The sequence below is a fragment of the Halomonas sp. Mc5H-6 genome (assembly GCF_024124705.1).
GTDB classification, from domain to species: domain Bacteria; phylum Pseudomonadota; class Gammaproteobacteria; order Pseudomonadales; family Halomonadaceae; genus Vreelandella; species Vreelandella subterranea.
In genome coordinates this window covers 287,611-402,953 of the sequence record NZ_JAMXSI010000001.1, presented here as the reverse complement: position 1 = coordinate 402,953, position 115,343 = coordinate 287,611, and the positions used below count along the sequence as shown (strand labels likewise).

General features: G+C 57.3%; 103 protein-coding genes (2 of these 103 only partly in view). 35 read left to right on the top strand and 68 right to left on the bottom strand.

Features of this window, described 5'->3' with window-relative positions; genetic code table 11:
* The 5 genes from NH395_RS01865 to NH395_RS01845 all read right to left on the bottom strand — a co-directional run.
* On the bottom strand, positions 1 to 484 hold the 5' portion of the coding sequence (locus tag NH395_RS01865) for a Na+/H+ antiporter subunit D (protein ID WP_253022002.1). Its footprint begins 1,034 nt before the window's first position; only the first 484 of its 1,518 coding nucleotides appear in the window; it begins with the start codon at positions 482 to 484; its stop codon lies off the left edge, out of view.
* On the bottom strand, positions 481 to 828 hold the full coding sequence (locus NH395_RS01860) for a Na+/H+ antiporter subunit C (RefSeq protein WP_253022000.1): 348 nt from the start codon (positions 826 to 828) through the stop codon (positions 481 to 483). The genes NH395_RS01865 and NH395_RS01860 overlap by 4 nt, the downstream gene beginning before the upstream one ends.
* Positions 816 to 1,274, bottom strand: coding sequence for a Na+/H+ antiporter subunit B (locus NH395_RS01855; protein ID WP_253021998.1), 459 nt, complete (start codon positions 1,272 to 1,274; stop codon positions 816 to 818). The genes NH395_RS01860 and NH395_RS01855 overlap by 13 nt, the downstream gene beginning before the upstream one ends.
* Positions 1,267 to 3,594 (bottom strand): putative monovalent cation/H+ antiporter subunit A, encoded by a 2,328-nt coding sequence (locus NH395_RS01850; RefSeq protein ID WP_253021996.1) that lies wholly within the window; start codon positions 3,592 to 3,594, stop codon positions 1,267 to 1,269. The genes NH395_RS01855 and NH395_RS01850 overlap by 8 nt, the downstream gene beginning before the upstream one ends.
* 106 nt (positions 3,595 to 3,700) lie before the next feature.
* Positions 3,701 to 4,219 (bottom strand): peptidylprolyl isomerase, encoded by a 519-nt coding sequence (locus tag NH395_RS01845; protein ID WP_253021994.1) that lies wholly within the window; start codon positions 4,217 to 4,219, stop codon positions 3,701 to 3,703.
* 99 nt (positions 4,220 to 4,318) lie between these two features.
* Between NH395_RS01845 and NH395_RS01840 the strand changes: the two genes are divergently transcribed.
* Positions 4,319 to 5,686: an AmpG family muropeptide MFS transporter gene (locus tag NH395_RS01840; protein WP_253021992.1), complete on the top strand. Its 1,368-nt coding sequence runs from the start codon at positions 4,319 to 4,321 to the stop codon at positions 5,684 to 5,686.
* Positions 5,687 to 5,689: 3 nt separating this feature from the next.
* Here NH395_RS01840 and NH395_RS01835 read toward each other — a convergent pair whose 3' ends face one another.
* Positions 5,690 to 7,519: an SEC-C metal-binding domain-containing protein gene (locus NH395_RS01835; RefSeq protein ID WP_253021990.1), complete on the bottom strand. Its 1,830-nt coding sequence runs from the start codon at positions 7,517 to 7,519 to the stop codon at positions 5,690 to 5,692.
* A gap of 151 nt (positions 7,520 to 7,670) precedes the next feature.
* On the opposite strand from NH395_RS01835, the gene NH395_RS01830 reads away from it, so the two are divergent.
* Positions 7,671 to 8,264 carry a GNAT family N-acetyltransferase gene (locus tag NH395_RS01830; RefSeq protein WP_092830767.1) on the top strand — a complete coding sequence of 198 codons (594 nt, stop codon included), beginning with the start codon at positions 7,671 to 7,673 and terminating at the stop codon, positions 8,262 to 8,264.
* Here the strand turns inward: NH395_RS01830 and NH395_RS01825 are convergent.
* Complete coding sequence (locus tag NH395_RS01825) at positions 8,261 to 9,508, bottom strand: AarF/ABC1/UbiB kinase family protein (protein WP_253021988.1); 1,248 nt, start codon at positions 9,506 to 9,508, stop codon at positions 8,261 to 8,263. The two genes, NH395_RS01830 and NH395_RS01825, sit on opposite strands and share 4 nt — an antisense overlap.
* A 173-nt stretch (positions 9,509 to 9,681) precedes the next feature.
* Here NH395_RS01825 and NH395_RS01820 point away from each other — a divergent pair, with 173 nt between their 5' ends.
* Positions 9,682 to 11,604 carry a DNA topoisomerase III gene (locus NH395_RS01820; RefSeq protein WP_253021986.1) on the top strand — a complete coding sequence of 641 codons (1,923 nt, stop codon included), beginning with the start codon at positions 9,682 to 9,684 and terminating at the stop codon, positions 11,602 to 11,604.
* 53 nt (positions 11,605 to 11,657) lie between these two features.
* On the opposite strand, the gene NH395_RS01815 is transcribed toward NH395_RS01820, so the two are convergent.
* Together NH395_RS01815 and NH395_RS01810 are read right to left on the bottom strand one after the other, a co-directional pair.
* Complete coding sequence (locus NH395_RS01815; protein ID WP_253021984.1) at positions 11,658 to 12,173, bottom strand: MgtC/SapB family protein; 516 nt, start codon at positions 12,171 to 12,173, stop codon at positions 11,658 to 11,660.
* Positions 12,174 to 12,220: 47 nt separating this feature from the next.
* Positions 12,221 to 13,126, bottom strand: a complete 906-nt coding sequence (locus NH395_RS01810; RefSeq protein ID WP_253021982.1) for a LysR substrate-binding domain-containing protein — start codon at positions 13,124 to 13,126, stop codon at positions 12,221 to 12,223.
* A 120-nt stretch (positions 13,127 to 13,246) separates the two neighbouring features.
* On the opposite strand from NH395_RS01810, the gene NH395_RS01805 reads away from it, so the two are divergent.
* Complete coding sequence (locus NH395_RS01805; RefSeq protein ID WP_253021980.1) at positions 13,247 to 13,948, top strand: NAD(P)H-dependent oxidoreductase; 702 nt, start codon at positions 13,247 to 13,249, stop codon at positions 13,946 to 13,948.
* A gap of 85 nt (positions 13,949 to 14,033) precedes the next feature.
* Here NH395_RS01805 and NH395_RS01800 read toward each other — a convergent pair whose 3' ends face one another.
* The 7 genes from NH395_RS01800 to NH395_RS01770 form a co-directional block, all read right to left on the bottom strand.
* Positions 14,034 to 14,669, bottom strand: a complete 636-nt coding sequence (locus tag NH395_RS01800) for a LysE family translocator (RefSeq protein WP_253021978.1) — start codon at positions 14,667 to 14,669, stop codon at positions 14,034 to 14,036.
* An 18-nt stretch (positions 14,670 to 14,687) separates the two neighbouring features.
* Complete coding sequence (locus NH395_RS01795) at positions 14,688 to 15,275, bottom strand: class I SAM-dependent methyltransferase (RefSeq protein ID WP_253021976.1); 588 nt, start codon at positions 15,273 to 15,275, stop codon at positions 14,688 to 14,690.
* 47 nt (positions 15,276 to 15,322) lie between these two features.
* Positions 15,323 to 15,562: a hypothetical protein gene (locus NH395_RS01790; RefSeq protein ID WP_253021974.1), complete on the bottom strand. Its 240-nt coding sequence runs from the start codon at positions 15,560 to 15,562 to the stop codon at positions 15,323 to 15,325.
* A gap of 13 nt (positions 15,563 to 15,575) precedes the next feature.
* The gene (locus NH395_RS01785) at positions 15,576 to 16,904 is read right to left on the bottom strand and encodes a S8 family serine peptidase (protein WP_253021972.1); all 1,329 of its coding nucleotides are present in this window, start codon (positions 16,902 to 16,904) and stop codon (positions 15,576 to 15,578) included.
* A 134-nt stretch (positions 16,905 to 17,038) separates the two neighbouring features.
* Entirely contained in the window at positions 17,039 to 18,400 is a 1,362-nt protein-coding gene (locus tag NH395_RS01780) for a CHAD domain-containing protein (RefSeq protein WP_253021970.1), read from the bottom strand.
* 52 nt (positions 18,401 to 18,452) lie between these two features.
* A complete protein-coding gene (locus NH395_RS01775) occupies positions 18,453 to 18,860 on the bottom strand; it encodes a DUF2784 domain-containing protein (RefSeq protein ID WP_366064930.1) in 408 nt (135 codons plus the stop codon).
* Between the two features lie 19 nt (positions 18,861 to 18,879).
* Positions 18,880 to 19,491, bottom strand: coding sequence for a LysE family transporter (locus NH395_RS01770; protein WP_253021968.1), 612 nt, complete (start codon positions 19,489 to 19,491; stop codon positions 18,880 to 18,882).
* Between the two features lie 338 nt (positions 19,492 to 19,829).
* Here NH395_RS01770 and NH395_RS01765 point away from each other — a divergent pair, with 338 nt between their 5' ends.
* A complete protein-coding gene (locus NH395_RS01765) occupies positions 19,830 to 21,143 on the top strand; it encodes a DUF2254 domain-containing protein (protein ID WP_253021967.1) in 1,314 nt (437 codons plus the stop codon).
* A 142-nt stretch (positions 21,144 to 21,285) separates the two neighbouring features.
* Here the strand turns inward: NH395_RS01765 and NH395_RS01760 are convergent, their stop codons facing one another.
* Both NH395_RS01760 and NH395_RS01755 read right to left on the bottom strand, forming a co-directional pair.
* The gene (locus NH395_RS01760; protein ID WP_253021965.1) at positions 21,286 to 22,398 is read right to left on the bottom strand and encodes a mechanosensitive ion channel domain-containing protein; all 1,113 of its coding nucleotides are present in this window, start codon (positions 22,396 to 22,398) and stop codon (positions 21,286 to 21,288) included.
* Positions 22,399 to 22,683: 285 nt separating this feature from the next.
* Positions 22,684 to 23,478, bottom strand: coding sequence for a 2OG-Fe dioxygenase family protein (locus NH395_RS01755; RefSeq protein WP_253021963.1), 795 nt, complete (start codon positions 23,476 to 23,478; stop codon positions 22,684 to 22,686).
* A 351-nt stretch (positions 23,479 to 23,829) separates the two neighbouring features.
* Between NH395_RS01755 and NH395_RS01750 the strand changes: the two genes are divergently transcribed.
* A complete protein-coding gene (locus NH395_RS01750; RefSeq protein WP_253021961.1) occupies positions 23,830 to 25,611 on the top strand; it encodes a GGDEF domain-containing phosphodiesterase in 1,782 nt (593 codons plus the stop codon).
* A 123-nt stretch (positions 25,612 to 25,734) separates the two neighbouring features.
* Here the strand turns inward: NH395_RS01750 and NH395_RS01745 are convergent, their stop codons facing one another.
* Genes NH395_RS01745 through NH395_RS01735 form a run of 3 tightly spaced genes read right to left on the bottom strand, consistent with a single transcriptional unit; the run spans position 25,735 to position 28,618 of the window.
* The gene (locus tag NH395_RS01745; RefSeq protein ID WP_253021959.1) at positions 25,735 to 26,709 is read right to left on the bottom strand and encodes a calcium/sodium antiporter; all 975 of its coding nucleotides are present in this window, start codon (positions 26,707 to 26,709) and stop codon (positions 25,735 to 25,737) included.
* 49 nt (positions 26,710 to 26,758) lie between these two features.
* Positions 26,759 to 27,562, bottom strand: a complete 804-nt coding sequence (locus tag NH395_RS01740) for a M48 family metallopeptidase (protein ID WP_253021957.1) — start codon at positions 27,560 to 27,562, stop codon at positions 26,759 to 26,761.
* 18 nt (positions 27,563 to 27,580) lie between these two features.
* Positions 27,581 to 28,618 carry a hypothetical protein gene (locus NH395_RS01735; RefSeq protein ID WP_253021955.1) on the bottom strand — a complete coding sequence of 346 codons (1,038 nt, stop codon included), beginning with the start codon at positions 28,616 to 28,618 and terminating at the stop codon, positions 27,581 to 27,583.
* 207 nt (positions 28,619 to 28,825) lie between these two features.
* Here NH395_RS01735 and NH395_RS01730 point away from each other — a divergent pair, with 207 nt between their 5' ends.
* The gene (locus NH395_RS01730; RefSeq protein WP_085918741.1) at positions 28,826 to 29,050 is read left to right on the top strand and encodes an amphi-Trp domain-containing protein; all 225 of its coding nucleotides are present in this window, start codon (positions 28,826 to 28,828) and stop codon (positions 29,048 to 29,050) included.
* 84 nt (positions 29,051 to 29,134) lie between these two features.
* Here NH395_RS01730 and NH395_RS01725 read toward each other — a convergent pair whose 3' ends face one another.
* Positions 29,135 to 29,815: a TVP38/TMEM64 family protein gene (locus tag NH395_RS01725; RefSeq protein ID WP_253021953.1), complete on the bottom strand. Its 681-nt coding sequence runs from the start codon at positions 29,813 to 29,815 to the stop codon at positions 29,135 to 29,137.
* Positions 29,816 to 29,932: 117 nt separating this feature from the next.
* On the opposite strand from NH395_RS01725, the gene NH395_RS01720 reads away from it, so the two are divergent.
* The 3 genes from NH395_RS01720 to NH395_RS01710 all read left to right on the top strand — a co-directional run bounded on the left by NH395_RS01720 (position 29,933) and on the right by NH395_RS01710 (position 34,564).
* On the top strand, positions 29,933 to 32,164 hold the full coding sequence (locus NH395_RS01720) for a glycosyltransferase (protein WP_253021951.1): 2,232 nt from the start codon (positions 29,933 to 29,935) through the stop codon (positions 32,162 to 32,164).
* 207 nt (positions 32,165 to 32,371) lie between these two features.
* A complete protein-coding gene (locus NH395_RS01715) occupies positions 32,372 to 32,983 on the top strand; it encodes an exopolysaccharide biosynthesis protein (protein ID WP_253021949.1) in 612 nt (203 codons plus the stop codon).
* A 168-nt stretch (positions 32,984 to 33,151) separates the two neighbouring features.
* The gene (locus NH395_RS01710; RefSeq protein ID WP_253021947.1) at positions 33,152 to 34,564 is read left to right on the top strand and encodes a DegQ family serine endoprotease; all 1,413 of its coding nucleotides are present in this window, start codon (positions 33,152 to 33,154) and stop codon (positions 34,562 to 34,564) included.
* A 200-nt stretch (positions 34,565 to 34,764) separates the two neighbouring features.
* On the opposite strand, the gene NH395_RS01705 is transcribed toward NH395_RS01710, so the two are convergent.
* Entirely contained in the window at positions 34,765 to 35,568 is an 804-nt protein-coding gene (locus NH395_RS01705; RefSeq protein ID WP_253021946.1) for an amidohydrolase family protein, read from the bottom strand.
* Between the two features lie 147 nt (positions 35,569 to 35,715).
* On the opposite strand from NH395_RS01705, the gene NH395_RS01695 reads away from it, so the two are divergent.
* The 5 genes from NH395_RS01695 (at position 35,716) to NH395_RS01675 (ending at position 40,339) form a co-directional block, all read left to right on the top strand.
* On the top strand, positions 35,716 to 36,474 hold the full coding sequence (locus NH395_RS01695) for a GntR family transcriptional regulator (protein WP_290443653.1): 759 nt from the start codon (positions 35,716 to 35,718) through the stop codon (positions 36,472 to 36,474).
* 22 nt (positions 36,475 to 36,496) lie between these two features.
* Complete coding sequence (locus NH395_RS01690; RefSeq protein ID WP_253021944.1) at positions 36,497 to 37,459, top strand: tripartite tricarboxylate transporter substrate binding protein; 963 nt, start codon at positions 36,497 to 36,499, stop codon at positions 37,457 to 37,459.
* Between the two features lie 28 nt (positions 37,460 to 37,487).
* Positions 37,488 to 37,937 carry a tripartite tricarboxylate transporter TctB family protein gene (locus NH395_RS01685; RefSeq protein ID WP_253021942.1) on the top strand — a complete coding sequence of 150 codons (450 nt, stop codon included), beginning with the start codon at positions 37,488 to 37,490 and terminating at the stop codon, positions 37,935 to 37,937.
* Between the two features lie 15 nt (positions 37,938 to 37,952).
* A complete protein-coding gene (locus tag NH395_RS01680) occupies positions 37,953 to 39,443 on the top strand; it encodes a tripartite tricarboxylate transporter permease (RefSeq protein WP_253021941.1) in 1,491 nt (496 codons plus the stop codon).
* 413 nt (positions 39,444 to 39,856) lie between these two features.
* The gene (locus tag NH395_RS01675; protein WP_366064920.1) at positions 39,857 to 40,339 is read left to right on the top strand and encodes an invasion associated locus B family protein; all 483 of its coding nucleotides are present in this window, start codon (positions 39,857 to 39,859) and stop codon (positions 40,337 to 40,339) included.
* Positions 40,340 to 40,595: 256 nt separating this feature from the next.
* On the opposite strand, the gene NH395_RS01670 is transcribed toward NH395_RS01675, so the two are convergent.
* From NH395_RS01670 to NH395_RS01650, 5 genes are all read right to left on the bottom strand, one after another.
* The gene (locus NH395_RS01670; protein WP_253021937.1) at positions 40,596 to 41,348 is read right to left on the bottom strand and encodes a Crp/Fnr family transcriptional regulator; all 753 of its coding nucleotides are present in this window, start codon (positions 41,346 to 41,348) and stop codon (positions 40,596 to 40,598) included.
* A 449-nt stretch (positions 41,349 to 41,797) separates the two neighbouring features.
* Positions 41,798 to 43,918: a hypothetical protein gene (locus tag NH395_RS01665; RefSeq protein ID WP_253021935.1), complete on the bottom strand. Its 2,121-nt coding sequence runs from the start codon at positions 43,916 to 43,918 to the stop codon at positions 41,798 to 41,800.
* 335 nt (positions 43,919 to 44,253) lie between these two features.
* Positions 44,254 to 44,955, bottom strand: coding sequence for a hypothetical protein (locus tag NH395_RS01660; RefSeq protein ID WP_253021933.1), 702 nt, complete (start codon positions 44,953 to 44,955; stop codon positions 44,254 to 44,256).
* 53 nt (positions 44,956 to 45,008) lie between these two features.
* Complete coding sequence (locus NH395_RS01655; protein WP_253021931.1) at positions 45,009 to 46,064, bottom strand: hypothetical protein; 1,056 nt, start codon at positions 46,062 to 46,064, stop codon at positions 45,009 to 45,011.
* Between the two features lie 104 nt (positions 46,065 to 46,168).
* Positions 46,169 to 46,687, bottom strand: a complete 519-nt coding sequence (locus NH395_RS01650) for a gamma-glutamylcyclotransferase family protein (RefSeq protein ID WP_253021929.1) — start codon at positions 46,685 to 46,687, stop codon at positions 46,169 to 46,171.
* Positions 46,688 to 47,186: 499 nt separating this feature from the next.
* On the opposite strand from NH395_RS01650, the gene NH395_RS01645 reads away from it, so the two are divergent.
* Positions 47,187 to 48,041 carry a mechanosensitive ion channel family protein gene (locus NH395_RS01645; RefSeq protein ID WP_253021927.1) on the top strand — a complete coding sequence of 285 codons (855 nt, stop codon included), beginning with the start codon at positions 47,187 to 47,189 and terminating at the stop codon, positions 48,039 to 48,041.
* A gap of 101 nt (positions 48,042 to 48,142) precedes the next feature.
* On the opposite strand, the gene NH395_RS01640 is transcribed toward NH395_RS01645, so the two are convergent.
* Entirely contained in the window at positions 48,143 to 49,834 is a 1,692-nt protein-coding gene (locus NH395_RS01640; RefSeq protein ID WP_290443652.1) for a methyl-accepting chemotaxis protein, read from the bottom strand.
* A 626-nt stretch (positions 49,835 to 50,460) separates the two neighbouring features.
* On the opposite strand from NH395_RS01640, the gene NH395_RS01630 reads away from it, so the two are divergent.
* The gene (locus NH395_RS01630; protein WP_253021925.1) at positions 50,461 to 51,771 is read left to right on the top strand and encodes a hypothetical protein; all 1,311 of its coding nucleotides are present in this window, start codon (positions 50,461 to 50,463) and stop codon (positions 51,769 to 51,771) included.
* A 243-nt stretch (positions 51,772 to 52,014) separates the two neighbouring features.
* Positions 52,015 to 52,950 (top strand): 2-dehydropantoate 2-reductase, encoded by a 936-nt coding sequence (locus tag NH395_RS01625; RefSeq protein WP_253021924.1) that lies wholly within the window; start codon positions 52,015 to 52,017, stop codon positions 52,948 to 52,950.
* A 10-nt stretch (positions 52,951 to 52,960) separates the two neighbouring features.
* Here NH395_RS01625 and NH395_RS01620 read toward each other — a convergent pair whose 3' ends face one another.
* The gene (locus tag NH395_RS01620) at positions 52,961 to 53,551 is read right to left on the bottom strand and encodes a LysE family translocator (RefSeq protein ID WP_092825118.1); all 591 of its coding nucleotides are present in this window, start codon (positions 53,549 to 53,551) and stop codon (positions 52,961 to 52,963) included.
* Positions 53,552 to 53,653: 102 nt separating this feature from the next.
* On the opposite strand from NH395_RS01620, the gene NH395_RS01615 reads away from it, so the two are divergent.
* Positions 53,654 to 54,103 (top strand): Lrp/AsnC family transcriptional regulator, encoded by a 450-nt coding sequence (locus NH395_RS01615; RefSeq protein ID WP_366064914.1) that lies wholly within the window; start codon positions 53,654 to 53,656, stop codon positions 54,101 to 54,103.
* Between the two features lie 33 nt (positions 54,104 to 54,136).
* On the opposite strand, the gene mmsB is transcribed toward NH395_RS01615, so the two are convergent.
* The 8 genes from mmsB to NH395_RS01575 all read right to left on the bottom strand — a co-directional run bounded on the left by mmsB (position 54,137) and on the right by NH395_RS01575 (position 62,564).
* A complete protein-coding gene (mmsB, locus tag NH395_RS01610; RefSeq protein ID WP_253021922.1) occupies positions 54,137 to 55,039 on the bottom strand; it encodes a 3-hydroxyisobutyrate dehydrogenase in 903 nt (300 codons plus the stop codon).
* 73 nt (positions 55,040 to 55,112) lie between these two features.
* The gene (locus tag NH395_RS01605) at positions 55,113 to 56,228 is read right to left on the bottom strand and encodes an enoyl-CoA hydratase/isomerase family protein (protein ID WP_066320119.1); all 1,116 of its coding nucleotides are present in this window, start codon (positions 56,226 to 56,228) and stop codon (positions 55,113 to 55,115) included.
* 62 nt (positions 56,229 to 56,290) lie between these two features.
* Positions 56,291 to 57,445 carry an acyl-CoA dehydrogenase family protein gene (locus NH395_RS01600; RefSeq protein ID WP_253021920.1) on the bottom strand — a complete coding sequence of 385 codons (1,155 nt, stop codon included), beginning with the start codon at positions 57,443 to 57,445 and terminating at the stop codon, positions 56,291 to 56,293.
* A gap of 264 nt (positions 57,446 to 57,709) precedes the next feature.
* A complete protein-coding gene (locus NH395_RS01595) occupies positions 57,710 to 58,708 on the bottom strand; it encodes a branched-chain amino acid ABC transporter permease (protein WP_253021918.1) in 999 nt (332 codons plus the stop codon).
* 3 nt (positions 58,709 to 58,711) lie between these two features.
* Entirely contained in the window at positions 58,712 to 59,599 is an 888-nt protein-coding gene (locus NH395_RS01590) for a branched-chain amino acid ABC transporter permease (protein WP_253021916.1), read from the bottom strand.
* Positions 59,600 to 59,684: 85 nt separating this feature from the next.
* The gene (locus NH395_RS01585; protein ID WP_066320109.1) at positions 59,685 to 60,908 is read right to left on the bottom strand and encodes an ABC transporter substrate-binding protein; all 1,224 of its coding nucleotides are present in this window, start codon (positions 60,906 to 60,908) and stop codon (positions 59,685 to 59,687) included.
* A gap of 109 nt (positions 60,909 to 61,017) precedes the next feature.
* A complete protein-coding gene (locus NH395_RS01580; RefSeq protein WP_253021914.1) occupies positions 61,018 to 61,776 on the bottom strand; it encodes an ABC transporter ATP-binding protein in 759 nt (252 codons plus the stop codon).
* Complete coding sequence (locus NH395_RS01575; RefSeq protein WP_066320105.1) at positions 61,773 to 62,564, bottom strand: ABC transporter ATP-binding protein; 792 nt, start codon at positions 62,562 to 62,564, stop codon at positions 61,773 to 61,775. The genes NH395_RS01580 and NH395_RS01575 overlap by 4 nt, the downstream gene beginning before the upstream one ends.
* Before the next feature lie 429 nt (positions 62,565 to 62,993).
* Between NH395_RS01575 and NH395_RS01570 the strand changes: the two genes are divergently transcribed.
* The 9 genes from NH395_RS01570 to NH395_RS01530 all read left to right on the top strand — a co-directional run bounded on the left by NH395_RS01570 (position 62,994) and on the right by NH395_RS01530 (position 73,404).
* Positions 62,994 to 63,443: a MerR family DNA-binding transcriptional regulator gene (locus tag NH395_RS01570; protein ID WP_066320101.1), complete on the top strand. Its 450-nt coding sequence runs from the start codon at positions 62,994 to 62,996 to the stop codon at positions 63,441 to 63,443.
* A gap of 87 nt (positions 63,444 to 63,530) precedes the next feature.
* The gene (locus tag NH395_RS01565; protein ID WP_253021912.1) at positions 63,531 to 64,700 is read left to right on the top strand and encodes an isovaleryl-CoA dehydrogenase; all 1,170 of its coding nucleotides are present in this window, start codon (positions 63,531 to 63,533) and stop codon (positions 64,698 to 64,700) included.
* Between the two features lie 22 nt (positions 64,701 to 64,722).
* Complete coding sequence (locus NH395_RS01560) at positions 64,723 to 66,330, top strand: carboxyl transferase domain-containing protein (protein ID WP_253021910.1); 1,608 nt, start codon at positions 64,723 to 64,725, stop codon at positions 66,328 to 66,330.
* A 12-nt stretch (positions 66,331 to 66,342) separates the two neighbouring features.
* On the top strand, positions 66,343 to 67,167 hold the full coding sequence (locus tag NH395_RS01555; RefSeq protein WP_253021908.1) for an enoyl-CoA hydratase/isomerase family protein: 825 nt from the start codon (positions 66,343 to 66,345) through the stop codon (positions 67,165 to 67,167).
* On the top strand, positions 67,164 to 69,245 hold the full coding sequence (locus tag NH395_RS01550; protein ID WP_290443650.1) for an acetyl/propionyl/methylcrotonyl-CoA carboxylase subunit alpha: 2,082 nt from the start codon (positions 67,164 to 67,166) through the stop codon (positions 69,243 to 69,245). The genes NH395_RS01555 and NH395_RS01550 overlap by 4 nt, the downstream gene beginning before the upstream one ends.
* A gap of 11 nt (positions 69,246 to 69,256) precedes the next feature.
* The gene (locus NH395_RS01545; protein ID WP_253021906.1) at positions 69,257 to 70,165 is read left to right on the top strand and encodes a hydroxymethylglutaryl-CoA lyase; all 909 of its coding nucleotides are present in this window, start codon (positions 69,257 to 69,259) and stop codon (positions 70,163 to 70,165) included.
* Positions 70,166 to 70,224: 59 nt separating this feature from the next.
* Positions 70,225 to 71,922, top strand: coding sequence for an AMP-binding protein (locus NH395_RS01540; protein ID WP_253021904.1), 1,698 nt, complete (start codon positions 70,225 to 70,227; stop codon positions 71,920 to 71,922).
* Between the two features lie 42 nt (positions 71,923 to 71,964).
* On the top strand, positions 71,965 to 72,798 hold the full coding sequence (locus tag NH395_RS01535) for a class I SAM-dependent methyltransferase (protein WP_253021903.1): 834 nt from the start codon (positions 71,965 to 71,967) through the stop codon (positions 72,796 to 72,798).
* A 42-nt stretch (positions 72,799 to 72,840) separates the two neighbouring features.
* Positions 72,841 to 73,404: a hypothetical protein gene (locus NH395_RS01530; protein ID WP_253022414.1), complete on the top strand. Its 564-nt coding sequence runs from the start codon at positions 72,841 to 72,843 to the stop codon at positions 73,402 to 73,404.
* Here NH395_RS01530 and NH395_RS01525 read toward each other — a convergent pair.
* On the bottom strand, positions 73,401 to 75,305 hold the full coding sequence (locus NH395_RS01525; protein ID WP_253021901.1) for a monovalent cation:proton antiporter-2 (CPA2) family protein: 1,905 nt from the start codon (positions 75,303 to 75,305) through the stop codon (positions 73,401 to 73,403). The genes NH395_RS01530 and NH395_RS01525 overlap by 4 nt on opposite strands.
* Before the next feature lie 111 nt (positions 75,306 to 75,416).
* On the opposite strand from NH395_RS01525, the gene NH395_RS01520 reads away from it, so the two are divergent.
* From NH395_RS01520 to NH395_RS01510, 3 genes are read left to right on the top strand one after another with little or no spacing between them, the layout of a single operon-like run.
* Positions 75,417 to 75,695 carry a Trp family transcriptional regulator gene (locus NH395_RS01520; RefSeq protein WP_066320066.1) on the top strand — a complete coding sequence of 93 codons (279 nt, stop codon included), beginning with the start codon at positions 75,417 to 75,419 and terminating at the stop codon, positions 75,693 to 75,695.
* Complete coding sequence (locus NH395_RS01515; RefSeq protein ID WP_253021899.1) at positions 75,692 to 77,113, top strand: anthranilate synthase component I family protein; 1,422 nt, start codon at positions 75,692 to 75,694, stop codon at positions 77,111 to 77,113. The genes NH395_RS01520 and NH395_RS01515 overlap by 4 nt, the downstream gene beginning before the upstream one ends.
* Positions 77,110 to 77,778 (top strand): aminodeoxychorismate/anthranilate synthase component II, encoded by a 669-nt coding sequence (locus NH395_RS01510; protein ID WP_253021897.1) that lies wholly within the window; start codon positions 77,110 to 77,112, stop codon positions 77,776 to 77,778. Before NH395_RS01515 ends, NH395_RS01510 begins: the two co-directional genes overlap by 4 nt.
* Positions 77,779 to 77,789: 11 nt before the next feature.
* On the opposite strand, the gene rluF is transcribed toward NH395_RS01510, so the two are convergent.
* From rluF to cysM, 7 genes are all read right to left on the bottom strand, one after another.
* A complete protein-coding gene (rluF, locus tag NH395_RS01505; RefSeq protein WP_253021895.1) occupies positions 77,790 to 78,845 on the bottom strand; it encodes a 23S rRNA pseudouridine(2604) synthase RluF in 1,056 nt (351 codons plus the stop codon).
* A 36-nt stretch (positions 78,846 to 78,881) separates the two neighbouring features.
* Positions 78,882 to 79,427 carry a DUF924 family protein gene (locus NH395_RS01500; protein WP_253021893.1) on the bottom strand — a complete coding sequence of 182 codons (546 nt, stop codon included), beginning with the start codon at positions 79,425 to 79,427 and terminating at the stop codon, positions 78,882 to 78,884.
* 71 nt (positions 79,428 to 79,498) lie between these two features.
* Entirely contained in the window at positions 79,499 to 82,147 is a 2,649-nt protein-coding gene (ppc, locus tag NH395_RS01495) for a phosphoenolpyruvate carboxylase (RefSeq protein WP_253021891.1), read from the bottom strand.
* 34 nt (positions 82,148 to 82,181) lie between these two features.
* Positions 82,182 to 83,024, bottom strand: a complete 843-nt coding sequence (mazG, locus tag NH395_RS01490; RefSeq protein ID WP_092825156.1) for a nucleoside triphosphate pyrophosphohydrolase — start codon at positions 83,022 to 83,024, stop codon at positions 82,182 to 82,184.
* Complete coding sequence (gene relA / locus NH395_RS01485; protein WP_253021889.1) at positions 83,024 to 85,300, bottom strand: GTP diphosphokinase; 2,277 nt, start codon at positions 85,298 to 85,300, stop codon at positions 83,024 to 83,026. The genes mazG and relA overlap by 1 nt, the downstream gene beginning before the upstream one ends.
* Positions 85,301 to 85,360: 60 nt before the next feature.
* Positions 85,361 to 86,761, bottom strand: a complete 1,401-nt coding sequence (locus NH395_RS01480; RefSeq protein ID WP_253021887.1) for a TRAM domain-containing protein — start codon at positions 86,759 to 86,761, stop codon at positions 85,361 to 85,363.
* Entirely contained in the window at positions 86,762 to 87,658 is an 897-nt protein-coding gene (gene cysM, locus NH395_RS01475; RefSeq protein ID WP_066320041.1) for a cysteine synthase CysM, read from the bottom strand.
* Between the two features lie 92 nt (positions 87,659 to 87,750).
* On the opposite strand from cysM, the gene NH395_RS01470 reads away from it, so the two are divergent.
* The gene (locus NH395_RS01470; RefSeq protein ID WP_253021885.1) at positions 87,751 to 90,447 is read left to right on the top strand and encodes an ATP-binding protein; all 2,697 of its coding nucleotides are present in this window, start codon (positions 87,751 to 87,753) and stop codon (positions 90,445 to 90,447) included.
* 42 nt (positions 90,448 to 90,489) lie between these two features.
* Here the strand turns inward: NH395_RS01470 and acpS are convergent, their stop codons facing one another.
* From acpS to rpoE, 11 genes are all read right to left on the bottom strand, one after another.
* The gene (gene acpS / locus NH395_RS01465; protein ID WP_066320033.1) at positions 90,490 to 90,867 is read right to left on the bottom strand and encodes a holo-ACP synthase; all 378 of its coding nucleotides are present in this window, start codon (positions 90,865 to 90,867) and stop codon (positions 90,490 to 90,492) included.
* Positions 90,868 to 90,870: 3 nt separating this feature from the next.
* Positions 90,871 to 91,695: a pyridoxine 5'-phosphate synthase gene (pdxJ, locus tag NH395_RS01460; protein ID WP_253021883.1), complete on the bottom strand. Its 825-nt coding sequence runs from the start codon at positions 91,693 to 91,695 to the stop codon at positions 90,871 to 90,873.
* A gap of 32 nt (positions 91,696 to 91,727) precedes the next feature.
* On the bottom strand, positions 91,728 to 92,420 hold the full coding sequence (gene recO / locus NH395_RS01455) for a DNA repair protein RecO (protein ID WP_092825168.1): 693 nt from the start codon (positions 92,418 to 92,420) through the stop codon (positions 91,728 to 91,730).
* Between the two features lie 8 nt (positions 92,421 to 92,428).
* Complete coding sequence (era, locus tag NH395_RS01450) at positions 92,429 to 93,328, bottom strand: GTPase Era (RefSeq protein ID WP_253021881.1); 900 nt, start codon at positions 93,326 to 93,328, stop codon at positions 92,429 to 92,431.
* Positions 93,325 to 94,017: a ribonuclease III gene (gene rnc, locus NH395_RS01445; RefSeq protein WP_066320021.1), complete on the bottom strand. Its 693-nt coding sequence runs from the start codon at positions 94,015 to 94,017 to the stop codon at positions 93,325 to 93,327. The genes era and rnc overlap by 4 nt, the downstream gene beginning before the upstream one ends.
* A 61-nt stretch (positions 94,018 to 94,078) precedes the next feature.
* Positions 94,079 to 94,873 carry a signal peptidase I gene (gene lepB, locus NH395_RS01440; RefSeq protein WP_253021879.1) on the bottom strand — a complete coding sequence of 265 codons (795 nt, stop codon included), beginning with the start codon at positions 94,871 to 94,873 and terminating at the stop codon, positions 94,079 to 94,081.
* Between the two features lie 15 nt (positions 94,874 to 94,888).
* Complete coding sequence (gene lepA, locus NH395_RS01435; protein ID WP_066320015.1) at positions 94,889 to 96,703, bottom strand: translation elongation factor 4; 1,815 nt, start codon at positions 96,701 to 96,703, stop codon at positions 94,889 to 94,891.
* A gap of 186 nt (positions 96,704 to 96,889) precedes the next feature.
* Positions 96,890 to 98,314: a DegQ family serine endoprotease gene (locus NH395_RS01430; protein ID WP_253021877.1), complete on the bottom strand. Its 1,425-nt coding sequence runs from the start codon at positions 98,312 to 98,314 to the stop codon at positions 96,890 to 96,892.
* 63 nt (positions 98,315 to 98,377) lie between these two features.
* Positions 98,378 to 98,833, bottom strand: coding sequence for a SoxR reducing system RseC family protein (locus NH395_RS01425; protein WP_253021875.1), 456 nt, complete (start codon positions 98,831 to 98,833; stop codon positions 98,378 to 98,380).
* 148 nt (positions 98,834 to 98,981) lie between these two features.
* Complete coding sequence (locus tag NH395_RS01420; protein ID WP_253021873.1) at positions 98,982 to 99,734, bottom strand: sigma-E factor negative regulatory protein; 753 nt, start codon at positions 99,732 to 99,734, stop codon at positions 98,982 to 98,984.
* 190 nt (positions 99,735 to 99,924) lie between these two features.
* A complete protein-coding gene (gene rpoE / locus NH395_RS01415; RefSeq protein WP_253021871.1) occupies positions 99,925 to 100,524 on the bottom strand; it encodes an RNA polymerase sigma factor RpoE in 600 nt (199 codons plus the stop codon).
* A 326-nt stretch (positions 100,525 to 100,850) separates the two neighbouring features.
* Here rpoE and NH395_RS01410 point away from each other — a divergent pair, with 326 nt between their 5' ends.
* A complete protein-coding gene (locus NH395_RS01410) occupies positions 100,851 to 101,927 on the top strand; it encodes a 3-deoxy-7-phosphoheptulonate synthase (RefSeq protein ID WP_253021869.1) in 1,077 nt (358 codons plus the stop codon).
* Positions 101,928 to 101,969: 42 nt separating this feature from the next.
* Here NH395_RS01410 and dinG read toward each other — a convergent pair whose 3' ends face one another.
* Together dinG and rhlB are read right to left on the bottom strand one after the other, a co-directional pair.
* On the bottom strand, positions 101,970 to 104,099 hold the full coding sequence (dinG, locus tag NH395_RS01405) for an ATP-dependent DNA helicase DinG (protein WP_253021867.1): 2,130 nt from the start codon (positions 104,097 to 104,099) through the stop codon (positions 101,970 to 101,972).
* A 5-nt stretch (positions 104,100 to 104,104) separates the two neighbouring features.
* Positions 104,105 to 105,379: an ATP-dependent RNA helicase RhlB gene (gene rhlB / locus NH395_RS01400; protein ID WP_066319994.1), complete on the bottom strand. Its 1,275-nt coding sequence runs from the start codon at positions 105,377 to 105,379 to the stop codon at positions 104,105 to 104,107.
* Between the two features lie 145 nt (positions 105,380 to 105,524).
* On the opposite strand from rhlB, the gene NH395_RS01395 reads away from it, so the two are divergent.
* Together NH395_RS01395 and xthA are read left to right on the top strand one after the other, a co-directional pair.
* Positions 105,525 to 105,773, top strand: a complete 249-nt coding sequence (locus NH395_RS01395; RefSeq protein WP_066319991.1) for a hypothetical protein — start codon at positions 105,525 to 105,527, stop codon at positions 105,771 to 105,773.
* Positions 105,773 to 106,606, top strand: a complete 834-nt coding sequence (gene xthA, locus NH395_RS01390) for an exodeoxyribonuclease III (RefSeq protein ID WP_253022412.1) — start codon at positions 105,773 to 105,775, stop codon at positions 106,604 to 106,606. Before NH395_RS01395 ends, xthA begins: the two co-directional genes overlap by 1 nt.
* Before the next feature lie 15 nt (positions 106,607 to 106,621).
* On the opposite strand, the gene NH395_RS01385 is transcribed toward xthA, so the two are convergent.
* From NH395_RS01385 to nrdE, 9 genes are all read right to left on the bottom strand, one after another.
* Complete coding sequence (locus NH395_RS01385; RefSeq protein ID WP_253021865.1) at positions 106,622 to 107,716, bottom strand: hypothetical protein; 1,095 nt, start codon at positions 107,714 to 107,716, stop codon at positions 106,622 to 106,624.
* A gap of 21 nt (positions 107,717 to 107,737) precedes the next feature.
* Positions 107,738 to 108,496, bottom strand: coding sequence for an energy transducer TonB (locus tag NH395_RS01380; protein ID WP_253021863.1), 759 nt, complete (start codon positions 108,494 to 108,496; stop codon positions 107,738 to 107,740).
* Entirely contained in the window at positions 108,493 to 108,900 is a 408-nt protein-coding gene (locus NH395_RS01375; protein WP_253021862.1) for a biopolymer transporter ExbD, read from the bottom strand. Before NH395_RS01375 ends, NH395_RS01380 begins: the two co-directional genes overlap by 4 nt.
* Positions 108,893 to 109,435, bottom strand: a complete 543-nt coding sequence (locus NH395_RS01370) for a MotA/TolQ/ExbB proton channel family protein (RefSeq protein WP_092825198.1) — start codon at positions 109,433 to 109,435, stop codon at positions 108,893 to 108,895. Before NH395_RS01370 ends, NH395_RS01375 begins: the two co-directional genes overlap by 8 nt.
* Position 109,436: 1 nt before the next feature.
* A complete protein-coding gene (locus tag NH395_RS01365) occupies positions 109,437 to 110,798 on the bottom strand; it encodes a MotA/TolQ/ExbB proton channel family protein (protein ID WP_253021860.1) in 1,362 nt (453 codons plus the stop codon).
* Positions 110,795 to 111,580: a DUF3450 domain-containing protein gene (locus NH395_RS01360; RefSeq protein ID WP_253021858.1), complete on the bottom strand. Its 786-nt coding sequence runs from the start codon at positions 111,578 to 111,580 to the stop codon at positions 110,795 to 110,797. Before NH395_RS01360 ends, NH395_RS01365 begins: the two co-directional genes overlap by 4 nt.
* A gap of 241 nt (positions 111,581 to 111,821) precedes the next feature.
* Complete coding sequence (locus NH395_RS01355; RefSeq protein WP_253021856.1) at positions 111,822 to 112,220, bottom strand: NUDIX domain-containing protein; 399 nt, start codon at positions 112,218 to 112,220, stop codon at positions 111,822 to 111,824.
* 53 nt (positions 112,221 to 112,273) lie between these two features.
* Entirely contained in the window at positions 112,274 to 113,245 is a 972-nt protein-coding gene (nrdF, locus tag NH395_RS01350) for a class 1b ribonucleoside-diphosphate reductase subunit beta (RefSeq protein WP_066320997.1), read from the bottom strand.
* Positions 113,246 to 113,275: 30 nt separating this feature from the next.
* Positions 113,276 to 115,343, bottom strand: the 3' portion of a protein-coding gene (gene nrdE, locus NH395_RS01345) for a class 1b ribonucleoside-diphosphate reductase subunit alpha (RefSeq protein ID WP_082926096.1). 38 nt of this gene lie beyond the right edge of the window; 2,068 of the gene's 2,106 nt are visible here — the last part of the coding sequence; the start codon falls outside the window, past its right edge; it ends in the stop codon at positions 113,276 to 113,278.

Sequence of the window (115,343 nt, the reverse complement as noted above, 5' to 3'; positions counted from 1 at the left end):
ACTTGATCGCGCCCTCCATCTGCGCCTTCTCGCTGCCGAGGATCAGCAGCGCGAAGGAAGCCACCAGCATCACTTCGAACCAGACGTAGAGATTGAAGATGTCGCCAGTGAGGAAGGCCCCGGCCACCCCGGCCAACAGCAGATGCATCAGCGGGAAATAGCCAAACTTCTCATGCCCTCGGCCGGCAGTGGCCAGCGAGTAAAGCGCAACGGCAAAGCCGATGATGCCGGTTAGCACCACCATGATGGCCCCCAGCAGGTCGGCCACCAGACTGATGCCGAAGGGTGCCTGCCAGTTGCCCATATGCATCACTAGAATGCCGTCGCGGTTCACCGTGGCGAGCAACCAGCAGGCAGTAACCAACAGGCTACCGGTCCCCGCCACGGCGACGAAGCGTTGCATGCCCCGGGAACGCCAGAACACCAGCGAAACGGCCCCGGCAAACAGCGGGATCAGAATAGGTAGTGCAATCTGGGGCATCACGTGTCGGTATCCTTCATCTTGTCGAGGTCATCGGCGCGAACGATCTCCCAGGCACGCCGCACCAGTACCACCGCAAAGGACAGCACGCCGAAGGCGATGACGATAGCAGTGAGCACCAGGGCCTGAGGCAGCGGATCGGCGACCACCCCCGCGGGAGCGGTCATTCCCTCGGGCACCAATGGCGGTGCACCGCGGGTCAGCCCTGCGGTGACAAAGATCAACAGGTTGGCGGCGTTGGAGAGCAACATCAGGCCGATTACCAGCTTGACGATGGAGCGGCGCAGCATCATGTAGATGGCGGCAGCAAACAAGATGCCGATGGTCACGGCCATCAAGGGTTCCATGTGGTCTCCTCCGGGTCGGGTTCATCCTCGTGGTCGTTCTTGATTAGCGCGGTAATGGCCGTGAGCACCGACCCCAGCACCACCAGATAGACGCCAATGTCAAAGATCAGCGGCGTCGAGGCCTTGAAGTCGATGATCGGGATGGTCCACCATTGAGCCGTAAAGAAAGGGTCGCCGACCCACCAGGCAGGCAACGTCGAGAGCACCCCGAACAGCAGGCCCATGCCGACCAGGTCCCGGGGAGAAACCTTGAGGATGGCGTGCATGGCCCGTCGCCCGAAGGCGAAAAGGTAAAGGGCAAAGGCCCCCGCCGCCACCAGGCCAGCGATGAACCCCCCGCCCGGCTCGTCATGGCCACGCAGCAGCAGAAACACCGAGAACAGCAGCTGCAGCGGCATCAACAGCCGCGCGGCGACAGTGAGGATCAGCGTTCCCGGTTTAATCATCGTATCTCTCCGTCGGGGTCGCAGACTTGACCTCGTACTCATCGGCATGGAAGCGCATCATGGCATAGACCCCTATGGCTGCCAGGGCCAACACGAACATCTCTCCCAGGGTATCCAGTGCCCGGAAATCGACCAGGATGACGTTGACGATGTTATGGCCATGGCCCAACGGCTGACTGTTCTCGACCATATAGTCGGAAATCCTCGGCAGCCGCTCGCCGCCCAGCACCGAGAGCATCAGCAGGGTGACCATGGTGCCCATCAAGCAGGCCACCACCAGGTCACGCAGGCGCTCCGCCGTCGTGGAAAGCGTGGCGAAACGCGGCAGGCGAAATAGCACCAGAACCAGCAGGATCACCGTCAGGGTCTCCACCAGCAATTGGGTAATGGCCAGGTCCGGCGCGCTGAACAGCACGAAGGTCAGCGCGATGGAGAAGCCCATGATACCCACCGCGGCCACCGCGGCCAGGCGCGAACGCATCACGCAAGCTGTCACCGCCCCGGCCACCATCAGCCCCGCCGTCACTACCTCATGGAAATAGGCGTCCACCGAGAAGGGAAAGCTCGGCGAGTGCCGGAAGAACAGCGCATGCCCCACCAGACCCAGCAATACCAGCAGGGTCATCACCAGGTAGTTGCGGATGTAGCCGTTCTGCAGCATCCGCGTCTGCCATTCGGCGACCGTCACCAGACCGCGCATCATGGCCTCATAGCCAGCCTCAGGGCCACGGGCCATAAGCGGTTCCAGCCTTGCCAGAGCGGCGCGCACCCGGTCCCAATGGCGGAATACCAGAATACCCAGCACGAGGCTCACCAGCGACAGCACCAAAGGCAGATTGACGCCGTACCAGAGCGTCAGCTGCGCCGACACCTCACCGGTGCCGATCCCCGAGGCAGTCACCGATACCAGACCATCCAGCAGGCCCGGCGCCAGGCCGAAAACCAGCGACAACCCAGCCAGCAGCGCAGGCCCCAACAGCATATCCGGGGGTGGGTCATGGGGAGAGTTGGGTGTCGTGCGACGCTGCCCGAAAAAGGGCCGCAGCACCACGACGGCCGCCACCGCCAGCGTCAAAAAGGCCGCCGTGAAAGCCAACAGCAGAATCAACCAGCGCCAGGCGTCGGCCCCAAGCACCGCCTTGAACATCAGTTCCTTGCCCAGAAATCCCAGCAACGGCGGCAGCCCGGCCAGGGACACCGCGGCTACCGCGGCGATCACGGCGGTGCGCGGCATCAGGCCGCGCAAGCCGCCCATGGCGGTGACGTCCTTGGTGCCGGTCTCGTGATCGAGGATACCGGCGACCATGAACAGCGCACCTTTATAAAGAGAGTGAGCGAGCAGAAAGACCACGAAGGCGGTCAGGGCACCCTCGGTGCCGATGCCCAGCAGCATGGTCAGGGTGCCCAGCGCCATCACCGTGGAATAGGCCAGCAGCTTCTTGATGTTGGTGTGCTGAATGGCCAGGAAAGCCCCGGTCGCCATGGTCAGGGCACCCACCAGCGACAGGGTGATCACCCAAGGCTCGGTGCCGCCCAGCGCAGGGTGCAGGCGCGCCAGCAGGTAGACGCCCGCCTTGACCATGGTCGCCGAGTGCAGATAGGCGGAGACCGGCGTAGGCGCGGCCATGGCGTTGGGCAACCAGAAATGAAACGGGAATTGAGCCGACTTGGTAAAGGCACCGATCAGCACGCAGATCAGCAGCGGCGCATAGAGAGCGTGCTCGCGCAGTGCGTCTCCCTGGTTGTTGAGCTCAACGAGTGACCAGCTATCGCCGGCCACTCCCAGCATGACGAAACCGGCAAGCAGCGCCAGCCCTCCGCCTACGGTGACAAAGAGCCCCTGCAACGCCGACTTTCTGGCCTCCGGGTCGGTATGGTTGAAACCGATCAGCAGGTAGGAGGTGATGCTGGTGAGCTCCCAGAAGACAAACAGCGTCACCAGGTTGTCGGCCAGCACCAGGCCCAGCATCGACATCATGAAGGCGGTGATAACCACCAGGAAACGGGCAAGATCGCGATGGCCGCGCAGGTACTCACCCGCATAGACCAGTACCAGGGCACCGATCACCGTGATCAGCATCGCGAACAGCCAGGCCAGGCCGTCGATGAAAAAGGTCAGGCTGATATCTAGCCCCGGCACCCAGGCCCACTCCAGCAACAGCGGCTCGCCCGCCAGTATCTCCGGGGCAAGCCCGAGCAACCAGACGGCCATCAGCGCAGGATATGCCGCCATGACGCGTGCCGTGTGCTCACCGAACCAGCGATGCAGCAGCGGGGCTACCGCCGCCAGCAAAAATCCCATCAATAAGGCAAGTTGCATCTGGCGGTATCTCCTGTGTTTTCGCCCCCACGTTCAAGCAGCAAACTGTAGACTAGTCAGCGCTGGCTTGCCAATCAACGGTTTAAAGCACCTTTTAAAGTACCTTCTAAAGTACCTTGCGGTCTTCCACATTGTTGTGATCGGTATCCGGCGGCAACGGATGACCTTTGGCCAGTTCCGCTCTCGTTGCCTCACGGGTGGTGAGGACTCTGACCTGGTAACGCAACGTATGGCCTGCCAGCGGGTGGTTGGTATCGATACTGACGTTGTCCCCGTCCAGGCCGAGCACGGTCACGATCTGCGGCCCGGCTTCTCCTTCGGTTTGAAAACGACTGCCCACCTCAAGCTGAGTATTACCGAAAGAGCCACGGCTGACCGTTTGTACCAACGACTCGTTATAAACGCCGTAGGCGTCTGCCGGGGCCAGCGTTACACTGAGCTCGGCACCGACAGGCTGGCTTTCCAGGGCACGCTCAAGCCCGGGTAGGATATTGTCATGGCCATGCAAATATTCGAGCGGCTTGTCCCGCGCCTCGGAATCATCCAGCAGTTGCTCGCCGCCATCATTCAACACGTCATGCAAACGATAGTGCAAGGTAACCACCTGATGTGTCGAAATCGACATACAAAACTCCTCTCCGGTAAGCTGTTGGCCGTGTGTCCAAGCGTAGGCACAGCTTACCATCAGGCCGCTGTCACCGTCTTACCCCAGGAGTCGCATTTCATGCCCACCCCTATGCCCCAGCGCAGTTGGCGCGCTGCCCTGGCGATTTATCTGCGCGCCCCGGTCATTACCATGCTGTTTTTGGGGTTTTCCGCCGGACTGCCCTTCTTGCTGGTGTTCTCGACGCTTTCCGCCTGGCTGCGTAGCGACGGCGTCGAGGTCGCGGCGATTGGCTTTTTCGCCTGGGTAGGTATGCTCTACTCGATCAAGTTCTTCTGGGCACCGGTGGTCGACCGTCTGGCGCTGCCGGTACTCACCCGCCATTTCGGCCAGCGACGCGGCTGGATGCTGCTCGCCCAGGCCATGATCGCCGGCGGGCTCGTCGGCCTCGCAGGGCTCGACCCCGTAGGCAATCTGGGCTGGGTCGCGGCCTTCGCACTGCTGGTGGCCTTCGGTTCCGCCACCCAGGATATCGCCATCGATGCGTTTCGGATTGAATCCGCCGACGACGATGTGCAAGCCGCCATGGCGTCCACCTATATCATTGGCTATCGCGGCGGGTTGATCGCCGCCGGTGCATTGGCGCTGTATATCGCCTCGGCGGTGTCCTGGCAGGTGGCGTATCTGACCATGGCGGCACTGGTCGGCATCGGCGTGATAACGGTGCTGCTGCGGCCGGAACCCAAGCGCGCCTCGTTGACGGTGCAGTTGATTCACGAACCCAAGGTGCGGGCCTTTATTCGAGCCAGCCGTGGCCAGCCCAAAATACTGCGCAGAATGGGCGCCTGGGTGATTGGCGCCATCGTCTGCCCGTTCACCGACTTTTTCCGCCGCTATGGGATCAAGGCGCTGTGGCTGTTGGTGTTTATCGGCGTGTTTCGCATCAGCGATCTGGCCATGGCCTCGATGGCCAACCCGCTCTACATCGACTTGGGGTTTTCGCTGGAGACCATCGCCAACGTGACCAATGTATTCGGTATCGTGATGAGTATTGCGGGGGGGATTCTCGGCGGGCTGCTGGTGGCGCGCTACGGCATTGGACCGCTGCTGATCTTTGGGGCGGGCATTGTCATGGTCACCAACCTGCTGTTTGCGGCCCTGGCGCTGATCGGCGATCAACTGCCCATGCTGGTACTCACCATCACCGGCGACAACCTCGCCAACGGCCTGGCCAGCGCGGTATTCATCGCCTTTCTCTCCAGCCTGACGTCCCGCGCCTATACCGCCACCCAGTACGCGCTGTTCTCTTCGTTGATGACGCTACCCGGCAAGTTTCTCAGTGGCTTTGGCGGGCTCGTGGTAACTGGTCAGGGCTATGCCAGCTTTTTTGTGCTGGCCACCCTGCTCGGCCTGCCCGCCATTTTGCTGGCCATCTGGATAAATCGCGACAAGCAGCTCGTTCCCGCCCCCGTTGCTGGCACCCATTAACACTTACCGACTCCCGGGACGATGGGCATCGAGCCAGTCCAGCGCCCCCTGGGTTGTCCGCCACTGATCGCGCATTAGCGTGCGGTACTGCCAGGCCTCGGCGCGTGAGCCGGGGTCAACCTGACCATCGGGGTGCGGCATGACCGGGCGCGGGTTTTCAGCGCAAATCATATCCAGCGTATGGCGATTATGGGCGACCACCTCCTTGAGCGAACGTTCTGCGGCCTCGTGATGGCCAAGGCGGTATAGCGCCAGCGTGCGACCCATCAGCAACCCAAGTTCCAACGAGCTATCGCTGCTGGCTTGTTCGGTAAGCGCCAGCGCCTCTTCATTACGGTCGTCGCGCAGCAGCTGGTCCAGCACCAGTTCGCTCAGACCCAGGCTGTCCTCTTGGTCGATCGCCAGGAGTTCTTCAGCCAGTTCGCGTGAATGCTGACGCGCGCCACGCTCCATGCCCACCACCAGGGCCAGACCAATGCGCAACAGGATGGCGTTATTGGCATCGTCCCAGCGCAGGCTACCTTCGCCCTCAGCGCGCGCCTGGGTCAGCCAGCGCGAAAGACGCTTGGCAAGCGGAGCGAGCAGACTGGGCGCCATCCACGGCAAACTGCCAAAACGGCTGGTGAGGGCCAGCGTCAGGTCCTGCACCACTTGCGGCGCATCCAGCCACTCGGGATGGGCGCACAATGCCGACATCCACTCCACCGCGTTGCCCCAGGGTTCGCCTCGGAACCCCAGCGCTACGTCGTCATCCACCATGACCTGAAACTGCTCGTGCCAGGCGGCGAAAAGCGTCGCTTCGCGTGCGCTGACGTGGTACTCCAGATGCCCGGTATCAGGATTTGGAGTGATGTCGATCTTCGGCGCAGTGGGCAGCGCGGCGAGCAGCGCCTGCAATGAAATCAACGGCGTTGCCAGGTCTTCCTCAGCGCTGAGCAATTGATCCGCCAGGGTCGCACCGGGGTTGTCGGCCAGCGCCGCCAGGAAGTCCAACTGATCGTCGTCAAGATCGCCCTGCCGGACCAAGCGGCGATACCAGAAATTGGCGCGCTCCTTGGCTTCACGCTCGTGCCCTTCATGCAACAACAGCATGGCTTCGATATACGCCAGCGTCGGCGAGTCAGGCAATGCCTGCTGGGCTTTGACAAAGGCTGCTCGGGCACTGTCAAGGTCATCGTTGTCCAGGTGCGTCAGGCATAGCCGTTCAAGTGCCACCCCGCGCAGGAACAGCGGCCCGCGTTCCAATACTTCATCCAGCAGGTCGGCACGCTTGCGGGTAAAACCGCGCTCCTGGTAAATATCCAGCAGAATTTCGAACGCGGGCTCTGCCTGCTCAGGCAGCCGCGACCAGTCGCTGCCATCGAACAGCGATTCAAGAATCTGCATGGCACGGCCGCTCTGGCCGCTTTCGGCGGCGATCAACCCGGCCTCGAGCAGTGCCTGGGGCAGCGCGCGCTGGCTCTCCAGCGCGGCTTTCAGGGTCGCGCCCTTCCACTCGCGCAGTGAAAGCATCCACATCATCTGCTCGGGGATTTCAGTGGGGAATTCGACCTGCGCGCAGCACTGCTTGTACTTGTGCCCTGAATCGCACCAACAGGGTTCGTTGCGACCGGGCGTGGCCAGGGGCTCGCAGGCAAAATCCAGCCGTTCCAGTGGCGTTTGCGACCATAAAATAGGGGCAAGCGCCTGGGCCGTCGCCAGATCACCATTAAAATATTCCGCCCCCTCGGCACGCACCCAGGTCATAAAATCGGGATAGTGTTCATCCTGCCTGATTGCCGAGAGTGCCCCGGAGGCAAATCCCAGCAGCTGATCGACCCATACCGCCAGCATTGCCGTCTCCACTTATAAAAGACCCTATTGAAAAGCGACATAGTCTAGCATGACCATTGGGGGCACGCAGAGAGGATTGGCAAGATCGCCAAGGGCTGCGCGGGCAGCCCTTATACCCAGCCAAGCAACGCTTTATCAGGAGAGCAAACCAATGGACACGCTAACACTGACCACCTGCCAGGGGGCCGAAATAACGCCTCATGTCCAGGCACTGGCACGCCTGCGCATCGAGGTATTTCGTGATTACCCCTATCTGTACGATGGCGACTTAAGCTACGAAGCGGATTACCTGGGTCGCTACGCGGATAATCCAGACAGCCTCTTCGTTCTGGCCTTCGACGGCGACTCACTGGTGGGTGCCGCCACCGGACAGCCCCTGGCCGATGAAGTCGACGAGTTCCGCCGCCCGTTCGAGGCTAATGGCATTACCCCCGCGAGCGTGTTTTATTACGGCGAGTCGGTGCTGCTTCACGCTTACCGTGGCCGCGGCATTGGCAAACGCTTCATGGCCGAGCGCGAGGCGCATGCCAAGCTGAAGGGATTTGATATTGCCGCCTTCTGCGCTGTCGAGCGCCCCGCCGACCACCCGCTCAAGCCATCCAACTATCGTCCGCTGCACGGCTTCTGGAATGCCCAGGGGTACCAACGTCACCCGGAACTCACCACCACTTTCGCCTGGAAAGACATCGGCGAAAATGAAGAGAGCCACAAAACGATGGTGTTCTGGATGAAGCGTCTGGATTAAGCCGCTCGGACCCATTCAAGCAGGGGTGCCGTCCGCGAGTGCATATCGAGCCGTGCCCGCAAGCGCACCAGGTTCCAATAATGGCCATTCAGGGCACGGGAAAGCAGCAGCGTATCGGCGGGGGGCTGCAGGCGGTCCATGGCCGCCCATACCTTGGGCGTCAGTTCGCGCAGGCGGCGATGGACACGCACATCGCTGAAGTCCTGTTCACCGGGGCTAAACAGCGGCGCCACACACTCAGCGGATTCGCGGTAAAGCGACAAGGGAGCCCCCTGCCCCTGGCGGCCGCCCATTTGCATCAGCGCTTCATCCATCGCCATCGGGTCATGGGCAAGGGTCGCATCGAGGAGCTGCATCATTGCTTTCAGGCGAGCCTCGGGCACCGGAATCACGGCGCCGAAATCGTAAATCACCAGTCGACCTTGGTCATCGGCCGCAAAGTTACCCGCGTGCGGGTCAGCGTGCAGCTCGCCATAGGTGAACAACTCTTCAGTGATCCAGTCCGCCAGGGCCGACGCGACTTTCTGACGAGTATCATCGTCGGCGCTATCCAGCTCACGTAGCGGCGTGCCGTCGACAAAGCGCATGGCGAGCACGTGCTGGCCGGATAGATCAAACAGCGGCTCAGGAATGACCAGGCGCGCGTCTTGCTGATAACGCTCGCGGTAGCGCGCCATCGCGTCGGCCTCAGCACGATAGTCGAGCTCATCGCGCAGCCCCGCCGCCAGCTCTTCAAACAGCGCATCCAGCCGCGCCTGGGGAACCTTGAACCAGCGGCCAAGGCTCATGATACGCCTGACCTGCTTGAGATCACTTTCCAGTACATCCGCTAACCCAGGGTATTGCACCTTTAGCACCACCGTCTCGCCAGCATGGGTGACCGCCTTGTGCACCTGCCCCATGGAAGCGCTGGCAAAGGGGCGCTCCTCAATTGCCTGGAAATGCTGTTCAATATCGCCGTACTGCATCACCAGCGCCTCGCGGATGCGCGGCCAGGGCATTGGTTCCGCCTGGCGTTGCAGGCGCGCCAGCTCCTCGGCAAGATCCGGCGGCAGCAGGTCATCCCACTGGGACATGATTTGCGCCAGCTTCATGGCCGGGCCCTTCAGCTCGGAGAGACCCTCGAATAGTGCCTCGCCCAGGGACCGCCAGTCTGCCTGGCCACCCAAGCGTGTCTTGAGCAGCGCTCCGCCGGTGCGAGCACCCAACCCCATCAAACGTCGTGTTCTTCCGCGATCTCGCATTTAAGTCGCCTCGTTGACCATATGACATGCAGCTTACGCAATCCGGTTAAATTATACAAAAGCTATACGAATAATCGCCACATGTCATTTTTCAGACAACCTTTCGCTATGCTCACCGGCATACGGTGTCTGTTACCATATTCCTACGTTACACAATTTAAGGCATCTCCCGTATGCGCTTGATTATCGCCGAAAAACCCAGCCTTGCCCGAGCGATTGCCGAGGCGCTCCCCGGAAGTGCCAGGCGCCAGGAAGGCGCGATCAGTTGCGGCGATACCACGGTGACCTGGTGCCTGGGCCACCTGCTGGAACAGGCGGCACCGGAAGCCTACGACCCCGCCGATAAACAGTGGCGGCTGGACCGGCTGCCCATTGTGCCGCAGCAGTGGAAACTGATGCCGCGCTCAAAAGCCCGAGGCCAACTGGCGGTGATTCGCAAGCTGATCAAACAGGCCAACGAGGTTGTTCATGCCGGTGACCCGGACCGTGAAGGTCAGTTGCTGGTACAGGAAGTGATCGACTACATGAAGTACCGCGGCCCGGTACAACGGCTGCTGATCAGCGACCTCAACAGGCCCGCCGTCAGCCGCGCGCTTGCCAGCCTGCGACCCAATGCCGAGTATCAGCCCCTGTTCCAGGCGGCCCAGGCCCGGGCTCGTGCTGACTGGCTGTACGGTATCAACCTGACCCGCGCCTGGACCCTCACCGGCCGCCAGGCGGGCCACGACGGCGTGCTTTCCGTGGGCCGTGTGCAAACCCCGGTACTGGGCTTGATCGTGCGCCGCGATAACGCCATTCGTGATTTTGTGCCCCACCCGTTTTATCACCTATGGGTGGATCTCAAGGTCGCTAAGGGCCAGCTGCGCGCCTGGTGGGTGCCCAAGGAACACCAGCCGCTCGATGATCAGGGGCGCTTGATCGACCGCCAACCCGCCGATGCGTTGGCAGGGCAGCTACCCGGCGCCTCAGGTCAACTGACAAAGCTCGACCAGCAGGAGAAACGCCAGGCACCGCCGCTGCCCTACTCGCTGTCTGCCCTTCAGGTCGATGCCGCCCGCCGTCACGGGCTTTCCGCACAGGTGGTGCTGGATATTTGCCAGCGGCTATACGAGCAGCACAAGCTAATTACCTACCCGCGCTCCGACTGCCGCTACCTGCCCGAAGAGCACCTTCCGCTAGCCCAGCGTAGCCTGAGCGGCGCCTGCCAGAACGACGATGCGCTTCAACAGTGGCTGAAAGGCGCGGACTTCTCGCTACGTTCCAAGGCCTGGAATGACAAGCAGGTAGGCGCCCACCACGCAATCGCCCCCAGCGGCAAACCGGCCGACTTTAGCCAGCTCTCCGCCACCGAAGGCCATGTGTTCCGACTGATCGTACGCAACGTCATGGCCCAGTTTTATCGTCCCCTGCGCACCTTTGAGGTCAAGGCCGAGTTTACGCTGCTTGATGAGGCCTTCCACGCTCGCGGCCAGAGCATCCTCGACCCCGGCTGGAAACCGCTGTTCACCACCCGCGATGAAAGCCCGCCGCTGCCGCCGCTCACCCAAGGAGAAGCCTGCCAGGCGCTGGGGGCAGGCGTTGAGGAGAAGGAAACCCGCCCGCCGGAACCCTTCACCGATGCCAGCCTGATCAAGGCAATGATGAACATCGGCCGCTACGTGGACGACCCTGCCGTGCGCCGCACCCTGCGCGACACCGACGGCCTGGGCACCGAAGCCACCCGCGCCGGTATTATCGAAACGTTGGTCCAGCGCGGCTATCTGGTACGCCAGCAAAAGGCCCTGCGCGCCACCAAGCTCGGCAGCGCCCTGATCGCCGCCCTGCCTGAAGCGGTCAGCACCCCCGAACGCACCGCACTCTGGGAACAGCGACTGCGCGCCATCGCCGAACTGCAGGACGACGCCAACACCTTTCAGCAGGCGTTACTGGATGACTTGCGTGGCCTGCTCAACCATAGCGATGCAGGGAAACTCAGGCAGAGCCTGCAAACGGCACAAGGCGTAGCCAGTGGCCCGGCGAAGCGCTCAGGCAAGCCGAGAAAGCGTTATAGTAAGAAGAAAACCAATAGTAGGAGTAATAAAACAACAGTTCAGTAAAGCTAACGCCTTATCGACTTGGCAGCTAATGGGGCAATGGTCATTTGGTGCCCTCAAACATCAGAATCATCTTCATCATCCCCTAAGTGTGACGCTTTTTTCTTGCTGATGGGGCGCGAAAAGAAAGGCACCACGTAAAGCACCATCCAGGCCAGCAGCGTACATAAAACGGCTGTTTGCTCACGCCCCAGACCAACGGCTATCCCAATGGCCGCCGTCAGCCAAATACCGGCCGCCGTGGTGAGTCCTGACGTGCCTTGTTCGTCTTTGCGGGTAATGATGGTGCCTGCACACAGAAAACCGATGCCTGCAATGACACCCTGAATGACACGACTCATCTCTGCATCAGAAATACCCGTCTGCTCAGGAATAAAAATGAATAAAGCAGCGCCCATGCAGACAAGCATGTGGGTCCGTATACCGGCCGCCTTGCCTCGCTGCTCTCGCTCGAGCCCCAGCAGGCCACCGAGAACAGCTGCCAATAGTAGTCGGATCACCACAACGATGAGTTCGCCTAAATCGTTGAATTCCGAAAACTCGGAGGCGATGATAGCTCTGATTGCTTCCACCTTTTCACTCCTGTTGATCCAGTCTGGTAGCTCTTCATATCCAAACGTCAGGGCGATGGCGCACAAAGCCCACCCGGCACCGACTTCACCCACTCCCGTATAGCCAGAATCGTCGGATCATCCCGGCGGCTTTCCGGGTAAACCAGAAAAAACGGCTTGCCTTCAAATGCCGGGCCGAAAGGTTGCACCAGGCGCCCTTCCTCCAATTCATCCTTAATCAACTGGCGACTCATCAGCGCAACGCCCTGTTCACCCACGGCAGCTGAAATAGCATGGGTTTCGTCAGAAAACACCAGACCGGCACTAACGTCCAGTCCGGGCACCTTTGCCTCTTTTTGCCACGCTGCCCAATCAAGCGGCGAAGAAATGGCCCCCTGACTACTGAAGTGAATCAATGGGTGCAACGGTAAATGCGCCACCTCGTGCAGACCAAGGCGTGGACTGCAGGTCGGGATGAAGGTGTTATCAAATAATTTTTCCGCCGCTAACCCTGGCCAGCGACCATCACCATAACGAATGGCAATATCTGCCGTTACCCCATCCAACGCTACCGGCTCGTGAGAAGCATGAATGCGCAGATCAATGTCGGGATGCGAGTCACGCAGTAGGCAAACCCATGGCAGCAACCAGCGCACCGCGACCGCAGGCGTCGTGGAAAGCGTAATGGTCTGGCGAACGGGCACAGCGCTTAGCCGCTCGACCGCGTGACTGATGCTGTCAAACGCACCTTCCAACACCTGCAGCAGCTCCCGGCCCTGGGAAGTCAGTTCCAACTGGCGTGGTTTACGCACAAACAAGGTAATGCCGAGTGTTTCTTCAAGCCCACGGACCTGGTGACTAATGGCAGTGGCCGTCACTGACAACTCCTGTGCCGCCTGCTTGGCACTTTCATGACGGGCAGCAGCCTCAAAAGCGCGGAGTGCCGAAAGTGAGGGTAAACGTCGATAGCTCATGAATGAATTTTAATCACCTATAACGGCAAGAAAAGATCGTTTGTTCGCCTCTACAAGCAAGGCCTACGCTGACTCTGTTGTTAATCATAGATGAGTTCAGTTCAGATTAGGAGACCAATCATGGCACATATTCTGCAGATAGATGCCAGCGCCCGCCCCGGTATTGCGGGAACTGATAAGCACGGCTCCCATAGCCGCCACCTCACCCAACGGTTTGTCAGTCAATGGCAATCAGGTCGCCCCCATGACACGCTAACTTATCGCGATATTGGTCAAAACCCGCCGTCCTTTATCAGCCACGATTGGATCGCGTCAGCGTTTACGCCTGAAGACCAGCGAGAACCCTGGATGCAGGAAGCGTTGGCAGAAAGCGACCTATTGGTGGATGAATTAATTGCTGCTGATATTGTGGTGATTGGCGCGCCGCTCTATAACTTTGGCATGCCAGCCGCCCTCAAGGCGTGGATCGATCAAGTGATAAGGCTTGGTCGTACAGTGGATCTCGATGCTACCAATCCCATTGCCCCTCCCATCCCAAAGCTCACGGATCGGCCAAGGCATGCCATCATTCTAAGCGCTAGAGGCGGTATAGGCTTTGACCCTGGTGGAGAAATGGCGCATATGAACCACCTCGAGCCAAACCTCGCCACAGCGCTTGGCTTTATTGGCATTACCCGACTCCACTACATCGCCATTGAGGGGCAGGAAGCGGGCGGTGAGCTAATGGCAAACTCTGTGGCCGAGGCGATAGGCAAGGTTGAAGCGCTGGTCGATAAACTACAGATGTCGCTAGAGACCACTCCGATATCCGAACCGGCCTAGATCTCCAAGGGAGCTATTTTCAAGTAAACAGCCAAGATTAATAGGTGCGGTGATCGCAAACCCAGGATATCCGCACCTTTTGAAGCTATTTAGCACTAGCGGCGAGTCGTGCACCTAACGCCACAAACAGCGCTCCCAGACTTCTATCCATCCATAAACCAACGCGTGGTTTGCTTTTCAGAAACGCACCCAGCTTAGCTCCAGCTAGCACCAAAGGGGGTTCTACGACAGCTGCCACCACAATAATCAAGCTGCCATGCAATAAAAGCTGCACTTGGGCAGTCCCAGCGCCCTCGACGATAAACTGCGGCAAAAACGCCAGGAAGAATAAGGCCACTTTGGGGTTTAGCGCTGACACCATCACCCCTTGCCGATAAACAGATGAGAGAGCTTTGCTATCCTTCTTTTCCGCTGCAATAAATTGATCGCCCCGTGAGAGCAGCATTTTAGCGCCCAGCCATATCAAATAAGCAGCACCTGCCCATTTAACAATCGAAAATGCCAATGCGGAGGTGGCCAAAATAGCAGAAAGGCCAACGGCAGCCATCACCACATGCAGCGCCGCGCCTGTCCAAACCCCGAACATGGCGGCAACACCATGTTGTCGTCCGCTACGTAACGTTTGCCCCAAAATGTAAGCAATATCTGGCCCTGGCGACAAATTAAGCAATAAAGCCGCAGATAGGAATGTCATCCAGTGAAATAATGTGTAGTCAAACATGCATGCTTCCCTCTGCGCTTAGTGACTGAGCGTAGCCAGGAACTGCCCATTCCCGACGGGTACTGTGCAGGTAGTGACATCAGCATCTGCCGATACCAACGTCATAAAAGAGTCCATTTCATCGGCGTGGGACGTGGCGTTGTCAACGACAAGAAGCCCGCCCCTGCGTAGTAAATGTTTAAGGGTAGGCCACCAAGCCACATACGCCGAACGTTTGGAATCCAGAAAAATAAGGTCATAGCTTTCGTCATGCAGGGCGCCGATCAGGCCGCCTGCTTCCCCACGCAGCTGGGTGATAAACGCAGAGAGGCCAGAAAGTTCAAAGTTCTTGGCGGCGAGTTCAAGCTTGAAGTCAGATTGCTCAATAGTTGTAACGTGCCCGCCAATCTTTTGCGCCGCCTGAGCCAGCCACAAGGTGGAATACCCGTTGGACGTGCCAATCTCAAGCACACGCTGAGCATTGGTTGCCTGGGTAAGCACCAACAGAAACTCCCCGGTATCACGGGTGATATTCAGCATTCGCTGTGGGCGCTCGGCGATTGCAGCATCGTTTTCCTGCCCAAATTGTTCTAATTCGACTAGCAGCGCTTGTAATGACTCGCTCAAACCCACCCCCCCCCTTTTCACTCCGTATTGGCTAATAGCCAGCTGTCTTACCACGTCTCTTCAGAGCCCGGCGGCCCCACATCGATCTGCATATCAGGGGCAATATCCACCACCCCTTTTACCCTTTTTAGCCGCTCAGCCGCGACCTCATCTGCCGACCCGGTAATACACCCGACCTCTTCGAGAATCTCCTTAACGGTCAACCCCTCCTCACTAAGGCGTGCGGCGATGTCATTGATCGATTGATCGTTAGAAATCGTAATTATCCATAGCGCTATCTTCGGCATCGATCATCCTCTCTTAGGGCGCTTGTACCAATCCGGCACCAATGCGGGATTCACGCGATGGCAGCGTTTGCACCGACGCCACCAACTGTTGCCACAGCTTCATCCCGCGCAATGACGAGTCAGACTGCGCCCAGAGCGCCGCGCAGCCTGCTACATGAGGCGCCGCCATGCTGGTGCCACTGATCGTTTTATGGCGACTCGGCCGTGGCCAGGAAGAAAAGATATCCCGCCCGGGCGCGGCAATCTCGATTTTGCCATGATTGGAAAAACGGGAAGGCATCAGGTTCTCATCGAGTGACGCCACGGACATGACGCTAGGCGAATTGGCGGGCGCACCGGTGCGTGCAGAGGCATTGCCCGCGGCGGCGATGACCAGGCACCCATTACGCAGTGCCGCCTCACCCGCATGAGTGTAGGCGGCCTGTACCGGGCTCTGGCTGCCGAGGGACATCGAGATCACTTCGCAGCGCTGGGCAATCGCCCAGTTCAAGCCTGCAAGTACGCCCGCTCCGGTGCTGCTGCCCGAGTTGGTCAGCACCTTGCCGACATGTACCTGGGCATCGAACGCGATCCCATAACGCCGGATATTGTCACCGGGCTCCTGAGGACCACAGGCGGTGCCGATACAGTGCGTGCCGTGCCCATTGATATCTTGAACCGGCTCCCCGACGAATGAGCGGGTAACGAACTCCCTGCCAGAGAAATCCGGGTGTCCAAGATCCACCCCGGTATCCAGCACGGCGACTTTAATTCCAGCGCCACTCCAACGGCTTTGCGGCACCTTGCACTGGCTCAGCCCCCAAGTCACCTCAAGCTCGTCCACCTCGCGTGACTCATTGCGCTCGTTACTATCAAGATCAACACCGAGGTCGCGCGCGATGGCACTCGTTGCCCGCAAAAAACCCCGCAGGTACTCAGATTTTTTAGAATCAGAGCTTTCAGAAAACGCAAAATACTCGGGCTCAATAATTTCGATCGGGCTGTCCGCTGCGATCTTATCGAAAACACTCATCCCGTGCTGTGCTAGGGCGCCACCGCCAACCAGTGCGACACCCAACGCCGGGAACACCATCGCCTCAGCATCTCCGGCCTCTTCCAGGCTGACGGCCTGATCGGTAAAGTCGCGCGCATCAGCCACCCGAAAGTTCTGAGCCTTGAGTGCCTTGATACCCTCTTCGACTCTTCCCTTGTGGTAACTGATAAGAAAGCGTCCCGTTTCCAGGCAGCTACCGCCACGCTCCAGAGCGGCCAGCAAAAGTTTCTCAGTGCTACAGGAAACAGAGTTAAGTGGCCCGCTCGAGTCAGAAGGCGAGCTGCCGCTTCCTTGAGGTTTTTTAGCCATCCTAGGCCTCCTTTTGCATTCGACTGTAAAACGTTATGATTCAAGTGCTTGATTATGGAAACCCTTGCGTCGTCATGTAGAAACTCACGGCTTTAGCTTAACGCACCTGGTGATCTTCGCCAGATTGGTGTCGCTTAGCGGGCCAATGGCGACAACGCCAACACCTCCTTGCGCAGTTCATGCTTCGACTTCTCTAACGAGGCGCCCCATGACGCGCACTCTTCCTTCTGTTCAGAGTCGTTGTCCGGACTTTCGCTGAAGGCACTCAGCCAGGCCTGCCGAGTACATAGATCCTGAAAGTCACCGAGCAGGCGCTGGCGGCGCTTCAATTCTGCCAGAAAGGGCTTGGAGCGCTTTGGATTCAGATCGGCCAGATAACGGATGCGCTTCACGCCCTTGCGAAGTTCGTGCAAAGCAGTGTCAGAGCTATCTGAAGACAGTGCTGCCAGACCCTCATCGTGACGCGCAATGCGCTTATTGAGCACCGCCTTGATGCGCTTGGGTGTCAGCTTGGCGAGCGCCTTACTCACGTCATCGGAAGCGATAAACCTCTGCCAGTTTTGCATTTCCTCAGCGTAGGCTGGCGCGCTTAACTGCTCGCAAAGGGCTTGGTGCCCTGCCCGCTGGCAATCCTGCAACCATTGCTGCAACCCCTGATAAGTCGCGGAAGAAAGCGGCGGCGGCGTATCGGCAATATCCTCCAGAAACACATCAAGGTCGCGGAGGTCACTGGTGGCCCGGGCACGGTGCTTGAGCCGTTTGAGAATTTTTTTCAGGCCAGGCACTTTGGTAATGGAACGTATGGATTCCCCCACGGCTCGGCTGCGACGCAGGTTAACCCGGTACTGATGCAAAAATTCAGCATCAACGCCCGCCATCACCCCTGGCTCAAGGGCCCTGACCATCCGGCACTGGTGCGTGAGCATGGCTCGGAGTTGTTTAGACGTGCTGCCCTTGCGATCAGGTGGCTTGGGGGCAAGACGCTTGAAAAGTGAATAGCTGGCCTCTTCCGGGGTCAGCCGCCCCACCAGCTCCGCACAGCCCTGTTCCATGGCTGACCAGGGCGTAAAGGGCAAAGTGAAATGCAGCACGCTGCCGGTAGGCAGCGAAGTCGGCGTTGCCTCATCGAGCCAACGGGCAAGATCAACCAGTGCCGGGTTGTGACCAATGACCAGCACTTTTTCAAGCTCATCAGGCAGTGCGTTGAGCCATGCAAGCAGCTCTTCACCATCGAAGGTGTAGAGAGCGTCATCAAGGTGAAGCTGATTGATGAGTGCGCTTTCAGGCAACTGCGCGGCGATGTCGTCGAGGGTTTCCCGCGTACGCGCCGCCGTGCTGACGTAAACCTGCCCCTCCAATGCTTGCCAGCGCTGTAGCACAGGCGCCATTGCCGTCGCCTGACGTTTTCCCCGTTTACGCAACGGCCGTTGGTGGTCGGTCATGTTGCCACTGGGCTGCTTGGCCTTGGCGTGACGCATTACGTAAAGGTGCCGCATGTGTGCCTCCTTATTGCGACATGCTTCACAAAGCCTAGTACACACCCCTATACTAGTGAATCCGTTTATCCGGCTTGACCACCCACCAGCTTGTCAGCACCAAGCCGCCAAATACGCTGTAAACGATGCCAAACACCCAGTCCGGGGCGCTGTAGTAAAGCAGGCTATGCAGCCAATGCTGAATAAAAGACCCGGCATAGGTGGCCGCCCCCGCCTCGGCTCTGAGCAACATCTCCCAGGTCGTCAGCGGGCAGATCATTCCCAGCCAGGCTTGCCCCACGACGTAACCGATGGCGCATAAGTGCACGATACGAAAAACGCGATGACGCACCCACTGCCACGCCAGGAAGTACCCTGCGTAAATAGCCAACAGGCCAAATACCACGAAGGCTACAAATAGTACGTGGAGTATCAGGATAACGTCTGCGAGTAACAGCAGTAGCCACTCTTCAGATATCACGATTCATTCCATGGACGCTTCAGGCCCGCAATGGCAGCGCTGTGCCAATTGCCATGAAAAGACCTCCACAAACGCGATTAAACCCACGCCCGGCACGCTCTAACCAGTGCCGGATACGGCTAGCGGCGCTTGCAAGGATGAATTCCGCCAAAAATTCCGTCATCACGAAGGTCGTGGCCATGATCACAAACTGATGCACCAGGCTATTTTGCGGGTCGAGAAACTGCGGCAAGAAGGCGCTAAAGAACAGCAGCACTTTGGGGTTTGTTATCGAGGCAAGCGCCCCTTGGCGGAAAAGCGACCAACCGCTGGTCACCCTTTCGTCAGCATCAGCTGTCGTGGAAATCGGCGGTGAGCGCCATACCTGAATACCAAGCCAGATGAGATAGGCACCCCCTACCCACTTGAGCACGGAAAGCCAGATGACGGAAGACTTGACCAGCGCCCCAATGCCAAACATGCAGAGGGCTATCACGATGACAAACCCTATCGCACCGCCTGAAATAGTGAACAGCGTCTTGCGACTTCCGTGAAGCACCCCATGCGTCAAGGCGAGCAGCCCATTGGGGCCAGGCGACAGCGACAAGCCCACACAACTGACGAAATAGATCAACCACATATCGAGCTGCATTGATAAACTCCTGAACACCCATCATTAAGTGCCTAAAAGATTCAAGCACTCGCTGCCGACGATAATCGGTAATCCTGGCATACCTGGCCGATGGAATGCACTTTTTACTACGCTTATGCGGCGCTCGCTGTATTCCTCCACATCTCGGTAGGGCGTACACTCTCAAGATATCGGTTCTCGCCTGGGCGCTTGTTGGGTTGCCTAGGTGGGTGCAGGCACGGGAGTACGAAGACAGCATATATGTGGCCGTTAGCTCGACTGGGTTCGACGTCTGACAGCCCCTTAGATTTTCACAAGTCGGCCTCAGAATTCTGAGCCTAACCACAGAGAATGGAACTATGGCTCAATCAAAGCTGTTCACCCTGGACAAGTTACGCTTTGCTTTTGGTCGGATTAACGAGCGTCTTTGGGTCAAGCCACTGCTCCTTTGCGTGCTTTCTATTGGCGGTACATTCATCGCTATGCTCGCTGACACGATGGGGCTGTCGAGTGTGCTACCCGATATCACCCTGGCGTCTGTCGAATCGCTACTGACCATCATGGCATCCAGCATGCTGGTGATTGCGACATTTGCAGTCGGCTCCATGGTCGCCGCTTATGCATCTGCCAGCACCGGGGCTACGCCCCGCTCCATCCCGCTGGTGATTGCGGATGACGTTACCCAGAACGCATTGTCGGCGTTTATAGGCGCCTTCATCTTCAGTATTGTTTCGCTGATAACCCTCCAGAATGACATGTTTGACGCGGCAGGCCGGTTTGCAATCTTCGCACTCACGCTTTTGGTGTTTGCTATTGTCATCGTTACGTTCGTTCGCTGGGTGGACAGAATCGCCCGGCTAGGCAAAGTGGTGAATACCATTGAGAAAGCGGAAAAGGCAGCAGGCGACGCACTGGACCGCCGCCGACATGCACCTTCGCTCGGCGCGTTGACAGCCTCCCCGCATCAAGCGGCTAATAAGGGCGTTCCCATCTGTTCTTCAAAAGTTGGCTATGTCCAGCATATCGACCTGGAGGCATTACAAGCCTGTGCTGAAGCGCACAATTGCCACGTAACGGTAGCGGTACTGCCGGGTACCTTTGCTCATACACGCCTTCCACTGCTTCATATTGATAAAGACGTCGAACAATGCAAGGCGTTCGAGAAAGAGGCTTTTTCCAGTGCCTTCACAATTGGCTCAAGCCGTACCTTTGAAGATGATCCTCGCTTCGGGCTGCTGGCGTTGTCCGAAATCGCCGACAAAGCGCTGTCGCCGGGCATCAATGACCCGGGAACCGCGATAAACGTTATTGACACATTTGTGCGACTATTTACCCTTTGGCAATCCCCCGTAGAGATAGACCGGTTGCAAGCGATTACCTACCACCGTATCTCAGTGCCAGAACTACTGATCGACGATCTGTTCGACGATGCCTTTACGGCAATTGCCCGGGACGGCGCGGAGATGGTTGAGGTGTCGATCCGATTGCAGAAAGCCCTGTTCGCTCTGGCCGGAACAGGTTACAGTGCGATGGTGGCGGCCGCCCGAAAACATTCAAGAATGGCACTGGCCCGTTCAGAAATCGCCATGTCGCTTCAAGACGATATCGATGCTGTGCGCAAAACTGCTGAGTTTTCGGCATGGCCCCCCATAACAGAACCAAACTCACCATAAAGGGTATTCGACTCGATTGATCCCCCCTTTGCCGCGAACCCCGTAGCCCATGATCAACAGCCACCTTGGCCATCATCACCGGCCAGTCCCAGGTAAGCACCTACCATTCATGTCAACCGAGAGACTGTTAAGCTACACCCACTCAAGGCTTGGAGCCTCCGGAAGGTTCGGAACGATTCAGTATGGCGCCGCCCTCAAACTCCGGAGCCGTATTTTCCAATCGCGCCCGAAGGCGGGGTAGTTGCGAGGGGTAATGCTGCTGTATAAACGTCACCAGCCCTTCACGAATAGCGCATCGCAGATCCCAATTCTGGTTGGAGTTAGGTGCACTCATAAGGAAGCGCACCTGTATCGCCTGTTCATTGGCGTCGGTCACCTGAACCGTCGCCACCTTGCCATCCCACTGCTTCATCGTATCCAGCAAGCGCGAGAACTCCTGGCGCAGAGGCTCAATGGGCATGGTGTAATCCACCCAGATAAAGACCGCGCCCTGCAAATCCGCTGTGTTCCGCGACCAGTTCTGGAAAGGGTTCTCGATAAACCACTGCAACGGTACGATAAGCCGACGCTGATCCCACACCCGCAGGACGACATAGGTTGCGGTCACTTCCTCGACCCAACACCACTCGCCCTCCACAATCAGCACATCATCAATGCGGAACGGCTGGGTGAGCGCAATCTGAATGCCCGATAACAGGTTACTGAGTACCGGCCGTGCCGCAAAACCAAGGACAATACCGCCAACACCGGCAGACGCCAGCAGACTGGCGCCTACTTTCTGTACCGGTTCGAAGGTCATCAGCGCGGCACCGAAGCCCACGATGACAACGAGGACATTCAGGCAACGGACCAGGAAGCGTGTCTGTGTCTCTACCTTGCGGGCCCGTTTCCACTGTCCTTCCAACACCGGATTCAGAAACACGATAACGTCGCCAATGACGGAGGTCAGACGAACGGCCGCCCACGTCAGTGACAGAATCAGTAGCAAAGTGGCCATCTGCTTCAACGGACTCAAGAGCAACAGGCCATCCGGAGCGCCATCAAGCATCGCCCTGAGTACCAGCAGGCTGATAACCAAGCCCAGCGCCTTGTCAACCGCGTCCAGAAATAGCCGGGGGACGGTTCGCCGTTTCGAAAAATGGCGGATCACCGCTAGTGTCAGCCGGTAGAGGAAGTAACTGGCGATCACGGCAAGCAACGTCAAGATGCCCGGCAACATCCAGGCCTGTAAACCAGCTTCCAAAGTTTTCAGCATTGCCCTTCCTTATATACGGTGGCCCCAGCCCGAATAACCTAAAATATGCGATTCGGAAAGGCCAGAAAGTCACCCACAGACTTTGATAAATCTCTGCAACTGTACGCACTTATGAAATTAGCGTCTCTCCCAAAGATCCTCTTCGGATGTTGCGCCCTCTGCCACGCTAAAGGCACTCGCGGACACGCTGCACCAGGCGCTGCGTGTTATGCCTGGCGCACAACCAAGACGCCCCCGGCATTCCGGGGGCGTGGGTGTTGCTAGGTTCTGAATTTACCGAGAGTGTCATTCGCTCTCATTGAGGACCGCGTCCGGGAAGTAACGACGCAACATCCGATTCTGGAAGTCGTCCACGAAGCGGCTGTTGATGATGATGATGAACCGCTCGAAGGGTGCCTCGCTGTCGAGCTGTTTGATTCCATCGACACTGTGGAATAGCCGGTCATCGCGCAGATGAAGGATATCACCCGGATCCATGGTGATATCGACCAAGGGTTGCGTGCCGGCCTTGTCTGCGTAGAGGTGGTTCTTAGCGCCCGCCACGTTTTCCCGATTGATGACCAGAATGCTGAGCGCCTTGCAGCCATCGGCATGAATTCCCTGTCCCTGAAGGGGGTCGATGTTGCCTTCTCCACGAACACCGGTGATCTGCATCAGAATGGGTTCGTGCGCACCGATACTCCACAGCCTTGCCCAGGCGCGAACGAAGGCCTTTACATCGGCGCGTAGCATGAACTCCCGAGTCAGCGGATCATAGTATCGCAGGCGATCCGCCATGCTTTCCGCGTCGTTGAAGGCCCCTCCCTGGGCCATGGGGCATTGGCCCATATCCTCGACATCTCCCTGATCATTCAGGGCAAGCCATGACATCCGCTTCCATCGCTGGTTGACATAGGGATCGCGCGGCAGGTCAGCGGTAAACCCCTGCCAGGCGGTCAGATCGATTCGCTCCCGAATATCGGTTTTCGCCCAATCCTGTTGTCTCAGCGCCCCGGTTACTCCCGGATTCCAATAATCGGCGAGTGAATCGGCAGGCATGGAGGTGGGGTCGAAACCGTGCTTGAGGGTATCGAGTTTCATGTTGGTACTCTCCTGTTAACTGGGCAGAATTGCCCGGTGTTGCCGGTGTAAACATCGCGGTCAACAGGAGAAAAATGAAAAGATTTGCAAGGATAAGTCAAAGAAATGTACTAAATAAGCATGATTTTTTTGAAAACAGTATCAGACCGTTGATGAGGTATATATGTAGGTTTTCCTGCCAATAGGTGTAGGATAATCACAACGAAGTGCCTATCTTTACCATTACGATGGCCCTTGACAGTGTTGTTTCTTTAAGTGGATCCCATGACTGCCAGTGATTCCCGACATCACAGAGATCCGGAACGCCTGAAGAAGAATCGCAGGAAGTCTTCCGGTGCGCTCGTGTTGAAGATGTCAAAGACACCTTCAACGGATGGCATCGATTCGCATGATGCCGGCAGGGAAGAAGTCGAGTTAGTTCGCCGCCAGTATCTGGAAAGTGAGCAGCGATTCCGCGCCCTGCTGGAGAGCCTGCCGAAGGTGGCGGTTCAGGGGTATGATCGCGAGCGGCGGGTGATTTACTGGAATGAAGGGAGCACTCGTCTCTATGGCTATACCGCTGAGGAAGCACTGGGACAGTTACTGGAAGATCTGATCATCCCTGCCTTCATGCGTGACGAAATGGTCCAGGCGCATGCTGCCTGGATCAATGAAGGCGTCGACATACCCCCCGGTGAACTCGAGCTCAAGCATAAAACCGGTGAACTGGTATCGGTCTTCTCGCAGCATCTGATGCTCAATGAGCATACCGACTCACCCTTGATGTTCTGCGTGGATGTCGATCTTTCCGACCAAAAGCGCGCCCACCGTGATCTGGAATTCGCCACCCGTTTCGACAGGCTCACCCATCTCCCTAACCGCCAGACCTTCGAGGTCGACCTGGACAGTCTGCTGGATGCCTGTCGACGCCAGGGCAATGGCCTGGCAACCATCTACCTGGACATCGATCACTTCGTCGAGATCAATGATGCCCTTGGCTATGATCAAGGGGATCGCCTGCTCGTTGAGCTGACTCGGCGACTGAGAGAGTGCCAGCGAGTCGCTGATCTGGTATCCCGTGTCTCTAGCGATGAATTCGTGCTGGCCTTTCCCGGCGTCCACTTGGACCCCGATGTCAGACGGGTCGTACGTCATATCCAGAATGTCTTTCGGGAACCTTTCGTCCTGGATGGTCGGGAGCATCATGTCACGGCCTGCCTGGGCGTGACGCTCTTTCCCGAGAATGGTGAATCGTCACGCGAATTGATCCGTAATGCCGATGTTGCCAAGAATCGTGCCAAACTTGAGGGTCGCGGCACTGTACGTTTCTTCCAACAGAAACTCCATGATGAGCTGGTTCGCCAGCACGACCTCTCGGCCCGACTGGAGGAAGCCCTGGATAACGGTGAGTTCTCCCTCCACTACCAGCCCCAGGTCTCGGCGGCTAGTGGGCGAATAGAGAATCTCGAGGCTTTGATACGCTGGGAGCCTGCCGAGGGCCCGACGATCTCGCCTGGCGAGTTCATCCCCCTGGCCGAGCGTTCCGGTTTGATCCATCGCCTAGGCGAATGGGTCATCGAAGAGGCTTGCCGACAGCAGGTCGAATGGCGTGCCAAGGGGTTTCAGGAGCACCGCATCGACATCAATGTATCGGGTCGTCAACTAGTGCGCCCTGATGCCTTCAAGAACTTCGAGGACTCGCTGCAGCGTCACGGCTTAGCTCCGCGGGATATCGGCATCGAATTGACCGAGAATGTCCTGATCGAAGCCGACGAGACCGTCCTCGAGGACCTGCGGCGCCTCTATCATCGCGGTTTTCGCATTGCTATCGACGACTTCGGGACGGGCTATTCCTCCCTGAGCTACCTCAAGCACTTTCCAGCCACCGCCCTGAAGATCGATCGCTCCTTCATCCACGACGCTCCCACACAACCGAAGGATAGGGCCATCATGGAAGGAGCCATCTTCATCGGCCATCGGTTGGGATTGGAAGTGGTGGCCGAGGGCGTCGAGAACGCCGAGCAGTTGTCATTGCTTCGCGAAATGCACTGCGACCTCGTGCAGGGGTTCTTCTTCTACCGCCCGATGCCTGCCAAGGAAATCGAACGCCTGCTGGGCGGTTTTGTGCCTGGTAATGAAGAGCCGTCGAGCTGAACCGCGTCGTGATTTGACATACCCCCGGGCTTTCAGTTGGCCGACCGTGCCTTTATCGCACGCCTAGAAACGGCACCCTTGGCCGCTCAGTCATTCGTCCGACGGCATGACGATTCAGCTCCATCAGACTGTCAGCACAGCATTTACCAGCCAGCCGTTGTAGACCACTAACCCCAGCAGTAGCAGGCTCGCTTCGATACGGTTGATCCGCCCCTTTCCGCGAATCCCAAAGCCCATGATGAACAGGCCAACGACCATGGCCATCATCACCGGCCAGTCTCGGCGCATGACCTCCGCGGAAAGCGCCTCCATCGGTGCGATAACACCCGCGATGCCCACCACCGCTAATAGGTTGAACATGCAGGAACCCACGACGTTGCCAATGGCAATATCGTGCTCCCCCTTGCGAACCGCGGCGATCGAGGATGCCAACTCCGGGAGCGAGGTACCCAGCGCCACGATCGTTAATCCGATGATGAGGTCACTAACGCCCAGGGCACTCGCCACCGAGACGGCACCCCAGACCAGCATCCGCGAACTCACCAGCAGCAGCGCCAGTCCTACCAGGAGCCACAGGATGGCCCGGCCAAGCGTCATGGCGGGCGATGAGAGTTCCTGTTCAGTCTCTGCGGCTAATGGGTCACCCTTGCCACGCAGCGCTGCCCAGGTCGTCCAGGCCATCAGGCCGAAGAACCCCATCAGTAGCAACACGGACTCCAGCCGACCCAGTTGGTCATTCCAGAAGAATGCCCCTGCCACGCCGCCAAACAGCAACAGCAGCGGTAACTCGCGGCGAATGATCGTCGAATGCACCGCAATCGGCACGATAAGCGCCGTCACTCCGATGATCAGGCCAACATTGTAGATATTGGAGCCCAGCGCATTGCCGAGGGCCAGTTCGGGATTCCCCTCCAGGGCCGCCATGATGGACACGACGATCTCGGGTGCCGAAGTACCGAACCCGACGATGACCATGCCGATCACCAACGACGGTAACCCGATGTGCCCAGCCACCGCCGAGGCGCCATCAATGAAGCGGTCAGCACTCCACAGGAGCAGTAAAAAACCCAGGATGATGGCCAGAATCGGTAAGATCACGACGTCTCCTTAACGTTGCCAGTGGCACTGTATGTAGCCCGCCTTCTGATTATGCAGAACAGTCGGCAGGCGAGGCATTCTGGTAGGTTGCCAAAGCGTCTTCCATGGATGTTGTGAGCACCTTGATACGAGATTCGTGGGCGGGATGAGTCGAAAGAAACTCTGGAGGCTGACCTCCTCCAGCAGCGGCCATGTTGCGCCACAGGGCCACACTCTGTTGCGGATCAAATCCCGCCCGGGCCATGATCGCCAGACCCATCAGGTCGGCCTCTTCCTCATGAGTCCTGCTGAACGGCAGACTAATGCCGATCTGGGCGCCGATGCCCAACGCCTGCATCAACTGCTGATGCCCCAGTTCCCCCTCTCCCAACAATCCCACAACCAAAAGCCCGGCCTTGATGCCGAGTTGTTGGGTGAGTCGCTCATTACCATGGTCAGCCAGCACATGGGCTACTTCGTGTCCGATAACCGCCGCAAGTTGAGCGGGCGTCTCGGCCACTCGCAGTAAACCGGTATGCACACCGATGCGCCCTCCGGGGAGAGCGAAGGCGTTGGGAGAAGCATCCTCAAAGACGACAACGTCCCAGCGCTCAGGGAAAGCGAGCTCTGGGTAGCTTGCCTCAGCGCCAGCCACCACTTTCTCGGCCACACATTGCACCAGCTCATTCACCTGCGCATCACGTGATACCGGCTGGCGATTGAGTAACTGGTCGAAGGCATTCTCCCCCATTTGGGCCATCAGGTTTTCAGGCACCAGTGTCAGTTGGGAACGCCCTGTTGGCGTCTCATCACAGCCCGCCAGCAATGTCAGCAGCAGCATGAACAACAGGTGGAACGGGAATCGCAGACGCATCAATGGCCTCGCCAAGAGTCAGGTAACCTGCAGCAGGGTATAGGGCGCCTCGCAGGCATGTCGTTCATCACGCTCATCGACGCTGCCTAGACCGAGATGCCGATCATTGTCGTAAGCAACAAACAGTCGATCATGATCCAGCACGGCAAGCCCCTCAGCCTTGTGCTCAAACTCCAAGGGCAGTCCTTCAGGAGTGGTCACAAGTGCCGGGCTGCTGCCCGCCCGAAAATCGCCCAGGCTTACCTCCCAGAGGTAACCACCGATGCGTTCTTCACCGCCTTCCTTCACCTCGAAGCTGTTGAGCAGGTAAAGGCGTGCATGGTAGGGATCATACTCCAGACTCGATAAACCGCAGTCATAACGGACCGCCGGGTGATTGCCGGGATCAAAGGCGTAGTGCTCGCGCATTTTATCGATAAACACCAGGTTACCAGTGTCGCTAATCTCGTAATGAGCGCCCACGATACGGCTTACGTAACTAAAGTCATCATGCGCCCGCCCCTGTTCGCGGATACCGAACAACAGTAGGCCATCGCCGCGCTCTCCAGGTATCGCAGCGAGCCCCTCAACTTTGTAATAAGGGAAGCCAACAGCATCGTCGAGCTTGGTGCGTAGTTCCAGGGAGCCCTCGACACCATCCCGTGGGTCGGGGTCTACTGCCTGCACTTTTTCAGGTTCGCCCAGCGGCCAAATCAGCAAGTGGTTATAGTCGTTAAGGGTATGGCTTTCACTGTCGATTCGATCGAAACCTGTGGTTGCCAGTACGTAGCGGCCATCCGCCGTGAGGGATAAATCCTCGTACTTGACAGCCTGTTTGATCAACGGCGTTGTATAGTATTCCAGTTGGCCCTCATCTGGCCCTTTTGCGGTCATTGGCATGGCAAATACCGCCGAACGTTCCTCGCCGGGGACCGGCTTGTCGCTGGCCAGGATCAGCCGCTTGCCGTCATAGAGCACAGCGGAGACCTCGGCATTGACCAGTTTTCCTTGCTCATCGCGCAACCCAGCGGGAAAGCAGTGGATAGTTCCTTGCTGTAGGATTGTTGCATGCGTCATGGTTTAAGGTCCTTGCGACTGCCAAAAGTGGAGCGAAGCTTAGACCTTAGCGCCAGGCGTCGAGCGCCCCAGAAGCTCTGGAAACGTTTCGTCGCTGCCGCGTTTGCCTTACGTCGCACAATGTGAACTACGTATGGCCTGTTATGTTGGAAATCAAGCGGCTTATCGACACCCACTAGCAATAATGACTGACCAGAGGAGAGTTAAATGAGTACTAAAGAAGAGAGGGATGTAGAAAAAGGCTACTCAAAGGCAGACTTTGTGGCCAAGCTGCGTCGGTTGGCAGATTCCATCGAGAACGGTGAGCGTTTCGATATTCAGATTGCAGGCGAGCGTATCTACGTCCCCGTGCGAGCGGCGTTCACCATCGAACACGAGCGGTCAGATGATGAAGAAGAAATAGAGTTTCAGATCAAATGGCACCATGAATAGCGCCCGGCATTGACCTGACGTGGCGGCGAGGCTTTGCATGGCGGAAGCGGCGCTAATTATGGTCGACTGAGTAACAGCAAGCCGCTAGCGCGTGCGTGATTTGCGCCGGGAGTAGTGGCGCAACGCAAATAGCAGCAAGATGCCAAGCCCCAGACCGGCCAGCGACAGCATGACATCGCGCGGGTCACTGGCCGTCACAAGCGCACCCAACTGACTGCCCAGCAGGGTGACGGCGGCGAGCCCCGGCACAATGCCAAGGGTTGAACCGACCATGTAATCGCGAAACTTGATGTGAAACGCACCCGCCATCATATTGGTAAGGGTAAAAGGTGCCAATGGGAGCAGGTTAATCAGCGTCATTGCACGAATGCCACGACGGGACAGGTAGTGCGAAAGCCCCTTCATGTGTTTGCCACCATGGTTCAGCAACGCCTCGCGTCCCAGGCGATGCCCTACAGCATACGACACTACTGAGGATGCCAGCGTCCCCATCGTTGCATAAACAAACCCCCATACCGGACCGAAGATCAAACCGGTGACGGCCACCAGGATACTCAGTGGAAACATCACCAAAAGGGCGAGCACATAGACGATCGTCACCAGCACAAACACCCAAGAAGAATCTCGCCACTGAGGGGATGCGGCTACCCAGGCACGGAGGCCATTAACCGTCACAATGTCATTGACCGTCAGCCATTGCCATAACCCACCGAGTGCAAGCAGCAATGCTAAAACACTTAGCGCTATTGTAACGGGACGCACCATCCGCTTTTTCTCCCCAAATCCGATTGCAAACATGGTAAAAAATTGGGTTGTCGACGCGCGGGCACGTTTGTGTCAGCTTATCGCCCCTGTTACCCACCCAGCCAGGAGACACTCCGAGTGCCCCGCCAGCGACTCATTTCGTGGTTTTTCTATCTCAACCTTGCCCTTATTGCTGCACTGCTGGGTTACAAAGCTTACCTGAATTTTTTTGAGCAGGACTTTGCCAGCGCTCACGCCGATCAGGTCAACGCCATTGAGTCGATGCTTACCGAACGTGAGACGTACCGTTTTGCCGTGCTGGGCAACATTAACAACTCGGTGGGCATTTTTGAGCGCAAAATTATCCCTCGCCTCAATCGCGAGGGCTATGACTTTATCATCTCGGCTGGCAATGCTGTCGCCAGCGGTGGCGAAGACAAATACCGCGCACTGTTTGGCACCCTCAGTTATTTGGATATGCCATACCTGCTAACCTTCGGCCCCCACGAGGAAAGCCGACTCGGTGGCTTTCGCTTTTACGACCACTTCGGCCCCTATCACTTCAGTTTTGCGGCAGGAAAAAGCCGCTTCACCTTTCTTGACAGCACCGGCACGACCGATTTTGGCTGGCAAATGCGGTGGCTTGATGAAGTGCTCGCCGCACGGCGCGAACCTAACCAGTTTCTGTTCAGCGCCCACCCACTCTACCCGGTGGACCACCCAGGGCTTTTTGGCCTAGACGATGACCACGACTATCACCTTGAGAACCCCGCACGCCAAGGTTTGACCCGCCAGATCGAGCAGGCCGACGTGGATGCAGTGTTCTCTTCGCTGGTGCCGCTGTTTGACCGCCAGCAGCATGGGGGCACCACTTACATCACCACCGGCGGGGCTGGCGGATTAGTGCTCAATGATGACGAAAGTTACCACCACTTTGTCTCCGTCAGCGTTGACGGTGATGAAATCCAGATAAGCGAACGGCGCCTGGATATCGGCCAGCACCCGATCTGGCGCACGCTGGAAAGTTTGTGGTTTTTTATCTACTCACTGTTTTACGTTGGCTACCTGAACTTCATCCTGATCGTTTCCACGTTCATTGCCATCGCGCTCTGGTTATACAAGCGGATTTTCACCGAGCAGGATTACTACCCTGATTTTGATATTGACCCGGATGCCGGTGGTAATACGCCACTTCACGTGGCCATGTTCACCAATAACTACCTGCCATTTATCGGTGGCGTACCGATATCCGTTGAGCGCTTAAAACGCGGTTTGAAAGGGCTTCATAATAGCGTCTTGGTCGTCGCCCCAGGCTACCCCCATCAGCCTCCCGACGAGGAAGCTGACATACTGCGCCTGGCCTCGCTTTTGCCCATGGGCCGCCACAAAGAGTTTCGCTTGGCGAACATTTTCTCTTGGCGTTTGGTTAAGCGTGTGCGCGCCTTTGCTCCGCAGGTGATTCACGTTCACCACCCGTTCTGGATCGGCCGCGCCGGTCAGCTATTGGGCCGGTTATTGAGAGTACCCGTGGTTTACACCTACCACACACGCTTGGAGCACTACGCTCACTATGTGCCACTACCAGGGCCGTTGTTTCGCAATTTGATTTCCCACGCCCTGGTGAAGCGCTTTGCCAACGGCTGCGATGCGGTCATTGTTCCCACCAGCTCCGCCGAAGAGTACATGCGGATTATCGGCGTCAAACAACCCATCTTCGTCCAGCCGACGGGCATCGAATACGCGCGTTTTGCCACCGCTGACAGTGCCATGCTCGACACGCTACGCCAACGCTACCGGCTTGAAGGCAAACGCGTGCTGGTGTCAATTTCACGCCTGAGCAAAGAGAAGAACATCGACTTTATGCTCGATGGTTTAGCGCTTTTACGCGATAGCAGTGAGCACGACTTCCACTTGCTACTGCTTGGGGAGGGCCATGACCACGAGCGATTGCAGGCACGTATCGAAGTGCTAGGCCTTAGCAAGCACGTTACATTGGTGGGTGCCGTCCCTCCCGACGAAGTGGCTTGCTACTGCCACCTGGCCGAGCTTTTCGTCTTCGCTTCCCGCTCGGAAACGCAAGGCATGGTGGTACTCGAAGCCATGGCAGCGGGACTGCCGGTTGTGGTAATCCGCTCCAGCGGTATCGAGGATATCGTTCAGCACGGGGTTAACGGCTACAAAACAGCCCCCGACCCCCAGGCTTGGTGCGGACGAATCGACACCCTGCTCAGCGACGATACATTAAAAGCACGCATGAGCGAGCAAGCCTCGCACTGTGCCGCCGAACACCGTATCGAGCAGTTTGCCACAGCAGTGCTACGTGTTTACCGCTACGTGATCGAAGCACGACGTAAGTCACATGCTGATTAAACGTGCGAGTCCCAACGGCTTAATGGCTTGACTGACCCGGACTTATGACACATGAGCCTGTCGAAATAGCAGTGGCTGCTTTCAAACAACGCAGACTTGGCCATGGGGGTAGCAAAAAATGGGAAGAGATGGATATCTATTTAACGTCCATCTATATATATTCCACTCGTCGAACTTCTAACGACGTGGATGAGGGATGCATAAGAGATGAGCTTGGCCAATGTATTGCGTGCTCTTCCTGGTAGCTTGAAAAATCAACGCCCCTCCCTAAGTGACATTCTGGACGCTCTCGATGAGCGTGCGACTCCTTTGGTATTAATGCTTTTCGCGATCCCTGCGATTGTGCCCACTCCCGGCATTCCCGCTGGCATGGTGTTTGGGACAGCGCTAGCCTTCATTGGCATGCAGATGGCTGTCGGCGCCAAGCGTATCCGGCTGCCTTCGCGTATTGCCCAACTGCGTATCGGAATTGAGCAGCTGGAGCGGGTCCTGGGCAAGGCAACGCCTCATCTCGAAAAGCTTGAACGGCGCCTAAGCGCACGCCTGGCCTGCCTTAACACACCGCTGGCGATTCGCAGCATCGGCGTCGTCATTTTCATCATGGCCGTGTTGATAGCGCTCCCGATTCCATTCGGCAATACGCTGCCCGGCTTGGCAGTACTGATTTTGTCGTTAGGCCTCGCCCAGCGGGATGGCATCGCTGTCGTCGCCGGACTCGGCCTTGCCCTGATAGCCGGTGTGGTCTCCACAGCCATCATCGGCAGTAGTTGGTGGCTCATCGAAAGCTTCTTCAACGGGCCGCTCATCACATCAACCTGATGCGAAAATCATCATGACAAGGCGGTAATCAGCACGCCCTAACAGGACCCATCGCTTATAGAGACGGACAGGAGCCCCGCCCAGAAAGCGTACGGAACTTTGTAAAGTGACTGCTGTAATAAAAATGCTGTCATGTTACATGCACTCGAAAGACAGGAGTCAAACGTGATGCCCAAGTTCCATTCGCCCTCTTGGCTGATAAGCTTAGCGCTATTGATGATGCTGGCAACGCCAGCGCTCGCCGAAACACGGCTTCCAGACTTTACGGAGTTGGTCGACACGGCCGCGCCTGCCGTGGTCAACATCTCGACCACTCGCGATGCCGACGGGACAATGACTTCCTCCCGGCAGTTCGGCGGAGAGGAGGTCCCGGAGATCTTTCGCCACTTCTTTGGCGACCGTTTCCCGATGCCGCCTGGCGGCGCACCCCGTCATGATGACGAGCCGCGCCGGTCACTGGGGTCAGGCTTTATCTTTGATGAAGACGGCTACATCATGACCAACGCCCATGTGGTCAAGGATGCCGACAGAATTCTGGTGCGCCTCAACGACCGCCGCGAGCTTGAGGCAGAATTGATCGGGGCCGATGAGAAGACCGGCGTGGCGGTCCTCAAGGTCGAGGCTGACGACCTGCCCACCCTGGAGCTAGGCGAGTCCAATGACCTCAAGGTCGGCCAGTGGGTCGCCGCCATCGGCTCGCCCTTTGGCTTTGATCACTCTGTAACCTCCGGCATCATAAGCGCCATTAACCGCACCCTGCCCCAGGACGTCTATGTCCCCTTCATCCAGACCGATGTCGCGATCAACCCTGGCAACTCAGGCGGACCTCTGTTCAACCTGGATGGCGAAGTCGTGGGTATCAACTCCCAGATCATCACCCGTAGCGGTGGTTATATGGGCCTTTCATTCGCCATCCCCATCGATGTGGCGATGGATGTTGCCAAACAATTGCGTGAAGACGGCTATGTGAGTCGCGGCTGGCTCGGCGTCAGCATCCAGCCGGTGTCCAAAGACCTGGCTGAATCCTTCGGTATGGAACAGGCCGAAGGCGCCTTGATCGCCGAACTCGACCCCAGCGGCCCAGCGGCGGACAGTGGCCTCCAGGCAGGCGATGTCATCCTGGAAGTCAACGGCCAGGAGGTGGACCACTCCACCACGCTGCCGCGCCTGGTCGGTAAGACGACACCCGGCGAAGAGGTCGAGCTCTCTATATTGCGCGACGGCCAGAATGAGACCGTCACGGTAGAGGTGGGCGAGTGGCCGAATGCCGGTCCTCATCAATCAGACGGCGATCCACTTCGACTCGGCATCGCGGTCCAGCCGCTGAACGACATGGAGAAACGTCAGCTCGGCATCGAACATGGGGTACGCATCGTCAGGGTCGACCCGACCGGCCGCGCCGCTGCCGCTGGCATTCGCCCCGGCGATGTGCTGGTCAGCATCGGCCAGCAGCCGATTGAAAGCCCAGGCCAATTGGAGGAAATGCTGACCAATCTGTCTGGCAATCAAACGCTGCCTGTGCTGCTCAATCGCGAAGGCCGCGCCTACTTTGTCGCCATTCGCCTTGGCGACGAGGACTGACGTCTAAGAGAAAGCTCACCCACGTCAGCGCATCGGTGGCACAAGTCACCGATGCGCTTTTTCATAGCGGCTCGAGGCGGTGGTCGTCGTGGGGCTCATCCCTCGCCATCAAGCCGAATCCCAGGAGATACGAGTCACCGGCAACACCAAGGCTGTGAACATTCCCTTATTCGATTTTATTAGCATTTGCTATACCTCATCTATAAAACATCCAGTCGAAACAAGGAACGGGGGGTCGTAACAAGAATATGTTGGCGATCATCAGCATCGCTAATCCAGTGATTGAGCCAACCGTAAGTATCGCGGTAAGTATGCTTATCCTCATGGCGTGTCCACGGCCAATCGCTGCCCCACACCAATTTATCGCGCCCAAGATGATGTAACAGAGCTTGAACGTGCGGCTTTAAATCGGCCACCGGTGAACGATAAGGAGCCGAGAGTTTCACCCAGGTTCGTTCTGCCTGCCCGGCCTCAAGCAGCAGACGACACCCGGGATCTTGCCTAGGGACGGCTTCGACAGGCAGTCCAATATGATCGATGACTAACTTCACGCCATGCTCATGTAACGCTGGAAAAATTTCAGGCAGCCGATTTCCTTCCAGGTGTAGCTCAAGATGCCAGTCCATGGCTTTCAGATGATCCAGAAAATCTATCCATTGAGGATCCTGGAGGTTTGGCAATGCGCTTCGCCCCTCAATGAGATTCCACCTCACCCCCACAATGCCAACAGCATCAAGAGCGGCTATTTCCTCAAGCGTTGTCTCCTTGGCTAGCTGAACGACGCCGCGATATGAATGATCGATTTTGGCAAGAATTTCAAGCAGTTGCCGATTATCATTGCCCAGAAAGCTCGGCTGGACCAATACGCCGCCGCTTAATTGGCAACTGGCGAGATTCTCTTGCCAATCCGCAAGCGGCGCAGGACGTGAGGGGCTGTAGTTAGAGCCTTGGACATTGTTCACAGGCCCGTAAACATGAGCATGACAATCAAAACCTGCTTTCACTTTGGCACCTCATAACGTTATCCCTGGAGGTTTCTCATCGGCTAGCTTGTTATACATAAGTATAGTTCTCTAGAGAACTGGTTGACTGGAAGTATACACGGGTCTTCAATGACCTCAAGAAATCAACGATAACCATTGGGTGAGCCTATGCAATCCAGATTCACTACTGATACGGACGGAAGATTACCTCTGTATGCCAAACTCCGCGATCAATTAGGATCAAGGATTGCCAATGGGGAGTGGAAACCTGGCGACATGATCCCCTCGGAGAACCGTTTAGCCGAAGAGTATGGTGTTGCTTTGGCAACTATGCGGATGGCAATGAAGCAGCTTGTCGATGAGGGGCTGCTGGATCGTCGGCGAGGTACTGGCACCTTCGTTAAGCAACCTGCGTTCCGAGCCGATCTGTTTCGCTTCTTCCACGTCCATCACGTGGACGATCCCGATATCCCCGTCATACCAGAAAGCCGAATTCTTAGCTGCCAGAAAGTCCCCCTTCCCACAGAGGCAAAGAAAGCCTTTGGCGAAGACTCTGCCAGCCAATGCGTAAAACTGGAACGCGTTCGCCTCTGGTCAGGCGAGCCGTTGCTGTTTGAAGAGATTTTCCTACGCCTGCCCGATTTCGAAGAGCTCTTGTCGCTAAATCTGAAAGCGACGGGCCCTTTGTTATATCCCGTATTTCTCGAAAAATTCGGGATTCTAATCTCGTCGGCCACCGACGAGCTTTCGTTCGGCATTGCTACCGAGACCAGCGCCAAGCAATTGGAGCTAGCACCAGACGCACCGGTCGCGGTCATCCAGCGCATTGCCCGCAATCCCTCAGGAAGAGTCATCGAGTTTCGCCAAGTACACGGACGGCCTGAACGCTTCCGTTACCGCGTCACGCTCGGCGATCAACCCGCATGAGAGCCTCAAAAGGTATTTAACAATGAAAAAATTACAGCTTACATCTGTTGTTGCATTGTCAGCATTGACTGCCATACCGGTCATGGCTGATGACTACCCAAATCGTCCCATTGAGATCATCGTACCGGCACCTGCTGGCGGCGGCACTGACAACGTTGCCCGCATGCTCAATCAATACCTTCAGGAGGAATTGGGAGAGTCCTTGGCCGTGCTGAATGTCGCTGGAGGAGGTGGTGCTATTGGGGTGAACCAGATTGCCCGGGCTAAGCCGGATGGCTACACACTACTCTCTACCTGGAATAGCCCTATCACCACTGTGCCGCACATGCAGCGTGTTCAATACTCGTATGAGACATTAACTCCCATTATCAGCACTTCACAGAGCGCTTACACCATGTGTGTAGCGCCGGACTTCCCTGCTGAAACGGGTGAGGAATTCATTGCCGAGCTACAAAGCAACCCCGGCCAGTACGCCTATGGTAATGACGGTGTTGGGGGAACCATGCGTTTGGCGGCAGAGCGTATTTTCGAAGCCACTGACATTGAAGCACGCCCCATTCCGTTCAGCGGTGCCGGTGAAACACTCCAAAACTTCCTTGGAGGCCACGTTGACATCTACGGTGGCTCCATCACGCCGGTACTTCCCTATGTAGAAGAAGGTAAGGCGAAGTGTCTGCTTGTGACATCCGCCGACGATAACGAGGCCCTCCCCCAAGCATCAGGCCTTGCAGCACTGGGGCATCCTGAGCTGGAAACCGTGCTGTGGCGCATGATGCTGGCACCCGAGGGTATGGAGGAGCAGCGCGTTAACGTTATCGCCGATGCCGTTGCAAGCGCTGTAGAGCATCCCGAATTCCAAGCGTTCCTGGCTGCTCAAGGTGAAACACTCAACCTTGTACGTGGTGAGGCGCTCCGCGAGCGTCTGAAGCTGGAAACCGAAGCGATTGGCGAGACACTCGACAAGCTTGGGCTTAAGAAAAACTAATCCATGCTGACTGGACGGTAATTTGCTCATGAACTTCAGAGATATTATCTCTGGCATCGCCTTCCTCATTCTCGGCTGCTCAGTCGTATGGGTGGGGAATGGCTTTGATGCCGGAGCCGCTTACGTACCCATGGGCGTTGGCATTCTGATATGCCTGTTTTCACTTCCTCTGATCTTTAAGGGCGTTATGCAGAGGTTGAGGACAAGTGAGTCGAGCAGCAGCGCTGTCGCCTTAATCGATCACCCTGGACGGTTTATTGCAACAGTCGCCTGTTGCCTGATCTATTACTTGGCCATGCCAACAGTGGGGTTCTACACCACTAGCACTCTGTTCATCATACTACTGGCGCTGGTGCTCGGTGAAAGGCGCCCAAGCGTGGTTCTAGGCATTACGGTGGGCTTCATCATCCTGTTATACGGGTTGTTTGCGATCGTGCTGAAACGCCCCTTGCCCGTCGAATTTTTCCTGGTTTCCTAAATAGGGTGACACGCTATGTTTGATTCCCTGTTCAACGCACTCCCCGTAGTCCTGCAGTTTGGCTCCCTGGTCAGTCTGTTAGTAGGTACGCTGGTGGGCATCTTGATCGGTGCTCTACCCGGGCTCAATCCGGTGATGGCCATCGCTCTGATGCTTCCCCTAACCTATGGCTTTGATCCGGTGATCGCTTTAGGGTTAGTGGCAGGTATCTATAATGGCTCAATGTACGGTGGCGCCATTCCGGCCATCTTACTTAAAATACCGGGAACGCCAGCTGCCATCGCGACGACATTCGATGGGCACCCCATGACACGTAATGGTCAAGGCGGGCTGGCCCTCAAGACGGCGTGCTGGTCGTCAGCCATTGGGGGAATCATAAGTGCCATAGCGCTGATGACGCTAGCCCCTCTTTTGGCACAAGTCACGCTCGCTTTTGGGCCCACCGAATATTTCTGGGTTGCCGTTTTTGGTCTAGTGAGCATCGCCGTGCTGGTGGGCAGTGATATCAGCAAGGGCATGCTCAGCGCCCTGTTTGGCATCGTCATTGGTCTGGTGGGGATCGACACCATCAGTGGTATGGAGCGTTACACTTTCGGGTCGCTCTACCTCAGCGGTGGATTCGACCTGATCATTGTGTTAATCGGCCTCTACGCGATTCCACCAGTGCTGGAAATGGCCGAGAAACGCAACGCCACCTACTACGATGAAGGCAGCTTCAAAGTCGATGCTAGTGGCAATGCACTGGCATTGATACGTCAGCACTGGCGTACCTGGACGCGCTCATCGCTGATAGGCGTCAGTGTGGGCATTTTGCCAGGTGCTGGCGGCAATCTGGCGGCATTGTTGAGTTATAACGAAGCGAAGCGCAAGTCCGCTAACCCCAACTCTTTCGGTACCGGCAATCCGGTGGGGGTTGCCGCCGCCGAATCAGGTAACAGTGCCGACAATGCGTCTGCGATGATTCCGTCCCTGACGTTGGGCATTCCAGGCAACCTGGTCGCTGCACTTGTGCTCGGCGCGCTGATGATTCATGGACTTCAGCCCGGGCCACAACTGTTTACAAAGTCGCCTGATGTGGTCTTCGGCTTCATGTGGCAGATGCTGCTGACAGCAATGCTACTACTGTTACTGGGTGGCATGGTGGCTACCCGCCTTTTTGCTCAGGTCTTGCGCATGCCGACCGCCCTATTGGTTCCCACAACCTTGGTGCTCATGGCGGTGGGGGTTTATACCGTCAAAGGGAACATGACGGACCTGTATGTAATGTTAGGGTTTGGGTTGCTCGGCTATTTACTCCATCGACTCGCCTTTCCACTCGCACCCGTTGTGCTGGGGGTGCTGTTAGGGCCGATGGCAGAACAAAACTTACGCTTGGCAATGCTGCTCTCGCAAGACGACGTGGGCTCCCTCTTTACACGCCCTATCTCACAGGGAATTATCGCACTATTGTTATTGGTCGTGTTTTCACAGGTTTGGAAAAAGTTACGGAAAGGGCGTCAGGGTTAAGAGCGCCACGGAAGACATTCCACAGATATAAAGCTGAAACGCACCAGTGACTATGACGTAGCGAAGCGGAGACAAAGGCATCCAAGTGTCGTGACTAGCTAGCTGCTTCCAAGCATTTACGCACGAAGCTGCCGCTCCTCTCGCATGACGTAGAGGACGAGAATCCGTTTCTCGTCCTCACGATAAAATGCGACACGGTGGAAACACTACCTTCCATAATTGCCTGCCGAGTCACAAATGATTTCGTAAATAAAAAGCATTTAGCCCCCGTTTAATGCCCCTAGGGGCTCGACCTCAAGCGAACAAGCAGGCATGGTAGATATTATCATTTACTACCAGCAAACCAACGTGAGGTTCCGCCAATGCCGTACTGTCTTACTAAAAACCTATACAGGATGGGGCTATTATCGATCTTGGCGTTGTCGCCCAACGCCTTCAGCCAACAACAACCGGGGACAGCTTCCGGTGGTAATGTCACCACCGAGTCGTTCCAGGACTGGGAGGTCCGTTGCCAGCGTAATGCCGAGGGCCCAACGCCTTGTGCGATGGCGCAATTAATCACCCAACCTGGCAGCGACCAGCCCTTGATGCAGGTAATACTCGACTACCCACCCCAGATCGATGACCCGGCGATGAGCTTCTTCATGCCGCTGGGGGTTCGTCTGGCCCCGGGCCTGCAATTGAGTGTCGATAACGGTGAGCCTATCCAGTTCCCCTACCAGGTCTGCATGGAGCAAGGGTGCCGTGCTGACGTCCCCATTGAGCCGTCGATGTTGCAGCAACTCCGCAGGGGCAATACGGCAACCCTCAGCATGATTGGCCCAAACGGTGACCGCATGGACCTGGATATTTCGCTGATCGGCTTTACCGACGCAATTAACCGCATCGCTCCCTGATTTTGGGAGAGCCTTCCCAGACAAAACCGGCCCACGAAGGCTGGTTTTGTCTACCCAGCCGTTATCGGCAGGCCCTAGACGCAGGTCGCTGTACTTAATGCAGACCAACACATCTTTCTACCAGTTCGTCGGCGCGAATCGTGAAAGCCTGGATAAGCGAAATTGGCCTACATGCATCCTCCAAGACATACCCCATGGAGATGTCGCTTCAAGCCAGCAATCATTCACTCCTAAGGAAGCGACCCGCGCATTTGCCTTATGGGGTAGCTCTTAGCAGCTCAGAGAACGCGGAAGGTAGGAATTCATCGATATAGCTGTCATTGAACTCGACTAGCCGCGCCAACGCCTCGGGATCGGGCAACTTGACACGCTGGCGATCTCGGATCACCAGCCCCTCCTCCCGCAGCATCGAGAAGGTCCGACTAACGTGTACCGGGCTCATTCCCAGCGCATCGCCGATCAGCTCTTGAGTCAGCGGCATGAGAAAGCTATTGTCCTCCACCGCCCCAATCCGCTTGAGTCGCAGATAGATCTCGTAGAGAAAGTGTGCCAGCTGCTCATGAGCGGCATACTTGCCAAGATAGACCAGCCGCTCGGAAAGCAACGCTTGCTGACGCATCGCGGTGGCCATGATCCCGACAGCCAGGCTTGAACGTCCAAAGAGTTCAAAAAGCTGCTGATAGGAGAACGGATAGATCACACCGTCATTTATCATCGCCGCACTTGCCAGTCGACGGGTGAAGCCAAAATCGCGGATGCCGATGATATCCCCGGGAAGGTAGAACTTTAGAATCTGCTTCGAACCATTTTTCAAGTTACGATAGGAATATCCCCAACCTTCCTTGACCACGCAGAACAGATCAGCATGCCCGTTCTCCAGCCACAGCACCTCGTTGGCTGACATGTGCCGAGGGTTAAGCTCAAGTTCCAGCAAAAAGGCTTTGTCTTCGGTTGACAATGCCCCTTGGTTGCTAAGGCCCCGCATGACGACTGTATCGAGGAGAGCCACTCTATTACCTCTCAGGCAAATGATTTTTTCATCTTATTCTAATGCATATGCCTACTCGCTCACTTAACATAGGTTATGGATAATGCGCATTATCAAGCAGTTGAGTGCATTCCTGCTGGGCGACGACAGGAAAGACCTGTGAGCCGCACTTGGCGCTGGGCCAGCCTGGATTTTGATAATCAGGCACAACAGACAGAAAATATTTTATTCCTGTCGATTGGGATATTGGTGCACGTGTTTAATACTAACAGCACTGAAAAGGTCAGACTTAAATAGGTATGGCAATGTATTTAAAGAAACGATTGTGTTCAGTACGCCCATCGGCATCTTAGTTTTAGTGATGTCGGCTTTCGGCCAAGAGCGGTCTTTAAGGCATCACTGATATATCGATTTAACGCCTCAAATACCGGCGAAGGTTAATGCGTCTAAGTGTTTTGAATTTTAAAATTTCATTTCTTTATTATTTGAGGACGCATATCTATAGCTAATGAATATATAGTATGACCATTAACTACCTGAAGCTTTCTTAAGCCTTTACCATAATCTCTCGCTCTAGCATCAAACACAACAAGATACCCAATTTTTGTAAATTTGTTTGTTTGATAGTGAATAATCTGACTTTCTCCAGAGAGTGCGTAATTTGAGCTATATCCGCCACCACACATCTTCAATTCAATTACAACTTTTAGCCCACCAGGTAACATCACATATAGATCTATAAATCCGGCGCCAGCCCTCTGTTCTTGAAGAATATCAATCGTTTCTTTACCAAATTTTCCATTCAAGAAAGTGATTAGCATTTGCTTGGACAACTCTTCGGGGTTCTTTGTCCATTTGTACTTTCCAATCTCTTTATCTCTTACCCAAAAATGCATTCTAGTGTCGGCACTTACTGAGTATGAGAACTCTTCTAAGGCACAGTAAAATTGCTCAGCCGTGATTACCTTTTCAATAGCATTATTGTCGCCACCACCCAAAGCTATCCCTGCATCATCAACATTCTCCAAACATGCGGATATATAGTCACTTAAACCATCGACATAAGGATCTGACTTTTTAAAATACTTGAATGCTAACGAGTACTTTCGGTTTTCATACAGCGCCCTTGCATAGCCGAAACAAATCCCTGGGAGTTCACCTACTAGAACCATTCTATCTTTAAAGAATTCCTCAGCATCTTTCCAGCGCTTTTCATTAATTAACATCGCGGCGCAATTCTGCGCGGAGGGATGGTAAAACTGATTGCTCTCCAAAGATTTTTTATAATAGGAATAAGCATCATCAATCATATCTTCAACACGATATTTTTCAGCAATAGAAAAGAATATTATGTCAAGAATTCGCTTGTCTCTTTGCGACTCAACAATCAATCTGGATCGATCAAGTAGCTCTAAAGACTCCTCTAAATTTAGACAACTATTAGTCGACTGATAAAGTAAAACTGATGCTAACATAGACCTGTCATCAGATGAAATCACTTTAGAAAGTAAAACTTCATCTATAACCCCAGAACGAGATATTATCTCGCTTATTTCACACCTTAATGAAAAGTTATCATCGCTAATTATATGAGATAAGCGCTCATGTTCGGAATTTAGGTCCTTAGCCTTATCTGATTCACCATTGGCGTTTGCGACAACTTCGGCTAGAATCAAACTGGCATGAAGCTCAGACTCACAACCTATCAGACCACGCCTTAGGTCGCAGGCCTCTTCCACTATTGGAAGTGCATCAAGATATCTTCCAATTCTTTGGAAATATGAAGCTTTTTTATGTTTTATTGACGCCAGCAATTCCCGATCAATTAGCTTTTCTGACCCATAAAGATCAATGCATCTATCAATTATGTTAACTGCGGCCTCAGGATTATTTACTGATTTTATATCTGATATCTTTAAAAAGTTTTTAACGGCTTCGTCTCTTGAGCCTGCCTCTAAATGCTTGTCTGCCGCTTTTTCTGCATAGCGAATTTTATCCTCTTCAGTTTCAGTCAGCTTAGAAAGACCCTGATATGCCCATGCGATCGTTGCCGAATCGCTATCATTTGACAATATGATCTTTTTATATAGAAGAACAGCTTTATTTGAAAATCCATTTATCGCAGATATATTGGCTTTTTCTAGATATAGGTTCTGAACCAAAACTGGGTCTAATTCTTTTTCATGATTAAATAGAATATTGTCAATATCTTGCAGCAAGTTCTCCCTGACTCCTAAATGAGACGAAAGGGCTATCAAGAATGTCAAGTATTCCTTTCTAAAGTCATTATCGAGTTTTGACACATCCATGCGTCTCAGTTTATTTACAACACCTTTGTCAACGCAGAACTGTAGAGTCCACTTATTTTCATCAAATAAATCATAAGCCTTTAGGTATTCTTTATTCTCAATATTTTTATCGAATTGATTAAGCCACTCATTAGATGAATTTTCCAAAGAGCGTGAAATTGAATCGGCGATTTTCCTACCAATATCATGATCGATTGGCGCTTCGTTATCTGAGGTACCAACCATTATTTGGTTCTTCAAGTCGATCTCAAATGAAACCTGTTTAACGTTTTTATCTGCCATGTATTTAGTCGCAATGCTTGAACGTGGATGAGAAATTTAACAGTGAAGCATTTATTCACCGTGTGGAGAATGGCGAATAAATGCTGAACTGATATGCATAATTGCTAATTTCTGTTGGGCTGCATATCCAAATTTCGCGCGCCTGCTGCATTTCCCAACACGTCCGCAAAGGATCGTATTCTGCCGAAGCACACACATCAGTATAGTCTAAATCTCTTCTATCGGCCAAGAGTAGTCTTTAAGGAAGTTGCGATAAACGCCAACAGCACGCGCGGCTAAGAAATTGGGGCAAAGCCGCCATGTAGTAGACGTCGCTGTGACTGCGACTGTTAGCTCTAATGACCAAAATTGACAAGACCGAGCATTTTTGACAGACCAAGAATAAAGCTGGCACCCGCAAAAGAAAGAATCGCGACTGCGATTATTGGATGATTTAAAAATCGATTCCTTAGCTGATCAGTCAAATTGCTCCCAAATCTACTATTGTAAGCACTTACAGCATTCTTTAATTCAATGGACAACTCCTTCTGAGCCAGAGGGAACATCTCATTTAAATTAACAAACGGAGCAACCATTGATGAATTCTGCCACCCAGACAAAATATTTTTGAACCCAGACGCAAACTGACTCTCTAGAGCGTACTTTCTACTAACCAGTTCAGTGTGAGCAATATCCTGAAACACCGATATGGAGGTAACCCGCTGGGTTTTGCCAACAAAATCAATGATCGTATCCGAGATAAGTCGTCTATCAGACTCAAACTCCTTAGCCATAACCTTGTGAGCAACTTGAATTGTCATGCTTGAGTGCAGTAAGCCTCTAGCATTCATTTCTTCTTTGACTCGAAGAAACTCCTGCATAAGAACCCTGTCCCGATCTTCCCATCGCAGATCAAATAGCTCTCGAAGATCCCGATTCATTGCTACTCCTAAAAAGCTAACGACAAAGCTGAAGCGCGCCGCTGATGGCGCATGAAGAAGTCGCAAAGCTTCCCGGTGTCGCTTCAAGCTCCTTGTTGGGCTCGCGAAGAGCAACATTCATCGCTGGACCTCCTTCTTCATGTAGGCTGCCACTGGAAATGGCCCTAACCCTAATTGCCGCGTATGTAATCAATATCCGGCAAACTCGCCTGTAATTTCCTCATGTCGAGTTTCCGGAATTCCGCCTCTTCAAGTATGTGCGTCCATCGCTCCATCAATTCCGCTACCGCTGCAAAAGGAAGTTTCTTTCCTCCCACCAAAAAGTGTGGCGTCATCGCTGATATGACTTGCGCTGCATACTCAAAGAATTTGTCCTCTGAGAGGTGTCGCAAGTACGGTCTTCCTCGGTATTCGCGCCGCCACACCTCGTGCCTGGAAAGTGATTGTTCGTCGCTCGCCGTTTTTACTTTGCGTTTTTCAAACTCGAGGTCAGCGAAGTCTCCCCGTCGGCCAAGAGAAACAAGAGGTACTCCACAAAACTGCGCCCATTTCGCTTGTAGGTTATCTAAGTAGTCTCCCGCTTCGGGATAAGCTTCCGAGCGGGGACCCTTAAGAAGAATCAGCGGAAGATGCTCCGTGGCTCTCGAAGTAACTACCCTGTGATGCTCACAGATGATCCACACGTATGAAATGTTCTGATACCTGAGGCTTCCTTCGCGCCTCTTCAAGAGCATTTTACTAGCCACTGCCGCCACTAGCTCAGGCGATAGAATTCCGACTTTTTCATTCAAAATCGTAACGACACCGCACGCTTCCTCAATGTTCAGTGCCTTTTTTGTGGATTCTATTTGGTCGTCCGCTTTCTCCAAAGCGCCATGCACCGACCTTGTGACAGCATGGCCAATCTTTTGATGAATCTCTTCTCCGTCTGGAAGATGATTCAGAATTTCGTTTAAGTCTGTTTTCCAGTAGAACAGAGGAAACTCAGGGCGCTCACGATGCGGCGCAAGCCTCCCTTCGACCTTATACTCTGGATCAGTTTCGAGCGTCTTAAGTTCTAAAACGATACGGCGCTTGGCGAGGAGAAAATCTGCCCGTTGCCCGTACCCTAAGACTGAGTCGGAAAGTGCGCTGTCGATGTCTTCCGCGTTCTCCAATAGACTTAGGAACGTCTTGAACCGCTTTTCCAGTGAAGATCTACCCGCATTTTCATCAACTTTCTTCATACATCATTCCTAAGCCACGCGTCGGTACTAGGTAGTCCAACCGCTTGGCTTTGCGGAGCGCCGGTGCATCCGCCAACAGCCACTTGTTATGCGCCTATTGAATGTCATTCTTCAACCATTCCCCCCAGTTCCGGATTGCTCTGAGCGATACAGGCAGCTACGTACGCACGATAGGCGGGCGGCATATCATTTTCTGCCAGGCCCATCAGGATGTGTCTGGCATAATCGGCGCTGGTTTTCAGCTCAGGTCCCGCTCGCTTTGCAACGTAGGTTGTAGCCGAGATTACGGCTCCATATGATTGGACAGCATCAATCTTGGTCCGGACGTAATTCGCTCCCTCTCCCTCAATGGCGTCGAGCGATTTTCGATTGAGGGTTTTTGCTTCTTGGCGGTACACGAGCGAATCGGGAATCTCATAGAGAACGCCAAAGATCGGACGGCCGTCCGGATTAGGGCTGATGCTTGCCGCAGCACAGCTATTTGTATTGCTCCAGACTGGAAAGCACAACATGTAGGGATCGGCCGTTTGGGCGATTCCAATGCGCTGAGCATCACCGTCCAAGCGTTCCGATGAGTTCAGGCGCTTGCTGCTCATGTTCGAGCCATACTGGAAGACGAGCATACAATTCAATCTCCTGGCGCATAACATAGTTTATCGTGCCGACTGCATAACACTGCTGAACCAACATACCGCTTCTGCCGGGAGGGCCGCTTTGGGTCGTTAGCCGACCAAAGCCCCCTATTCAAAACGCACTCATAATCCCTGACGTCACCTTCATTACTCATTAAATTTAATCACCTATCACGGCACCCAAGCAGTTGTCGCTTGGCTGGCGATATTGTGCACGCCAGCAGCATAGCGAACGGCTATTTCTTCAACTACCTTAGCACTTGATCGCATGATCCGCTCTACATCACGGGATTTTCACCTTCAAGGCTGTCGCAAAATACCTTGCTAATCAGTGTATCCCAGCCCTGAGGGGTTTAAATGCTTTAGCCGCTGGTACTCGCATCTCCCATGTTTTCTGTTGAAGGTGGCGCTCGCCGCTGATCGACGGCATTGCATCACTGTGCCAAGATCGTGATGTGTCGAAGACCTGCAAGAGGAGCACCAAACCATCATGCCTGAGGATTCCTTCTGGTTGGAGCTGTTGAGCAACCTGCTGGTAAGCTCGATTGCGCTCGTGGCGATTCTCATAACGCTGCGTATCCTTGCCGTGCGTGTCATTCGCGGGCGCCAAGAGATTCTGTCCGATTACCGGCGTGCGTGGCTGGCCCGCATCCGCAATGTGGCCGTCATCCTGACGCTACTCGGCCTGGCGTTGATCTGGCTGCCTTCCCTGCATGCCTTTGCGCTTTCCATCACCGCTTTTGCCGTGGCTTTGGTTATCGCGACCAAGGAGCTGATTCTGTGCCTTTCGGGCACCGTGATGCGTATCGTCAACCAGCCGTTCGAGATTGGTGACTGGGTCGAAATCGGCAGCCTGCGCGGTCAGGTGGTCGACGAGACCATGCTGGCGACGACTCTGCAGGAAATTGGCGGCGCCGTGGGCCGTTTTGAATACTCCGGCAAGACCATCGTTGTGCCCAACAGCGTGTTCCTGACCACCCCGGTTCAGAACCAGAACTTCTTCAAGAAGTGGGTGTATCTCGATGTCTGCGTGGTGTTAGAGGCCGACGTGGATATGCGATCCGAACTGTCGGCTCTTGAAGACGAAGTGGCCTCCCTGCATGCGCCGCATTCCGAATTGGCCCAACGCTACAGCGAGGTCATCAGAAAACGCAGCGGCGTCGACATCGCCGACCCCCAACCCCGCGTGACCCTGACGACCACGGACATTGGCAAGCAGCGCATTGGCGTCACGCTTTTCTGCCCCACGCCAAGCGCCTTTGAAATGGAACGCGCCATCAACGATGCCGTACTGCGCCGCTATTGGCATTTGCGCACGACAGCGAACGCCTCGGCCCCGGCATAACCAGCCACGCTAACAGGCTAGAAACGCTGGCAGCGGGCCACTCCGTCAGTGGCCCTATTACTATTACCAGGTGATGAGGCGTCCTCATCCAAACCGATGACTTAAAATTCTTCCCACTCCAGTTCTGCTACTTTCTTGGTGCTGGCAGGCTGGCCAAGTGAAGGGCGCGACGGGTTGCTGGCGATTGCTCTTGCCGCCGGTTTGCGAAGCGGCAGCGCTGAAGAGGCCATTCCACCCTGCAGCTTGAAGATAGCCACCGCCGTTTCAAGCTGGGCGGCCTGGTCTTCCAGGGACGCAGCGGCGGTCGCGGCTTCCTGAACCAAGGCGGCGTTTTGTTGCGTTACCTCATCCATCTGTGAAACGGCCTGGTTTACCTGTTCGATGCCATCGCTTTGCTCTGTAGATGCCGCCGAAATTTCATCCATGATGTCGGCAACACGCTTAACGGACGCCATGATCTCTTCCATTGTCTTACCGGCTCCTTCCACCAGGGTAGACCCCTGATGCACCTGGCCTGCCGATGTTTCAATGAGGCCTCTTATCTGCTTGGCGGCATCGGCGCTGCGGCTGGCAAGATTGCGCACTTCCGTGGCAACGACAGCAAAGCCGCGGCCTTGCTCACCCGCACGCGCTGCCTCGACTGACGCATTTAGGGCCAGAATATTGGTCTGGAAGGCAATCGAGTCGATCACGCCGATGATTTCGCTGATCTTCCTGGAGCTTTCCGAGATGCTATGCATCGTGTCGACGACTTGGCCGACCGCGTCACCACCCCGCGCTGCGGTGGCAGAGGCATCGCTCGCAAGCTTGCTACCCTGACGGGCATTGTCTGAATTTTGCTTCACCGTTGCGGTGAGCTGTTCCATGCTGGCAGCGGTTTCTTCCAGCGACGCGGCTTGCTGCTCCGTGCGTGACGAGAGGTCGGCGTTGCCCATTGAAATTTCCCGCGCCCCAATATGAATTGAGCCACTGCTGTCACGCACGCTCGATACCGTTTGAGAAAGTCCTGACTGCATATATTGCATGGCCGCGAACAGTTGGCCGATTTCGTTCCGGCCACGATCCGCGATCTTGTGCGATAAATCGCCCTGGGCAATGCGTTCAAAGTGGTGAACGGCTTCCTGAAGGGGGCGAATGACCACGCGCATCATACCGACGCGCACCAGAACGACACTCAGGATGACCAGCAGCAATGCACCGATCCCTACGTACTCTGACGTCGTCATGGTTGACTGGTAGCCTGCCATCAACTCACTGCCCCGGGCTGTGGCATAGTCGATAAAGGCTTCATTGGTTTCGATATAGGCAAGATTGAGCTGGTCGCCTTCGCGCTTGGCCGCTCGATAGGCCCGTTCATCATTGCGGTTAAGTGCTTCGTACTGAGGTATCAGGCCTCGCGAGAGCAATTGATTAAAAGCGGTCTCGATCGCGTCTGCGTAAGGCTTGCCTTTTTCTGACTTGGGCACAGCCAAAAAGGCATCAAAACGCTGCTGGGCCATCTGGAGGGTCTTCCCTGCCTGGTCAAGATAGCGTTCTGCGAGTGCCTGGTCTCCCTCGTTCAGTGCATCCAGGTGGTTCATAAAAAACAGCTGTGTATCGGCAATATTCACCTGCGCCCGATTCAAAGAATTCAGCTGTTGGACATTGATGCGGTTGAGCTCATCAATCGAACCAGCGCCCAGCATGCTGGTTTTGTAGCCAAGCCCCGCCACGACCAGAATCAAGGTGGTAAACAGGCCTAGCACGACCGTCAGGCTCGCCTTGACGGTTAATTTTTTCAATGGGTTATGCATCTTCGTTCTCTACGAGAGGGAGCCATTCAAGGTGAATGCATCCAGCCAATGGGAGGGCACCTCGTAAAAAGTATTTAAAATACTGGTTTATGCGAGGTTAAAGAGAATATCGGCACCAGGGGCATTAAATTGAGTTTAAAAGCACTGTCATTCCATAAATATTGACCTGCATCAATTAATGGTGGTGCCCGTCATTAGATCTAAGCCGCTACTTGTATTCATTTCTTGGTAATGAACACTGTCACGTGGCGGCGCCACTGCAATTGAGAATCCAGCGGGCACCCGATTGACGGTATCGGTCGCGACCAACGCTAGTGAATAGCGACAGCTCTCACGTGATGACCAGTACTGCGTCTGTTTGATTACATTTTTTTATTAAACGGTCTTTTTTGTTAACGTTATTTTCATAATGAAAATTAAAACCCCTTAACCGCGCTCCTCCATATGGCCTTTGGAGCACGGATCATGCCACCACTAGCTTAGGCACGCCCTGGGATGTCAAGGGCGCATGTCTGATCAATGCGTGGCCACTTTTACGTTGCGGTTTAACACTCTCTAATGTCAGCTCGAAAGGGTTACTCAGCCCCGAAGACGACATGCAATTTAAAGCAAGAAAGGAAAGGAAAATGTTTCAGCGATCATTCAAGACCGTCGGCCTTGCCGTGGGCGTTACCGGCACCATGACCTTTGCCGCACCGGCCCTGGCCCAGCAGGACACCGAGGCTATGCAGCGCCAGTTGGATGCTCTGCGCGACCAAGTCGAGCGTATGGAACAGCAGCTCGAGGCTCAGTCCTCCGCTCCAACAGAAGCGGAAAGCCAGGATACTGAGCAGACGCGTGAGATCGCCGAGGAAAACCGCTCTCTACTGGATTCGATACAGAAGACCCAATTCAGCGGCACCCTTCAACTGACAGGGGCTTATAACGATTGGGATGAGATCGACAAGGACACCGGCGGCGACCTGAACTTCGGCAAGTTCGTTCTGGGCATTGATGGGGAACACGACGGCTTCCTGTACTCAATGGAGTATCGCTTCTATGACGGTTACCAGTTCCTCAAAAAGGGCTGGATGGGCTATGAGGCCAGCGATCAAGATACTGTCAAGGTGGGCCTGGTTCAAACGCCGTTCGGCAACATGGATTACGGCTACTTGGGCTGGTACGGCACCCTGCCTTACCTCTCCGGTTTCAACGACAACCAGAACGCGGGTATCACCTGGGATCATACCCAAGGCGCCTGGGATACTTCGTTGGCCTTCTTCAAGAGCGACCAACTGGGTGATAGTAACGAGCACTATGGCGCCAACCCGGTGGGGAGCAGTGCTCAGGGCAATTCTGAAGAAAATCAATTGGCCGGCCGTGTCGCTTATACGTTCGGCCAAGACACCGAATACACGACTGAAGTCAACGTCTCGGCGAAAGGCGGTCAGCTCTACAACCAGAAGACGAACGATAGCGGTAACAGCTGGCAGGCCGCGGTTGGCCTGAACGGTAGCTACGGCGATTGGCTTACGCAGCTTCAAGCCACTACCTACGAGTACGATGCTGAAAACCCAGATGAATCTGTCAGCGGTATTTCCGACAATGTCATGCAGATCGGCGCCTTCAACTTCAACTACCTGATTCCTGCCGAAGGCCAAATGTACTCAGCCAGCCTGGGCTACAGCATGGATGTCGACTGGGGTGCCATCGAAAACCTCTACTTCTATAATGACTTTAGCTACATCAGCCCGGAAGCGAATTACTCTCCGACCAATGGCGGTTTCGGGGATGTCGACGATCCGATGCTTAACGACCTGGGCATGAAGGTAACAGCTGGCCCTTATTACGCCTGGTTCAGTGTTGTCGCCAACAAGAATGCGCTTGGTTACTTCGGTTCACCGACGGATGATCAATGGCACACCAGCGTTCAGACCAACTTCGGCTTCAATTTCTAAACGCTTTTTGAGCCGCTAGTTTTTTGCACCCCGTTTCTCACGAAGCGGGGTTTTTTAGTGATTAACCCACCACACTCTCCGTCTCACCTGAGGGGCATTTACCACCCGACTTTCTCATCTGATGACGACGCGCTGTCCTGCTATCATCAGGAAATAGCCCCTCCCAATGCCTTTTCTCCCCTTCGCTCCTTACATTGAACACGCTAAGCTTGGCGACAACACCGCTGCGGAGCGACGACTTCAATGACGTCACATCACTGGATACTCGGCCCTGGCGCCATCGGCCGCCTGTTGGCCCATTCGCTATCGCCCATAGGTGCAGTCACATTAATTGGCCGCCGGGCGCTGGTTGAGCCGCAATGGCTGACCACGCCAGAAGGCGAGCGGCGAGTTCAGCGTTTAAACGCGCTTACCGTTGATCAATTGGCATCTACCGATCTGCCTGCGCCAGGGTTTGTGCATATCACCACCAAAGCCATGGCCGCAGAAGCGGCGCTTGAAAGCATATCGAATTTCATCCCCTCGACGACCCCGCTGGCGCTCTGGCAAAACGGCTTTTTGGCCCAGCCACGGATTACCCAGGCGTGGCCGGGGCCTGTGCTAAATGCCACCACGACACAAGGTGCTTATCTGAGCGGCGATGCTGAGGTGGTGCATGCGGGGCGCGGGCACACCTTCATCGGCGATTTGCATAACCGGCACCCTGCCCTGGCGAAAACGCTGGTGCAGACGTTGGCCCAGGCGGGGTTTGATGCCACGGCAGTGGACGATATCCGCCAGCGGCTTTGGCAGAAGCTGGCGGTCAACGCCGCTATCAATCCACTGGTAGCCCTAAATGGCGTGCACAATGGAGAATTACGCGGTGCCCAGTATTCGGGCCGCGTGGCGTCTGTGATCACCGAAGTGGCGATGATACTGCAGGCAGAGGGCATTCAGCCGCCAAATACGGGCCACGGCGAAGACGCGTGGCGGGCGCTGGTATGGCAGGTGGTGGACAATACCGCGGGCAACAAGGCCTCGATGCTTCAGGATGTGGAGGCCCGCCGCCCCACCGAGCGCGGGGCGATTTTGGGGCCACTCATCGAAAGTGCCCAGCACCATGGGTTGCCATGCGAGGTACTGCGAGCGCTTGATGCCGAGCTAGCGGCGTTGGAAGCCAGTTACCTGAGCCCTCACTGAGCACAACAACCTAGCCCAGCACCGGATACAGCGAGCCCACCAGCAACACCGCCATGGTGATATTGAACGCCCGATTACGCCTGGGGCTGGTCAGCCATTGGCGCACCATCAGGCCCAGCCACGCCCAGATCGAAATCGCGGGGAAGCTGACCATGGCAAACACGCAGGCGACCATCACCACGGAAAGCAGGGTTCTGTCCGGCGCGTAGAGGGTGATGGCTGAAAGCCCCATGGCCCAGGCTTTAGGGTTCACCCACTGAAAGGCGGCTGCCTGCAGGAATGTCATGGGCGTGCCTTTTTCATCCGACGCCTTGAGCGGCGCGGCGTTGGCGACCTTCCAGGCCAACCAGAGCAGATAGGCAACTGAGATCACCTGCAGCACCTTGTTCAGCAGCGGATAGGCGTCGAAAAGCGACATGAGCCCGCCCCCCACTATCAGCACCATGACACTGAAGCCCACCATAATGCCGAGCATGTGGGGCAGGGTTTTCCTGAAGCCGAAGTTCGCGCCTGAGGCCATCAGCATCAAGTTGTTAGGCCCAGGGGTTACAGTGGCCACAAATGCAAAGACCGTTAAGGCAGCCAATACCGATATGCTCATTCTCGCTGTCTCTTTTGATTAAGTATGCGTAGAATTTTACGGGCCTACACTCGCAATTTTGCGCCTAATATCCATTTAAATGACCACTCATCGCAATAAAATATGAAGATGGACACCATTGACAGAAAAATATTGCACGAGCTAAAACGCGATGGAAACCTGAGCAACGTTGAGCTTGCCAAGCGGGTTAACCTGTCTGCTTCGGCATGCCTGCGCCGGGTGCAGGAGCTCGAGAAAAACGAGGTCATTCTCGGGTATCGGGTAATCACGGCGCCAGAGGCGATGGGGCGAGGCTTTGTGGCGTATGTCACGGTGGGGTTGGCAATACATACCAAGGCGGCTCAGGAGGGTTTTGAGCGAGCGATGGCCGTGGCCAATGAAGTGGCGGAATGTCACAACATCGCCGGCCCGTTTGAGTACCTGCTGCGCGTCGAAACCCGCGACCTCGCCAGCTACAAGCGCTTTCATACCGAGGTGCTGGGCACCCAGCCTCATGTCAGCGCCATTTCCACCCTGATTGTGATGGGCTCGCCCAAGGACGAACGCGGCTAGGGGCGGCCGACGAGCCCATCATTTGCCTGCGCGTTATGCGTTACCGTCTTTGTCCTGATAGAACCGCATCAGGCTCGAGAAGTCGAGCTTGCCGTTACCGCCTGCTTTATGGAAGGTAAACAGTGAGCGGGCGGCGGAGCCCATGGGCACCGGCGAGGCGCTTAGCTGGCTGACGTCCATGGCCAGGCCCAGGTCCTTGATCATCAAGTCGACCTGGAAGCCACCCTGATAGTCGTTCGACGCGGGCGCCTTTTCCATTACGCCCGGGTAAGGGTTATAACCATTGAGCGCCCAGTTGCCACCGGAGCTTTGCTTCATGATTTCCGACAGCACCGCTGGGTCCAAGCCGTTTTTGACGCCCATGTTGATGGCTTCACAGGTACCCGCCATCAGGATCGACAGCAGCATGTTGTTGCATACCTTGGCAATTTGCCCGGCGCCATGATCACCGGCGTGGAAGATGTTCTTACCCATGGCGTCCAACACCGGCTTGGCCTGTGCGAACTGGGCCTCACTGCCACCCACGATAAACGTCAGCGTTCCCGCCTGGGCGCCGCCCACACCGCCGGACACCGGCGCATCGACAAAGCCAATCCCCTTCGCCTCACCCAGCGCCGCCACGTCTCGGGCGGTATCCGCATCGATCGTGGAGCAGTCGATAACTAACGCGCTGGGCTTGATCACGTCAAACAGGGGCGCATCGCCTTCGGCATAAAGGTCCATGACGTGCTTGCCTGCGGGCAGCATCGAAATCACGAAGTCGGCATTGGCAACGGCCTCCTGGGCGGAACTTGCTAGTTCGCAGCCCTGAGATTTTGCCGTTTCCAGCGCGCTTGCCGAAAGGTCGAAGGCGCACACATGAAAGCCTGCCTTGACCAGGTTGGCGGCCATGGGGCCGCCCATATTGCCTAAACCGATAAATGCGACGGTGCTCATAACGTTTGTCCTTGTTGTATGTAATAAGTTATATGCAATAAGTTATGTGTAATAAGTCGTAAATTGCAAAACATCAGCGAAGATCATGGAGCGGATTCGTAGCCCACGGCGGCGTCAAAAGCTCGTCGATGAACGACGCTTCAACCGAGGCCACATCGGGGTAGGTCCAGTCAGGCTCACCGTCTTTATCCACCAGCAGGGCACGCACCCCCTCGGGGAACTCCCGGTGACGGCAACACTGGACCGAAAGCGCCAGTTCCGACTGAAACACCTCGGCAAGCGACATGTACTTGGCCCGCTTGAGCTGTTCATCGATCAGCGTAATGGACACAGGGCTGCCGTGAGCCAGCGTTTTCTGCGCTTTGCTAAACCATTTGTCGTCGCTTTTGACATCCGCAATAGCGGCAACAATTTGTTCAACGGTGTCGTGATCCATTAGCTCGCGGATCAGCGGGGAGAATTTATAAACCGGGGCTTCCAGCTCTTCGAACACCGGCTGGGAGGCCTGCTCCAGCTCGCGCAGAATACGGTTGACGACCCCATGGGTATCCGTGTTCTCCCCTTCGCCCCAGGCGGCTTGAGTCAGCTTTTTCGCCAGCGTATCGCGCTCGTGGCTGGCAATGGCTCGGTCGGCCAGGCCCAGGTGAACGGCATCCGGCGCGTTGATCTGGCTGCCCGTCATGGCCAGAAAACGCCCGGTGCCGTTGGGCAAGCGGTTAAGGAACCAGCTGGCACCCACGTCCGGGTAAAGGCCGATGGTGACCTCGGGCATCGCCAAACGCGACGTTTCTGTCACCACCCGATGGCTGCTGCCGCTTAGCAGCCCCATACCGCCGCCCATGACAATGCCGTTACCCCAGCAGATCACTGGCTTTGGGTAGGTATGCAGCGCGTAATCCAGACGATACTCCTGATGGAAAAAGCGCTCCGGAAAATCGGGATCGCCCTCACCCTTAATCGCCTTGTAGAGGCTGACCACATCGCCACCGGCGCAGAAGGCTTTTTCTCCGGCGCTATCAAGCAGCACGGCGACCACGCGCGGGTCCTCCTGCCAGTCGGCCAGGCGGGGCAGTATTTCCTCGATCATTTCCAGGGTCAGGGCATTCAGCGAACGCTCAGAATTGAGGGTTATTTCCGCAATGACGTGGCCGTCCTGGGTGGGGTGTTCGGCAAACAGTACGCTACTCATCTAACCATCCTTATTCGGTGCAACCACTACAACGATTTTATCAACGACCGGCTTTCCAGCGTTCATAGCTCAGCGGCACCTTCTGCAAGCACCCGGCGTGAAATGATCAGACGCATGATCTCATTGGTCCCCTCAAGGATACGATGCACGCGGGTATCACGCACAAAGCGTTCCATCGGGTACTCCTTGATATAGCCGTTGCCGCCGTACAGCTGAAGCGCTTCGTCACATACCTTGAAGCCTACATCGGTGGCGAAGCGTTTGGCCATGGCGCAGTAGGTAAGCGCATCCGCGTCGCCCGCGTCCAGCTTGGTGGCGGCCAGGCGCACCAACTGCCGCGCGGCAACAAGCTCGGTCACCATGTCGGCCAGGCGGAACTGAAGCGCCTGGAAGTCCGCCAGGTGCTTGCCGAACTGTTTGCGTTCGAGCATGTAGGCCCGCGCCTCGTTGATGGCCCGCTGAGCGGTACCGATCGAACAGGTGGCAATATTGATTCGGCCGCCATCCAGGCCTTTCATGGCAATCTTGAAGCCGTCACCTTCGTTACCAAGCATCTGATGGTCAGGCACCCGAACGTCTTCGAACGTGATCGTACGGGTCGGCTGGCTGTTCCAGCCCATTTTGGCTTCCTTACGGCCATAGCTAATGCCGTCTGACTTGGCATCCACCGCGAAGGCGGAAATGCCCGCTGCGCCCTCTCCGCCCGTGCGTGCCATCACCACCAGCACATCGGTACTGCCCGCACCGGAAATAAACATTTTACTGCCGTTGAGCAGGAAGTCGTCGCCGTCGCGCTTGGCCGTGGTTTTGAGCGAGGCGGCGTCGGAGCCTGAGTTGGGCTCGGTCAGGCAGTAAGAGCCTAATAGCTCGCCGGTGGCCAGCTTTTCGCCCCACTGCTCGATGACGTCAGGCGTGCCGAAATCGGCCAGCATCCAGGTGACCATGTTATGGATCGTGAGATACGCCGTGGTAGAGGTGCAGCCCATGGAAAGCTGCTCGAAAATGATGCTGGCATCCAGCCGTGAAAGCCCCAGCCCACCGACGCTTTCCGGTGCATAGAGCGAGCAGAAGCCCAACTCACCCGCCTTGCGGATCACCTCAACGGGGAATATAGCCTCCTGGTCCCATTCCGCCGCGTGGGGAGCCAACTCATTTTGGGCAAAGGCACGCGCCATATCGGCAAACGCAACCTGGTCTTCACTCAGCTCGAAATTCATGGCGACGCTCCGCTGAAAGCCAACCCCTGATATCAAGCCACAAGGGGGTCGCTTTCGATATTGTGATTGTGTTCTTCAAGCGTGGATGACGAACAGCCAAACACGCTAATTGACGTTTACGTTAACTTATATTTTAACCCTGCCATAAGCAACCACCCTTCCCCTCGACCTTTGGCGTAGACGGCTTCCTGATCAAAAAAGGGTGCCGAATGGCACCCAACAACGGACAGACGCGAACCCGCTTTGTCGACAAAGCAGCGGTATTTACTTGAAGTTTTTGCGGTACATCTTGCCAAGCTCCCCCACGATGCCGCTGCGAAAACTCAGCACGCAGACCACGAAAATGATTCCCAGAATGACGCTCACCCAATTACCCAGCGGTGATTGCGCAAGAATATGCTGAAGGCTGACCACCAGGCTTGCCCCCATCACCGGACCAAGCAAGGTGCCGACCCCACCCAGCAGCGTCATCAGAATCACCTCGCCCGACATATGCCAGTGGGCATCGGTCAGCGACGCCAGCTGGAATACCACGGTCTTGGTGGAGCCCGCCAGCCCCGCGATCGCGGCGGACAGTACGAAGGCGAGTAGCTTGTAGGCGTCCACGTTATAGCCCAGCGAGACTGCCCGGGGTTCGTTTTCGCGAATCGCTTTTAATACCTGCCCGAATGGCGAATGCACCGTACGCTGAATCAACGCAAAGCCAAACAGGAAGATGGCAAACACGAAATAGTACATGGCGACATTATTGCTCAGGTCGATAAAGCCCAGCAGCTCGCCCCGCGGTACGCCGTGAAGCCCATCTTCCCCGCCGGTAAAGGGCGCCTGGATGAAAACGAAGAACATCAGCTGCGCCAGCGCCAAGGTAACCATGGCGAAGTAGATACCCTGGCGGCGGATCGACAGCACGCCAAACACCACCCCCAGCAGCGTTGCTGACAGCGTACCGGCGATAATACCCAGCTCTGGCGTGAGTCCAGGGTAGCTGGCCAACAGATAACCGGTGACGTAACCACCGCTCGCCAGAAAGGCCGCATGCCCAAACGAGAGCAGCCCCGCATAGCCAAGTAGCAGGTTGAACGCACAGGCAAACAGCGCAAAGCAGAGTACTTTCATCAAAAAGACAGGATAAGCCAGAAACGGGGCGACCAAACCTATCGCGATCAGCGCCAGATAGAACATGGTGCGGCGCTGCTTGGCTCGACGCTGCCGCTCGGCGACCATCGACGGCGCGGCCATGGCTTCGTGTTGAGATTGCGTCATGGTTTACGCCTCCTTACCGAACAGCCCTGAGGGGCGTAATAACAGAACCAGAATCATCACCAGGAAAATCACCGTATTGGCTGCCTCGGGGTAATACACTTTTGTTAGCCCCTCGATGATGCCCATCGACAAGCCAGTGATAATCGCCCCCAGAATCGACCCCATACCGCCGATCACCACCACGGCAAACACCACGATCAGCAGGCTGGAGCCCATGGCTGGCGATACCGGATACAGCGGCGCCGCCAGCACCCCGGCAAAGGCAGCCAGGCCAACGCCAAAGCCGTAGGTCAGGGTAATCAGCAAAGGCACGTTAACGCCAAACGCCTGCATCAGCTGGGAGTTTTCTGTCCCCGCACGAAGATAGGCCCCCAGCCGGGTCCGCTCGATCATGAACCAGGTGAACAGGCACATCGCCAGGGCCGCCACCAGCACCCACCCCCGATACACGGGCAGGAACATGAAGCCCAGATTCATGCCACCCTGCAACGCTTCAGGGGCGGTATAGCGCGCTCCTGAAACGCCGAAAATATTGACCAGCGTACCCTCGAATATCAGCGCCAGCCCAAAGGTCAGCAATAAGCCATACAAGTGGTCCAGGTGAGCGATACGACGAAGCAAAAAGCGCTCCATCAACATACCGAAAGCACCCACAACAAGCGGCACCAAAACAAGCGCCAGCCAGTAATTGATGCCTAAATAGCGAAAGCCCAGCAGCGCAGCAAAAGCGCCCAGCATGTATTGCGCTCCGTGGGCAAAGTTGACGATCTTCAACAGACCGAAGATGACCGCCAGACCCAGGCTGAGCAGTGCGTAAAAAGCACCGTTCACAAGGCCCAGTGTCAACTGCCCCAGGAACACGGCCAATGGCACGCCGAATATCATCGTCATGGTACGACTCTCCCCGACATCAAGCGGGTAGCAGCCAACGACTGCTACCCGAAGATGGATGCTTGTTTATTACCCCTGGGCTGATTTAGTTCTGCACCAGTTCGCACTGGCTCTCAGACAGCGGACGGTAAGCTTCTTCGGCGGGAATGGTGCTGAGGATTTCGTAAAGATCCCATTCACCGGTGGATTCCTCAGGGGTTTTCACCTGGGCCAGGTACATGTCGTGGATCATGCGGCCATCTTCACGAATACGACCGTTGCGAGCGAAGAAATCATCGATCGGCATCTCCGCCATCTGGGCACGAACGGTTTCCGGGTCGTCGGTGCCAGCGGCTTCAACGGCCTTCAGGTAATGCATGGTGCTTGAGTAGATACCTGCCTGCACCATGGTCGGCATGCGTTCTTCTTCTGCGTAGTAGCGCTCTGCCCATTCCCGTGACTGATCGTCCATATCCCAGTACCAGCCGGTGGTCAGCAGCAGGTTCTGGGTGGCTTCCAGGCCAAGCGCGTGCACATCGTTAAGGAAAATCAGCAGGCCAGCCAACTGCTGCCCGGATTGCGTCAGGCCAAACTGGCTTGCCGTGGTGATGGCATTGACCGTATCGGAGCCCGCATTGGCCAGGCCCACAATCTTGGCACCTGAGCCCTGGGCCTGAAGAATATAGGATGAGAAGTCGTTGGTCGGGAACGGGTGGCGAACACCACCGACAATTTCACCGCCATTCGCCTCCACCACGCTGGTCACATCGGCTTCCAACGCATGACCGAAGGCATAATCCGCCGTCAGCATGAACCAGCTGTCACCGCCCTGGTCCACCACCGCCTTAGCGGTACCGTTGGCCAGCGGGTAAGTGTCGTATACCCAATGAATGTGATTAGGCGTGCAGTGCTCGTTGGTGATACTCGACGCCGCCGACCCGGACACAATCGCCAGGCCATCGTTTTCTTCGATCACATTGCTGACGGCGATCGACACCGATGACGCCACCAGGCCGCCAACCATGTCGACGTTGTCCTCGTCGATCCAGCCGCGCACGGTATTGGCGCCTACGTCAGCACTGTTGCGATCATCAGCACTGGAAATAACGATGGGCGCGCCGTTGACGCTGCCGCCGAAGTCCTCAACCGCCATTTCCATGGCGGTTAAGCCACCAGGGCCAGCAAGATCACGGTAGGTACCCGACATATCGGCTAAATAACCAATACGCACTTCGTCGTCACTCATTTGCGCCTGGGCATTCGAGGCCATCAGGCTGGTGGCTGCCGCCGCGGCAACACAGCAGGCTAGCGTTTTCTTGTTAAATGTCATGCTATTCTCCTGACTCTAGAGAGCCTTTGTTGTTGTGATACAGGCGAAATATCAAGCGTGCTTGGTCAAGCATGTGGCTTGTGAAATAAAGCTTGAAAACCGTGTCGGGTTATACCCCCAGCATTGAATTAAGGTGCTCACGGCGGCTTGGCAGCTCGGCTGCGCTGATTTCCTCGACGATCTGCCCGTGCTCCATGACGAAGTGGCGATCCGCCAGCGGCGCGGCAAAACGAAAGTTTTGCTCCACCAGCACAATGGTCATGCCACGCGCCTTGAGCTGTTCCAGCACCTCACCGAGCTTTTGCACAATCACCGGTGCGAGGCCTTCGGTGATTTCATCCAGCAACAGCATCCGCGCGCCCGTGCGCAAGATACGCGCCATCGCCAGCATCTGCTGTTCACCGCCGGAAAGCCGGGTACCCTGGCTTCTACGCCGCTCGTAGAGGTTAGGAAACATGGCGTAGATTTCATCGAGACTCATGCCGTCTGAACGTACAGTAGGTGGCAGTAAAAGGTTTTCGTGCACATCAAGGCTGGCAAAAATGCCACGCTCTTCCGGGCAGTAACCAATCCCCAGGCGCGGGATATGGTGCGGCTTCATGTGCAGCGTTTCATTGCCGTTGATGACGATCGAGCCGGAACGCCGCCCCACCATGTTCATGATGGCTTTCAGGGTAGTGCTACGTCCGGCGCCATTGCGGCCCAGCAAGGTCACCAGCTCACCGCGCTTTACGTCGAAATCGATCCCGTGGAGGATATGCGACTCGCCATAAAAGGCATGCAGATCCTGTACGCGCAGCATTTCCAGGCCTTGAACATTATCGCCAGGTGCCTGATCCATAGATGCCTGCGCTTCAGCGGTATTCATACGGCAGCTCCTTCCTCTTCGGCGGCGTCGCTGCCCATATAGGCTTCGCGCACTAGCGGGTTACGGGAAACGTTGTCGTAATCGCCCTCGGCCAACACGGCGCCCCGCGCCAGAACGGTAATACGATCGCACAGTCGGCTCACCACGCTCAGATTATGCTCTACCATCAAGACTGTACGGCCTTTCGATACCCGCTTGATCAACGCCACGATGCGGTCGACGTCTTCTGCGCCCATGCCTTGGGTGGGTTCATCCAGTAGCATCATGGTCGGGTCAAGGGCCAGCGTGGTGGCGACTTCCAATGCCCGCTTGCGCCCGTAGGGCATCTCAACGGTTAGCGTATCGGCATACTCGCCAAGCCCCACTTCTTCCAGTAATTCAAGGGCACGCTCGTTGAGGTGATCCAGGGATTTCTCTGACTTCCAGAAGTGAAACGAGGTACCCAACTTACGCTGGAGCGCCACCCGCACGTTCTCCAGCGCGGTCATATGGGCAAAGACGGCTGAAATCTGGAAGGAGCGCACCAGACCCAGTCGCGCGATCTCATTGGATTTCATCGAGGTAATGGGGTTACCCCGATAGAGAATCTCTCCGCGGGTAGGGGGTAGAAATTTGGTCAGCAGATTGAAAACTGTGGTTTTGCCCGCGCCGTTGGGCCCTATCAAGGCGTGGATATGCCCTTCCTGTACCTGGAGATTGACATCGTCCACCGCTGTAAAACCACGAAACTCTTTGGTCAACCCGCGCGTTTCGAGAACGGGCACTTTCCGGACATCGTCTGCACACATGAAGTGGTAAGCCTCTTGTTGTTCTTGTGCTGACTTAGAGCCCCCTGACCCACGATGGCATGCTGATGCATGCCTCATGTTCCAGTGACTTCTTTACACCAGCCTCTATCGACCTCTATCAACTTGCAGAAGCAGAATTCGTTAGCTGGCAACATATTCTTACCTTAACGTAAGGTGTAGGTGCAAACTAGCAACCTCTGTCAGGTAATTACAATTACAACTTTGGTCTACGCAAGGGAAAGGCACTAACCATGTTTTACAAAAATAACTGCAAATTCAGAAGATTGGCAATTTTCATCAGCAAAACAAAGAAGACAAGATATGCTTTACGTTAACGTAAACTTGTTTTAGCCTCACTGGCAGTGTTCCATAGAAGGTATACCTTAAGAATGATTCTTGGGAACAATGCCCTTTTGAGAGAACGTCACCATGAGCAAAACCTACTCGATCAGTGAATTGGCCAACGAATTTGATTTGACCACCCGCAGCATCCGTTTCTACGAGGACCAGGAGCTGCTTCACCCCACCCGCCGCGGGCAGACCCGCGTCTACAGCAGTAAGGATCGGGTGCGACTCAAGCTGACCATTCGTGGAAAACGTCTTGGCTTTTCACTCGCTGAAATCCGCGAGCTGTTCGAGCTCTGGGACGAGACCCGCAGCGGTAGTAAAAAACAGCTGAATTTAATGCTCAGCAAGATCGCCGAGCGCAGGGCGGCACTCGACCAGCAGATGAAAGACATCACCATGGTCCAGCTTGAGCTCGAAAGCGCAGAAATTCGCTGCCGCCAGGCGCTGGAAGAACTGAATCAAAAGCAACGCGAAGAAGAACAGACGGAAACCGATACAACATCGCCCTCTTCATCCGCAACCACGCATTGAACGGATAACGGCACTAGATACTGCCAGCGCGCCACTAACACACTTTTCAATATCACTATCAACACAATGAACAACAGGTGATTGATCATGTTTTCACACTACTCAGAACTCAATTTCGGTCTTGATGACGAGCTGAATATGCTGCGCGAGCAGGTCAACGCCTTCGCCGCTAGCGAGATCGCTCCCCGCGCTGCCGAGATCGACCAGAGCAATGAATTTCCCAACGACCTATGGAAGAAGTTCGGTGACATGGGGCTGTTGGGGATTACCGTTTCTGAAGAAGATGGTGGCAGCGGTATGGGCTATCTCGCCCATTGTATCGCCATGGAAGAGATTTCCCGCGCTAGCGCCTCGGTGGCGCTCTCCTACGGCGCCCACTCCAACCTGTGCGTCAACCAGATCAAGATCAATGCCTCTGCCGAGCAGAAAGCCAAATACCTGCCCAAGCTGATCAGCGGCGACCATGTGGGGGCGCTTGCCATGTCAGAACCCGGCGCCGGTTCCGATGTGGTTTCCATGCAGTTGCGTGCTAAACGCGATGGCGACCACTACATTCTCAACGGCAACAAGATGTGGATCACCAACGGCCCGGACGCGGATGTGCTGGTGGTCTACGCCAAGACCGACCCGGACGCCGGTTCCAAAGGCATTACTGCCTTTATTATCGAAAAAGGCATGCCCGGTTTCTCGACCGCCCAGAAGCTCGACAAGCTGGGCATGCGCGGCTCCAACACCTGCGAGCTGGTGTTCCAGGACTGCGCCGTGCCCGCCGAGAATATTCTGGGCGATGAGGGCAAAGGCGTTCGCGTACTGATGAGCGGCCTGGATTACGAGCGCACCGTGCTCGCGGCCGGCCCCATCGGCATCATGCAGGCCGCCATGGATGTGGTGCTGCCCTATATCCACGAGCGCAAGCAATTCAACCAGTCGATTGGCGAGTTCCAACTGGTGCAGGGCAAGGTAGCGGATATGTACACCACCCTGAACGCCTGCCGGGCCTATCTGTATGCCGTGGCAGGAGCCTGCGACCGCGGCCAGACTTCCCGCAAAGACGCTGCCGGGGTGATTCTCTACTGCGCCGAAAAAGCCACCCAGGTAGCACTGGATGCGATTCAGCTACTCGGCGGCAACGGCTATATCAACGAGTACCCCACCGGGCGGCTGCTGCGTGACGCCAAGCTGTATGAAATTGGCGCAGGTACCAGCGAGATTCGGCGGATGCTGATCGGTCGCGAACTCTTCACTGAAACCCTTTAACGAACATCAGCAGGGCCGCGCCATGAGCACCGTGAATAGCCAAATCAATCCCCGCAGCGATGTGTTTCAAGCCAACGAAGCCTCCATGCTCGGTGAAGTCAACAAACTGCGTGAACTGACCGCGGCCATCTCCCAGGGCGGCGGCGCCAAGGCCCGGGAGCGTCACGAAAGCCGCGGCAAACTTTTCGTGCGTGACCGTATCGATCATCTGATCGATGAAGGCTCACCGTTTCTCGAATTTTCAGCGCTTGCCGCCCACCACGTGTATGAAAGCGAGATCCCGGCGGCTGGCGTGGTCACCGGTATTGGCCGCGTTTCCGGCGTCGAGTGCGTGATCGTCGCCAACGACGCCACGGTGAAAGGCGGCACTTACTTTCCGCTGACGGTCAAAAAACATATTCGCGCCCAGGAGATCGCCCGCAAGCATCGCCTGCCATGCATCTATCTGGTCGATTCCGGCGGCGCCTTCCTGCCCCGTCAGGATGAAGTCTTCCCCGACCGAGACCACTTCGGGCGCATCTTCTACAACCAGGCGACCCTCTCCGCCGAGGGCATCCCGCAAATTGCCGTGGTGATGGGCTCCTGTACCGCGGGCGGCGCCTATGTGCCCGCCATGGCGGATGAGTCGATCATCGTCAAAGAACAGGGCACGATTTTCCTCGGCGGCCCGCCGCTGGTAAAAGCCGCCACCGGCGAGAGCATTAGCGCTGAAGACCTTGGCGGTGCGGATGTACACGCCAAGGTCAGCGGCGTGGCCGATCACTACGCGGAAAACGACGCCCATGCACTGCAGCTGGCCCGCGCCTGTGTGTCCCGGCTGAACTGGCAAAAGCGCGGCCAACTGGCCATGCAGGCGCCCAAGCCCCCCAAGCTCGACCCTTCCGAGCTGTATGGCATTGTCGGCACCGACCTTAAAAAACCCTATGACGTGCGGGAAGTCATTGGCCGCATCGTCGACGACTCCGACTTCGACGAGTTCAAGCGCTACTACGGCGACACTCTGGTTACCGGCTTTGCCCATATTCACGGCTACCCGGTGGGTATCGTGGCCAACAACGGCGTGCTGTTTTCCGAAAGTGCCGTGAAAGGCGCGCACTTTATCGAGCTGTGCGCCCAGCGCAAGATTCCGCTTATCTTCCTGCAGAACATTACCGGCTTTATGGTTGGCTCCAAGTACGAGCACGAAGGTATTGCCAAGCACGGCGCCAAGCTGGTCACCGCCGTGGCCTGCGCCAAGGTGCCCAAATACACCGTCCTGATTGGCGGCAGCTTCGGCGCCGGTAACTACGGCATGTGTGGCCGCGCCTATGATCCTAACCTGCTGTTCATGTGGCCCAATGCGCGCATTTCCGTCATGGGGGGTGAACAGGCCGCGGGCGTGCTTTCCCAGGTAAAGCGAGAACAGTACGAGCGCGAGGGCCGTGAGTGGACGCCGGAGGAAGAAGAAGCCTTCAAGCAACCCACCCGCGAACAATACGAGCACCAGGGCCATCCCTATTACGCCAGCGCCCGGTTATGGGACGACGGCGTGATTGACCCGTTGCAAACCCGCGATGTACTGGGGCTTTCACTGGCTGCCGCGATGAATGCTGAAGTCGAAGAGACACGCTTTGGCGTGTTCCGGATGTAAGGGGCAACCACCATGGCTTACTCAACACTGATGATTGAAAACGGCGTGGCGCGCCTGACCCTGAACCGCCCCGAGGTGCATAACGCCTTTGACGACAGTTTGATCGCCGAGCTGAACGATCACTTGAGTCGGCTGCATTCGCTTGCGGACGCAGGGGATGTGCGCGTGGTGGTACTCGGTTCTGAAGGCAAGAGCTTCTCGGCCGGAGCCGATTTGAACTGGATGAAACGCATGGTCGATTACGACCTGGAGGATAACCTCGCCGACTCCCGCAAACTCGCCGCATTGATGCACGGTCTCGACACACTGCCCTGCCCGACGGTTTGCCGCGTTCAGGGTGCCGCCTTTGGCGGCGCGGTGGGGCTCGCCGCCTGCTGTGACGTAGTGATTGCATCAGGAAACGCCAAATTCTGTCTGTCGGAAGTCAAGATTGGCCTTTCACCCGCCGTCATCAGCCCCTATGTGCAGCGCGCCCTGGGCGAGCGGCAAATGCGCCGCTATGCGCTAACCGCCGAGGTGATAGACGCGGAAATGGCGCTCGCTCTTGGTCTAGTCCACTTGGTAGTGGGGCACGATAAGTTGGACGACGAGGTGGAGACCCTGTTGGCAACGCTGTTAGCGGGCTCACCCCAGGCCCAGCGTGCCACCAAAGCGCTGATGGCCACGGTGGCTCAAACGCCTGACAGTGATGCCACCCGCGAGCATACCTGCCAGGTCATCGCCCAACTGCGGGTAAGCCAGGAGGGCCAGGAGGGTTTATCCAGCTTTTTTGAGAAGCGCCGCCCGGATTGGGTCGACTCCAATAACACTTCTAACGCTTCGGAGCGTCGCTCATGAGTCATTCGCCCTCTATCAACACAACAGAAAAAGCGGACAACGCTGCTCGCACAACACCTTTCGACACCTTGCTGGTCGCCAACCGCGGCGAAATCGCCTGCCGGGTGATGCGTACGGCACGCCGCATGGGCCTGAAAACCGTCGCCGTCTACTCCGACGCCGATGCCAGCGCCCGCCACGTGCGCGAAGCCGACGAAGCCGTGCGCTTAGGCCCCGCCGCCGCGCGTGAAAGCTATTTGAACATTGATGCTGTCATCGACGCCGCCAAGCGCACCGGCACCGGCGCGATTCACCCGGGCTACGGCTTTCTTTCCGAGAACGGCAGTTTCGTCAAAGCGCTTGAAGAAGCAGGCATTACCTTTGTGGGCCCGCCCGCCTCGGCCATTGCCGCCATGGGCGATAAATCCGCCGCCAAAGCGCGCATGGCCAATGCGGGTGTACCGCTGGTGCCTGGCTACCACGGGGATGACCAGGACGACACCCTACTGCGCAGTGAAGCTGACCGAATCGGCTACCCGGTCATGCTCAAAGCCAGCGCGGGTGGCGGTGGCAAAGGCATGCGCGTGGTTGAATCGGGTGATGGCTTTCAGGCCGCGTTAGACGGCTGCCGCCGCGAGTCCAAAGCCGCCTTCGGCGACGACCGCATGCTGATCGAAAAATACCTGGTGCAGCCCCGCCATGTGGAAGTGCAGGTATTCTGCGACCGTCACGGCAACGGGGTTTACCTGTTCGAGCGTGACTGCAGCGTTCAACGGCGTCATCAAAAGGTGATCGAAGAAGCCCCCGCTCCCGGCATGACGGCGGAACTGCGCAGCGCCATGGGCGATGCGGCGGTGCGTGCCGCAAAAGAGATCGGCTACGTGGGTGCAGGCACCGTGGAGTTTCTATTAGACGCGGACGGTTCCTTCTACTTTATGGAGATGAACACCCGCCTCCAGGTCGAGCACCCGGTCACCGAGATGATCACCGGCCAAGATCTTGTCGAGTGGCAGCTACGCGTGGCCATGGGCGAACCGCTCCCGTGTCATCAGGATGAGCTAACCATCACCGGCCATAGCTTTGAAGCACGTATTTACGCTGAAGACCCGGACCAGGATTTCATCCCCGCCACCGGCCTGCTTACCCGCTTTGCACTGGATCTGGAAGGTGCAGGCTTGAACGCCGATCAGGTTCGCTTGGATAGCGGTGTGGAAAGCGGCGATGCGGTATCGATGCACTACGACCCCATGCTCGCCAAGTTGATTGTGCACGGCCCCGACCGCGATGCGGCGCTGGCGACGCTTAACCGCGCGCTTGCAGCCCTGGACGTTCAAGGGGTGGTCACTAACCGCGCCTTCCTGATGCGCCTGGCGACCCACGCTGGTTTCAAGAACGTGGAATTGGATACGCGCTTTATCGAGCGCAACGAAGCCACGCTATTCGCGCCGCGAGCCTATAGCCGGGAAGACTATGCCAGTGCCGCGCTGATTGGCCTGCACCAGCTTGCCCAGGAATGCGAGAGCGACTCTCCCTGGGATCGCCACGACGGCTTTCGCCTCAACGCGCCCCACACCATACGCATCGCCCTGTGTGACCCGGCAAGTGCTCAAGCACCGGACAGCGATGAAGCGGTGGTCATCGTCGAGGGCAAGCGCAATGCTGGCGAGTCACTTTGGAACCTGACAATCAATGATGAAACGCTCACCGCCAGCCTACAGCCGCTGACCGGCGACGCCGTTGCCGTCACCCTGAACGGCCACCGCCAACGCCTGCAGGCACGCCGGGATGGGCACGTGGTGATCATGGCCGACCCCAGCGGTGAAACCCGCCTGTTCTGGCGGCGTATTGATGCCATTGACCACGGCCACCACGAGGCCGAGTCTACCCTCACCGCGCCTATGAACGGCACGGTGGTTGCACTACTGGTGGAACCCGGTGTTGCCGTCGAGAAAGGCATGCCGCTGATGGTCATGGAAGCCATGAAGATGGAACACACCATGACCGCGCCCGCGGATGGCAGCGTGGAGATTTTCCATTTTCAAGCTGGCGATACGGTCAGCCAGGGCGCTGTGCTGCTCGACTTTGCGGCCAACGAATAGGAGTCACTCTTATGCCATTGCCGACGTCCGTCAAGCTGTTTGAGATGGCCCCCCGGGACGGCCTGCAAAACGAGCCGGGGGGCATCGTGCCCACGGGGACCAAAATCGCCCTGATCGAGCGGCTGGCCAAGGCGGGTATGACGCATATTGAAGCGGCCAGCTTTGTGTCACCCAAGTGGGTGCCGCAAATGGGCGATGCGGCTGAGGTAATGAGCGGCATCAAGCGCCAGCCAGGCGTGGTCTATTCTGCACTGACGCCCAACCTGAAAGGCCTGGAGAACGCCCTGGAAACGGGCGTTGACGAAGTGGCCGTCTTTGGCGCCGCGTCAGAAGCGTTTTCGCAAAAAAATATCAACTGCTCGATTGCCGAGTCACTGGCGCGCTTTGAACCGGTACTGGAGCGCGCCCGTGAGGCCGGCATTCGAGTTCGCGGCTACGTCTCCTGCGTGCTGGGCTGCCCCTACGAGGGCGAGATAGCACCTGGCAAGGTGGCCGAGGTAGCCAAGGCACTTTATGACATGGGCTGCTATGAAATTTCACTGGGCGACACCATTGGTGTGGGCACGCCAATGGCCGCCAGGCGCATGATCGAGGCGACGCGCCAGCAGGTGCCCGTCGAGTTTCTGGCCGCTCATTTTCACGATACTTACGGCATGGCACTGGCGAATATTTACGCGGTAATGGAAGAAGGCATCAGCGTGATTGATGCCGCCACCGCCGGGCTCGGCGGCTGCCCCTATGCCAAGGGCGCTTCCGGCAATGTGGCCACCGAAGACGTGCTCTACCTGCTTGAAGGGCTGGGGATTGAAACGGGCATCGACCTGCAGGCCGTGATCGATACCGGCTACTGGATTACCGGCCAGTTGGGCCGCAAGCCCAGCTCTAAAGTCGCCCTGGCAAAAGGCCGCGCCAGCTCATAACAAATAACAAACCGTCGCGGCCCTCGCTCGGACAAGACAATAATATTTGGAGAGATACCATGGCATCACCTGCACTTACCCTTCCAAGCTATACCAGCAGCACCGCCCACAAGCCCCTGCTGGGCATGACCATTGGCGATAAATTCGACCAGATCGCCGCGCAGTACCCTGATAACGACGCCTTGATTGCATTACACCAGAATATTCACTGGTGCTACCGCGAGCTCCAGGATGAAGTGAACCGCTGTGCCCGTGCTCTGCTGGCTATTGGCGTCAAAAAAGGCGATCGTGTGGGCATCTGGGCGCCCAACTGCAGCGAATGGACCGTCACCCAATTCGCCACTGCCAAAATTGGCGCCATCCTGGTCAATATTAATCCCTCCTACCGGACACATGAATTGGAGTACGCGCTGAATCAATCCGGTGCCCGCTTTCTGGTGACGGCCAACCGTTTCAAAACCTCGGACTACAGCGCCATGCTGTATGAACTGGCGCCAGAACTTAACACCTGTACCGAAGGCCAGTTGACGTCACAAAAGCTGCCCGAGCTTGAGTGCGTGATTAATTTAAGCGCCGATAAACATCCCGGTATGTGGCGTTGGGCCGACATGATGGAAGCGTCTCGCCACGTCAGCCAAACCGACGTTGACGACCTCCAGGCCACGCTCCAGTTCGACGACCCGATCAATATTCAGTACACCTCGGGTACCACGGGCTTCCCCAAAGGGGCGACGCTCTCCCACCACAACATTCTCAACAATGGTTTCTTCGTTGCTGAAAGCATGGGCTTTACCAGCGAAGATCGCCTGGTGATCCCGGTGCCGCTTTATCACTGCTTTGGCATGGTGATGGGCAACCTGGGCTGCATGACCCATGGTGCGGCCATGATCTACCCGGATGAAGGCTTTGACCCCGGCGCCGTGCTAAAGGCGGTGCACGAACAGAAAGCCACCGCGCTGTACGGCGTGCCGACCATGTTTATCGCCGAGCTTGACCATCCGGACTTTGCAAGCACCGACCTCTCGTCGCTACGCACCGGGATCATGGCGGGCTCCATCTGCCCCGCCGAGATCATGAAGCAGGTCATCAGCAAGATGAATATGAAGGGCGTGCAGATCGCCTATGGCATGACCGAAACCAGCCCGGTATCCACCCAGACCGGTGCCGATGACAGCCTTGATAAGCGCGTTTCCACCGTGGGTCGTACCCAGCCGCATCTGGAAACCAAAATCGTTGACCCCGGCAACGGTGGTATTCTGCCCCGTGGCGAAATCGGCGAGCTGTGTACTCGCGGCTACAGCGTCATGTTGAAGTACTGGAACAACGACAAAGCCACCGCGGAGGCGATTGACGAGGCAGGCTGGATGCACACCGGCGACCTGGCCACCATGGACGAAGAGGGTTACATCCAGATCGTCGGTCGCATCAAGGACATGGTGATTCGCGGCGGGGAGAACGTCTATCCCAAGGAAATCGAGGAATTCCTTTACGCCCACCCGGCCATTTCAGAAGTACAGGTGACCGGTGTGCCGGACAAGAAGTATGGCGAAGAGCTGATTGCCTGGGTCAAGCTCAACAGCAACGCCGATGAAGTCACTGGGGAGGAACTGCGCGAGTACTGCAAGGGCAAGATCACACACTTCAAGATTCCGCGCTACTTCAAATTCGTCGATGAATTCCCGATGACCGTCACCGGCAAGATCCAGAAATTCAAAATGCGCGAGATTTCCATTCAAGAGCTCGGTTTAGACGACTAGCGGCACACGCTGGCAGCTCGTCGGCTAGCGAAGGAGCATCAAATGGCTTTTCATTCGCCTCTGGTGACGCATTACCAGCAGGCACTGCGTGATCGCGAAGTGCTTGAACAAATCCAGGCCCATTACCCTGACGGACCGACGCTGCCCCAGCTTGCCCCCCTGGACCAACTGCATATTGGCGGCATGGCGGCGTCCGCCAGGTTGCTGAACCTGATTGACCCCGTTGCCCCCACACGCGTGCTGGATATTGGCGCTGGTCTGGGTGGGCTAATGCGCCAGGGAGCGGCGCTGGGTTATCACATGGTCGGCCTCGACCTCACCCATCGGTTTAACCTACTCAACCAATCGCTTAGCGCGCTGGCAGTCAACGCGGGCAGCCCGCCGCTTGTCTCTGTCACTGCTGACGCCTGTGCCTTGCCGTTTGAGCAGGGGTGTTTCGATGCGGTGGTCTTCCAGCACAGCCTGCTCAACATGCCCGATGCGGCCAGGGTGATGGATGAATGTCACCGCGTGCTGAGCGCGAACGGTCAACTGGTGATGCACGAAGTGGTCAGCGGCCCCAACGTGGAAGACCTTGTCTACCCCGTACCTTGGGCGGCTTCACCAGCGCATTCCCATTTACTTACCCAGGATGCATTAGTCCATCTACTCGAATCGAAGGGCTTTCACATTCAACACCTCGACGACTGGACCGATACGGCCCTTGAGTGGCGGCAGCGCCAGCTGCATAAAGAACAGACCCCGCGGTCAGCTGCACTTTCACCAGCGTGGGTTTTTGGCGACCGCTTTACCCAAATGGGCAAGCACCTGGTCGAAAACCTGGTCAATGGGGCAATTAAATTGGTAGAAATCAAGGCCAGTTGCTACGCTTACTAGGTCTACCTTTTCATTACGCTTCTAGGTGTAAGAAAAATGCCAATGAAACGCTTGGCAAGCACCCTCCTTTTTTGCGCCGTGCCTTACGCTGGCGCCCATGCTGACGAGTTCGCGCCCGCCACGTCGTATGCCTTGCCCGAAAGTGAGTTAATGCAGCTGGACAATGGCGTCATCCTCGAAGGCAGCGACCTGAGCAGTATCGACAGTTACACCAGCGGCTTCCGGTTAACCGCTGGCTTCAGTCCATGGCAGTTGCCCCAGTTGGATATCGGCGCTGAACTGGCCTACCGCGAGAGCGAAGAAGTCCCCATTTCATCAAGTATTACGCCGTTGATCATGGACACCCTCAGCCTGGGTGGCGCTTTGGTCGCAGGCTTGCGCATGGGGGCATTCAGCGTTTACGCAAAATCAGGGCTAACCGAGTGGCGCGGTGAAAGCTACCGGCCAATGCAGGGCATCGACGAAAGCGGCACCGCCCTACTGCAGGGATTTGGTGCCACCCTCACCGTCGACCGTCTCGTCAGCCGCCTGGAATACGAGCGGGTCGATGACCCCACCCTTGATCATCTCAATATGCTAAGCGCTTCATTGCATCTGCCGTTCTAGCGTTTTTCATCACTATCTTCCGTCGGCACAGGCGGCGTCCAGATCGGCACGTCCTCACGCTGGGGCTCGGGCCAATCCTGCTGCATGGCGCTATTCAGCGCTTCTTCCAGCTTCATGAAAAGCTCGCCGTAGCGAGGGCTGAAGTTGATGCCTTCCTCGATCTCTTTCCAGGCATCGAACAGTGCGTCCTCGTGGGCCTCCTCGTTCTGCACAAATGCCCAGGTCATCTGCTTGGCGCGCATCGGGTGGACCCCCATGGCCGTCAGCGCATGCCCGCCCATCTCCAGCGCGGAATGGTAGGTTTCGCTGACGATGTCGTCGGCACCGGCCTCGCGCAATTGATAACCATGACCACGGTCAAATGCCCGGGCCAGCACCCACACATGGGGGTAGTAATGCTTGACGTACTTGACCATATCAACGGCACGCTTGCGGTCATCAATGGCCACGACCAGCAAGCGCGCCTGTTCGATACCGGCGGTTTCCAGTAGATCTGAGCGACTGGCATCGCCGAAATAGCTTTTGATGCGGATTCGCCGCAGGTTCTCGATCTGCTCGAGTTCGTGATCGAGCGCGACGATGGGCATGTTGTTGGCGCGCAGCAGGCGACAAATGATCTGCCCGAAGCGCCCCACGCCCGCCACGATCACCGGCGCCTGCTCGTCGATGGCATCGGGCTGGCGCCCGTCGTTCTTGACCCGGCGATAGCGTGGCAGCACCAAGCGGTCGTAGGCGATGAACAGCAGCGGCGTCAGGAACATCGACAGCGCAATGACCAGCGACAGCACCTGGGAAATCTCGACGGGAATCACGCTATTCTGCACGCTGTAGGTCAACAGCACGAACCCGAATTCACCGGCCTGGGCAAGGCTCAGGGTAAACAGCCAACCGTTGCTGCCACGCACCCGAAACAGCAACGCCAAAACGAGCAGAATGGTTGCCTTGACGGCAATTACCACGACGCCAAGTACCAGCACCGTGCCCCACTGCGAGGCCAGTACCTGAAAGTCGATCCCTGCGCCGACGGTGATAAAGAACAGGCCCAGCAGAAGCCCCTTGAACGGATCGATATTGGCTTCGATCTCATGCTTGAATTCGCTGTTGGCCAGTACGATCCCCCCCAGAAACGCCCCCAGTGCCGGGGAAAGGTTCACCAGGCTCATGAGGGCAGCGATACCGATGACAAGCATCAGCGCCGTCGCCGTGAACACTTCACGCAACCCGGAGCCCACCACGTAACGGAATAGTTTCGGTACCAGGTAGTAACCGCCGGCAATCACGCTGCCGATCGCCGCGACCACCACCAGGGCATACGCCCAGCCGGGCAAGTGCGCCATCAGGCTGATGCCCGCATGACTGGCGCGATCATCCCCTGACCCCATCAACTCTGGCAGCGCCAGCAGGGGAATCAGCGCCAGCATGGGAATGACCGCGATGTCCTGGAACAGCAATACGGAGAAGGCGCTGCGGCCTCCCTCGGTTTTTTCCAGGCCCTTTTCACTCAGGGTTTGCAGCACAATCGCTGTCGAGGACAATGCGAAAAGCAAGCCGATAGCGAGCGAGGTTTGCCACGTAAGCCCCAGCCACCAGGCAAGGGCTGTGCCTGCCACCGTGGTCAAGCCTACCTGCAGTCCGCCAAGACCGACCAGGCGCACGCGCATGGCCCAGAGCCCTTTCGGATCAAGCTCCAGGCCGACCAAAAACAGCATCATCACCACACCAAATTCGGCAAAGTGCTGAATCGTGGTCGTTTCCTGGCCCACCAGACCCAGTATCGGGCCAATGACCACACCGGCCATCAGGTAGCCCAGTACCGAGCCAAGCCCATAGCGTTTTGCAAGGGGAACAGCAATCACCGCCGCCACAAGATAAATAAACGCCTGGATAAAGTACGCGGTCATCGAGACTCCTTGTATTTTTTTAAACTAGCTTGACTTCACTGACGCAAACGGTATCGTACTAGTACGCTAGTACATTATCTATTACCTGGTGGCACACGATGTCTTCAAACCATGCTTTCAAACGATGATTACCAGGCGGAGCTGGTTCGCCACTTGCTTGCCATCGACTCTCCAGAGGCAATGGATGAAGCGCTTGCCAGCCTGCTGACCCCTGCAGAGTATCAAGAAATCAGTAAGCGCCTACAGATTTTCAAGCTGCTGCGCGAGGGGGTCCCCCATCGCAAAATTGCCGAAACCCTGGGCGTAGGGATCGCCACGGTATCCCGTGGCTCACGCGCCTTGACCTCGTTACCCTCTTCACGACCTTCTTCACGGAATGATCATCTATGACCACGGCCGATAAGCAAGACGAACAAGGCCCGCAGCCTTTTACGCTGCCGCGTAAGCCACACTATGTGACGCTGGCGGCGGACTGTGATTTTTTTGCGCTCTTCCAAAAAATCGAACGGCAGTTTACTAACTGCTACATGCTGGAGTCGCTGGGCGAAGATAGCCATATGGCGCGCCACTCGATCATCGGCTTTGACCCAGAGTACACGCTTTACGCCAACGGCCACACGCTGACGATCGAAGACCGCGACGGCCATGCCAATCACTACCCGAGCGATAACCCTTATGAGTTGCTGCGCAGCCTGATACCCCAGAACATTATTTCGCGTAAATATGCCGGTGGGTTAAGCGGTTACCTCGGTTACGACGCCATGCAGTACTTCGAACCCTCGCTGACGCTCAAGGCCAGCGATGACTTCGATACGTTCCGGTTCGGGCTGTATAAAGACGGCTTGATCCTCGACAAGATGACCGGTGAGGTTATCTATTTTTACTACGACAATAGCCGCTACGAGTTCCTGCAGACGCTGATCGACGCCGACGACACGCCCCCCGGCCCGCTGCACATCACTGCCCTGGGTGACACCATGAGCCAGGCAGAGCACGCCGAAGCCGTGGCCAAGGTGAAACAGGACATCATCGACGGCAAGGTCTTCCAGTGCGAGGTCGGCTTTAAAAAGCGCTTCCGGATTCAGGGCGATACCCTGGCGCTATACGACCAGCTACGCACCATTAACCCCTCACCGCAGATGTACTACGTCAAGTTTGGTGATCAGAAGCTGATTGGCGCAAGCCCGGAGCTGCTGTTTCGACTACGCCAGGGCGAAATGGAAACCTTCCCGCTGGCGGGCACCACCACCCGCGGCCAAACGCCCCAGGAGGATACCCAGCTCGCCCGGGCACTGCTCAATGACCCCAAAGAGATCGCCGAGCACAATATGATCGTCGATCTGCACCGCAATGATATCGGCCGGGTGGCGCAGTTTGGCACGGTAAAAGTCCGCAGCCTGATGGATATCAAGCGTTTCAGCCACGTCCAGCACATCTCCAGCGAGATTGTCGGCATTATCGCCGAGGGTGACGACATGTTCAGCGCCCTGGCCAGCAATTTCCCGGCGGGCACCCTCACCGGCGCCCCCAAGATCGAGGCGATGAAAATCATCGACGACCTGGAAAATGACGGACGGGGCCCCTATGGCGGCGCTGTGGGGCAGTTCTCGTTCAACGGCGACTGCACCTTTGCCATCCCCATTCGTACGGTATTTGTGAACGGCGAGCGCGCTTACGTGCAGACCTGCGGCGGCAACGTATATGACAGCAACGCCGAGGATGAGTACGAAGAGATTCGCCGCAAGTTTGCCGGCACCCGCAAGGCCTTGGCCCCCTTTATGAGCACGGAAACGGAGAGCCCCGCATGAAGGTGCTGATCATCGATAACTACGACTCCTTCACCTATAACCTGTATCAGTTCATTGGTGAGATTCTGACCACCGAAAAAAACCGCGGCAGGGTGCCCCATTTCGAGATACTCGTTAAGCGCAACAACCAGATCGACTTCAAGGCCATTGAAGCCATGGCGCCGGATCGCATTATCATCTCGCCTGGCCCCGGCTCACCGGATGACCCTCGTTACTTTGGCGTGTGCGCTGAAGTAATCGAGAAGCTTGGTAAAACCACGCCACTTTTGGGAGTTTGCCTGGGTATGCAGGGCATTGTGCATGTGTTTGGCGGCCAGGTGGTCAAAGCACCGCTACCCATGCACGGCAAGATCAGCCCAATCAATCATAATAACCGCTCGGTGTTTAATGGCGTCCCCGACCAGCTCGAAGTGATGCGCTATCACTCGCTGATTGCTGATGCCGCGACCCTGCCTGAATGCCTGGAAGTCACCGCGACGGTAGGTGCACTGGCGGCTGACAGCTTTGAGCAGCGTAGCCGCTGGCAGGCGGTCGGCGAATTCGAATTGATGGGGGTTAAACACCGGGACTACCCCATTCACGGCATTCAGTTCCATCCGGAATCGTTTGCGACCGAAGGCGGCAAGGAGTTGATTGGCAACTTTCTGTTTGCCTATGACGCCTGACGTCGGCGCTGTTACTTTCGGCGCGAGGGAGATTTTCTCTTCATCGGCTTGTTTTTGCCACCACCGCCTTTGACGGGCTTGCCTCGTCCGGTCGCCTTCCTGCCAGAAGGCACGCCACTTGACTTGCCTTTAAGCGCTGGTTTGCCGCCAGCGCTTTTGGCCTTGGGCCGCCCTGACCCGCTGGCAGTGCGTTTTCCCGACGCTTTTCCAGCCGCTTTTCCCGCCTCTTTGCTCGGCGCTTTGTCACCGGCTTTACCGCCACGCTTGCCCGGCGCGCCAGCGGCATTTTGTCGAGATTTATTCTGGCTGCCCGAACGCTTTGGCGCAGACGAGGGCGCAGGCTTGGCCTCTGAACTGGCGGTTAACGCCTCAATCTTCGCGATCTCTTTCGGGGTCAAGTCGCGCCAGTCGCCCAGCGCCAGGCCCTTGAGCGATACATTCATGATGCGCGTGCGAATCAGCTGGGTGACGTCATAGCCGAAATAATCACACATGCGGCGAATCTGACGGTTCAATCCCTGCACCAACGTTATCGTGAACTCGAAGGTGGATACCTTTTCCACGTGGCATTTCTTGGTGACCTGACCGAGGATGGGTACCCCGTTCTGCATCCCCTGGATAAAGTCATCGGTAATCGGTTTGTTGACCGTTACCCGGTATTCCTTTTCATGGTGGTTGTTGGCCCGCAATATCTTGTTCACCAGGTCGCCATTGTTGGTGAGCAAAATCAGCCCCTGGGAGTCCTTATCCAGCCGACCAATGGGGAAAATGCGCGTGCCGTGTTTTACAAAATCGACAATGTTGTCTTTTTCGCTTGGCTCAGTGGTACAGACAATACCCACCGGCTTATTGAGCGCAATGAGGACGAGATCTTCCTCTTCCTGGGGCTCGATATCCTGGCCGTTCACCTTGACCCGGTCGCCTGCCACCACCTGGTCGCCTGTCGTCGCGCGGCGTCCGTTAATCCAGACGTTGCCCTGCTCCACATAGCGGTCGGCTTCCCGCCGTGAGCACAGGCCGCTTTCGCTGATATATTTGTTGATACGGGTAGATTTTCGTAACGTCATAGAACGCCATGTGGCTGAAAGGGATAAAGAAAACGCTTAAAAAGACGACCCGGGCTGCTTCAGAAACGCCAGCTCCTCGTCGGTAGAAACCCGCCCCAGCAGTGCATTACGGTGCGGGTAGCGGCCGAAGCGATCAATAATCGCCTTGTGGCGGACTTCAAAGTCGAAGTTTTTCTCCAACCCTGGCTGGTTGAATAGCGCCATCGCCCGCTCGTGAATCGCCGCCGATTCGCTATGCATATAGGGCATATACAGAAACGCCCGCTGCTCGCTGGAAAGCGACGCATCGGCGCCAGCGGCCACCGCTTCCTGAGCCAGCGCCAGCGCCAAGGTATCGGTGGCGAAGGCACGGGCGTCGTCGCGGTAGATATTGCGGGAGAACTGATCCAGCACAATGATCTCCGCAAGCCGTCCTCGGGGTGTCTGCCGCCAGGCGTAACACTCGCACTGCGCCGCCTGGGCATGCAGGGTGCCAAACCGTTCCCGAATTGCCTGATCCATCTCGGGATCTTTTTTAAACCACTGCGCAGGCGTCAAGGCCTCAAACCAGAAGTCGAGCACCGCTTGAACATCCGAGAGCATTGACGCCTCCTTGTTGTAACAAAGTGTTGTAACAAAGGGTTGTGGTGGTAAAAGGAACTCGCCGGTGTAGCCTAACCCGTATTACGCAGGCCAGCCGCGATCCCCGCCATGGTAACCATCAGCGCTCGAGACAGGTCAGCGCTAATCGCACCATCAGCATCACGGTTACGCTGCAATAGCTCCGCCTGCAAGCCATGGAGCGGGTCGATATAGGGGTTACGCACATCGATCGCCTGACGAATCAGCGGCGTATTTTCGAGCAGTTCCTCCTGCTGCAGAATATCCAGTACGGACTCTTCCAGCCGCGCGAACCGCTCGCGCAGCTGCTTACCCAATGCCTTCAACGAGGGCTCATCCACCAAGCGGTGCTCGTAATAGGCGGCAATCGCCACGTCGGCCTTGGCCAGCAGCATTTCCAGCATATCGAGATAGGTGCCGAAGAACGGCCACTCGTTGCGCATTTCCTGCAGCACCTCGCGCCCGCCCGGCTGCTCGAGCCGACGCGAGAACGCCTCGCCACTACCCAGCCACGCGGGCAGCATCAGGCGAATTTGCGTCCAGGCGAAAATCCACGGAATCGCCCGCAGGGTTTCCACCCCGCCGTCCTGGCGGCGCTTGGTTGGCCGGGAGCCCAGCGGCAGCCTGCCCAGCGCGCCTTCCGGCGTCACCGAACGGAAGTAGGGTACAAAGTCCGGGTCTTCGCGCACAACGCCGACATAGGCGGCGTGGGCGACGCTGGAAAGCTGGTCCATCTCTTCGCGCCAGTGTGGCTCCGGTGCTCTCGGCGGCAGCAGCGTAGCTTCAAGCACGGCACAGGCATAAATCTCCATGGAACGAAGCGCAATATCGGGCTGGCCAAACTTGAAGCGAATCATCTCGCCCTGTTCGGTCACCCTTAAACTGCCGTTCACCGACCCCGGCGGCTGGGAAAGAATCGCCGCGTGGGCGGGGCCGCCGCCACGACCAACAGTGCCACCACGGCCATGGAACAGGGTCAGGTCGACACCGTGGCGCTCGCACACATTGACCAGCGACTCCTGGGCCCGGTACTGCGCCCAGGCGGCGGCCAGCTGCCCGGCATCCTTGGCAGAATCCGAATAGCCGATCATCACCTCCTGGCCCTTGCGCATCAGCTTGCGATAGCCCGGCAGCGCCAAGAGCTGGTCGATCACGTCGCCTGCATGATCCAGGTCGTTAAGGGTTTCGAACAGCGGCGCGATGGGCAGCGTCACGTTGCCACCGGTTTCCTTCATCAACAGCGCCACGGTAAGCACATCGGAGGGCTCAGCGGCCATGGAGATGATATAGGTACCCAGCGCTTCAGAGTGCTCCTGGGCGATGACCTTGAAGGTATCCAGCACTTCGCGGGACTCCGCCGAACACTCCCAGCGGCGCGGGATCAGCGGCCGACGTGATTCAAGTTCAGCCAGTAAAAATTCCTGACGCTGGGCTTCATCCCACTCGCGATAGTGGCCAAGATTCAGGGTATCCGTCAGTTCTTCCATGACCTGGGCATGACGGCTGGCTTCCTGGCGAAGGTCTAGCTTGGTCAGCGTGACGCCGAAGACCGCGACGCGGCGCAGGGTGTCCAGTAGCGCGCCATTGGCGATGGTATCCAGGCCTACGTCGCACAGTGAGCGATAGCAGGCCAGCAAGGGGGCATACAGCTGATCGCGGGTTTCGATAATCGCCCCGCCGTCATAACTCCGCCCTTCCAGTTCGGCCTTGGCCCAGTCGCGGGTGGACTCCATTTTCGCCAGCAGGCGTTTAAGTACTTCGCGGTAAGGCTCGGCCACATCGCCCGCCTCAGCCTTGAGGGCACTATTGGCCTTCCACATGGAGAGCTCGGTCTTGAGCTGTTCAAGGTCGCGCAGGTAAAGGTCCGCCGCCATCCAACGGCCCAACAAAAGCACTTCCTTGGTGACCTTTGCCGTGACATTCGGGTTGCCATCCCGGTCACCCCCCATCCAGGAGGCATAGCGAATGGGCGCAGCATCCAGCGGTAGACGTTCGCCGGCCGTTTCCAGCAGCAGGTTGTCGAGATCCCGGTGAAAGTCAGGCACCGCCTGCCACAGCGAATTTTCAATCACGGCAAAGCCCCACTTGGCTTCATCCACCGGAGTGGGCCGCTCGTGGCGGATCTCGTCGGTGTGCCAGGCCTGGCTGATCAACTCCTCCAGCCGCCCCTGGGCGCGGGCACCCCGCTCCGGGTAGTCATCAGAGCCTTCAATGGCCGTCAGGCAGTCGTCGATGGCATCGTACTTTTGAATCAGCGTGCGTCGAATGACTTCGGTGGGGTGCGCGGTGAGCACCAGCTCAACCCGCATATTGGCAAGGCTCTCGACCAGCTTGCGCGGCGAGTTGCCTGCCTGCTCGGCGCGTTTGAGCAGCTCGCCAAGCACCGGCTGCGAGCCTGGCTTATAGTCTTCAACGCGGCGGAAACGCGCCCGATAGTGCTGCTCGGCAATGTTGGCGAGGTTAAGAAACTGGTTAAAGGCACGGGTGACGGGCAGCAAATCCTGCTCGGGCAGTTGGCGCAGGTATTCGATCAAGTTGCGTTGCTGTAGCGAATCACCCTGCCGTCCCTGCTTGGCGTGGGCGCGAATGGTTTCGATTTTATCGACAAACGATTGGCCTAGATCATCGGCAATGGTTCGCCCCAGGCTGTCGCCCAGAATACGCACGTTATCGCGTAGCGATTCGTGTAGGTCATGACTCATGGCGTGGCCTCCTTGCAGGGGTCGCGGAATTCAATCAATGGGTTTCTTCGGCTTTGGCCGCCAACCAGTGACTTTCCATCTCGTCTAGAGAGGCATCCGTCAATGGCCGCCCCGCCGCTTCCAGCTCACGCTCGACAAAACGAAAGCGGCGTTCGAATTTGGCATTGGTGTTACGCAGGCACTGCTCGGGGTTGGCCCCCATGGTGCGTGCTAAATTAGTGACGGCAAACAATAGGTCGCCCACTTCTTCCTGAGCATGGACGCTGTCGCCCGCGGCGAGGGCCTCTTCCACTTCATCGAGCTCTTCGCGGATCTTGGCCAGCACGCCCTGCGAATCCGGCCAGTCAAAGCCCACGCGTGCCGCGCGTTTGGAGAGCTTGGCCGCTCGGCTGAGCGCTGGCAGGGTGCGCGGCACGTCGTCAAGCACCGAGGCAGCCGCACTGGCACTGTCGGCACCTGCCCTTTCATCACGCTCTGCGGCTTTTAACGACTCCCAGCGGCTATTCACCTGCTGGGTCTGCACATCCTCGGCACTTACCCCCGGTGGGCGACGTGAACTCAAGGTGCCATCGGGAAAGACATGCGGGTGGCGACGCAGCATCTTGGCCGTTAGCGTATCGACAATGTCGTGGAAGTCGAAGCGCTGCTCTTCCGCTCCGAACTGGGCGTAGTAAACCACTTGAAACAACAGGTCACCCAGCTCGCCGGGCAGCTCGTCAAAAGCGCGTCGTTCGATGGCATCGGCCACCTCATACGCTTCTTCAAGGGTGTGGGGCACAATGCTGTCCCAGTCCTGCTTGATATCCCAGGGGCAACCCTGTTCGTGGTCACGCAGTACCTGCATCAGGGTTAGCAAATCATCCAGCGAATATCGCATCAGGCCCCGCCTCCCCGCGTTGTCTTGTCCGGATCGGTGTCGCGCAGGCGACGCACCTCGGTCACATTGGGCAATTGCTGAATACGCGAGAAAAGCCGCCCCAGCGCTTCCAGGCCATCGACTTCCAGGGTAATACGCAGCCGGGCAATGCCCTCGTCGGTGTCGGTCAGCGTGTTCACCGCCAGCACGTTGACTTTTTCGTTACCCAGCAGGCCCGTGACGTCGCGCAGCAGGCCCGAACGGTCCCAGGCCTGGATCTCGATGGTCACCGGATAGCGCGTCTCGGCGCGCTCGCCCCACTCGACTTCAATAATGCGCTGGGGTTCGTCCAGGCGCAATTGCAGGATGTTGCTGCAGTCCTGGCGATGCACCGTCACGCCGCGCCCCTGGGTAATGAAACCGACGATAGGCTCGCCGGGAACCGGCCGACAGCAGTTGGCCATGCTGGTTTTCAGGTTGCCGACCCCCAGCACGGTGATGTCACTTTTGGTCGCCTTGCTGGACTGGCGCTTGGGCTTGGCGAGCAGACGGTCAAGCTGTTCCTGGTCATCGGTTTCACCAAACAGCTGCTGGGCCTGGTGAAGCACCTGCCCGATACGCAAGTCACCCGCCCCCAGGGCGGCGTACATGTCATCCGGCGTCTGGTAATTAACCGCTTTGGCCAGCTTGGGCAGATCGAGCCCGTCGACATCCAGGCGGCGCATTTCGCGATCAAACAGAACGCGCCCTTCCTCCAGGTTCTGGTCGCGTGCCTGGTACTTGAACCAGGCCTGGATCTTCGCCCGGGCACGGGAGGTGCGCACATAGCCAAGGCTTGGGTTAAGCCAGTCCCGGCTTGGCCCGCCTTTCGTCGCGGTAAGGATCTCGACCTGCTGACCGGATTTCAGCTTGTAGGTAAGCGGCACGATACGGCCATTGACCTTGGCTCCGCGGCAGCGGTGTCCAATTTCAGTATGCACCCGATAGGCGAAATCGATAGGCGTGGCGATCCGCGGCAGGTCGATGACGTGACCATCGGGGGTAAACACATAGATACGATCCGGGGCGACATCGCTTGAAAGCCCTTCGCGCAGGTCGCCAAAGCCGCCCACCTCGTCCTGCCATTCGAGCACCTGTCGCAACCAGGCGATCTTTTCTTCGTAGCTGCGGCTTTTGGCGTTGGTATCGTGGCCCTTGTAGCGCCAATGGGCACAGACGCCCAGCTCAGCTTCGTCGTGCATCGCAAAGGTGCGAATCTGAATTTCCAGCACCTTGTTTTCCGGCCCCATCACGGCCGTGTGCAGCGACTGGTAGCCGTTTTTCTTGGGATTGGCGATGTAGTCGTCAAACTCGTTGGGTACGTGATGCCAACGGGAATGGACGATGCCCAATACCGTGTAGCAGTCGGTCACTTCGGGGACCAGAATACGCACGGCGCGCACGTCATGAACCTGGGAGAAATCGATCCGTTTGCGCTTCATTTTGCGCCAGATCGAATAGATGTGCTTGGCGCGCCCATCAACATCGTAATGATGGATGTTCTGAGCTTCCATCAAGCCTTTCAATGTCTCGACCACATCGTTGATATAGCGGTCCCGGTCGAGGCGCTTTTCTGCCAGCAGCTTGGCAATCGCTTTGTATTCTTCTTCGTGGAGATAACGAAACGACAGGTCTTCCAGCTCCCACTTGAGCTGCCCGATACCCAGGCGGTGCGCCAGCGGCGCGTAGATATCCGCCACTTCCCGGGCGACCTGTTGGCACTTTTCCCGGGGCGCATCTTTGACCTGGCGCAGGGCACAGGTACGCTCGGCAATTTTGATCAGCGCCACGCGCACATCGCCGACCATATTGACCAGCATCTTGCGCAGGTTTTCCTGCTGGTTGTGCTGACCCATGCCATGGTTGGGGGCCAGCGGATAGCTGATTGCGGCCATCTGCAAGACACCGTCGATGAGGTTGGCCACCTCATTGCCAAAGCGCTTGGTAACCCCCTCCAGGCTTAACAGGCCTTCACGCACCGCGCGGTAGAGCACCGCGGCTTCAAGCGTTGACTGGTCGAGCTTGAGTTCCCCCAGGATGTCGGCCATTTCCAGGCCCATGCGGAAGCTGGACCCCGGCGTCAACCACACACGGTGCGACCTGGGCGCATCGAGCTCCAGGGTTTGAGCAAGCTCACAGGCCTCGCGTAAACGCTCGGGTTCGGGAAGACGCACGTCTTCTTGCAGGCGAGATAACCATTTCTGCAAGTCCACCGTTCCGCTGTCGGTTAGCGGCTGGTCTTCACGCACTTTTACCATGACGATTCTCATCCATTCGAGGCAGCCGTTTGCGATACCGCTGCCGAGGCTAACGACGTTTTAGGCACACTTTGTGTGTTCAAACAGCATCAGCGTTTCCATATGTGCAGTGTGCATGAACATGTCGGCCACTGCGACGTGATTGATGCGGTAACCTGCATGCACAAGGTGTGCCGCATCACGGGCAAGCGTGGCGGGATCACAGGAAATATACATTACCCTGGCAACCGGACTGCGTGCCAGCGCTTGGCAAATGACCTCGGCCCCACTGCGTGGCGGGTCGAGCACCAGTGCCTGCAGATCCACAGCCTCGAGCAGCGAGGCAACGGTATCCGGATCGCTCAGATCCGCCTGCTGGCCCGTCACATCAAGTCGGTTTAGATGGGCATTATCCGCAAGGCGCTCGACCATGGCAGGACTGCCTTCCACGGCATGTACCTCCGCCCCGGCCGCGGCCATTGGCAGACTGAAGTTACCGATACCGGCAAACAGGTCCATCGTCCGTTGGCCGGGAGAAGGTGCCAGCCAGCGCATGGCGGTATCGACCATCTGCTGGTTCACGGCGGCGTTGACCTGTAGAAAATCACCGGGCGCAAAATGCAGCGTCAACGCCTTTCCATCAGGTATATCGAGGGTCTCTTCCAGCACCGGCGGCGCACCATGCCAGTGCAGCGTCGGGCTCTCACGCCCCAGCCAGGTACCCAAAGCGACGTGATGATGATCAGCAAACGCCTGCCAGCGCTCGGCGTCCGCCGGATTGGCTTTCAATTGACGAACCAGAACCACCCGCTGACTGTCGGTCGCCAGCAATTCGATGTGGCCCACCTGGCGCGGCGCATCCAGCGTTGCCAACAGCTCGCGCAACGGAGCGATCAGCGCTTGCAGGCCATCGACCAGGACGATACAGCGTTCGATGTCGATCAGTCTGTGAGAGTGGGCCGCTCGAAAGCCTAACAGGGCATGGCCGTCGCCATCGACTTTGACGCCCAGGCGTGCACGGCGGCGGTAGCCCTGCACATCATCGTGCAGCGATTCGATCTCGCCCAGCTCGATTCCCTGGCGAGCCATTAAATCACGCACTACTTCCCTTTTATGCTCGCGCTGCGAGGCCACGGTCATGTGCTGCAAATCGCAGCCGCCGCAATGGCTGAAATGCGGGCAAGGCGGCGAAACACGCTGCGCCGCGGAGGTCAGCCGTTGTTTGACGTGGGCTTCGTCATAGCGCTTGCGTGTCTGGTGAACCGCAACTTCGAGGTGCTCGCCGGGTAGTGCCTGGTCGATAAAGACCGTTTTGCCCTCGGCGTTGTGAGCCACCCCGCGTCCGTCATGCGCCAGGCGCTCTACCACCAGCGCGCTTGTCGCTTGCGGCGCCTGATTCGACGATTTTGCCGCGGGTTGGCGTGCCAGCCCGGAATGCCCCGACGCGGGGCGCGGCGGTCGCCGTTTTCCCAACATGGCCATCTATACCTCCGGGGCAAACAAGCCCGTGGAGAGGTAGCGATCTCCGCGGTCGCAGACGATAAACACGATCACGGCATTTTCCACCTGCTCGGCAATACGCAGCGCCCCTGCCAGGCTCCCCCCCGAGGAGACGCCCGCGAAGATCCCCTCTTCACGCGCCAGGCGCCGCATGTGCTCTTCGGCTTCATGCTGGGCAATATCCAGGGTGGTATCCACCCGCGGGGCTTCAAAGATGGCGGGCAGATATTCCTGCGGCCAGCGCCGGATCCCTGGGATGCTCGCCCCGTCGGCCGGCTGCAGGCCGACAATCTGAATCGCCGGATTCTGCTCTTTCAGATAGCGCGATACCCCCATGATGGTGCCGGTTGTCCCCATGGAGCTGACAAAATGGGTTACTTCGCCGCCCGTCTGCCGCCAGACTTCAGGGCCTGTCGTCCGATAGTGGGCCAGCGGATTGTCCGGGTTGGCGAACTGGTTGAGCGGCTTGCCCTCACCCCGAGCGATCATGCCGTCGGCAATATCCCGCGCTTCTTCCATGCCGCCTTCCTTGCTTGCCGACACCAGCTCCGCGCCGAAGGCGGCCATGGCCTGCCTGCGTTCCTCGGAGGCGCTCTCGGGCATTATCAGCACCATGCGATAGCCCTTGATGGCAGCGGCCATCGCCAGGGCAATCCCGGTATTGCCCGACGTGGCCTCGATCAGGGTGTCGCCGGGAGTGATATCACCGCGTGCTTCTGCCTCACTGAGCATCGACAAGGCGGGCCGGTCTTTCACCGACCCCGCCGGGTTGTTACCTTCCAGTTTCGCCAGGAGGGTATTGTTGCGCCCCGCGCTGATGCGCTTCAGACGCACCAACGGCGTGTTGCCAACCACCTCTTCTAACGTGGGATAATCCATCGCATCAATTCCTTATCGTGATCGTTACCTACATTATATCGGTGCTAACGTACACTGGACAGGTAACCCTCTTGAATCAGCAGGCTGCTTTCATGTCTTTGAACACGCGACTTCTTTTTGCGCTGCTTGGCCTTCCGCTCGTGGTCTATGCCTGCATGGCGATACTGCTCGTCATCCAAAACGACCAAAAAGCCCGCGCGCTGCTGGAGGAGCGCATTGTAAACGCCAGCCACTCCCTTGCCCCTCGCATGGCGGAGGCACTACTAGAGACAGATATTGATCAGCTGGACACCCATGTTGGCACTTTCCTGGCGCAGCAGAGCGTCAGCTCAGTCACCATCTTCGATAACCAGAACAACCGTCTGCTGGTGCGCGGACGCACCAACTCAGCATCACCGCTCTCGTCATATCCCAATACCACCCAGCTGGTCACCACTGATGATGGATGGCGCTTGCAAGTCCCCCTGGAAGCGCCGACAACCGGTAACGAATCTCCCACACGAGCGGGGTGGCTCGAGGCCACGATAGACACCTACTCACTAAACCTTGCCCGCTATCAGATGATTGCCAGTTTAAGCCTGGGAGGCATGCTGCTCGGGCTCTGCCTGTTCTTGATTGCCTTTGCGATCAGCCGCTATGTCACGCGGCCGATCGAAGAGGCAAATCATGCACTTTATCGCCTGTCGTGGGGGGATTATGAGCAAACGGCGATGTCACATAACGCCGTCGAACTGAACCAGTTGGCCCAACAGATCAATGCGCTGGCCCATCACCTCCAAAGCGCCAAACATGACATGCAAGCGCAGATCGAACAGGCGACCAGCGAACTCCAGGAATCCATGGAGACCATCGAAGAGCAGAATATCAAGCTCGACCTGGCCCACCGCAGCGCGGTGCGTGCCAACACGGTGAAGTCCGAGTTTCTCGCCAACATGAGTCACGAGATCCGTACGCCGCTGAACGGAATCATCGGATTCTGTCGACTACTGGGCCGTTCGTCCCTGGATGACCGCCAGCGCGATTGGTTGCAGCACGTGCACAGGGCCTGCGATAACCTGCTCATGCTGGTCAACGATGTCCTCGACTTTTCCAAGCTGGAAGCCAACCGGCTAACCCTGGAAGAAGCCGACATCGACATCGTGACCCTGGTTGATGAGGTGCTCGGCCTGCATGCTCCCGAGGCTCAACGTAAACACCTCCACCTGGTGGCCATGGTGTACGACGATGTCCCCACACCGCTCAGCGGCGACCCGCTCAGGCTCCACCAGGTGCTCAACAACCTGCTCAGCAATGCCCTCAAGTTTACCCAGCAGGGCGATGTGGTCGTCAGGGTCATGCTGGAGCACTACGCGGGTAAGCATGTCGTGCTGAATATCAGCGTCAGCGATACAGGCATTGGCCTGAGCGAAGAGCACCAGCAACAGCTGTTCAGTGCCTTTTCCCAAGCCGAACCCAGCCACCCCCGGCAGTTTGGCGGCAGCGGGCTCGGCTTGACCATCTGTCGTCAGCTCATTCACCGCATGGGGGGCGAGATAAGCGTCGAGAGCGAACTCAATAAAGGCTCGACGTTCTCTTTCACCCTGCCCCTCCAGGCCACCCACGCCGGCGAACGCAGCCCAGAGCTGCACCTTGACGGCCCGATCGTCGGCGTTCACGAACCCCACACCACCACCAGGAATGTACTGGATCACCTGCTGGAACGCTGGGGCGCAATGCCGGTTGCGCTGTCCGGGAACGCTGCCTGCGATTTGCTGCTCATCAGTCTTGACCAGGATGATCTACAGCCCAAGGCACTCAGCCACTGGCAGGACATCATCCGTGCCGCCGAGTGCCCCGCACTGGTGCTGGTAAACGGATCAAGCTTTGAACTGCCTAAACTCGATTTTCCGTTCAAAGGCGAGCTGCTTTGCAAGCCATTTACCCGCTCGCAACTGGCTGCCTCGCTTACGCACCTGTTGGTACCGGTCAGCGAAACCCGCGCCCTCCAAAGCGCGCCTCTTCCGGCGTTACCTTCTGCCAATGAGGGGTATCGATTATTGGTCGTCGACGACAATACCTCCAACCGGCAACTGCTGAGTGCGTTATTGGAGGCGCCCGACCGGCACATTACCATGGCGGCAAGTGGCCATGAAGCGATCGAGATGGGTCGGGAGCAGACGTTCGACATGGTACTCATGGATATCCGCATGCCGGAGATGGATGGCGTGCAAGCCACCCGGACGCTGCGACGCATCAGCAATGCCTGGAGTCGCTGTCCGATCATTGCGGTGACCGCGCACGCGTTGAACAGTGAACGTCAACGCTGGCTGGCCGAAGGGCTGGACGACGTGATTGTCAAGCCGATCGACGAGCATGACTTGAACCAGTTGCTCAACCGGTTCCTGGGCATTGACACGCCGGATTCAGCGCCCCAGCCGACTAAAAAACCGCCCAGCGAAACATCCACATCCGCCACCTTACCGGTGATCGACCTGACGCTGGGTGCGCGCCTGGCCGGGGGCAAGGATGACATTGCACGCGCCCAGATCAAGCGCCTGATCGACAGCTTGCCCGCCACACGGCAAGACATGGAGGCTGCCTATCAGCAGCGCAACATCGAGGCGCTGCTGGACAGCGTCCACGACCTGAACGGTGCCAGCCGCTACTGCGGGACCCCCGAGTTGGCACTGATTGTCGAGACCCTGGAGACCCGGCTGCGCACCAGCGGCCTGGACCACGCGGAAAGCCTCATCAACGACCTTTACCGGGCCATGGACAAACTCATTGCCCAGCGGGGCACGCTTGGCTAGGACGACCTGGCTTTCCAAGAATACTTAGCTTTCCAAGATCACTTAGCTTTCCAGGACCACAAAAGCAATGGCGTAGGCATCTTCATCGCTTAACGTGATGTGCAAAGCGTTCACTCCGGCGGCTGACGCTTTCTCGGCAGCCGCCCCCTGGAGGTCGAAGTAAGGTTTGCCCAGCGCATCGTTGAACACCTGGATATCGCGCCACTGAAGCCCATGCCGCAACCCCAGGCCCAGCGCCTTGACAAAGGCCTCTTTGGCCGCAAACCGCTTGGCCAGAAAGGCGACCGGATGGGCTTTCTGCTGCCACACGGCGTGCTCTTCAGGGCCCAGGATACGCAGCGCGAAACGCGGTCCGTGACGCTCCAGGGCCCGCTCAAAACGCTCGATCCGGGCGATATCGGAGCCAATACCGACGATCACGGATCAGTGCCCACAGCAGCCATCATGCCCATGACCGTGCTGCTCCTCATGTTCATGATCATGGGCATCCAGCGCCGCCATGAGACCGGCTTCCTGACCCGCGATAATCAACCGCTTCATGTCGGCAACGGCGTCTTTCAGTCCTACAAACAGCGCACGTGCGATAATCGCGTGACCGATATTCAACTCGTTGATACCCGGCAACGCCGCGATGGCTTCCACATTGTGGTAATGCAACCCATGACCGGCATTGACCACAAGCCCAAGCGATACCGCATGCGTGGCGGCAGCGGTTAACCGCTGGTACTCGGCCGTGGCTGTCTCGCTGCCGGGACGCGCCTCGGCATACGCTCCGGTGTGCAACTCAATGACCGGTGCGCCCGCACGCTGCGCTGCGTCGATCTGGTCCGCGTCGGGATCGATAAATAACGACACTTCGCAACCGGCTGCCGCCAGTCGCTGGCAGGCACTGGCCACGGCGTCGAAGCCTCCCACCACGTCGAGACCGCCTTCCGTGGTCAATTCTTCGCGCTTCTCGGGGACCAGGCATACATGGGCCGGACGAATGTCCTCGGCCAGCGCCAGCATCTCTTCCGTGACCGCCATTTCCAGGTTCATGCGCGTATTGAGCACCTCGGCCAGCAGCTTCACGTCGCGCAGTTGGATATGGCGCCGATCTTCGCGCAGGTGCACGGTAATGCCGTCGGCACCCGCCTCTTCGGCTAACAGCGCGGCCTGAACGGGATCCGGATAGCGGGTGCCGCGTGCCTGACGCAGCGTGGCAATATGATCGATGTTGACGCCTAACAGTATCCGGGGGGGATGCATAAATGGCCTCCAGTTTTATAAAGGATGATTACCTAACGTTGGCGACGCTGGGCAAGATCGCGCATCAATTCCCGGGAGCGTAATGCAGTGGTCCCCAGATGCGGCGCCAGCGCGGCGCGCATGACGGCCTTCAACGCGTTGGCAAGCGTCGGTTCCTGCCAGTCATGTTGATCAATATAGCGTAGGGTGCGACCGTCCAGCCCTTTGGCGGCCGGGATGAACGCCCGGCTGGCGGCATCGAATCGGTACTGGGCCTGAGGGTCGAGCGCGCCACCGTCAGGGGTGCAGAAGCGTGGCGTGGCGTCCAGGACCTCCAGTAGCGACCATTCGTAACGGCGCAGCGCCAGCGCACGGGCGGCAGGCATCGGCAGCGCCTCCAGCAAGGCGGTGTAAAAGGCAAAGACATTGCCTGCGGGCAGTTCCAGCGGCAGCAGGCGAGTCGCAATCTCGTTGGCGTAAAACCCGCACAGCAGGCCCTCCCCCGCCAGCAGCGCTGTTGCTCCCCGCGACTCCATCAGGTGCAGCCGCTTGAGCTCACGTTCGCCCCGCCAGGTCACATGAAGGGGGGTAAAAGGCTGGAGCCGCTGGCGCGATTTTGACGTGGGTCGCTGACCGCCCTGGGCGACCGCTCGGATGCGGCCATGGTGGAGTGTCAACAGATCCACCAGCGCACTGGTTTCGCGGTATGGCCTTCGGTGCAGCAGGAAGGCCGGCTCCGCCGACATTGCCATGCTCAATCGAGATCGTAGCCCAGGCTCTTCAGCGCGCGTTCATCGTCTGACCAGCCGCGTTTTACCTTGACCCACAGGTTCAGCATGACTTTGGTTCCCAGCGCACGCTCCATATCGAGGCGCGCCTCACGACCAATGCTCTTGATGCGCTCGCCGTTTTCACCAATCAAAATGACTTTTTGCCCCTGACGCTCCACCAGAATCAGCGCACTGATATGGGTTACGCGTTCGGTTTCGCGAAACTCTTCAATTTCCACGGTCATCTGATAGGGCAACTCGTCACCCAACTGGCGCATGACTTTTTCCCGCACCAGCTCAGCCGCCATGAACCGCAGGCTACGGTCGGTAATCTGGTCTTCTGGGAAATAGTGAATGCTTTCAGGAAGATGTTTGGCAACCTCTTCTTCGAGGGTATCCACCTGGGTGCCGTGCTTGGCGGAAATGGGCACAATGGCGGCAAATTCCCGGCGTGCGCCAACCTCGGCAAGCCAAGGCAGCAGGTCACCTTTGTCGTTGAGTCGATCCACCTTGTTGACCGCGAGAATGATGGGCGCCTTGACGTGCTCAAGGCGTTTAAGCACCGCCTGGTCTTCATCGGTCCAGCGGGTGCGGTCAATAATGAACACCACGCAGTCAACGTCCCGCAGGGCCTGGGTCGCCGCTTGGTTCATGAAGCGGTTGATGGCTTTATTGCGATCCTTGGACATGATATGCATGCCCGGCGTATCGACGTAGATAAACTGGGCATCGCCTTCCGTCTTGATCCCCATCACCTGATGGCGTGTGGTCTGCGGCCGCCGGGAAGTAATCGAAATCTTCTGCCCCAGAATACGGTTCATCAAGGTGGATTTGCCGACGTTGGGGCGGCCGACAATCGCAACGAATCCACAGGACTGGCTCATGCATTGTCTCCAGGACGTTTTTCAAGGTGGGCAAGCGCTTCTTCAGCGGCTTGCTGTTCTGCGTGGCGACGGCTGGGGCCTTTGCCTGTCGTGTGCTCGCTCAGCAGATCAATGTAACATTCCACAGTGAACATCTGGGCATGAGCCTCCCCCTTGACGCTAACCACTTCGTAGCGGGGTAGCGCCGCCTGTCGCGACTGAAGGAATTCCTGCAGCCGTGTTTTGGGGTCTTTCTGGGTGTCCTGCAGCGAGATACCCGCCAGCCGTTCGGCGTACCACGACAGGACCCGCTCGCGAACGGCATCCATGCCTGCATCCAAATAGATGGCACCGATCACCGCTTCTACCGCATCCGCCAGGATCGATTCCCGACGATGCCCGCCGCTTTTCATTTCGCCTGAACCTAACCGTAAGCACTCGCCAAACGTCATTTCCCTGGCCAGTTCCGCCAGCGTCTGTCCTTTGACCAGGCGCGCCCTCAGGCGCGATAGCTGACCTTCACGGGCCTGGGGAAAGCGCTCATAAAGCGCTTCCGCAATCACGAAATTGACGATGGAATCGCCCAGAAATTCCAGGCGTTCATTATTGCGACCGCCATAACTGCGGTGGGTCATGGCCAGCTCTATCAGCGTAATATCGCCGAAGGTATGGCCAATGCGTCGGCAAAAAGCGGTTAACGAAGTACTCACGGGGCCCCTACGTCATTGACGTTGACTAAAAATAAATGGTTATACATGACGATTGGTTTCATTACTCGATGCGGCGTACGTCGGTAAAGCTCGGCAGCCCGCCATCCCAGTGCATCCAGACGGCGAAGGCGCGCCCGACAATATTTTCTTCAGGTACAAACCCCCAGTAACGGCTGTCATTGGAGTGGTCGCGGTTATCGCCCATGGTGAAATAGTGGCCTTCGGGCACTTCCACCTCACGCATCTGCGGCCCGGGATCACGGGGGTTGTTATAGATATAATGCTCAACGTCACCGAGACGCTCTTCAAATAACGGCTCCTGCGTGGCGCTCTCTTCCATCAGTTCCTTGGGAACCGGTTCGCCATTGATGTACAGCTGCTTGTCTTCATAGCGAATCCTGTCACCAGGCAGGCCTACCACGCGCTTGATGAAGTTGACCGAGGGCTCTTCAGGGAAGCGAAACACCATGACATCGCCCCGCTCAGGGTCATCGACTTCAAGGAACCGCGTGTTGACGACCGGTAGACGCAGGCCATAAGCGAATTTGTTGACCAGAATGAAGTCGCCTACTTCAAGGGTCGGACGCATCGACCCGGAAGGGATTTGAAACGGCTCAACGACAAAGCTGCGCACCACCAGCACGACCAGCAATACCGGGAAGAATGAGCGCGAATAATCGACCAGCCATGGCTCTTTAAGCAGCTTTTCACGGGTGGCCGGGTCCAGCCCTTCCTGGGTGCTAGCGTCGGCGCGCTCGACACGCTCCCGACGCTTGGGACGCAGCCAAACCACATCCAGAAAATAGATAACGCCAGAAAGCGCAACGGCAAGTACCAGCAGTAATGCAAAATCCATGGGTGGACGTCTTCCTTAGTCGTTAACCTTGAGTACAGCAAGGAAGGCTTCCTGGGGGATCTCCACCCGACCGACCTGCTTCATGCGTTTCTTACCCGCTTTCTGTTTTTCCAGCAGCTTTTTCTTACGGCTGACATCACCGCCGTAACATTTTGCCGTCACGTTTTTGCGCAGTGCTTTGACAGTAGAGCGCGCCACGACCTGCCCGCCGATAGCGGCCTGAATCGCCACGTCATACATTTGCCGGGGAATCAGCTCTTTCATTTTTTCCACCAGCAGTCGACCACGGGAGTGGGCGTGATCGCGGTGAATAATCACCGCGAGGGCGTCCACTTTATCACCGTTAATCAGCACGTCCAGGCGGGCCAGATGGGCCATTTCAAAACGCTCAAAATTATATTCAAGCGACGCGTAACCACGTGAAATAGACTTCAACCGATCAAAAAAGTCCATCACGACTTCAGACATCGGTAATTCGTAGGTCAATTGGATCTGGTTGCCGAGAAACTGCATGTCCAGCTGGGTGCCGCGGCGCAGTTCACACTCGGAAATCACATTCCCGACAAACTCCTGGGGTACCAGAATGCTTGCCCGCACAACGGGTTCGCGCATCTGCTCGACGTCGGCCATGTCGGGCAGCTTGGAGGGGTTCGATACGTAAAGGAGATCGCCATTTTTCATGGACAGCTCGTAGACCACCGTGGGGGCGGTGGTCAGCAGGTCCAGATCGTATTCACGTTCCAGGCGCTCTTGGATGATCTCCATGTGGAGGGTGCCAAGAAAACCCACCCGGAAACCGAAACCGAGTGCGTCTGAATTTTCCGGTTCGTATTCGAGCGACGCATCGTTAAGTGCCAGCTTTTCCAAGGCATCGCGAAAATCTTCATAGTCATCGGAATTGACGGTGAATATACCGGCATACACCTGCGGCTTGACCTTTTTAAAGCCTGGCAGCCTGGGCACATCCGGTGTTTTGGTATGCGTGATGGTATCACCCACAGGAGCACCGTGAATGTCTTTGATACCCGCTACGATAAAGCCCACTTCACCAGCACGCAGAATATCGGTCTGCTTGCGCAGCGGCGTAAAAATGCCCACTTCAGTGGTATTCCAATCCCTATTTGTGGAATTGATGCGGATCTTGTCGCCTTTGCGCAGCGTGCCGTCAAAAAGCCGGACCAAGGACACAACCCCAAGGTAGTTATCGAACCACGAGTCGATAATCAGCGCCTGCAAGGGGGCGTCAGGGTCGCCTTTGGGGGGCGGTATATCGCGTACCAGACGTTCTAACAGCTCATCGATGCCAAGCCCGCTTTTAGCGGACACCTGACAGGCATCGGTCGCATCGATGCCGATGATTTCCTCGACTTCCTGAGCCACCCGGTCGGGGTCGGCCTGGGGCAAGTCGATTTTATTCAGCACCGGCAGGACTTCCAGCCCCTGTTCAACGGCGGTGTAGCAGTTGGCAACCGATTGGGCTTCCACCCCCTGAGCGGCATCGACAACCAGCAGCGCGCCCTCGCAGGCGTAAAGCGAGCGAGACACTTCATAAGAAAAGTCGACGTGGCCGGGCGTATCGATAAAGTTGAGCTGGTAGACCTGCCCGTCCGACGCGGTGTAGTCCAGGGTGACCGACTGAGCCTTGATGGTAATGCCACGCTCGCGTTCGATATCCATCGAGTCAAGCACTTGTTCTTTCAATTCGCGCTCGGTTAAACCACCACAGGTTTGAATCAACCGGTCTGATAGGGTGGATTTGCCGTGATCAATATGCGCGATGATCGAGAAGTTTCTGATGTGCTTGATTTTGCTAACTGTTTCTTGGGTCATTGGCCGTTTTTATCCGGTATATGTACGCAACCATGTACGGTTAACAATCTTGCTGTGGTATACGCAGTAGAAATTTGACGCCATTGTACCGTTACGACGGTCCCGGTGCTATGTGCAAAAAAAAGAGCAAAAAAAACGACAGTCCGCCAAGTGAAAACGGACTGCCGTTATAGAGGGGTGAATCAGTTACTCAAAGCGCAGCGCCACGAAGAGCGAGCGTCCATCGCGATAGAGGCGTAGCGGAATCGCTCGGTCGGTGGGCAGGTCCTCCACAATGCGACGCAGCTCTTCAGGCGAGGTCAAACTGCGATGGTCCAGGCTCACCAGCACATCACCCGCGCGTAGACCGGCGCGCGCTGCCACGCTATCGGGCGCTACTTCGCGGACGACGACGCCGCCTTGCAGGTTAAGTTGCTCACGGGTTTCCTGGTCAATTTCGGCCACCGAAACCCCCAGGCGTACCTGACTATCGTTGGACGACGACGTAACAGCCGCTTGTTCAGCATTGGGCCAGCTACCCAGCTCGACCGACTCGCTGCGCTCTTCCCCATCGCGCATCAGCAACAGATCCACTTCATTGCCCGGCGCGACACGGCCAATCAGACGCGGCAGAGTGCTCGAGCGGTCTACGGTTTCGCCGTTGACCTCGAGAATCACATCGCCTGCCTGAAGCCCGCCTTTTGCCGCTGGCCCTTCGGGGTCAAGGTCAGCGATGAGTGCGCCCTCGGCCTCTTCCATGCCAAATGATTCGGCCAGGTCACGGGATACGGGCTGTATCATCACCCCCAACCAGCCACGGTTGACGTACCCATCTTCACGAAGCTGGTCGGCCACATCCATCGCGACGTTGATCGGGATGGCGAAGGAAACGCCCATGAACCCGCCGCTACGCGTGAATATCTGCGAGTTGATACCGATGACTTCGCCATCGAGATTGAACAGCGGGCCACCGGAATTACCGGGGTTGATCGCCACATCGGTTTGAATGAACGGCACATAGGCATCCCGCGGAAGCGTGCGGTTGATCGCGCTGATAATGCCGGCGGTCACCGAATGGTCGAACCCGAAAGGCGAGCCTATCGCCGCCACCCACTCACCAACGCGAAGCGCGTCGGAATCGCCGAGCTGTAACGTGGGCAAGTCGCTTGCTTCCACTTTCAAAAGCGCCACATCGGTCTGCGGATCACTGCCTATAAGCTCGGCGGTCAGTTCACGGCGGTCGTTCAAACGCACCAGAATTTCATCGGCATCCTGCACCACGTGGGCGTTGGTCATCACGTAGCCGTCTTCACTGATAATGAAGCCAGAGCCCAGTGATTGACGCTCTTCTGTGCGCCCCCGACCGCTACCTGGAGGTGACGGGAAACGATCACCGAAATTATCGCCAAAGAAGTGGCGAAATATCTCGGGTATCTCCTGGCCGCCAAAATTGTCAATGGATGGCCCGCCGCGCTGCACCGTGCGGCTAGTGGAAATATTGACCACACCGGGCGCGGCGTCTTCAACGAGATCGGTAAAGTCAGGCAGATCCTGGGCATGGGCGCTTTGCCCCAAAGCGAACAACAAGACAAAGCAGACCCACAACGTGGAGGAAACCATTAAGCGCTTCATGCAAGAACTCCTACTTAAAAACACTACCATGCCAAGTTAATACAGCTCGCAGCGAGCCATCCATCACGGTGCGTCGATCAATTGCGGGCGGAAAAACTCTGCTCGCTGACCTAACACATATTTAAGGCCGACCATGCCACACATCAAGACACCAAAAAAAAGCCCTGGGGCAAGCCAGGTCGAATCACTCACCACACTCCCGATGGCGGCGACCACCAACCCCATCAAAAGCGGCAACCCATAGATCAACCCCGTCAACTGTGTTATCGAGGCTTTTTGCATTGCCACCGTTACCTCGCTGTCCACGGGGGGCAAGGGCTCTCCGCGGGAAGATGAAGGCAGGTCTATTTCCAACTGCCACGCGCGGGGACGCGAGAGAAGCCCCGCCCCACAGCCTTGGCCTTTCGCACATTGAGTGCAGCCAGCCGATGCTCTCACTTCGACGACAATCCCCTTGTCGTGGTAGCCCACCACGCGTGCCTGGCGCTCAATAAATGTCTTGCTCGCTGATATCGGCATCACTGCCCTCTCCATACACCTCGCCACACAGTCATCGCCCAAGGAGCGCTCGCCAGAACCGTATCCATAAAAAATGGACGTTGAAATAGAGAGAAGCTCTTTTCAACGTCCATTTATCACTTTCCATGTTCGCCGCACGGCTTGCTGATCAGCGTTGGCCCAAGGGCTCTGTCACACCGGCGGACCGCATCAATGTCGATCCTTGATCGGCTTGATGACCCGTTGCACTTTGGGTTTGCTGCTCAAGGTAAGACTGCAGCATGCGTAGCTGCTCGATGTCGATGTTAGTCCCCTGCTGGGCCGACACGCCTTGCTGAGCACCAGGACCGGCAAAGCCGCCTTCACTGACATTCATCAGCCCGCTACCCGAGACTTGAGCATTCATGCGGAAAGGGGTCTGCTCGAACATGGGCATCTCGTTTTGCCCAGCGCCCGCCGCCTGACCACCGGAAACCGCCGGTGTCGTGGCAAGATTGACCGGCTGGACCTGGTTAGAAGCAGGCGCAGAGCTGGATGCCACCCCTTCGTTACCGCTCTGATCGACGGTGACGCCACTGTTGCCGAAGAACTGAACGCCGGTAATCACCATCAGCGAAACCGCCGCTGCCACGCCAGCGCCACGCGCGAAGGAAACGCTTCCAGCACTACGAGTGACCGTCGAGTCGTCTTTCGACGTGGGTGCGGGTTCATCCTGCAGGCGCGCCATGACACCAGCGGAAAGGTCAACGCTCATATCCACGTCCCGTTCGCGCCGCATCATGCTACGCGCCAGATGGTAGCGTCGCCAGGTATCAGCGGCATCATCATCGTTCGGTAGTGCCTTCAACACTCGGCGCAATTCAAGCTCATCACTTTCGCCATCCATTAATGCCGAAAGTGATTCCCGTGTGTTTTGACTCATACTTCACACCCTCACACTGTTGAGAAGAAGCGCTGATGCCATCGTAATAGGTTGCTTTTACGCTGATTCACCGGCTGCTTCACTGTCGCTTCCCATTGGGAATGTAATGGCTTTGACGATGATGGCACCAAACAGTTCACGGTGATCAGTCATTTTTCGCCATTAGCGTTTAATCTACCCACATTGACCATTAATCATCGCGGCTGTTCCGTGCCGTGGACACCAGTGGGCGAATATGTTCGTCAACGGCTTCGCGAGCACGAAAAATGCGCGAACGCACCGTCCCTACCGGGCACTGCATCACCTGGGCGATATCTTCGTAGGCCAGCCCGTCGAGCTCACGCAGCGTAATCGCGGTGCGCAAATCATCCGGCAGCTTTTCGATCGCCTCGTAAACCGCAGCTTCGAGCTGGTCACGGGCAATCGATGCTTCAGGCGACTCGGCATCCGCCAGGCGGCCGTTTTGGTCGACGATTTCGGCGTCGGATATATCCAGATCGCTACCGGGTGGGCGCCGCCCACGGGACACCAGATGATTTTTGGCCGTGTTGATCGCGATGCGATACATCCAGGTGTAAAAGGCGCTTTCCGAGCGAAACTTTCCCAGCGCCCGATAGGCCTTGATAAAGGCTTCTTGAGCAACGTCGTGAACTTCGGCATGGTCATGGACATAGCGCCCGATAAGGCCAATAATTTTATGCTGGTATTTCTTTACCAGCAGATCAAATGCGCGTGTATCGCCTTTTTGGGCACGTTCAACGAGCTGTTGATCTGTTTCATGAGTGCCCATTCACACGCTCCCCCCACCCGGACGGTGACCGCCGAGCGTAACTCTTCCTTTAAACCCGATACACTGGGTGTTGACAGCAAGCAACATAACGTTCCTTGGGCATTGGTTAATCATTCGAATGACATGAATTGGCACTGTAACGTGATCGCCTTTTGATAGCTAAGTGTTACGCGTTCTGCACGGCGCATCAAGCGTTTACCCCTTGAACAAAACCCAGCGGCTGACTTCAATTTACCTTGCCAAGTTCCGCAACAATTGATTTTTACTGCGCTGACAAGCGATAGTAGGCGCCATTAATCGATCATCACGTACGCACAGGTAGCACAATGTCAGATCAGCAGGTCAACAATCTTAACGTCCTTGCCCAGGACGTACTTACCACCCCGGAAACCCTCAAGCAGGATGTGCCGCTTACCGATGCTGCCGAGCGCACCGTGATAGAGGGTCGTCATACCATCCAGCGCATTCTGGACGGCAGCGATCCGCGTTTGCTGATGGTAGTGGGCCCTTGCTCCATTCACGATGTCGATGCCGCCCTCGATTATGCCAAGCGCCTGCGCAAACTGGCGGATGAGGTCAGCAACAGCCTGTATATCGTGATGCGGGTGTATTTTGAAAAACCCCGCACCACCGTCGGCTGGAAAGGCCTGATCAACGACCCGCACATCAACGACTCGTTCGAAATCGACGAAGGCCTGCATATCGCCCGCAAGCTGCTGGTCGACCTTGCCGAGATCGGCTTGCCGCTGGCCACCGAAGCCCTGGACCCGATCTCCCCCCAGTACCTGCAGGACTGCATCAGCTGGTCCGCTATCGGCGCGCGTACCACCGAGTCGCAAACCCACCGCGAGATGGCCTCTGGCCTGTCTTCACCGGTCGGCTTCAAGAACGGTACCGACGGCAGCCTGGACGTGGCGATCAATGCGCTGCAATCCGTCGCCAGCCCGCACAACTTTTTGGGCATCAACCAGTCGGGACAAGTCGCCATCATCCGTACTCGCGGGAACGGCTATGGTCACGTGGTACTGCGCGGCGGCAACGGCAAGCCCAACTACGATAGCGTGAGCGTGGCCCTGGCCGAGAAAGAGCTGAAAAAAGCCAACCTTTCCGCCAATATCATGATCGACTGCTCCCACGCCAACTCGAACAAGGACCCGGCACTTCAGCCCCTGGTCCTTGAAAACGTGACCAACCAGATATTGGATGGCAATACGTCCATCATCGGCCTGATGGTGGAATCCAATATTGGCTGGGGCAATCAGAAAGTCCCTGCCGATCTAAAAGACCTGCAATACGGCGTTTCGATTACCGATGCCTGCATCGATTGGCAAACTACCGTCGATGCCTTTACCCAGATGAACGCCAAACTGGCACCGGTTCTGGCCAAGCGCCGCCCGTCGTAACCCTGCCTGTCGCCCACCGCGTTGAACGCGGTGGGCGTCATGTCATGAGGCGATTTCACGCCTGAAAGGGGGTAGCGCATCCAGTAGCGCCTGACCGTAGCGTCGCGTGATGACGCGCTTATCCAACAGCGTGATCGTGCCTTTGTCGCTTTCCTTGCGGATCAGTCGGCCGCAGGCCTGCACCAGCTTGATCGAGGCATCCGGCACGCTGATGCGCATGAACGGGTTGCCGCCCTGGCTTTCGATCCACTCGGCAAGCGTCGCCCCTACGGGATCATCCGGCACCGCAAAGGGTAATCGTGTGATGACCACATGGGTCAGGTAATCACCGGGTAGATCGATGCCCTCGGCAAAACTGGCCAGTCCGAAAATAATACTACCCTTACCGCTGTCCACCGCCGCGCGATGACGCTCAATCAGCTCCCGCTTGGGCAATGCATCCTGAGCCAGCACGCGCTCTCTGACGGGTTCACTCAGCGCCTTCTCGACCCCGCGCAGCTGCGCCCTTGATGAAAACAGCACCAGCGCCGCTTCGCGGTCCGCCAGTTGGGTCACAAAGTCGACGATCGCCTTTTCGTGGGCGTCACGGTCACTGGGGTCCGTCGCTTCCTTGGGCACGCTCAGCACGGCATTGGCGTAATCAAACGGGCTGGGCAGCGCCTGATAGCGGTAGCGATTGGCAAGCCCTGCCCGCTCCTGAAGCCGCTCGAAGCGACCCAGCGCCGTCAGTGTTGCCGAGGTGACCACGGCGCCATGGCAGCGCCCCCAAAGGTGCTTGGCCAATGTGTGTGCGGCGGATACCGGGCTTGCCGAAAACTCGATTTCCGGCTCGCCAGCCACCCGACTCAGGGTGATCCAGCGCGCGCTGGGCGGCGCATTGGACGCGTCACGGTCGCTGAAAGCTTGCCACAGTGAGTGGGCATCCAACGCCCGTCCGTGAAGCAGCGCCACCAGCGGCAGCCAGGTTTCCGCCTGCTCGCGGTCCAGGCCGGTCTGCTTGTCCGGATCGAGGCTTTCACGCAGCACATCGCTGATGCTCTCAAGACTGCGCGACAAGGTGGCAAACAGGGTTAACAGCTGCTCGGCCTGCTCGCGCAGCGCATCAGGAATCTGCCCCTTTTCAAACCGCGACTGATGGGTGATTTCTTCATCGGCCAGGCCATTGGCGCGACCCGCCAATTGATGCCCCATACTGAACACATCGCCCAACGCGGGTTCCAGGGTATGAATAAGCTCGGGCAAACCGGCAAGCAACCGGGCGATGGTTGGCTGGACAGCCAGCCCCTGGTTCAAGTCCGTCAAGCTGCTCTTGAGGGTTTTCAACCAGCGCAGGCAACCATTGATGGCAAAGCGATGGGCAAAATGCGACAGCGCCTTGTCGGGCAGGTGATGGCCTTCATCGAATACGAAAATACAGTCGGCGGGGTCCGGCAGGATGGCCCCGCCGCCCAGCGCCAGATCCGCCAGCACCAGGTCGTGGTTGGCCACGATGACATCGGCGTTTTCCAGCTCCCGGCGGGAGCGGAAAAACGCACAGGCACCAAAATGGCCGCAGCGGCGTCCGGTACACTGACGGTGATCGACGGTCAGTCGACGCCAGTGGGCATCGTCGATCGCATGGGGCCAGTTATCCCGATCGCCCTCCCATTCACCCTGACCGTAGGCTTCGGCCATATCGCTGGCAATCACGCCAAGGTCACTGCTCTGCGACTGCTGTGACTGCTCGAACAGCGAAAGCGTAGGGTTTGGCTCCGCCCCTTCGAGCGCCTGGTCCAGCCGCGCAACGCAGACATAGCGCCCACGCCCCTTGGCCAACGCATAGCGAAACGCCAAACCACTGTGATTGGCCAGGGACGGCAGGTCGTGATTGAGCACCTGTTCCTGAAGCGCCACAGTGGCGGTCGAAATGATCAATCGCTTGCCGCGAGCCTTGGCGATGGGCAGCGCGGCTACCAGGTAGGCCAGGGTTTTGCCCGTACCAGTCCCCGCCTCCAGCACACAAACGTGGTTGTCGCTTGTGCGCTTGCCCTCGTCGTCACACTCGATGCCCCCCAGCGTGCGGGCGATTTCAGCGATCATCAGCCGCTGCCCATAGCGCGGGGTCAACTCGAGGTTTTCCACCACGCGACGGTAGGCGTCCTGAATCTCGCTTTTAAGGGCAGTATCGAGCATGCGGCTTAAAGCATACCTTCCGGCGGATGTTCGCAGGGCAGCTTGTCGTTGATATAGCGCTCGATCTCAGGCAGAGAAAAAGCATCCTCTTCGCCGACAAAGCTGATGGAGACGCCTTTTGCGCCTGCCCGACCGGTCCGCCCGATACGGTGAACGTAATCTTCCGGGTCTTCCGGCAGCGTGTAGTTGATCACGTGACTGACGTCTTCGATATGAATGCCACGCCCTGCGACATCGGTGGCCACCAGCACCTGGATCTCGCCTTCGCGGAAGCTTTCCAGGGTCTTGATACGCTGGTTCTGCGGCACATCGCCTGACAGCATGGCGGCACTGATACCGGCTTTCTTGAGCAGACTGTCGAGCTGGCGTACCAGGTCACGGCGATTACCGAACACCATTACCCGCTCGAAGCTTTCCTGCTCCAGCAGCTTGACCAACAAACGCTGCTTGTCATCGTCAGAGACCATGTAGACCCGCTGGTCGATATCGGCCTGATTCTCGACGGTCACTTCGATCTCAACGTGGGCCGGGTTCAGCGTCCATTGGCTGGCCAGGTTGAGAATATCGTCGGTGAAGGTGGCCGAGAACAGAAAGGTCTGGCGCTCTTCTTTCTTGGGCGTGTAGCGGATGATTCGCTTCACATCGGGAATAAAGCCCATCGATAACATGCGATCGGCTTCATCCAGCACCAGCACTTCCACCTCGGAAAGGTCGATATCGCGCTTCTCGTGAAAATCGAGCAGGCGGCCGGGTGTGGCGACAAGCAGGTCGATCTTTTTACCCAGGCTATCGCGCTGCTTTTGATAATCCATGCCGCCGACGACGCTTGCCACGTTCAGCTTGGTAAAGCGGGCAAGGGCTTTGGCGTCCTTCTCGATCTGCAGTGCCAGCTCACGGGTAGGCGCAATAATCAGCGCACGCGGCGCGCCGGGCTTCTGCCCATCCGGGGTTGGCTCTTCGAGAAAATAAGCCAGCGCCGAGATCAGGAAGGCAGCGGTTTTTCCGGTTCCGGTCTGTGCCTTGCCGACAATATCGCCGCCCAGCAGCGTATGACGCAGTGCCTCGGCCTGAATGGGCGTGCAGTACTCAAACCCTTGAGCATGAATCGCACGCATTAACGGCAGCGGCAGATCGAAGTCATGAAAGCGCCATTTGCCGGCCACGGCAGGCACCTGAAACTGGCGAAGATCCCAATTCGACTGACGACGACGCGGCTTCCGACGACGACGTTTAGGCTTACGGTTCTGGGCCGATGCTGTGGTCTGTTCCGACTCGCTCATAGGCTATCTATCTGTCCATTGCTGTGGATATTAGGCATCTTGACGCGCGCATTGTAACAGGGCTTGGCGATAAGAGCGCGCCCTGCTGTCGAAGGAGGTGACTAGACTGCTAGAATAGGCCCATTAACGAACCAAGGAGCGCGATATGACGCGTAAGAAAAAGACCCGTTCGCTGGCGGATAAAGTAACCATCAAAACCGGTCGGCGTAAAGATTATAAAAAGTGGCGTCATGATAACCCTGATCAGGTGACATCATCACGCCGTTTTGTGGCAAAAAAGCAGCAGCAACGCAAACTTCAGGCCGTGCGCAAGCTGGCGCGCCAACAGAGCGGGCAGGATATCGCCATTCACCCCGACAAGGATACGGATAACCCGCCGGGAGATCGTTCGTGATGCGCCTTGTTTCTTTCAATATCAACGGCATTCGCGCGCGACTTCATCAACTGCAGGCATTGATCGAGTCGCAAAAGCCTGATGTGATCGGCCTTCAAGAAACCAAGGTGCAGGATAGCGAGTTCCCCCTCGCCGATGTAGAGGCTATGGGCTATCACGTTTACTACTACGGCCAAAAAGGCCACTACGGCGTTGCGTTGCTGTGCCGTCACAAGCCTGAGGCGGTCTTTTACGGCTTCCCCGACGATGACGAAGACGCCCAGCGGCGCATGATCGGCGTCAAACTCCTCGCCGACGATGGTCAGCCCGTCACCGTGTGGAACGGCTATTTCCCCCAGGGGGAAAATATCAACCACCCCACCAAGTTCCCGTACAAGACCCGCTTTTACCAGCAGCTGGCGCGCCTGCTTGACGAGCAGCACCAACCCGACGAGCGCGTTGCGGTCATGGGGGACTTTAACATTTCACCCGAGGACCAGGATATCGGCATCGGCGAAGCCAACCGCAAACGCTGGCTCCGCGAAGGCAAAACCAGCTTCCAGCCCATCGAGCGTGAATGGCTGGAAGGTATCAAGGCGTGGGGATTGAGCGACAGCTACCGGCTTTGCCACCCCACCGATGCCGAGTGGTTCAGCTGGTTCGATTATCGCTCAAAAGGCTTTGACCGCGAACCCAAACGCGGGCTGCGCATCGACTATATTCTGGTTACCCAGCCGCTGGCCGAGTGTATCAGCGCCGCGGGAATCGACTATGTACTGCGCGGTATGCAGCGGCCCTCTGATCACGCCCCCACCTGGAGCGACTTCTCGCTTAGCCTGACGTCGGCCCAATAACCCACGCGGTCTGCTTTATAGTGAATGGCGCGGTGACTGCTCGAGCGTCGCCAGCCATTCAGCCGCCTGGTCATCGCCTAGCGACTGGGCACGGGACAGCGCCTTTTCGGCACGCTCATCCTGCCCCCAGGCAAAAGCGAGCTGTCCATATTGTCGCCAGTCGCTGCCTTCTTTGCTGAGGGTCGCTAATGCCTGCCAGGCATCAAGGGCCCGACTCTTGTCGCGGGCCTGATGCCAGGCGTTAGCCAACAGGCGCAGCGTGGTTTCATCCCGCACGATGTCGCCCGCTTCAAGCCACTGTTCAAGATACTCGGCGGCTCTGGCGGGCGTCCCCCCCGCCATGTGCAGGTTTATCAACTGCCAGCGGTCCTCGTCCTCATCCAGCCTTCCCAGTCGCCAGGCGGTGTCCCACAGCGCCGCGGCGATACCCGGGTGACCGGCCCGCTGAGCAAGCCCGGCGGCCTGGCGCCAGTGAGTCGCATCACTGCCTTCATCAAGCCCGCCCAGCAAGACGTCAAGCGCCTGATCGGTTTGCTGGGTGCGCTGGTAGATCACCAGCGCCAATCTGCGCTGGGTAGCATCAGGCTCAGCGGTTCGGCTCAGGCTGCGTTCAAGCCAATCCGCCGCTTCCCGCCAACGCTGAGCGTCGGCAAGCCAGCGGGTCAGCTTCCAGATGTCAGCGGCAGGGGCTGCGGTGCCCTGGGACTCGAGCCACTCGGCAAGCAAGTTGCTGGCCTGCGTCGTCTGCCCCGCCGTGCGGCGCAACGATGCCTCTTCGCGCAGCCAGCGGGCCGCCTGGGCTTGCTCACCTGCAGCCAGTTCGCGCGCTTGCGCCAAGCGATTTGCGGCATCACCCGGCTGACCCTGGCGCGCCAGGGCGTTAGCGGCCAGCTGCTGATACAGTGCGCTGGCCCAGCGATCAGCCGCATTCCCCGTTTGCAGACGGGTGGCTTGCTGGGTGGCCTGGGTGACCACGCTTGCGTATTGCGCGTCGCGTAATTGCGTCTGCAAGCGGTTCAGGTCGTCAATGATATCGCCGGGAAGCGCCGGGCTGGCGTGGGCAAGCGATGCCCACAAACCGATTAAACAGATGCACCCCCATACACGCATGGTCATACCTCAATAAAGTCGTTAACGCAGTTGAAACTCGATCCGCTGGGTCGCATTGCGCAACCGATCACTAGGCTCGAACTGCCACTGCGCAATCGCGTCGCGGGCCGCATCGTCAAATACCCGGCGTGGCTGGGCATCCGTAATGCGAATCGAAGAACCATCAACGCTGCCGTCACGACGTATGGTAAACGATACCTCAACAAAGCCCTCCATGCCGCGACGCTGGGCGCGAGCAGGGTACGTCGGATTGACCCGACTGGTCGGAGCGGCCTGACCGACATGGACCGGTTCATCCGACACTTCCTGCGGCGCTTCTGGCGCTGCCTCGCGCTCGGCGTCGGAAGGATCGGCTTCACTTGGCTGCGCAACGGGATCGGGCTGCGGCGTTGGTTCAGGCGTCGGCTCCGGTTCTGGCTGCGGCTCAGGTTCCGGCTCGGGCGTCGCCTCGGTCAATTCCGGCAACTCACTTTCCATCTCCACCGGCTCTTCGGGCGGTTCGGGGAGATCAATCTCCGGCAAGGCAATGGTGCTGTCGGCCACCGGGGGCGGCTCGGGTGTCGGCATCGGCTGTGGCGGAGGCGTGGGTGCCTGTTCAGCCTGCGGGGGTGGTGCCTCTTCTTGCGGGGCGACTTCGGGGGCTTCCACCATGTTCATCGAGACCGTCTGCTCTGGTGGTTCCACCTGGTCGTCCGGCGGCGCGACCAGCAGCGCCAACAGCCAAAACAGCCCAATCGCCAGTATCCCACCACTCACCATGGATAATGCCTGGCGTATCATTGGCCGCTCCGGCTGGCCGCCACCGCCACCTGATCTACACCAGCCTGGTCAAGACGGTCCATCACTTCAATCAGCAGCCCGGTGGTCGACTCGCGATCCGCCTGGATGACCACCGAGCCATCCTCGCTGAGCATGCCGGCAACTTCTTCGCCCACCCGGTGGGCGTCGATCGCGCGGCCATCCACCCATACCGCCCCTTCGGGCGAGATCGCGACCAATACCTGGGCATCGGGCCTGGGACTGGCGTCACTCGACTCCGGGCGGTTGATCTCAATCCCGCTTTCCTTGATAAAGCTGGTGGTCACAATAAAGAAAATCAGCATGATGAACACCACGTCCAGCATCGGCGTGAGGTTCACCTCGGTGTTTTCGTCAGCGCTTCCCATCGAACGTCGTCTACGCATCATTTTCCTCCACTGCTCGCGCCATCCGGTCGTGCAACCGCTGATCCTCGCGTCGAATAATGTGTTCCAGACGACTGATAAACAAAAGCCCGACCACGGCGATCGCCATGCCGGTCAGCGTCGGCAGTGTTGCCCGTGCCACGCCATCGGCCATTGCCCGGGCCTGATGGGTATCACTCAGCGACAGGCTGTCGAAGACGCCGATCATGCCGGTCACGGTACCCAGCAGGCCAAACAGCGGGCATAACGCCACCAGCAGCTTTAGCCAGGGCAGCGGACGGCGCAAACGGACCACGAGGTCCTCCGTCCAGACGTTGCGCAGCGTGCGCGCGCTCCAGCTGTGATGGTCATCTCGCCTGGCCCAGCGATTGACAAGCTGGCGGCGCGCTCGCCGCCAGGTCATGCGATAGAACCAGAAGCGTTCAATGGCCATGCCAAATACCAGCAGCGCCACCACGGCCAGCACGACCAGCACCACGCCGCCCGCATTCATCAGCCGCTCGACGGGCTCAAGCCAAAGGGGAACGGTCAACATATCAGCTCACCGACGCGTCTTGGGAAGGCTGCTGGGCTTCCAGATGGTCGGCCAGCGCGGCACTTGCCTGCCCTTCAATAACATGAGTGAGGTGGCGACTGCGGCTTGACAGGGCCGTCTGCGCAAACAGCAGCGGTACGGCGGTAATCAGGCCAAGAACGGTCGTCACCAGCGCCTGGCTGATACCACCCGCCATTAGTTGCGGGTCGCCGGTGCCAAACACCGTGATCGCCTGGAAGGTCACGATCATGCCGGTGACCGTCCCCAACAGCCCCAGCAGGGGCGCGATGGCCGCCAGCAGTTTGACAATCGGCTGCCCGCGTTCCAGACGGGGCAGCTCGGCGAGCACCGCCTCATCCAGGCGTGCTTCCAATGCTTCCGGCGTTTGATGCTTGTCCATGCCTTCAAAGCGCAGCAGGACGCGCCCAAGGGGATTATGACCCTTGAGCTGGTCGGGGCTTTTCAGCTGACGATTCACTCGCTGACTGGTAACCAGCAGATACAGGTATTGCAGCAAGGCAACCAACAAGCCAATGCCCCCCAGAGCAACGACCACATAGCCGACGTATCCGCCCTGATGGAAACGCTCCATCAGGGTGGGACGCTGCGCCAGGGCATCGATCACGCTACCTCGGGTTGGGTCCATCGCCATCACGCGCGTCTCGCCCTGGTGATAAGCGGCCAGATAATCGGCTATTTCCGCTGGTGTCCGGGGCAGCACCGTCAAATGCCCTTCCTCGTCCTGGCGCAGTAAATCGGTGTTGGTAAATGCGGCGAAATCCCCCAGCCGCACGACGTTCTGAAGAGAAATCTCGCCACTGGCATCGGCCACCGGGCGTTCAAGCCGCTCTGCATTGCCGGTGTTCCGCGTCAGCGTCGCCAGCCTGTCGACCACGTCTTCCAGCACTTCCCGCTCGAGCACGTTGACGTCACTCAGCCTTGGCGGCAACACGTCTTCATTCAAGGTCAGCCAGCTATCTTCACCCAGTGCATTACGCACCTCGTTACTATGCTGGTTGAGGGCATCCAGCAGATTGCTTAGCGCTTCGCCCTGCTCTGACTGACGCGCCGCCAGGCGCTCCGCCTCAACCGACTGCGCGGCATCCTGTGCCTGCAAGGCATCGTGACGCGCCTGAGCGGTTTGCTGGCGATCCCGCGCCTGCTCAAGTGCCTCTTCAAGCGCCGCCTGGTCGTCCAGCAGCTCGATCAGGCGCTGCTGGTCACGAATTTCAGCGGCCTCGCGGGCCTCACGCAGCGAGGTTGTCTCCTGCGACTGCGCGTTCGCCAACGGGCTCAAGCTTGTCAGCCCCATCAGCAGCGCCACCATCATATAACGTTGGCATTTCTTGAGATCGCGCATCATGGCTGCTCTCCCTGGTCGGCCGATACGGTAATGGATAGCGGCAGCGTCAGGATATCCGGCGCCCGCTGATCTTCCGCCATCCGCAGCCCATCACGCACTGCCTGTAGGTGCTCAGTGCCCAGTGACTGCCACTCGCCGCCATCGGCATTCCATACGCCGCCCTGGCGGCCATCGGGCGTCAGGTAGTAGAAGCCGATACGCCCGATGCGCAGGAAGTCCACTTCCAGCTGCTGATCATCGGCCAAGCTCAAACGCCCCCGCCAGGTATCCATTTCTCGGCCGTAATCCAGCTCCGTGCGCCAGATATCCAGCATGCTTTCAATCTGCTCGGCGGGCTCCGCGCCCTCGTCGTTTTGCAAGGTTTCGATCCGGGCCAGCCGCTGCTCTTTAAGAAACGGCAGATCGCGTTCGATCCATTGGGTAAGCTGAGCTTGCATGCTCTGCTCGATGTCCGGCAGCGCGGCGCGGGTGTCGGCCAGGGTGTCCAGCGCGGCGGTCAGTCGCGCCTGCCGCTCGGCTTCCTCGGCCAACCGGCCCGTCAGCGAGGCATTTTGCGATTCAAGCTGGCGCGTATCGCGCTCAAGCTCGCGCAGCTCTTGAAGCGCCGCCCGGGTCTGTTCATCGGCGCTGTCTATCTGCTGTTGAAGTTCGGCTTGAAGCTGCTGGGCATCAACACCTTGACTGGCCTGCTCGAGCGTCTCGTCACTTGCCATTAGCGAACCGCTGGCCAGCATGCACGCCAACCAGCAGCCCCGCAGGGCAAAGAAAGGCTTGTTCAGCACATCGACTCTCCGTCACTGATCACTGGCAGTCACCCTGCCGCTATAGAGAACACATCAAATATAAGAACGAGTTGCGTTTCATATCGAGTGCCCATAGCCTACCATCTACAAAATAAATGACAATATTTATCATTAGCGTTCAATTGATTTTAGCCTGCTACAAAATAAAAACGGGAGCCGCCAGGGCTCCCGTATCAACGTCTATCTTGTTAACAACCGGCGCGATATCAAACACGCCTGGTTAACTGATCACGACATACTCTTTTGTCAGCGGTGCTAATGGAAGCTGCCAGGCCTCTTCCCGAGTCACCCACCTCGCTTCGGCTATTTCAGCCGCCGCCTCGACCGGTACGTCAATCACTAAACTGAACAAATGCGCTTCCAGCATCACACCCGCCTCGTTAGCCGCAGGAGCGCTGTAAACACCCATCGGGATCAGCTGATCCTCATTGACGTTTAATCCCAGTTCTTCTTCCAGCTCACGGGATAGCGCCTCAAGCGCGGCCTCACCCGCATCGACCTTGCCGCCGGGCTGCATGAAGAAAGACGTATTGTGCTTACGCACCAATAGCAAGCGACCCTCCGGGTCGCTCACCACGGCAGCGGCTATTTCCAATACGTTAGCTGGGTTGGTTGGCATGCGCCGCTCCTCTCGTCCTTACCCTTGATCAGCACCATCCGCGCATAGCGGTATTAAAACGCCCAATCATCGTCTTCGGTGGCGACGGCCTTGCCGATTACATAGGACGACCCTGAGCCGGAGAAGAAGTCGTGGTTCTCATCGGCATTAGGTGATAGCGCCGCCATGATTGTGGGGTCCACATCCGTTTCGCTGCTGGGGAAAAGCGCCTCGAAGCCAAGGTTCATCAGCGCCTTGTTGGCGTTGTAGTGAAGGAACTTTTTGACATCTTCGGTCAGGCCAACCTCGTCGTACAGCGACTCGGTATAGCGGACTTCGTTGTCGTAAAGCTCCAGCAGCAGCTCGTAGGCGTAGTCCTTGACCTCCTGCTGACGCTCCGGCGTTGCCTCGGCCAGGTCCTGCTGGAACTTGTAGCCGATGTAATAGCCGTGCACTGCCTCGTCGCGGATGATCAGGCGAATCAGGTCCGCCGTGTTGGTCAGTTTGGCGTGGCTTGACCAGTACATCGGCAGGTAGAAGCCGGAGTAGAACAGGAACGACTCCAGAAAGACGCTGGCGACCTTGCGCATCAGCGGGTCGTCTGAGCGATAGCGGCCCAGGATCAGCTCGGATTTGGCCTGCAGGGTCGGGTTTTCCTCGCTCCAGCGAAAGGCATCGTCGACATCGCGGGTGGTGCACAGCGTCGAGAAAATCGAGCTGTAGGAGCGCGCATGAACCGACTCCATAAAGGCGATATTGGTATACACCGCCTCTTCGTGGGGCGTGCGCGCGTCTTCCATGAGCACCGGCGCGCCGACGCTGCTCTGGATGGTATCCAGCAGCGTCAAGCCGGTGAACACGCGGATGGTCAGCTGTTTCTCTTTATCCGTCAGCGTATTCCACGACTGGATATCGTTGGACAGCGGGACTTTTTCCGGCAGCCAGAAGTTGCTGGTCAAACGGTTCCACACTTCGAGGTCTTTATCGTCTTGCAGACGGTTCCAGTTAATCGCATCGACCCGCGATAAACGTTGCATCATGTTCATATCGTCACTCTCTTGAAAGTCGTCGGGCGCTTAAAGCGTGCAGGATACGCAGCCTTCCACCTCTGTACCTTCCAGCGCGCTCTGGCGCAGGCGGATGTAATACAGGGTCTTGATGCCCTTCCGCCAGGCGTAAATCTGCGCCTTGTTGATATCCCGCGTGGTGGCGGTATCCGGGAAGAACAGCGTTAGCGACAGGCCCTGGTCGACGTGCTTGGACGCCTCGGCGTAGGTGTCGATAATCTTTTCAGGACCAATTTCATAGGCGTCCTGGAAGTAATCGAAATTGGCTTCGTTGAGGAACGGTGCCGGGTAGTAAACCCGCCCCAGCTTGCCTTCCTTGCGGATCTCGATCTTGGCCGCCACCGGGTGAATGCTCGACGTCGAGTGATTGATGTAGGAAATCGACCCCGTCGGCGGAACGGCCTGCAGGTTGCGGTTATATAGCCCGTGCGCCATGACGCTGGCTTTCAGCTCTTGCCAGTCCTGCTGGGTCGGCAAGGCAATACCGCTGCGCTCAAACAGTCCACGCACTTTTTCGGTACGCGGTTCCCAGGCCTGGTCGGTGTACTGGTCGAAGAATTCACCCGACGCGTAGGTAGAGTCGGCAAAGCCCGCAAAGGTGTCACCGTGCTCGATCGCCAGCCGGTTTGACGCCCGCAGCGCGTGATAGGCGATGCAATAGAAATACAGATTGGTAAAGTCCAGGCCTTCATCGGAGCCGTAATAGATATGCTCACGGGCCAGGAAACCGTGCAGGTTCATCTGCCCAAGACCGATCGCCCGGGACTTGGCATTGCCTTCCGCAATGGAGGGCACGCTGCTCAGGTTGCTCATTTCCGATACCGCGGTGAGCCCGCGAATGGCCACGTCGACGCTGGTGCCAATGTCGCCCGAGTCCATCACCTTGGCGATGTTCATGGACCCCAGGTTGCAGGAGATATCCTGGCCGATATGCCGATAGCCGAGGTCTTCGTCGTAATCCGTCGGCGTGTTCACCTGAAGGATTTCCGAGCACAGGTTGCTCATGTTGATCCGGCCCGCGATGGGGTTGGCGCGGTTCACCGTATCTTCGAACATGATGTACGGATAGCCGGACTCGAACTGCAGCTCGGCCAGGGTCTGGAAGAAGGCACGCGCGTTGATTTTCTGCTTGCGGATACGCGCGTCTGCCACCATCTCATGGTACTTCTCGGTTACGCTGATATCACCAAACGGTACGCCGTAGACCCGCTCGACGTCATAGGGCGAGAACAAGTACATGTCTTCGTTGCGCTTGGCGAGCTCGAAGGTGATATCGGGAATGGTCACCCCCAGCGAGAGCGTTTTAATGCGGATTTTTTCATCGGCATTTTCGCGCTTGGTATCCAGGAAGCGCAGGATATCCGGATGGTGAGCGTTCAGGTAAACGGCACCGGCACCCTGGCGCGCGCCGAGCTGGTTGGCGTAGGAAAACGCATCCTCGAGCAGCTTCATGATCGGGATGATGCCCGACGACTGGTTCTCTATGCGCTTGATGGGCGCGCCCGACTCGCGAATATTGCTGAGCAGGAAGGCAACGCCGCCGCCCCGCTTGGACAGCTGGAGCGCCGAATTGATGGAGCGGCCGATCGATTCCATGTTGTCTTCGATGCGCAGCAGGAAGCAGGACACCAGCTCGCCGCGCTGCTGTTTACCGCAGTTCAGGAAGGTGGGGGTGGCCGGCTGGAAACGGCCGCTGATGATTTCATCGACCAGCGACTTGGCCAGGGTTTCATCGCCACGTGCCAGGGCAAGCGCCACCATGCAAACGCGGTCTTCGTAGCGTTCGAGGTAACGCTTGCCATCAAAGGTCTTGAGCGTGTAGCTGGTGTAATACTTGAAGGCGCCAAGAAAGCTCGGGAAGCGGAATTTGTAGGCATACGCCTGCTCGAACAGCGCCTTCACGAAAGAAAAGTCATACTGCGCCAGCGTGTCCGCTTCGTAGTATTGCTCCTCGACCAGGTAATCGAGCTTCTCTTCGAGGGAATGGAAGAACACGGTGTTCTGATTGACGTGCTGCAGGAAGTACTGACGTGCGGCTTCGCGGTCTTTATCCAGCTGAAGCTCACCGTTGGCACCG

Bases quoted from the DNA above. Each gene is read 5' to 3' on its own strand.
- NH395_RS01860 (WP_253022000.1), bottom strand. From the start codon at position 828: ATGGAACCCTTGATGGCCGTGACCATCGGCATCTTGTTTGCTGCCGCC.
- NH395_RS01855 (WP_253021998.1), bottom strand. From the start codon at position 1,274: ATGATTAAACCGGGAACGCTGATCCTCACTGTCGCCGCGCGGCTGTTG.
- NH395_RS01850 (WP_253021996.1), bottom strand. From the start codon at position 3,594: ATGCAACTTGCCTTATTGATGGGATTTTTGCTGGCGGCGGTAGCCCCG.
- NH395_RS01845 (WP_253021994.1), bottom strand. From the start codon at position 4,219: ATGTCGATTTCGACACATCAGGTGGTTACCTTGCACTATCGTTTGCAT.
- NH395_RS01840 (WP_253021992.1), top strand. From the start codon at position 4,319: ATGCCCACCCCTATGCCCCAGCGCAGTTGGCGCGCTGCCCTGGCGATT.
- NH395_RS01835 (WP_253021990.1), bottom strand. From the start codon at position 7,519: ATGCTGGCGGTATGGGTCGATCAGCTGCTGGGATTTGCCTCCGGGGCA.
- NH395_RS01830 (WP_092830767.1), top strand. From the start codon at position 7,671: ATGGACACGCTAACACTGACCACCTGCCAGGGGGCCGAAATAACGCCT.
- NH395_RS01825 (WP_253021988.1), bottom strand. From the start codon at position 9,508: ATGCGAGATCGCGGAAGAACACGACGTTTGATGGGGTTGGGTGCTCGC.
- NH395_RS01820 (WP_253021986.1), top strand. From the start codon at position 9,682: ATGCGCTTGATTATCGCCGAAAAACCCAGCCTTGCCCGAGCGATTGCC.
- NH395_RS01810 (WP_253021982.1), bottom strand. From the start codon at position 13,126: ATGAGCTATCGACGTTTACCCTCACTTTCGGCACTCCGCGCTTTTGAG.
- NH395_RS01805 (WP_253021980.1), top strand. From the start codon at position 13,247: ATGGCACATATTCTGCAGATAGATGCCAGCGCCCGCCCCGGTATTGCG.
- NH395_RS01800 (WP_253021978.1), bottom strand. From the start codon at position 14,669: ATGTTTGACTACACATTATTTCACTGGATGACATTCCTATCTGCGGCT.
- NH395_RS01790 (WP_253021974.1), bottom strand. From the start codon at position 15,562: ATGCCGAAGATAGCGCTATGGATAATTACGATTTCTAACGATCAATCG.
- NH395_RS01785 (WP_253021972.1), bottom strand. From the start codon at position 16,904: ATGGCTAAAAAACCTCAAGGAAGCGGCAGCTCGCCTTCTGACTCGAGC.
- NH395_RS01780 (WP_253021970.1), bottom strand. From the start codon at position 18,400: ATGCGGCACCTTTACGTAATGCGTCACGCCAAGGCCAAGCAGCCCAGT.
- NH395_RS01770 (WP_253021968.1), bottom strand. From the start codon at position 19,491: ATGCAGCTCGATATGTGGTTGATCTATTTCGTCAGTTGTGTGGGCTTG.
- NH395_RS01765 (WP_253021967.1), top strand. From the start codon at position 19,830: ATGGCTCAATCAAAGCTGTTCACCCTGGACAAGTTACGCTTTGCTTTT.
- NH395_RS01760 (WP_253021965.1), bottom strand. From the start codon at position 22,398: ATGCTGAAAACTTTGGAAGCTGGTTTACAGGCCTGGATGTTGCCGGGC.
- NH395_RS01755 (WP_253021963.1), bottom strand. From the start codon at position 23,478: ATGAAACTCGATACCCTCAAGCACGGTTTCGACCCCACCTCCATGCCT.
- NH395_RS01750 (WP_253021961.1), top strand. From the start codon at position 23,830: ATGTCAAAGACACCTTCAACGGATGGCATCGATTCGCATGATGCCGGC.
- NH395_RS01740 (WP_253021957.1), bottom strand. From the start codon at position 27,562: ATGCGTCTGCGATTCCCGTTCCACCTGTTGTTCATGCTGCTGCTGACA.
- NH395_RS01735 (WP_253021955.1), bottom strand. From the start codon at position 28,618: ATGACGCATGCAACAATCCTACAGCAAGGAACTATCCACTGCTTTCCC.
- NH395_RS01730 (WP_085918741.1), top strand. From the start codon at position 28,826: ATGAGTACTAAAGAAGAGAGGGATGTAGAAAAAGGCTACTCAAAGGCA.
- NH395_RS01725 (WP_253021953.1), bottom strand. From the start codon at position 29,815: ATGGTGCGTCCCGTTACAATAGCGCTAAGTGTTTTAGCATTGCTGCTT.
- NH395_RS01715 (WP_253021949.1), top strand. From the start codon at position 32,372: ATGAGCTTGGCCAATGTATTGCGTGCTCTTCCTGGTAGCTTGAAAAAT.
- NH395_RS01710 (WP_253021947.1), top strand. From the start codon at position 33,152: ATGCCCAAGTTCCATTCGCCCTCTTGGCTGATAAGCTTAGCGCTATTG.
- NH395_RS01695 (WP_290443653.1), top strand. From the start codon at position 35,716: ATGCAATCCAGATTCACTACTGATACGGACGGAAGATTACCTCTGTAT.
- NH395_RS01690 (WP_253021944.1), top strand. From the start codon at position 36,497: ATGAAAAAATTACAGCTTACATCTGTTGTTGCATTGTCAGCATTGACT.
- NH395_RS01685 (WP_253021942.1), top strand. From the start codon at position 37,488: ATGAACTTCAGAGATATTATCTCTGGCATCGCCTTCCTCATTCTCGGC.
- NH395_RS01680 (WP_253021941.1), top strand. From the start codon at position 37,953: ATGTTTGATTCCCTGTTCAACGCACTCCCCGTAGTCCTGCAGTTTGGC.
- NH395_RS01665 (WP_253021935.1), bottom strand. From the start codon at position 43,918: ATGGCAGATAAAAACGTTAAACAGGTTTCATTTGAGATCGACTTGAAG.
- NH395_RS01660 (WP_253021933.1), bottom strand. From the start codon at position 44,955: ATGTTGCTCTTCGCGAGCCCAACAAGGAGCTTGAAGCGACACCGGGAA.
- NH395_RS01655 (WP_253021931.1), bottom strand. From the start codon at position 46,064: ATGAAGAAAGTTGATGAAAATGCGGGTAGATCTTCACTGGAAAAGCGG.
- NH395_RS01650 (WP_253021929.1), bottom strand. From the start codon at position 46,687: ATGCTCGTCTTCCAGTATGGCTCGAACATGAGCAGCAAGCGCCTGAAC.
- NH395_RS01645 (WP_253021927.1), top strand. From the start codon at position 47,187: ATGCCTGAGGATTCCTTCTGGTTGGAGCTGTTGAGCAACCTGCTGGTA.
- NH395_RS01640 (WP_290443652.1), bottom strand. From the start codon at position 49,834: ATGCATAACCCATTGAAAAAATTAACCGTCAAGGCGAGCCTGACGGTC.
- NH395_RS01630 (WP_253021925.1), top strand. From the start codon at position 50,461: ATGTTTCAGCGATCATTCAAGACCGTCGGCCTTGCCGTGGGCGTTACC.
- NH395_RS01625 (WP_253021924.1), top strand. From the start codon at position 52,015: ATGACGTCACATCACTGGATACTCGGCCCTGGCGCCATCGGCCGCCTG.
- NH395_RS01620 (WP_092825118.1), bottom strand. From the start codon at position 53,551: ATGAGCATATCGGTATTGGCTGCCTTAACGGTCTTTGCATTTGTGGCC.
- NH395_RS01615 (WP_366064914.1), top strand. From the start codon at position 53,654: ATGAAGATGGACACCATTGACAGAAAAATATTGCACGAGCTAAAACGC.
- mmsB (WP_253021922.1), bottom strand. From the start codon at position 55,039: ATGAGCACCGTCGCATTTATCGGTTTAGGCAATATGGGCGGCCCCATG.
- NH395_RS01605 (WP_066320119.1), bottom strand. From the start codon at position 56,228: ATGAGTAGCGTACTGTTTGCCGAACACCCCACCCAGGACGGCCACGTC.
- NH395_RS01600 (WP_253021920.1), bottom strand. From the start codon at position 57,445: ATGAATTTCGAGCTGAGTGAAGACCAGGTTGCGTTTGCCGATATGGCG.
- NH395_RS01595 (WP_253021918.1), bottom strand. From the start codon at position 58,708: ATGACGCAATCTCAACACGAAGCCATGGCCGCGCCGTCGATGGTCGCC.
- NH395_RS01590 (WP_253021916.1), bottom strand. From the start codon at position 59,599: ATGACGATGATATTCGGCGTGCCATTGGCCGTGTTCCTGGGGCAGTTG.
- NH395_RS01585 (WP_066320109.1), bottom strand. From the start codon at position 60,908: ATGACATTTAACAAGAAAACGCTAGCCTGCTGTGTTGCCGCGGCGGCA.
- NH395_RS01580 (WP_253021914.1), bottom strand. From the start codon at position 61,776: ATGAATACCGCTGAAGCGCAGGCATCTATGGATCAGGCACCTGGCGAT.
- NH395_RS01575 (WP_066320105.1), bottom strand. From the start codon at position 62,564: ATGTGTGCAGACGATGTCCGGAAAGTGCCCGTTCTCGAAACGCGCGGG.
- NH395_RS01570 (WP_066320101.1), top strand. From the start codon at position 62,994: ATGAGCAAAACCTACTCGATCAGTGAATTGGCCAACGAATTTGATTTG.
- NH395_RS01565 (WP_253021912.1), top strand. From the start codon at position 63,531: ATGTTTTCACACTACTCAGAACTCAATTTCGGTCTTGATGACGAGCTG.
- NH395_RS01560 (WP_253021910.1), top strand. From the start codon at position 64,723: ATGAGCACCGTGAATAGCCAAATCAATCCCCGCAGCGATGTGTTTCAA.
- NH395_RS01555 (WP_253021908.1), top strand. From the start codon at position 66,343: ATGGCTTACTCAACACTGATGATTGAAAACGGCGTGGCGCGCCTGACC.
- NH395_RS01550 (WP_290443650.1), top strand. From the start codon at position 67,164: ATGAGTCATTCGCCCTCTATCAACACAACAGAAAAAGCGGACAACGCT.
- NH395_RS01545 (WP_253021906.1), top strand. From the start codon at position 69,257: ATGCCATTGCCGACGTCCGTCAAGCTGTTTGAGATGGCCCCCCGGGAC.
- NH395_RS01540 (WP_253021904.1), top strand. From the start codon at position 70,225: ATGGCATCACCTGCACTTACCCTTCCAAGCTATACCAGCAGCACCGCC.
- NH395_RS01535 (WP_253021903.1), top strand. From the start codon at position 71,965: ATGGCTTTTCATTCGCCTCTGGTGACGCATTACCAGCAGGCACTGCGT.
- NH395_RS01530 (WP_253022414.1), top strand. From the start codon at position 72,841: ATGAAACGCTTGGCAAGCACCCTCCTTTTTTGCGCCGTGCCTTACGCT.
- NH395_RS01525 (WP_253021901.1), bottom strand. From the start codon at position 75,305: ATGACCGCGTACTTTATCCAGGCGTTTATTTATCTTGTGGCGGCGGTG.
- NH395_RS01520 (WP_066320066.1), top strand. From the start codon at position 75,417: ATGCTTTCAAACGATGATTACCAGGCGGAGCTGGTTCGCCACTTGCTT.
- NH395_RS01515 (WP_253021899.1), top strand. From the start codon at position 75,692: ATGACCACGGCCGATAAGCAAGACGAACAAGGCCCGCAGCCTTTTACG.
- NH395_RS01510 (WP_253021897.1), top strand. From the start codon at position 77,110: ATGAAGGTGCTGATCATCGATAACTACGACTCCTTCACCTATAACCTG.
- rluF (WP_253021895.1), bottom strand. From the start codon at position 78,845: ATGACGTTACGAAAATCTACCCGTATCAACAAATATATCAGCGAAAGC.
- NH395_RS01500 (WP_253021893.1), bottom strand. From the start codon at position 79,427: ATGCTCTCGGATGTTCAAGCGGTGCTCGACTTCTGGTTTGAGGCCTTG.
- ppc (WP_253021891.1), bottom strand. From the start codon at position 82,147: ATGAGTCATGACCTACACGAATCGCTACGCGATAACGTGCGTATTCTG.
- mazG (WP_092825156.1), bottom strand. From the start codon at position 83,024: ATGCGATATTCGCTGGATGATTTGCTAACCCTGATGCAGGTACTGCGT.
- relA (WP_253021889.1), bottom strand. From the start codon at position 85,300: ATGGTAAAAGTGCGTGAAGACCAGCCGCTAACCGACAGCGGAACGGTG.
- NH395_RS01480 (WP_253021887.1), bottom strand. From the start codon at position 86,761: ATGGCCATGTTGGGAAAACGGCGACCGCCGCGCCCCGCGTCGGGGCAT.
- cysM (WP_066320041.1), bottom strand. From the start codon at position 87,658: ATGGATTATCCCACGTTAGAAGAGGTGGTTGGCAACACGCCGTTGGTG.
- NH395_RS01470 (WP_253021885.1), top strand. From the start codon at position 87,751: ATGTCTTTGAACACGCGACTTCTTTTTGCGCTGCTTGGCCTTCCGCTC.
- pdxJ (WP_253021883.1), bottom strand. From the start codon at position 91,695: ATGCATCCCCCCCGGATACTGTTAGGCGTCAACATCGATCATATTGCC.
- recO (WP_092825168.1), bottom strand. From the start codon at position 92,420: ATGTCGGCGGAGCCGGCCTTCCTGCTGCACCGAAGGCCATACCGCGAA.
- era (WP_253021881.1), bottom strand. From the start codon at position 93,328: ATGAGCCAGTCCTGTGGATTCGTTGCGATTGTCGGCCGCCCCAACGTC.
- lepB (WP_253021879.1), bottom strand. From the start codon at position 94,873: ATGGATTTTGCATTACTGCTGGTACTTGCCGTTGCGCTTTCTGGCGTT.
- lepA (WP_066320015.1), bottom strand. From the start codon at position 96,703: ATGACCCAAGAAACAGTTAGCAAAATCAAGCACATCAGAAACTTCTCG.
- NH395_RS01430 (WP_253021877.1), bottom strand. From the start codon at position 98,314: ATGAAGCGCTTAATGGTTTCCTCCACGTTGTGGGTCTGCTTTGTCTTG.
- NH395_RS01425 (WP_253021875.1), bottom strand. From the start codon at position 98,833: ATGCCGATATCAGCGAGCAAGACATTTATTGAGCGCCAGGCACGCGTG.
- NH395_RS01420 (WP_253021873.1), bottom strand. From the start codon at position 99,734: ATGAGTCAAAACACACGGGAATCACTTTCGGCATTAATGGATGGCGAA.
- rpoE (WP_253021871.1), bottom strand. From the start codon at position 100,524: ATGGGCACTCATGAAACAGATCAACAGCTCGTTGAACGTGCCCAAAAA.
- NH395_RS01410 (WP_253021869.1), top strand. From the start codon at position 100,851: ATGTCAGATCAGCAGGTCAACAATCTTAACGTCCTTGCCCAGGACGTA.
- dinG (WP_253021867.1), bottom strand. From the start codon at position 104,099: ATGCTCGATACTGCCCTTAAAAGCGAGATTCAGGACGCCTACCGTCGC.
- rhlB (WP_066319994.1), bottom strand. From the start codon at position 105,379: ATGAGCGAGTCGGAACAGACCACAGCATCGGCCCAGAACCGTAAGCCT.
- NH395_RS01395 (WP_066319991.1), top strand. From the start codon at position 105,525: ATGACGCGTAAGAAAAAGACCCGTTCGCTGGCGGATAAAGTAACCATC.
- xthA (WP_253022412.1), top strand. From the start codon at position 105,773: ATGCGCCTTGTTTCTTTCAATATCAACGGCATTCGCGCGCGACTTCAT.
- NH395_RS01385 (WP_253021865.1), bottom strand. From the start codon at position 107,716: ATGCGTGTATGGGGGTGCATCTGTTTAATCGGTTTGTGGGCATCGCTT.
- NH395_RS01380 (WP_253021863.1), bottom strand. From the start codon at position 108,496: ATGATACGCCAGGCATTATCCATGGTGAGTGGTGGGATACTGGCGATT.
- NH395_RS01375 (WP_253021862.1), bottom strand. From the start codon at position 108,900: ATGCGTAGACGACGTTCGATGGGAAGCGCTGACGAAAACACCGAGGTG.
- NH395_RS01370 (WP_092825198.1), bottom strand. From the start codon at position 109,435: ATGTTGACCGTTCCCCTTTGGCTTGAGCCCGTCGAGCGGCTGATGAAT.
- NH395_RS01365 (WP_253021860.1), bottom strand. From the start codon at position 110,798: ATGATGCGCGATCTCAAGAAATGCCAACGTTATATGATGGTGGCGCTG.
- NH395_RS01355 (WP_253021856.1), bottom strand. From the start codon at position 112,220: ATGCCAACCAACCCAGCTAACGTATTGGAAATAGCCGCTGCCGTGGTG.
- nrdF (WP_066320997.1), bottom strand. From the start codon at position 113,245: ATGAACATGATGCAACGTTTATCGCGGGTCGATGCGATTAACTGGAAC.